The sequence below is a fragment of the Microbispora sp. NBRC 16548 genome, assembly GCF_030268985.1.
Classification (GTDB): Bacteria; Actinomycetota; Actinomycetes; order Streptosporangiales; family Streptosporangiaceae; genus Microbispora; species Microbispora catharanthi.
On record NZ_BSSF01000011.1, the window covers coordinates 225,429 to 340,771 of the forward strand.

97 protein-coding genes, 1 tRNA gene and 2 pseudogenes (2 of these 100 cut by a window edge) are annotated in these 115,343 nt (G+C 67.4%); 45 read left to right on the forward strand and 55 right to left on the reverse strand.

Annotated elements, in window-relative coordinates; all coding sequences use genetic code 11:
* Nucleotides 1-301: the 3' portion of a D-alanine--D-alanine ligase family protein gene (locus QSK36_RS28970; RefSeq protein WP_182901790.1), read on the forward strand. Its footprint begins 650 nt before the window's first position; only the last 301 of its 951 coding nucleotides appear in the window; its start codon lies beyond the left edge, outside the window; it ends in the stop codon at nucleotides 299-301.
* Nucleotides 302-1,024: 723 nt separating this feature from the next.
* Here the strand turns inward: QSK36_RS28970 and QSK36_RS28975 are convergent.
* From QSK36_RS28975 to rpmH, 8 genes are all read right to left on the reverse strand, one after another.
* Nucleotides 1,025-2,008 (reverse strand): ParB/RepB/Spo0J family partition protein, encoded by a 984-nt coding sequence (locus QSK36_RS28975; protein WP_183538233.1) that lies wholly within the window; start codon nucleotides 2,006-2,008, stop codon nucleotides 1,025-1,027.
* Between the two features lie 430 nt (nucleotides 2,009-2,438).
* Nucleotides 2,439-3,212 (reverse strand): ParA family protein, encoded by a 774-nt coding sequence (locus QSK36_RS28980; RefSeq protein ID WP_205825859.1) that lies wholly within the window; start codon nucleotides 3,210-3,212, stop codon nucleotides 2,439-2,441.
* 322 nt (nucleotides 3,213-3,534) lie between these two features.
* Nucleotides 3,535-4,215: a 16S rRNA (guanine(527)-N(7))-methyltransferase RsmG gene (gene rsmG, locus QSK36_RS28985; protein ID WP_285784531.1), complete on the reverse strand. Its 681-nt coding sequence runs from the start codon at nucleotides 4,213-4,215 to the stop codon at nucleotides 3,535-3,537.
* Between the two features lie 199 nt (nucleotides 4,216-4,414).
* Nucleotides 4,415-4,909, reverse strand: a complete 495-nt coding sequence (locus QSK36_RS28990) for a Jag family protein (protein ID WP_182901793.1) — start codon at nucleotides 4,907-4,909, stop codon at nucleotides 4,415-4,417.
* Between the two features lie 18 nt (nucleotides 4,910-4,927).
* Nucleotides 4,928-5,878, reverse strand: coding sequence for a membrane protein insertase YidC (gene yidC / locus QSK36_RS28995; protein ID WP_285784532.1), 951 nt, complete (start codon nucleotides 5,876-5,878; stop codon nucleotides 4,928-4,930).
* Between the two features lie 4 nt (nucleotides 5,879-5,882).
* Entirely contained in the window at nucleotides 5,883-6,197 is a 315-nt protein-coding gene (gene yidD, locus QSK36_RS29000; protein WP_079314210.1) for a membrane protein insertion efficiency factor YidD, read from the reverse strand.
* Nucleotides 6,194-6,571, reverse strand: coding sequence for a ribonuclease P protein component (rnpA, locus tag QSK36_RS29005; protein WP_079314209.1), 378 nt, complete (start codon nucleotides 6,569-6,571; stop codon nucleotides 6,194-6,196). The genes yidD and rnpA overlap by 4 nt, the downstream gene beginning before the upstream one ends.
* Nucleotides 6,572-6,632: 61 nt before the next feature.
* Complete coding sequence (rpmH, locus tag QSK36_RS29010; RefSeq protein ID WP_015772801.1) at nucleotides 6,633-6,770, reverse strand: 50S ribosomal protein L34; 138 nt, start codon at nucleotides 6,768-6,770, stop codon at nucleotides 6,633-6,635.
* 435 nt (nucleotides 6,771-7,205) lie between these two features.
* Between rpmH and dnaA the strand changes: the two genes are divergently transcribed.
* The 3 genes from dnaA to gnd all read left to right on the forward strand — a co-directional run bounded on the left by dnaA (nucleotide 7,206) and on the right by gnd (nucleotide 11,569).
* The gene (dnaA, locus tag QSK36_RS29015) at nucleotides 7,206-8,858 is read left to right on the forward strand and encodes a chromosomal replication initiator protein DnaA (protein ID WP_285784533.1); all 1,653 of its coding nucleotides are present in this window, start codon (nucleotides 7,206-7,208) and stop codon (nucleotides 8,856-8,858) included.
* 522 nt (nucleotides 8,859-9,380) lie between these two features.
* On the forward strand, nucleotides 9,381-10,520 hold the full coding sequence (gene dnaN / locus QSK36_RS29020) for a DNA polymerase III subunit beta (RefSeq protein ID WP_030508588.1): 1,140 nt from the start codon (nucleotides 9,381-9,383) through the stop codon (nucleotides 10,518-10,520).
* 104 nt (nucleotides 10,521-10,624) lie between these two features.
* Nucleotides 10,625-11,569, forward strand: a complete 945-nt coding sequence (gene gnd / locus QSK36_RS29025; protein ID WP_183538228.1) for a phosphogluconate dehydrogenase (NAD(+)-dependent, decarboxylating) — start codon at nucleotides 10,625-10,627, stop codon at nucleotides 11,567-11,569.
* 7 nt (nucleotides 11,570-11,576) lie between these two features.
* On the opposite strand, the gene QSK36_RS29030 is transcribed toward gnd, so the two are convergent.
* Nucleotides 11,577-11,714: a hypothetical protein gene (locus QSK36_RS29030; protein ID WP_285784534.1), complete on the reverse strand. Its 138-nt coding sequence runs from the start codon at nucleotides 11,712-11,714 to the stop codon at nucleotides 11,577-11,579.
* 111 nt (nucleotides 11,715-11,825) lie between these two features.
* Here QSK36_RS29030 and recF point away from each other — a divergent pair, with 111 nt between their 5' ends.
* The 7 genes from recF (at nucleotide 11,826) to QSK36_RS29065 (ending at nucleotide 22,236) form a co-directional block, all read left to right on the forward strand.
* The gene (gene recF, locus QSK36_RS29035; RefSeq protein ID WP_139575459.1) at nucleotides 11,826-13,013 is read left to right on the forward strand and encodes a DNA replication/repair protein RecF; all 1,188 of its coding nucleotides are present in this window, start codon (nucleotides 11,826-11,828) and stop codon (nucleotides 13,011-13,013) included.
* On the forward strand, nucleotides 13,003-13,536 hold the full coding sequence (locus QSK36_RS29040; RefSeq protein WP_285784535.1) for a DciA family protein: 534 nt from the start codon (nucleotides 13,003-13,005) through the stop codon (nucleotides 13,534-13,536). Before recF ends, QSK36_RS29040 begins: the two co-directional genes overlap by 11 nt.
* Before the next feature lie 367 nt (nucleotides 13,537-13,903).
* The gene (gene gyrB, locus QSK36_RS29045) at nucleotides 13,904-15,850 is read left to right on the forward strand and encodes a DNA topoisomerase (ATP-hydrolyzing) subunit B (protein ID WP_285784536.1); all 1,947 of its coding nucleotides are present in this window, start codon (nucleotides 13,904-13,906) and stop codon (nucleotides 15,848-15,850) included.
* Between the two features lie 28 nt (nucleotides 15,851-15,878).
* The gene (gene gyrA, locus QSK36_RS29050; RefSeq protein WP_285784537.1) at nucleotides 15,879-18,380 is read left to right on the forward strand and encodes a DNA gyrase subunit A; all 2,502 of its coding nucleotides are present in this window, start codon (nucleotides 15,879-15,881) and stop codon (nucleotides 18,378-18,380) included.
* 187 nt (nucleotides 18,381-18,567) lie between these two features.
* Nucleotides 18,568-19,266 (forward strand): DUF3566 domain-containing protein, encoded by a 699-nt coding sequence (locus QSK36_RS29055; protein WP_285784538.1) that lies wholly within the window; start codon nucleotides 18,568-18,570, stop codon nucleotides 19,264-19,266.
* 154 nt (nucleotides 19,267-19,420) lie between these two features.
* Nucleotides 19,421-19,497, forward strand: a tRNA-Ile gene (locus tag QSK36_RS29060).
* Between the two features lie 816 nt (nucleotides 19,498-20,313).
* Nucleotides 20,314-22,236, forward strand: coding sequence for an AAA family ATPase (locus QSK36_RS29065; RefSeq protein WP_285784539.1), 1,923 nt, complete (start codon nucleotides 20,314-20,316; stop codon nucleotides 22,234-22,236).
* Between the two features lie 481 nt (nucleotides 22,237-22,717).
* Here the strand turns inward: QSK36_RS29065 and QSK36_RS29070 are convergent, their stop codons facing one another.
* Together QSK36_RS29070 and QSK36_RS29075 are read right to left on the reverse strand one after the other, a co-directional pair.
* Nucleotides 22,718-22,924 carry a helix-turn-helix domain-containing protein gene (locus QSK36_RS29070; protein WP_285784540.1) on the reverse strand — a complete coding sequence of 69 codons (207 nt, stop codon included), beginning with the start codon at nucleotides 22,922-22,924 and terminating at the stop codon, nucleotides 22,718-22,720.
* Complete coding sequence (locus tag QSK36_RS29075) at nucleotides 22,921-23,916, reverse strand: DNA-methyltransferase (RefSeq protein WP_285784541.1); 996 nt, start codon at nucleotides 23,914-23,916, stop codon at nucleotides 22,921-22,923. The genes QSK36_RS29070 and QSK36_RS29075 overlap by 4 nt, the downstream gene beginning before the upstream one ends.
* A 359-nt stretch (nucleotides 23,917-24,275) precedes the next feature.
* On the opposite strand from QSK36_RS29075, the gene QSK36_RS29080 reads away from it, so the two are divergent.
* The 8 genes from QSK36_RS29080 (at nucleotide 24,276) to QSK36_RS29115 (ending at nucleotide 34,898) form a co-directional block, all read left to right on the forward strand.
* Nucleotides 24,276-25,562, forward strand: coding sequence for a pilin (locus QSK36_RS29080; RefSeq protein ID WP_285784542.1), 1,287 nt, complete (start codon nucleotides 24,276-24,278; stop codon nucleotides 25,560-25,562).
* 5 nt (nucleotides 25,563-25,567) lie between these two features.
* Nucleotides 25,568-27,148, forward strand: a complete 1,581-nt coding sequence (locus QSK36_RS29085; RefSeq protein WP_285784543.1) for a TrbL/VirB6 family protein — start codon at nucleotides 25,568-25,570, stop codon at nucleotides 27,146-27,148.
* Entirely contained in the window at nucleotides 27,145-28,083 is a 939-nt protein-coding gene (locus tag QSK36_RS29090; protein WP_285784544.1) for a PrgI family protein, read from the forward strand. The genes QSK36_RS29085 and QSK36_RS29090 overlap by 4 nt, the downstream gene beginning before the upstream one ends.
* The gene (locus QSK36_RS29095; protein ID WP_285784545.1) at nucleotides 28,080-29,840 is read left to right on the forward strand and encodes a VirB4 family type IV secretion system protein; all 1,761 of its coding nucleotides are present in this window, start codon (nucleotides 28,080-28,082) and stop codon (nucleotides 29,838-29,840) included. Before QSK36_RS29090 ends, QSK36_RS29095 begins: the two co-directional genes overlap by 4 nt.
* A complete protein-coding gene (locus QSK36_RS29100; RefSeq protein ID WP_285784546.1) occupies nucleotides 29,837-32,239 on the forward strand; it encodes a DUF8128 domain-containing protein in 2,403 nt (800 codons plus the stop codon). The genes QSK36_RS29095 and QSK36_RS29100 overlap by 4 nt, the downstream gene beginning before the upstream one ends.
* 11 nt (nucleotides 32,240-32,250) lie before the next feature.
* Nucleotides 32,251-33,156 (forward strand): replication-relaxation family protein, encoded by a 906-nt coding sequence (locus QSK36_RS29105; protein WP_285784547.1) that lies wholly within the window; start codon nucleotides 32,251-32,253, stop codon nucleotides 33,154-33,156.
* A complete protein-coding gene (locus QSK36_RS29110; RefSeq protein ID WP_285784548.1) occupies nucleotides 33,153-34,385 on the forward strand; it encodes a C40 family peptidase in 1,233 nt (410 codons plus the stop codon). The genes QSK36_RS29105 and QSK36_RS29110 overlap by 4 nt, the downstream gene beginning before the upstream one ends.
* A 159-nt stretch (nucleotides 34,386-34,544) precedes the next feature.
* Nucleotides 34,545-34,898: a hypothetical protein gene (locus tag QSK36_RS29115; protein WP_285784549.1), complete on the forward strand. Its 354-nt coding sequence runs from the start codon at nucleotides 34,545-34,547 to the stop codon at nucleotides 34,896-34,898.
* Nucleotides 34,899-35,527: 629 nt separating this feature from the next.
* On the opposite strand, the gene QSK36_RS29120 is transcribed toward QSK36_RS29115, so the two are convergent.
* Entirely contained in the window at nucleotides 35,528-37,303 is a 1,776-nt protein-coding gene (locus QSK36_RS29120) for an NACHT domain-containing protein (RefSeq protein ID WP_285784550.1), read from the reverse strand.
* A 791-nt stretch (nucleotides 37,304-38,094) separates the two neighbouring features.
* On the opposite strand from QSK36_RS29120, the pseudogene QSK36_RS29125 reads away from it, so the two are divergent.
* Nucleotides 38,095-38,568: pseudogene (locus QSK36_RS29125) on the forward strand (IS5 family transposase); the annotation flags it as partial.
* A gap of 48 nt (nucleotides 38,569-38,616) precedes the next feature.
* Here QSK36_RS29125 and QSK36_RS29130 read toward each other — a convergent pair.
* A complete protein-coding gene (locus QSK36_RS29130; protein ID WP_285784551.1) occupies nucleotides 38,617-39,027 on the reverse strand; it encodes a hypothetical protein in 411 nt (136 codons plus the stop codon).
* A 364-nt stretch (nucleotides 39,028-39,391) separates the two neighbouring features.
* On the opposite strand from QSK36_RS29130, the pseudogene QSK36_RS29135 reads away from it, so the two are divergent.
* Nucleotides 39,392-39,691 (forward strand): annotated as a pseudogene (locus QSK36_RS29135) (transposase); the annotation flags it as partial.
* A gap of 124 nt (nucleotides 39,692-39,815) precedes the next feature.
* Here QSK36_RS29135 and QSK36_RS29140 read toward each other — a convergent pair.
* The 10 genes from QSK36_RS29140 to QSK36_RS29185 form a co-directional block, all read right to left on the reverse strand.
* Nucleotides 39,816-40,331 carry a hypothetical protein gene (locus QSK36_RS29140; RefSeq protein WP_285784552.1) on the reverse strand — a complete coding sequence of 172 codons (516 nt, stop codon included), beginning with the start codon at nucleotides 40,329-40,331 and terminating at the stop codon, nucleotides 39,816-39,818.
* 112 nt (nucleotides 40,332-40,443) lie between these two features.
* Nucleotides 40,444-41,472 carry a DUF932 domain-containing protein gene (locus QSK36_RS29145; protein ID WP_285784553.1) on the reverse strand — a complete coding sequence of 343 codons (1,029 nt, stop codon included), beginning with the start codon at nucleotides 41,470-41,472 and terminating at the stop codon, nucleotides 40,444-40,446.
* A gap of 61 nt (nucleotides 41,473-41,533) precedes the next feature.
* A complete protein-coding gene (locus tag QSK36_RS29150) occupies nucleotides 41,534-42,094 on the reverse strand; it encodes a hypothetical protein (RefSeq protein WP_285784554.1) in 561 nt (186 codons plus the stop codon).
* 416 nt (nucleotides 42,095-42,510) lie between these two features.
* Complete coding sequence (locus tag QSK36_RS29155; RefSeq protein WP_285784555.1) at nucleotides 42,511-42,684, reverse strand: tudor domain-containing protein; 174 nt, start codon at nucleotides 42,682-42,684, stop codon at nucleotides 42,511-42,513.
* A complete protein-coding gene (locus QSK36_RS29160) occupies nucleotides 42,671-44,167 on the reverse strand; it encodes a YifB family Mg chelatase-like AAA ATPase (protein ID WP_285784556.1) in 1,497 nt (498 codons plus the stop codon). The genes QSK36_RS29155 and QSK36_RS29160 overlap by 14 nt, the downstream gene beginning before the upstream one ends.
* Nucleotides 44,168-44,170: 3 nt before the next feature.
* Nucleotides 44,171-45,253, reverse strand: coding sequence for a DUF4192 domain-containing protein (locus QSK36_RS29165; RefSeq protein WP_285784557.1), 1,083 nt, complete (start codon nucleotides 45,251-45,253; stop codon nucleotides 44,171-44,173).
* A 71-nt stretch (nucleotides 45,254-45,324) separates the two neighbouring features.
* Nucleotides 45,325-45,624 (reverse strand): hypothetical protein, encoded by a 300-nt coding sequence (locus QSK36_RS29170; RefSeq protein WP_285784558.1) that lies wholly within the window; start codon nucleotides 45,622-45,624, stop codon nucleotides 45,325-45,327.
* Between the two features lie 17 nt (nucleotides 45,625-45,641).
* Nucleotides 45,642-46,070, reverse strand: coding sequence for a hypothetical protein (locus QSK36_RS29175; protein WP_285784559.1), 429 nt, complete (start codon nucleotides 46,068-46,070; stop codon nucleotides 45,642-45,644).
* Between the two features lie 38 nt (nucleotides 46,071-46,108).
* The gene (locus tag QSK36_RS29180; RefSeq protein ID WP_285784560.1) at nucleotides 46,109-46,435 is read right to left on the reverse strand and encodes a hypothetical protein; all 327 of its coding nucleotides are present in this window, start codon (nucleotides 46,433-46,435) and stop codon (nucleotides 46,109-46,111) included.
* 541 nt (nucleotides 46,436-46,976) lie between these two features.
* On the reverse strand, nucleotides 46,977-47,795 hold the full coding sequence (locus QSK36_RS29185; RefSeq protein WP_285784561.1) for a hypothetical protein: 819 nt from the start codon (nucleotides 47,793-47,795) through the stop codon (nucleotides 46,977-46,979).
* A gap of 412 nt (nucleotides 47,796-48,207) precedes the next feature.
* Between QSK36_RS29185 and QSK36_RS29190 the strand changes: the two genes are divergently transcribed.
* From QSK36_RS29190 to QSK36_RS29210, 5 genes are all read left to right on the forward strand, one after another.
* Complete coding sequence (locus QSK36_RS29190; RefSeq protein ID WP_285784562.1) at nucleotides 48,208-49,305, forward strand: NAD-dependent epimerase/dehydratase family protein; 1,098 nt, start codon at nucleotides 48,208-48,210, stop codon at nucleotides 49,303-49,305.
* A gap of 465 nt (nucleotides 49,306-49,770) precedes the next feature.
* A complete protein-coding gene (locus tag QSK36_RS29195) occupies nucleotides 49,771-60,291 on the forward strand; it encodes a DNRLRE domain-containing protein (RefSeq protein ID WP_285784563.1) in 10,521 nt (3,506 codons plus the stop codon).
* Between the two features lie 15 nt (nucleotides 60,292-60,306).
* Nucleotides 60,307-60,651 (forward strand): hypothetical protein, encoded by a 345-nt coding sequence (locus QSK36_RS29200; RefSeq protein ID WP_193206442.1) that lies wholly within the window; start codon nucleotides 60,307-60,309, stop codon nucleotides 60,649-60,651.
* Nucleotides 60,652-60,837: 186 nt separating this feature from the next.
* Nucleotides 60,838-60,981, forward strand: a complete 144-nt coding sequence (locus tag QSK36_RS29205) for a hypothetical protein (RefSeq protein WP_285784564.1) — start codon at nucleotides 60,838-60,840, stop codon at nucleotides 60,979-60,981.
* A gap of 146 nt (nucleotides 60,982-61,127) precedes the next feature.
* Nucleotides 61,128-61,541, forward strand: coding sequence for a hypothetical protein (locus QSK36_RS29210; protein WP_285784565.1), 414 nt, complete (start codon nucleotides 61,128-61,130; stop codon nucleotides 61,539-61,541).
* 74 nt (nucleotides 61,542-61,615) lie between these two features.
* Here the strand turns inward: QSK36_RS29210 and QSK36_RS29215 are convergent, their stop codons facing one another.
* The 3 genes from QSK36_RS29215 to QSK36_RS29225 are packed head-to-tail and all read right to left on the reverse strand — an operon-like array spanning nucleotide 61,616 to nucleotide 65,298.
* Entirely contained in the window at nucleotides 61,616-63,004 is a 1,389-nt protein-coding gene (locus tag QSK36_RS29215) for an NsdA family TPR-like regulatory protein (protein ID WP_285784566.1), read from the reverse strand.
* A gap of 60 nt (nucleotides 63,005-63,064) precedes the next feature.
* Nucleotides 63,065-63,934 (reverse strand): phosphotransferase, encoded by an 870-nt coding sequence (locus QSK36_RS29220; RefSeq protein ID WP_285784567.1) that lies wholly within the window; start codon nucleotides 63,932-63,934, stop codon nucleotides 63,065-63,067.
* Entirely contained in the window at nucleotides 63,931-65,298 is a 1,368-nt protein-coding gene (locus QSK36_RS29225; RefSeq protein ID WP_285784568.1) for an NsdA family TPR-like regulatory protein, read from the reverse strand. The genes QSK36_RS29220 and QSK36_RS29225 overlap by 4 nt, the downstream gene beginning before the upstream one ends.
* Nucleotides 65,299-65,470: 172 nt before the next feature.
* Here QSK36_RS29225 and QSK36_RS29230 point away from each other — a divergent pair, with 172 nt between their 5' ends.
* The 12 genes from QSK36_RS29230 to QSK36_RS29285 all read left to right on the forward strand — a co-directional run bounded on the left by QSK36_RS29230 (nucleotide 65,471) and on the right by QSK36_RS29285 (nucleotide 76,231).
* Nucleotides 65,471-65,935 (forward strand): ATP-binding protein, encoded by a 465-nt coding sequence (locus QSK36_RS29230; protein WP_285784569.1) that lies wholly within the window; start codon nucleotides 65,471-65,473, stop codon nucleotides 65,933-65,935.
* A complete protein-coding gene (locus tag QSK36_RS29235) occupies nucleotides 65,932-66,216 on the forward strand; it encodes a hypothetical protein (RefSeq protein WP_285784570.1) in 285 nt (94 codons plus the stop codon). The genes QSK36_RS29230 and QSK36_RS29235 overlap by 4 nt, the downstream gene beginning before the upstream one ends.
* A gap of 99 nt (nucleotides 66,217-66,315) precedes the next feature.
* Complete coding sequence (locus tag QSK36_RS29240; RefSeq protein WP_285784571.1) at nucleotides 66,316-67,266, forward strand: Gfo/Idh/MocA family protein; 951 nt, start codon at nucleotides 66,316-66,318, stop codon at nucleotides 67,264-67,266.
* A 47-nt stretch (nucleotides 67,267-67,313) separates the two neighbouring features.
* On the forward strand, nucleotides 67,314-68,471 hold the full coding sequence (locus QSK36_RS29245) for a radical SAM/SPASM domain-containing protein (protein WP_285784572.1): 1,158 nt from the start codon (nucleotides 67,314-67,316) through the stop codon (nucleotides 68,469-68,471).
* Between the two features lie 14 nt (nucleotides 68,472-68,485).
* Nucleotides 68,486-69,655, forward strand: a complete 1,170-nt coding sequence (locus QSK36_RS29250) for an SPASM domain-containing protein (RefSeq protein ID WP_285784573.1) — start codon at nucleotides 68,486-68,488, stop codon at nucleotides 69,653-69,655.
* Nucleotides 69,652-70,767, forward strand: coding sequence for an FAD-dependent oxidoreductase (locus tag QSK36_RS29255; RefSeq protein WP_285784574.1), 1,116 nt, complete (start codon nucleotides 69,652-69,654; stop codon nucleotides 70,765-70,767). Before QSK36_RS29250 ends, QSK36_RS29255 begins: the two co-directional genes overlap by 4 nt.
* Complete coding sequence (locus QSK36_RS29260; RefSeq protein WP_285784575.1) at nucleotides 70,767-71,462, forward strand: WbqC family protein; 696 nt, start codon at nucleotides 70,767-70,769, stop codon at nucleotides 71,460-71,462. Before QSK36_RS29255 ends, QSK36_RS29260 begins: the two co-directional genes overlap by 1 nt.
* Nucleotides 71,459-72,559, forward strand: a complete 1,101-nt coding sequence (locus tag QSK36_RS29265; RefSeq protein ID WP_285784576.1) for a DegT/DnrJ/EryC1/StrS family aminotransferase — start codon at nucleotides 71,459-71,461, stop codon at nucleotides 72,557-72,559. The genes QSK36_RS29260 and QSK36_RS29265 overlap by 4 nt, the downstream gene beginning before the upstream one ends.
* Nucleotides 72,560-72,570: 11 nt before the next feature.
* Complete coding sequence (locus QSK36_RS29270) at nucleotides 72,571-73,278, forward strand: NTP transferase domain-containing protein (RefSeq protein ID WP_285784577.1); 708 nt, start codon at nucleotides 72,571-72,573, stop codon at nucleotides 73,276-73,278.
* The gene (gene murG / locus QSK36_RS29275) at nucleotides 73,275-74,423 is read left to right on the forward strand and encodes an undecaprenyldiphospho-muramoylpentapeptide beta-N-acetylglucosaminyltransferase (protein WP_285784578.1); all 1,149 of its coding nucleotides are present in this window, start codon (nucleotides 73,275-73,277) and stop codon (nucleotides 74,421-74,423) included. Before QSK36_RS29270 ends, murG begins: the two co-directional genes overlap by 4 nt.
* 278 nt (nucleotides 74,424-74,701) lie before the next feature.
* On the forward strand, nucleotides 74,702-75,595 hold the full coding sequence (locus tag QSK36_RS29280) for a nucleotidyltransferase domain-containing protein (RefSeq protein ID WP_285784579.1): 894 nt from the start codon (nucleotides 74,702-74,704) through the stop codon (nucleotides 75,593-75,595).
* A gap of 3 nt (nucleotides 75,596-75,598) precedes the next feature.
* Entirely contained in the window at nucleotides 75,599-76,231 is a 633-nt protein-coding gene (locus tag QSK36_RS29285; protein WP_285784580.1) for a Cap15 family cyclic dinucleotide receptor domain-containing protein, read from the forward strand.
* Nucleotides 76,232-76,609: 378 nt separating this feature from the next.
* On the opposite strand, the gene QSK36_RS43565 is transcribed toward QSK36_RS29285, so the two are convergent.
* The 15 genes from QSK36_RS43565 to QSK36_RS43755 all read right to left on the reverse strand — a co-directional run bounded on the left by QSK36_RS43565 (nucleotide 76,610) and on the right by QSK36_RS43755 (nucleotide 89,416).
* The gene (locus tag QSK36_RS43565) at nucleotides 76,610-76,894 is read right to left on the reverse strand and encodes a tetratricopeptide repeat protein (RefSeq protein WP_352241110.1); all 285 of its coding nucleotides are present in this window, start codon (nucleotides 76,892-76,894) and stop codon (nucleotides 76,610-76,612) included.
* Nucleotides 76,895-76,915: 21 nt separating this feature from the next.
* A complete protein-coding gene (locus QSK36_RS29290; protein WP_285784581.1) occupies nucleotides 76,916-79,126 on the reverse strand; it encodes an AfsR/SARP family transcriptional regulator in 2,211 nt (736 codons plus the stop codon).
* On the reverse strand, nucleotides 79,126-79,557 hold the full coding sequence (locus tag QSK36_RS29295) for a pilus assembly protein TadG-related protein (protein ID WP_285784582.1): 432 nt from the start codon (nucleotides 79,555-79,557) through the stop codon (nucleotides 79,126-79,128). The genes QSK36_RS29290 and QSK36_RS29295 overlap by 1 nt, the downstream gene beginning before the upstream one ends.
* Nucleotides 79,554-79,973 carry a TadE/TadG family type IV pilus assembly protein gene (locus tag QSK36_RS29300; RefSeq protein ID WP_285784583.1) on the reverse strand — a complete coding sequence of 140 codons (420 nt, stop codon included), beginning with the start codon at nucleotides 79,971-79,973 and terminating at the stop codon, nucleotides 79,554-79,556. Before QSK36_RS29300 ends, QSK36_RS29295 begins: the two co-directional genes overlap by 4 nt.
* On the reverse strand, nucleotides 79,970-80,374 hold the full coding sequence (locus QSK36_RS29305; protein WP_285784584.1) for a TadE family protein: 405 nt from the start codon (nucleotides 80,372-80,374) through the stop codon (nucleotides 79,970-79,972). Before QSK36_RS29305 ends, QSK36_RS29300 begins: the two co-directional genes overlap by 4 nt.
* The gene (locus QSK36_RS29310; protein ID WP_285784585.1) at nucleotides 80,371-80,583 is read right to left on the reverse strand and encodes a hypothetical protein; all 213 of its coding nucleotides are present in this window, start codon (nucleotides 80,581-80,583) and stop codon (nucleotides 80,371-80,373) included. Before QSK36_RS29310 ends, QSK36_RS29305 begins: the two co-directional genes overlap by 4 nt.
* An 11-nt stretch (nucleotides 80,584-80,594) precedes the next feature.
* Complete coding sequence (locus QSK36_RS29315; RefSeq protein WP_285784586.1) at nucleotides 80,595-81,434, reverse strand: type II secretion system F family protein; 840 nt, start codon at nucleotides 81,432-81,434, stop codon at nucleotides 80,595-80,597.
* A complete protein-coding gene (locus QSK36_RS29320; RefSeq protein WP_285784587.1) occupies nucleotides 81,431-82,297 on the reverse strand; it encodes a type II secretion system F family protein in 867 nt (288 codons plus the stop codon). Before QSK36_RS29320 ends, QSK36_RS29315 begins: the two co-directional genes overlap by 4 nt.
* A complete protein-coding gene (locus QSK36_RS29325; RefSeq protein ID WP_285784588.1) occupies nucleotides 82,294-83,697 on the reverse strand; it encodes a TadA family conjugal transfer-associated ATPase in 1,404 nt (467 codons plus the stop codon). The genes QSK36_RS29320 and QSK36_RS29325 overlap by 4 nt, the downstream gene beginning before the upstream one ends.
* Entirely contained in the window at nucleotides 83,694-84,470 is a 777-nt protein-coding gene (locus QSK36_RS29330; RefSeq protein ID WP_285784589.1) for a hypothetical protein, read from the reverse strand. The genes QSK36_RS29325 and QSK36_RS29330 overlap by 4 nt, the downstream gene beginning before the upstream one ends.
* A complete protein-coding gene (locus QSK36_RS29335; RefSeq protein WP_285784590.1) occupies nucleotides 84,471-85,157 on the reverse strand; it encodes an SAF domain-containing protein in 687 nt (228 codons plus the stop codon).
* A complete protein-coding gene (locus QSK36_RS29340; RefSeq protein ID WP_285784591.1) occupies nucleotides 85,158-85,943 on the reverse strand; it encodes a hypothetical protein in 786 nt (261 codons plus the stop codon).
* Nucleotides 85,922-86,329, reverse strand: a complete 408-nt coding sequence (locus QSK36_RS29345) for a hypothetical protein (RefSeq protein ID WP_285784592.1) — start codon at nucleotides 86,327-86,329, stop codon at nucleotides 85,922-85,924. The genes QSK36_RS29340 and QSK36_RS29345 overlap by 22 nt, the downstream gene beginning before the upstream one ends.
* Nucleotides 86,330-87,032: 703 nt before the next feature.
* Nucleotides 87,033-87,191 (reverse strand): hypothetical protein, encoded by a 159-nt coding sequence (locus QSK36_RS43750; RefSeq protein ID WP_502883354.1) that lies wholly within the window; start codon nucleotides 87,189-87,191, stop codon nucleotides 87,033-87,035.
* Nucleotides 87,192-89,287: 2,096 nt separating this feature from the next.
* Nucleotides 89,288-89,416: a hypothetical protein gene (locus QSK36_RS43755; RefSeq protein WP_436838286.1), complete on the reverse strand. Its 129-nt coding sequence runs from the start codon at nucleotides 89,414-89,416 to the stop codon at nucleotides 89,288-89,290.
* 5,283 nt (nucleotides 89,417-94,699) lie between these two features.
* Here QSK36_RS43755 and cas3 point away from each other — a divergent pair.
* The 4 genes from cas3 to cas7c are packed head-to-tail and all read left to right on the forward strand — an operon-like array spanning nucleotide 94,700 to nucleotide 100,461.
* Nucleotides 94,700-96,970 carry a CRISPR-associated helicase Cas3' gene (gene cas3, locus QSK36_RS29350; RefSeq protein ID WP_285784593.1) on the forward strand — a complete coding sequence of 757 codons (2,271 nt, stop codon included), beginning with the start codon at nucleotides 94,700-94,702 and terminating at the stop codon, nucleotides 96,968-96,970.
* Entirely contained in the window at nucleotides 96,951-97,649 is a 699-nt protein-coding gene (cas5c, locus tag QSK36_RS29355) for a type I-C CRISPR-associated protein Cas5c (protein ID WP_285784594.1), read from the forward strand. The genes cas3 and cas5c overlap by 20 nt, the downstream gene beginning before the upstream one ends.
* Nucleotides 97,649-99,577, forward strand: a complete 1,929-nt coding sequence (locus QSK36_RS29360) for a type I-C CRISPR-associated protein Cas8c/Csd1 (protein ID WP_285784595.1) — start codon at nucleotides 97,649-97,651, stop codon at nucleotides 99,575-99,577. Before cas5c ends, QSK36_RS29360 begins: the two co-directional genes overlap by 1 nt.
* A gap of 2 nt (nucleotides 99,578-99,579) precedes the next feature.
* The gene (cas7c, locus tag QSK36_RS29365) at nucleotides 99,580-100,461 is read left to right on the forward strand and encodes a type I-C CRISPR-associated protein Cas7/Csd2 (protein WP_285784596.1); all 882 of its coding nucleotides are present in this window, start codon (nucleotides 99,580-99,582) and stop codon (nucleotides 100,459-100,461) included.
* Nucleotides 100,462-100,923: 462 nt separating this feature from the next.
* Here the strand turns inward: cas7c and QSK36_RS29370 are convergent, their stop codons facing one another.
* The 3 genes from QSK36_RS29370 to QSK36_RS29380 form a co-directional block, all read right to left on the reverse strand.
* Entirely contained in the window at nucleotides 100,924-101,568 is a 645-nt protein-coding gene (locus tag QSK36_RS29370; protein WP_285784597.1) for a DUF2637 domain-containing protein, read from the reverse strand.
* A gap of 85 nt (nucleotides 101,569-101,653) precedes the next feature.
* Nucleotides 101,654-103,006 (reverse strand): tyrosine-type recombinase/integrase, encoded by a 1,353-nt coding sequence (locus QSK36_RS29375; RefSeq protein WP_285784598.1) that lies wholly within the window; start codon nucleotides 103,004-103,006, stop codon nucleotides 101,654-101,656.
* 184 nt (nucleotides 103,007-103,190) lie between these two features.
* On the reverse strand, nucleotides 103,191-103,493 hold the full coding sequence (locus QSK36_RS29380; RefSeq protein WP_285784599.1) for a hypothetical protein: 303 nt from the start codon (nucleotides 103,491-103,493) through the stop codon (nucleotides 103,191-103,193).
* A gap of 48 nt (nucleotides 103,494-103,541) precedes the next feature.
* On the opposite strand from QSK36_RS29380, the gene QSK36_RS29385 reads away from it, so the two are divergent.
* The gene (locus QSK36_RS29385) at nucleotides 103,542-103,964 is read left to right on the forward strand and encodes a hypothetical protein (protein ID WP_285784600.1); all 423 of its coding nucleotides are present in this window, start codon (nucleotides 103,542-103,544) and stop codon (nucleotides 103,962-103,964) included.
* Entirely contained in the window at nucleotides 103,907-104,815 is a 909-nt protein-coding gene (locus tag QSK36_RS29390) for a sensor histidine kinase (protein WP_285784601.1), read from the forward strand. The genes QSK36_RS29385 and QSK36_RS29390 overlap by 58 nt, the downstream gene beginning before the upstream one ends.
* Here the strand turns inward: QSK36_RS29390 and QSK36_RS29395 are convergent.
* The 3 genes from QSK36_RS29395 to QSK36_RS29405 are packed head-to-tail and all read right to left on the reverse strand — an operon-like array spanning nucleotide 104,760 to nucleotide 106,813.
* Nucleotides 104,760-105,458, reverse strand: a complete 699-nt coding sequence (locus tag QSK36_RS29395; protein ID WP_285784602.1) for a response regulator transcription factor — start codon at nucleotides 105,456-105,458, stop codon at nucleotides 104,760-104,762. The genes QSK36_RS29390 and QSK36_RS29395 overlap by 56 nt on opposite strands.
* A 20-nt stretch (nucleotides 105,459-105,478) precedes the next feature.
* Entirely contained in the window at nucleotides 105,479-106,414 is a 936-nt protein-coding gene (locus tag QSK36_RS29400) for a M56 family metallopeptidase (RefSeq protein WP_285784603.1), read from the reverse strand.
* 9 nt (nucleotides 106,415-106,423) lie between these two features.
* Nucleotides 106,424-106,813, reverse strand: a complete 390-nt coding sequence (locus tag QSK36_RS29405) for a BlaI/MecI/CopY family transcriptional regulator (RefSeq protein WP_285784604.1) — start codon at nucleotides 106,811-106,813, stop codon at nucleotides 106,424-106,426.
* Between the two features lie 131 nt (nucleotides 106,814-106,944).
* Between QSK36_RS29405 and QSK36_RS29410 the strand changes: the two genes are divergently transcribed.
* Nucleotides 106,945-107,292 carry a hypothetical protein gene (locus QSK36_RS29410; RefSeq protein WP_285784605.1) on the forward strand — a complete coding sequence of 116 codons (348 nt, stop codon included), beginning with the start codon at nucleotides 106,945-106,947 and terminating at the stop codon, nucleotides 107,290-107,292.
* On the opposite strand, the gene QSK36_RS29415 is transcribed toward QSK36_RS29410, so the two are convergent.
* The 8 genes from QSK36_RS29415 to kdpB all read right to left on the reverse strand — a co-directional run.
* The gene (locus tag QSK36_RS29415; RefSeq protein ID WP_285784606.1) at nucleotides 107,241-107,882 is read right to left on the reverse strand and encodes a carbonic anhydrase; all 642 of its coding nucleotides are present in this window, start codon (nucleotides 107,880-107,882) and stop codon (nucleotides 107,241-107,243) included. The genes QSK36_RS29410 and QSK36_RS29415 overlap by 52 nt on opposite strands.
* Before the next feature lie 437 nt (nucleotides 107,883-108,319).
* The gene (locus QSK36_RS29420) at nucleotides 108,320-108,646 is read right to left on the reverse strand and encodes a DUF1048 domain-containing protein (protein WP_285784607.1); all 327 of its coding nucleotides are present in this window, start codon (nucleotides 108,644-108,646) and stop codon (nucleotides 108,320-108,322) included.
* A 1-nt stretch (nucleotide 108,647) separates the two neighbouring features.
* Entirely contained in the window at nucleotides 108,648-109,004 is a 357-nt protein-coding gene (locus QSK36_RS29425) for a DUF1048 domain-containing protein (protein ID WP_285784608.1), read from the reverse strand.
* Entirely contained in the window at nucleotides 109,001-109,327 is a 327-nt protein-coding gene (locus QSK36_RS29430) for a PadR family transcriptional regulator (RefSeq protein ID WP_285784609.1), read from the reverse strand. The genes QSK36_RS29425 and QSK36_RS29430 overlap by 4 nt, the downstream gene beginning before the upstream one ends.
* Before the next feature lie 616 nt (nucleotides 109,328-109,943).
* Complete coding sequence (locus QSK36_RS29435; RefSeq protein WP_285784610.1) at nucleotides 109,944-110,612, reverse strand: response regulator; 669 nt, start codon at nucleotides 110,610-110,612, stop codon at nucleotides 109,944-109,946.
* Nucleotides 110,609-113,167 carry a DUF4118 domain-containing protein gene (locus QSK36_RS29440; RefSeq protein ID WP_285784611.1) on the reverse strand — a complete coding sequence of 853 codons (2,559 nt, stop codon included), beginning with the start codon at nucleotides 113,165-113,167 and terminating at the stop codon, nucleotides 110,609-110,611. The genes QSK36_RS29435 and QSK36_RS29440 overlap by 4 nt, the downstream gene beginning before the upstream one ends.
* A gap of 5 nt (nucleotides 113,168-113,172) precedes the next feature.
* Complete coding sequence (locus tag QSK36_RS29445; RefSeq protein WP_285784612.1) at nucleotides 113,173-114,063, reverse strand: potassium-transporting ATPase subunit C; 891 nt, start codon at nucleotides 114,061-114,063, stop codon at nucleotides 113,173-113,175.
* Nucleotides 114,064-115,343, reverse strand: partial view of a potassium-transporting ATPase subunit KdpB gene (gene kdpB / locus QSK36_RS29450; RefSeq protein ID WP_285784613.1) — the 3' portion only. The gene runs 874 nt beyond the window's last position; the window shows 1,280 of its 2,154 coding nt (coding positions 875-2,154); the start codon falls outside the window, past its right edge; its stop codon occupies nucleotides 114,064-114,066. It abuts the gene before it with no gap.

Consider the following 115,343-nt stretch of genomic DNA (forward strand, 5'->3'; position numbering starts at 1 on the left):
CGACTACGCGGCCCGCTACACGGCCGGGCAGACGGAGTTCTTCGCACCGGCCCGGCTCTCCCCCGAGGCCACCGAGGCGTGTGCGGGCATGGCGGTCGCCGCCCACACCGCGCTCGGCCTGCGAGACATCTCCCGTACCGACCTCATCGTCGACGCCGACGGCAAGCCGTACTTCCTCGAAGTGAACGTGGCACCCGGCATGACGGAGACCTCTCTGCTGCCCATGGCGGCGGAGGCGGCGGGCCGCGATCTCGGCACGCTGTGCAAGGGACTCCTGGAGCTCGCCGCAATCCGAGGCTGATCCCGCCCCGGTTTCACGTGAAACAGCCCCTCCAGGCTCGCCTGGAGGGGCTGTTTCACGCCCCGAGACCGATGCTTCCAGGGGTTCCGGGGGCTGAGTGGGGTGTCACGAACCTTGGCCGGTACGGTCACTGCGCCGGAAGGAACCTCCGGTCCTCGCGAAGCCCCGCTCCGCTGGGCCTTCGCTGCGGTCCTCGCTCCCTTCCGCTCCGCTCCCTCGATCACGGCGATCGTTGGTACACAGCGCACCAGGGGCGCCTGACGACCGGCACGCCCTACCGCCGCAGCGGCTACAGAAGTGTCTCTCTCGGAGCGCCCACGCGTCCGCGTGGCTCCCCGGAGAGGCCACTGAGTGCCAGGCGGGAGATGACGGAGGCGGGGTCCGATCACCGTGGCTCCGGCCCGTGGCGGCTCACCCGCGGAACCAGCAGACCCCCACCGGGCCGCCGGCCCCCTCCTCCCCCGGCAACCGCCTGAGTGTCAGGGGCGTTCGACCTCGGATGGGCGGAACCGACGAACGCGTAGGTCGGGGTATCGACCTGGTCGCATCCGACCCTCTAAGCGGCCGGTGGCGTTCATGCAGCTGCCGTCGAGCGAATCGAATGCGAACTAGGTCGCAGCGGGGATGCCATATCGGCCCCCAGCACCCCAGTGAGGAGGCCGTGGGTGCGATGTTTCACGTGAAACCGGCGGCAGATCGCGCGTGCCACCATGGTCTCTGCGGTTACTCCGCCGTGATGCCCCTGCTTCGCATCGCGTGGGCGGCCTCCGGCGCCATCGTGTCGATGATGCGCTCCAGGTCGTCGATCGTGGAGAACTCGACCACGATGCGCCCCTTCCGGCTGCCGAGATCGACCTTCACCTTCGTCTCGAAGTGGTCCGAGAGCCGATCCGCCAGGTCGCGCAGCGCCGGGGCTGTCGGCTTCTTCGCCCGGGGCTTGCGCGGAGCCGGCCCCGCGGTCGCCTCGCCCAGAGCCACGATCTCCTCTACGGTCCTGACCGACAGCCCTTCGGCCACGATCCGGGTCGCCAGCCGCTCCTGGGCGGCGGGGTCGTTCAGCGTAAGCAGCGCCCGGGCGTGCCCGGCGCTGATAACCCCGGCCGCCACCCGGCGCTGCACCTCGGGAGGAAGGTTCAGCAATCGCAGGGTGTTGCTGATGTGCGAGCGCGACCGTCCGACCTTCCTGGCGAGCACCTCGTGGGTGGCCCCGAAGTCGTCCAGAAGCTGCTGGTAGGCCGCCGCCTCTTCCAGCGCGTTCAGCTGCTCCCGCTGGAGGTTCTCGATGAGCGCCTCACGGAGCATCTCGTCGTCCTGGGTGCTCCGGACGATCGCGGGGATGCGGTCCAGCCCGGCGATCTGCGAGGCGCGCCACCTCCGCTCCCCCATGATGAGCTCGAAGCGGCCGTCCTCCACGGCGCGGACGACGACCGGCTGCAGCAGGCCGACCTCCTTGATGGACGCCGCGAGCTCGTCGAGCCGGTCCTCGTCGAACACCTCCCGCGGCTGCCGCGGGTTCCGGGAGATGGAGTCGACCTCGATCTCCTGGAAGTAGGCGCCCTCCACCGGACGCAGGCCCGTCCCGTCCGTCCCGGGCGCGGCTGACGGCGGACCTGCCGGAGCGCTCGCCACGGACGCCGGATCGACGATCGGTCCCGTGGGGATCAGAGCCCCAAGACCCTTGCCCAGTCCCCGACGCTGCTGGCTCACCGCTGCTCCTTCATACCCGCACAGAAGGCGGGTGCCCAGCGACTCGGGGTCACTGGGCACCGGCACGCACACACCAGGAGAGAGTACCGCTGCGAAGCCCTGCCATGAGTCTCCGCGCATCCAGCCGTGCACAATCCCACCGCCAGAGCCCGGCGCGTGGCCGGGCATAAGGAGCGGAGCGGGCGAGAGCGAGGACCGCAGCGAAGGCCCAGCGGAGCGGGCTTCGCGAGGACCGGAGCTTCTGCCCGGCGCAGTGACGTCCCGAAAGAAAACGTCCCAAGGCCGAGGCACCCCTGAGCCATCATGGCCCCGGCGCCATCACCTGCGCCGGGTGCCAGTGACGCCACACCGGCACGTCCTCGTCCGCACGCCGTCTCTCGCGCCGTCCGCACGGCAGCACGGCGCACGTCCGGAGCGCCGCCATCCTCTGTCAGGCGCCGGCGAGGGCCGCCGCCCGATAGGCGATCTCGCGAGCAGCGCCCATGTATGCCAGTGCCCCGCTCGATCCCGGGTCGTACGTCATGACCGACTGGCCGTAGCTGGGCGCCTCGGAGACGCGGACGCTCCTGGGGATGACGGCGTCGAGCACGGTGTCGCCGAAGTGGGAGCGCACCTCTTCGGCCACCTGGGAGGCGAGGCGGGTCCGGCCGTCGTACATCGTGAGCAGGATGGTCGAGACCGCCAGCGTCTGGTTGAGGTGCGCGCGCACCAGTTCCACGTTCTGCATAAGCTGGGTGAGCCCCTCCAGGGCGTAGTACTCGCACTGGATGGGAATCAGCACCTCCTGGGCCGCCGCCATGGCGTTCACGGTCAGCAGGCCCAGCGACGGCGGGCAGTCGATGAGGATGTAGTCGAACTCCATCGCGTCGAACGAGGCGAGCGCCCGCCGCAGACGGGTCTCCCGGCCGACCATCGGAACCAGCTCGATCTCCGCGCCCGCGAGGTCGAGCGTGGCCGGAGCGCAGTACAGATTGGGCATGTCGGGGACCGGATTCACGATCTGCGACAGCGGCATGTCGTCCACGAGAACCTGGTACACCGACGGCATCCCCGACCGATGTTCCGTCGCCAACGCCGTGGACGCGTTGCCCTGCGGGTCGAGATCGACCACGAGAACGCGCTGATCGTGCATGGACAGCGCCGCCGCGAGGTTGACGGCCGTGGTGGTCTTCCCCACGCCGCCCTTCTGGTTGGCCACCGTCATCACGCGACACCGGGTAGGCCGGGGCCAGGCCCCCTCGTCGCGCGTCGAGTAACCGACGGAAGGCGCAGCCGCCTGCGGGGGCGTGGCGGCTGTTTCACGTGAAACCACAGAACTCAGTGCCTCTCGTACCAGCGGCGAATCGCCAGGGTTAAGGGGGGTCTGGGACACGGTCGTCGTCCTTTCGACCGGCGAGACAGGGGGACGAGGCCAGCCCACCCCGGAGGACCGGCCTGCTGTCGCGATCTCCCAGCGTAGGGGGAGCCGAGTCTCCGGCCAACCCAGACCCGCTGTCACACCGCCTGATCCGGCGTCCGCCACCGGCTCACCTCTTTCGTCGCCTCCGCGTGTCCGTTCGCGGAGACCGTCCGGCGACGACGCGAACGAGGGTCGCGGGCGGCTCGACCTTACCGCGCCCCACCGTGACCAGCTCGACGTGCGTCACGCCATACGACTCCAACTGGGGGCGAGCCGCGTCCAGTTCCTCCTGTGCCCGCTCCCCCTTCATCGCGAGCAACTCCCCGCCCTCGCGCAGCAGCGGCATCGACCACGACAGCAGACGGTCGAGCGGCGCGACCGCCCGCGCCGTCGCCACGTCGAAGACGCGCTTGCGGGCGAGCTCCTCGGCCCGCCCACGCAGCACCTCCACGTTGTCGAGCTTGAGCGTCTCGACGCACTCGGACAGGAACACGGTGCGGCGCAGCAGCGGCTCCAGCAGGGTCACCGTCACATCGGGGCGCACGATCGCGAGCACGAGGCCGGGCAGGCCGGCGCCCGAGCCGATGTCGATCACAGTAGAGTCCGGCGGGACCGCCTCCTCCACGACCGCGCAATTCAGCAGGTGCCGGTCCCAGATGCGGGGCACCTCGCGCGGCCCCAGCAGTCCCCGCACCACGCCGGGCCCGGCGAGCAACTCGGCGAACACCCGGGCCCGCTCCAACGCCTCACCGGTGAAAATCTCCCGGGCCACCGGGGGCGCCTCGGGCAGCTCGTTGCTCTCCGTCATCACTCACTCATCCAGGAACGCTCTCGGCCAAGGGTAACCGTCCTTTCCCCTCGGCGACGGCCAGCCGTACATCCGGCGGCCGCCGGCCGTGCGATGCCGGCCGAAGGGGCAGGGCGAGGAAGGGACGTACAGGACGGAAAAGCCGCCGGTCCCGGATGTGGGACCGGCGGCTTCCCCGCGTCGGAACTGTGAAAAGCGGTCAGGCGGGCAGGACCACCACGAAGCGGCGGGGTTCCTCGCCCTCGGACTCGCTGCGCAGGCCCGCAGCGGCGACCGCGTCGTGAACGATCTTGCGCTCGAACGGCGTCATCGGCTTGAGCGCCTTCGGCTCGCCGGTGCGCTTGACGTCGTCGGCCGCCGTGGCGCCCACCTTGGTGAGCTCTGCCCGGCGCCGCTCCCGATAGCCGCCCACGTCGAGCATGAGTCGCGAACGCTCCCCCGTCTGGCGGTGCACGGCCAGGCGCGTCAGCTCCTGCAGCGCCTCGAGCACCTCCCCGCCGGGGCCCACGAGCTCGTCGCCCTTGACGCCCACGATCGAGACCATCGCACGGTCCCCCTCGACGTCCATGTCGATGTCGCCGTCGAGGTCGGCGATGTCGAGCAGGCCCTCCAGGTAGTCCGCCGCGATCTCGCCCTCCTGTTCCAGGGCTTCGACGTCGGGAGCAGGCTTGAGGGTCTCCTCAGCTTCGGTCACGTCCGGACTCTCCTTCTCCTACGACTTCTTGCTGCCGGTGCGCTTGCTGCGAGGCTGGCGCGCCGGTTGCTGACGGACGATCTTGGGGGCGGGTTCGGGCTCAGGCTGCGCCGCCGCCTTGGGCTTTCCCACCAGCTTGGTGAAGATGCCGTTCGTCGGCTCGGGAGTGGTGACGTTGCCCTTCTCGTCCACGACCGGCATCGGGTGACGGCTGTAGAACCAGTGCTGCTGGCCGAGCGTCCACAGGTTGGTGGTCACCCAGTAGAGGATCAGGCCGAGCTGGAAGTTCAGGCTGAAGACGGCGAACAGCGGCGAGATGTACATGAGGAGCTTCTGCTGCTGCGCCATGGGGTTGTCCGGCATCTGCGCCACCGAGCGCTTCACGCTCTGCCGGACGGTGAGGAACGTGGTGCACGAGCTGACAGCCACGAAGCAGGCGAGCACGATCTTCGTCATCAGCGGCTGAGCGCCGAGACTCTGGATGACCTCGGAGCTGTCGAAGAACTTCGCCGCCAGCGGCGCGCCGATGACGTGCGCGGCGCGCGCGCTGTCCACGAGCGCCTTGTCCATTCCGAACGCGACCCGGTCCTCGGCGATGGCCCGCAGCACGGTGAACATCGAGATGAAGATCGGGAACTGCGCGACGATCGGGAGGCAGCCCCCGAGTGGGTTGGCGCCTCCCTCCTGGTACAGCCGCATGACCTCCTGGTTCATGCGCTGCTTGTCGTTCTTGTACTTCTTGCGCAGCTCCTGGACCTTGGGCGCCAGCTCCTGCATCTTGCGCGACGAGCGCATCTGCTTCATGAAGAGCGGGAAGATCAGCAGACGCATCAGCACGGTCAGCGTGATGATGGTCAGCGCCCAGTTGAGACCGCTGCTGGAGGGGATGAAAGTGCTGTACCCGGCGTGGATCCAGGTGATCACCTGCGCCACGGCCGTGTACAGCCAGTTCAGGAATGGCAGCTCCACCGAGCTAGCTCCCTTGCGTTTCGTCGTGAGACCGGACTCGGCGTGGGGGCACCGGGTCGAAACCTCCAGGATGGAACGGGTGACACCGTCCGATACGCCTGACGGTCAGCCATACCCCGCGCGCCGCTCCATGAACGGCGACGGCTTCCAGACCATAGGCACTGCAGGACGGCTCGAACCGGCACCTCGGCCCCAGCATCGGGCTGATGAAGGCGCGGTAGAACCGGATGATCGCGAGCAGCACGCGGGCGACCGGCCCGGTCGCGGGCCGATCCGCCTCCCCGGGCACCACGGCCGGGGTCGGTTGCTGCGCTGTCATGACCGTCCATCCGTCGGGGTCCGGGAATCGGACCCGCGCCGCCGGAGTAAACGACTCAGCGCGACGTCGAGTTCGGCGGCCAGGTGCTCGCTGCGCGCGGACGCGGCCGGTGGATTGGCGCGTACCACCAGAAGGCTACCTCTCGGCAGCAGCGGCAGGCGGCTCCGCACGAGGTGTCTCAACCTGCGCCTGACCTGGTTCCGCACCACGGCGCCACCGACCGCCTTGCTCACGACGAAGCCGACCAGCGGTGGCTCGTCGGCGTCACGCAGGTTCAGGTGTGCGACCAGGGTGGGACGCCCGGCGCGCCGCCCACGGCGAATCGCGTCGGCGAACTCGTCACCCCGCCGCATGCGGGACGCGGACGGCAGCACCGGGCCTTCCTCGACGTATGGCCGCCCGCTCCGCTCGGCACGGGCGGGCGGCGTCTGATCGTCAGACCGTCAGCTCGGCGCGGCCCTTGCGGCGGCGCGCGGCCAGGATGGCGCGGCCGGCCCGGGTGCGCATGCGCAGCCGGAAGCCGTGGGTCTTCGCGCGGCGACGGTTGTTCGGCTGGTAAGTACGCTTGCTCACGGGTGGGCTCCAGGCTTCAGGTACGTCCGCGGCGTTCCGCGGGCGCGGTACATTCCATGGTCACGGCTCGTCATATGCGCGGGCATGCGAAATAGCCGTCGCGTGATTAGCCGACCGGGATACGTTACGGGCCCACCGTACGTCAGGTCAAACCGGCACCCGTGACGCCAAGCGAGTACGGCGAGCGACCATGGCCCGTTAGGCTGTGGACAACGCCTTGAACACAGGTTGCGCACACCGCTACCGTCGGCCGTCCGGCCCTTCCCCCCACCAGCGTGAATGTGCCCGGGGAGGATGCACGGGCTGTGCACATCATGTGGATCATATGTGGATGGCAGCCGGAAGAGGGCCGGTGCGACGAGGCGTACAGGACTGAGAAACGACACGGATCGCGGCGGGCGAGCGGGGCCGCGCAACGAGAGGAGGGGCCGAGCCATGGAAGGCGTCGATCTCAACGCTGTATGGGCTCGGGCCCTCAGGACCCTGCTCGACGAGGGCGTCTCGGGGCAGCAGCGGGCGTTCCTCCAGATGACGCAGCCCTCCGGACTCATCAACGACACGATTCTCCTGGCGGCCCCCAACGACTTCGCCAAAGAGGTCATCGAGGTACGGCTGCGCCCGCTGATCGTGCACGCGTTGTCGCAGGAGCTCGGCCGGCCCGTGCGGATCGCCGTGATGGTGGATCCCGGCGCCGGCCTGTCCGCCGCCCCGGACCCCGCCGTGGCGCCGTCGGCCGACCATCGTCCACAGGTGCCGTCCACAGATTATCCACAGCCCCGCCCCCAGGCTCCGCGCTTCCCCTTAGCCGAGGACGGCCCGATCCGGCGCGACACCGAGCCGCACGGGCCGCACTATCCACAGGGCCAGCAGTATCCACAGCCACCGCAGCACATGTCCCCGCCGGACCACCCGCAGCGACCCGGCGGCTACTCCCCCGAGCCGCCCGCCGCGCCCAAGCCCGAGCCGGTGCCGGGCCCCGTGTCCGGTCCTGTGCCCGGCGGTCCCGGGCAGAACCGCTGGGACGCCCGCGGCGGCCGCACCTCCGGCGAGCCGGCCCGGCTGAACGCCAAGTACACGTTCGAGACGTTCGTCATCGGCGCCAGCAACCGCTTCGCGCACGCCGCCGCCGTCGCGGTCGCCGAGGCCCCCGCCAAGGCGTACAACCCGCTGTTCATCTACGGCGACTCGGGACTGGGGAAGACCCACCTGCTGCACGCGATCGGCCACTACGCGCAGAGCCTGTACGACGGCGCCCGGGTGCGGTACGTGAGCTCCGAGGAGTTCACCAACGACTTCATCAACTCCATCCGGGACCACAAGGCCGACGGGTTCCGCTCCCGCTTCCGGGCTGTGGACATCCTCCTCGTGGACGACATCCAGTTCCTCGAGGGCAAGGAGCAGACGCAGGAGGAGTTCTTCCACACCTTCAACACCCTCCACAACGCCAGCAAGCAGATCGTCATCTCCAGCGACCGGGCGCCGAAGCAGCTCGTGACGCTGGAGGACCGGCTGCGCAACCGGTTCGAGTGGGGGCTGATCACCGATGTCCAGCCGCCCGAGCTGGAGACCCGCATCGCGATCCTGCGCAAGAAGGCGATCCAGGAGGGCCTGGCCGCGCCGCCCGACGTGCTGGAGTACATCGCCAGCCGCATCGCGACCAACATCCGGGAGCTCGAGGGCGCACTGATCCGGGTCACCGCGTTCGCCAGCCTCAACCGGCAGTCTGTGGACATCCAGCTCGCCGAGATCGTCCTCAAGGACCTCATCAGCGAGGACGCGAGCCCGGAGATCACCATCTCCCTCATCATGTCCACAACCGCCGAGTACTTCGGTGTCTCCCTCGACGACCTGTGTGGAAGCTCACGCTCGCGCGCCCTGGTCACCGCCCGCCAGATCGCCATGTACCTGGCCCGCGAGCTGACCGACCTGTCCCTGCCCAAGATCGGCCAGCAGTTCGGCGGGCGCGACCACACGACCGTGATGCACGCGGAGCGTAAAATCCGGTCGCTCATGGCCGAGCGGCGCTCGATGTACAACCAGGTCAACGAGCTGACGACACGGATCAAGCAGCGCGCACGCAACGCTTAGTACACAGCTGTGGATAACTCTGTGGATCAAAAATTCCGCCCTCGGCGGCGGCTCCGTGCGCTACCCCCACCTTCTCCGGCCCGCCAACGCGCCGTCCCCACTTGGGGACAACTTTGGGGAGAACCTGGGGATGGCTTGGGGAATACCCGTGGACGAGCTGGGGACGCCCTGTGCGTACTCGTCACACACAGCTCAGCTGTCCCTTTTACCCCGTGGACAACCGGTGGAAACCTCGTGGATTACTCGTGGACAGAGGGCCCTCAGCCTGGGGAACGAGTGTGGGGACAGCGGGGCCACCCACAGTCCACAGGGGGTCCGTCCACGGTTCCCCCACACCGGCGGTGGATGAATCAGCTCCGCTGAGCTGCGAAAATGCTCGACATCCACATATCCACACTGCCTAATAGGACGACTTGTATCTCTCTCTAAGGAACTCAAGAACCATAGAAGGGGTTCTGGAGGCACACAGGTGCGGGAGAGTGAAGACTTGACGAAGCAGCGACACCCAGGAGGCTGATCCACGTGATGTTCCGGATCGATCGCGACGTGCTCGCCGAGGCCGTGGCGTGGACGGCACGGAGCCTTCCGGCCCGTCCCTCGGTGCCGGTGCTCGCCGGCATGCGGCTGGAGGTGACCGACGACCAGCGGCTGAAGCTCTCCGGCTTCGACTACGAGGTCTCCGCCGAGGTGACCCTCGACCTGCAGACCGGAGAGCCGGGCGTGGTGCTCGTCTCGGGCAAGCTCCTCGCCGAGATCACCCGCGCGCTCCCCGCACAGCCGGTCGAACTGGTTGTGGACGGAGCCAAGGCCGTCGTCACCTGCGGCAGCGCCCGGTTCACACTTCTCACCATGCCTGTGGAGGACTACCCCTCCCTCCCGGCCATGCCGCCCGCCGCCGGACGGGTCGGCAGCGACGTGTTCGCCTCCGCCGTCGGCCAGGTGGCCGTCGCCGCGGGCAAGGACGACACCCTCCCGATGCTCACCGGCGTACGGATGGAGATCGAGGGCGACACCGTGACCCTCGCCGCCACCGACCGCTACCGCCTCGCCGTACGCGAGCTGAAGTGGCAGCCCGAGCAGCCCGACTTCCAGGCCGTGGCGATGATCCCCGGCCGTACGCTGGCGGACACGGCCAAGGCGCTGGGCGGCACCGGCGCGGAGGTCGAGATCGCGCTGAGCTCGGCCGGCGGCACCGGCGAGGGCATGATCGGGTTCTCCAGCTCCGGACGGCGGACGACGACCCGGCTGCTCGACCCCGAGTTCCCCAAGTACCGCTCGCTGCTGCCCACCGAGTTCTCCGCGCGCGCGGACCTGTCCACAGCCTCGTTCGTCGAGGCCGTCAAGCGCGTCGCGCTCGTCGCCGAGCGCAACACCCCCGTGCGGCTGGCCTTCCGCGGCGGAGAGGTCGTCCTGGAGGCCGGCAGCGGCGACGAGGCGCAGGCCGTGGAGGCGCTGCCGGTCGAGTTCGACGGCGACGAGATCAACATCGCCTTCAACCACCAGTTCCTGCTGGAGGGCCTCGGGGCGATCGACTCCGACGTCGCGCGGCTCCAGTTCACCACGCCGACCAAGCCCGCCATCCTCACCGGGGGCAAGCCTGTGGACGACGGGGGGAGCGAGGACTACCGCTACCTCATCATGCCCATCCGCCTGTCCAGCTGACGCGGCCCGAGCACCCCGGGCGTACGATCTCCTGCGGGCATGGACCCCTGATGCATGGGTACGCGTGCCTCGGCGGACGACGCAGATGTTGAGGGGTGGCTCAGATGCAGATCGGCATGATCGGGCTCGGCAAAATGGGCGGGAACATGGCCGAGCGGCTGCGGCGCGGCGGCCACGAGGTCGTCGGCTACGACCGCGATCCCTCCATCAGCGACGTCGGCAGCCTGAAGGACCTCGTCGAGAGGCTTCAGGCACCGCGCGCGATCTGGGTCATGGTCCCCGCCGGGGCGCCGACGCGGAGCACCGTCGAGCAGCTGCGCGACCTGCTGTCGGACGGCGACATCGTCATCGACGGCGGCAACTCGCACTACCTGGACGACCAGCGGCACGCGGCCGACCTCCGCACCCACGGCATCGGCTTCGTCGACGTGGGCGTCAGCGGCGGCGTCTGGGGCCTGGAGTACGGCTACGCCCTGATGACCGGCGGCGACGAGGAGCACGTCCGCCGGCTCATGCCGATCTTCGAGACGCTCAAGCCGGAGGGCGAGGACGGCTTCGTCCACGCGGGCGGCGTGGGCGCCGGCCACTTCGCGAAGATGGTCCACAACGGCATCGAGTACGGCATGATGCAGGCCTTCGCCGAGGGCTGGGAGCTGCTGGAGGCCAGCGACGCCGTCACCAACGTCCCCGAGACGTTCAAGAGCTGGCGGCACGGCACGGTCATCCGGTCCTGGCTGCTCGACCTGCTGGTGCGGGCGCTGGAGGAGGACCCCGACCTCACCGAGCTCAAGGGCTACGCGGAGGACTCCGGCGAGGGCCGGTGGACGGTCCAGGCCGCCGTGGACCACGCCGTGCCCCTGCCGGCCATCACGGCCGCGCTGTACGCCCGCTTCGCCTCGCGCCAGGCCGACTCCCCGGCGATGAAGATGGTCGCGGCGCTGCGCAACCAGTTCGGCGGGCACTCGGTCGCCTCGGCCGAGGGCCAGACCGGCAAGGGCGCCGACGCCCCCGGCGCCGACGTCACCCCGCCGGTGGAGGCCGAGGGCTGACGCGCGGTCAGACCTCGTCGTCCATGCGCTGCGGCCGGGCGAACTCCGCGCCGCAGGCCTTCAGTTCGTCCACAAGGGTGTGAACGCCGGGGGCGTCCGGGTAGGTGACGCGGCCTGACCGCGGGCCGCGGCGTCGATCTTCCACAGGCTGTGGACGAACAATCCCGCACCCACTCGCTTCTCCACAGCGCGCCGTTTCTCCACAGCGCATCGTGGCCGGGACACGAAGGCCGGGCACCGGCACTAGCCTGGCGGGGTGCACGTGGCGAGCCTGTCCCTGACCGACTTCCGGTCCTACCCGGAGGTCGAACTCGTGCTGGAACCCGGGGCGACGGCGTTCGTCGGGCCGAACGGGCAGGGCAAGACCAACCTGGTCGAGGCGCTTGGCTACATCGCTACCCATTCGAGCCACCGCGTGGCCACCGATGCGCCGCTCGTACGGCACGGCGCGCAGCGGGCGATCGTGCGCGCTGCGGTGGTCAGGGACGACCGCCGCGCGCTGATCGAGATCGAGATCAACCCGGGCCGGGCCAACCGCGCCAGGGTGAACCGCTCGCCCGTCCCCCGGCCGCGCGACGCCCTGGGCCTGCTGCGGACCGTGCTGTTCGCCCCGGAGGACCTCGCACTGGTCAAGGGTGACCCGTCCGAGCGCCGCCGTTTCATGGACGACCTGCTCGTCGCCCGCGTCCCCAGGTTCGCGGGCGTGCGCGCCGACTACGAGCGCGTGCTCAAGCAGCGCAACGCGCTCCTGCGCACGGCCGCGGCGACGCGGGTGGGACGGCGGCGCGGCGGCCGCAGGCAGGAGGACGACGCGGCCTTCGCCGCCGCCGGCGCGGGAGACGTCCTGAGCACGCTCGAGGTCTGGGACTCCCACCTGGTGCGCCACGGCGCGGAACTGCTGGCGGCGCGGCTGCGCCTGGTGGACGCGCTGCGTCCGCTCGTGGCGAAGGCGTACGCCACGCTCGCCCCGTCGTCGGGACTCGCCGATCTCGAATACCGGCCGTCGGGGTTATCCACAGATATCCCCACCCTGGGGACAAACCGGGAACTACTGGCCGAGCACCTGCGGACGGGCCTCGCGGAGGCTCGTCAGGCGGAGCTCGAACGCGGCGTGACCCTCGTCGGCCCGCACCGCGACGACCTGCTGCTGCGGCTGGGCGAGTTGCCTGCCCGGGGCTACGCGAGCCACGGCGAGTCGTGGTCGTTCGCCCTCGCGTTGCGGCTGGCCGCCTATGACCTGCTGAGAGCCGACGGCGGCGACCCCGTGCTGATCCTGGACGACGTCTTCGCGGAGCTGGACGGTCAGCGGCGCAGGCGGCTCACCGAGATCGTCGCCCCGGCCGAGCAGGTGCTCATCACGGCGGCGGTGCCGGACGACGTGCCGCCCGAGCTGGCCGGCGCCCGGTTCGACGTGGTGGAAGGGAGCGTGACCCGTGTCCGATGAGATATCCACAGGCGGTGGACAGTCCCCGCGGGGCGCGGCCGCGAGGGGTGCCGCGGCGGCGCGGGAGAAGCTGGCCCAGGCGAAGGCCGACGCGCTGAAACGGGGGCAGCTTCCGCGCACCGAGCCGCGCCGCCGCTCCGGCTCGGGCGGCCAACGACGGGACGCCGGCGACCCGCTGCCGTTCGGCCGGGCGATCCGCGACCTGCTCGCCGCCCGGGGATGGGAGCAGCCGGTCGCGGTGGGCGGGGTGTTCGGCCGCTGGGCGGAGATCGTCGGCCCCGAGCTGGCCGCCCACACCAGGCCGGAGACCTTCGAGGACGGCGAGGTGGTGGTCGCCGCCGACTCGACCGCCTGGGCGACCCAGGTCCGGCTGCTCGCGTCCACCCTGGTCAGGCGCTTGAACGAGGAGCTCGGCGACGGCGTCGTGACCCGCGTCAAGGTGCACGGCCCCGGCGTGGGTCACCGCCCGGAGGGCGGCCTGCGCGTACGCGGGAGCCGTGGGCCGGGCGATACATACGGCTGAGCGCGAGGCGGCGAGCGCCGTCCGGGGCCCGCGCCGACGCGCGACGATCTGAAAACCGGCCCGAGGAGAGCCCGAACCGGCCCAAAATCGCGTCTGCGGCTCCGACCCCCGTTCCGTGTGGGGGGTGCTCGGAAACATGATCGTCAAGCGACAGGGCATCACAGCCCCCGTGAATGCCACCTGATGTCCGCCGGACCGGTAGAATGTAAACGGACTCAAGGACACGTCCGGTTTGCGTCACCCCGGTCCCATGGGCCGATTTCCCCTGGGTGTGCGCATCGGGGCACTCACGACGGTGACGGGCACGGCAGGGGCAGCCAATCCACGGTGTCGCCCGCCGCGTGTCCGCGGCAGGAGGATTTCGCACTTGTCCTACGACGCTAGCTCTATCACCGTTCTCGAAGGGCTGGAAGCGGTCCGCAAGCGCCCCGGCATGTACATCGGTTCCACCGGTGAGCGCGGGCTGCACCACCTCGTCTACGAGATCGTCGACAACGCGGTCGACGAGGCGTTGGCCGGCTACAACGACCTGATCGAGGTCACCCTGCTCGCCGACGGCGGCGTGCGCGTGATGGACCACGGACGTGGCATTCCCGTGGGCATCGTCGCCGCCGAGGGCAGGCCCGCCGTCGAGGTCGTCTTCACCGTGCTGCACGCCGGCGGCAAGTTCGACAGCAAGTCGTACGCCGTCTCGGGCGGCCTGCACGGCGTGGGCGCCTCGGTCGTCAACGCGCTGTCGACGCGCCTGGAGGTCGAGGTCCGCACCGACGGCCACGTGTGGCGGCAGAAGTACGTGACGGCCAAGCCGACGGCCCCGCTGGAGAAGGGCGAGCCGACCGACGAGCACGGCACGACGATCAGCTTCTGGCCCGACCCGGACATCTTCGAGACGACCGCCTGGAACTTCGAGACGCTGGCGCGCCGATTCCAGGAAATGGCCTTCCTCAACAAGGGCCTCATGATCAAGCTGACCGACGAGCGGCCCGACCACATCATCGACGGCGTGTCCAAGGTGGTCACCTACCACTACGAGGGCGGCCTGTCCGACTTCGTCACCCATTTGAACTCGAAGAAGGACCCGATCCACAACTCGGTCATCGACTTCGAGGAGCACGGCGACGGCATCTCGGTCGAGATCGCCATGCAGTGGAACGCCTCCTACAGCGAGTCGGTCTACACCTTCGCCAACACGATCAACACCGCCGAGGGCGGCACTCACGAGGAGGGCTTCCGCGCCGCGCTGACGACCATCGTCAACCGGTACGCGCGCGAGCAGAAGTTCCTCAAGGAGGGCAAGGACGACAACCTCAGCGGCGACGACGTCCGCGAGGGGCTCGCCGCGATCATCTCGGTGAAGCTGGCCGACCCGCAGTTCGAGGGCCAGACCAAGACCAAGCTGGGCAACACCGAGGCGAAGTCGTTCGTCCAGAAGGCCTGCAACGACCACCTGCGCGACTGGTTCGAGCGCAACCCGGGCGAGGCCAAGGAGATCATCAACAAGTCGCTGCAGGCCTCCCGGGCCCGCATCGCGGCCCGCCAGGCGCGCGACCTCACCCGCCGCAAGTCGCTGCTGGAAAGCGGCAGCGGCCTGCCGGGCAAGCTGGCCGACTGCCAGTGGTCGGAGCCGGAGAAGTGCGAGCTGTTCATCGTCGAGGGCGACTCGGCCGGCGGCTCAGCCAAGGGCGGCCGCGACCCCAAGTTCCAGGCGATCCTCCCGCTCCGCGGCAAGATCCTGAACGTCGAGAAGGCCCGGATCGACAAGGTCCTCAAGAACAACGAGGTCCAGGCGCTCATCACGGCCCTCGGCACCGGTGTGCACGACGAGTTCGACATCGCCAAGCTGCGCTACCACAAGCTGATCCTCATGGCGGACGCCGACGTGGACGGCCAGCACATCACCACGCTGCTGCTGACGCTGCTGTTCCGCTTCATGCGGCCGCTGATCGAGGCGGGTCACGTCTACCTGTCCCAGCCGCCGCTCTACAAGATCAAGTGGGACCGCAAGGGCGAGGACGCGTCGTACGCGTACTCCGACCGGGAACGGGACGCGATCATCGAGGACGGCGTCGGCCGCGGCCGGCGCGACCCCCGGCTCCACGACGGCGTGCAGCGGTTCAAGGGTCTGGGCGAGATGAACGCCTCCCAGCTGTGGGACACCACGATGAACCCCGACACCCGGGTGCTGCGCCAGGTCACCCTCGACGACGCCGCCCAGGCCGACGACCTGTTCAGCGTGCTGATGGGCGAGGACGTCGAGGCCCGCAGGAACTTCATCATCACCAACGCCCGCGACGTCCGGTTCCTCGACGTCTGAGCAGCGCGGCCAACCAGAAGGACTTTTCGTGACGGAAGTGAACACGCCGCCTGGGCCCCCCGCCGATCGCATCGAGCCGGTCGACATCCAGGCCGAGATGCAGCGCAGCTACATGGACTACGCGATGTCCGTCATCGTGTCCCGCGCGCTGCCCGACGTCCGCGACGGCCTCAAGCCCGTGCACCGCCGCGTGCTGTACGCGATGTTCGACGGCGGCTACCGGCCCGACCGCGGCTACTTCAAGTGCTCCCGCGTCGTCGGCGACGTCATGGGCTCCTACCACCCCCACGGCGACACGTCGATCTACGACACCGTCGTACGGCTCGCGCAGCCGTGGTCGCTGCGCTACCCGCTCGTCGACGGCCAGGGCAACTTCGGCTCGCCGGGCAACGACCCGGCCGCCGCGATGCGGTACACCGAGTGCCGCCTCGCGCCGATCGCCATGGAGATGCTCCGGGACATCGACAAGGAGACCGTCGACTTCCAGCCCAACTACGACGGGCGGTCGCAGGAGCCGGTCGTCCTCCCGTCGCGGTTCCCGAACCTGCTGGTCAACGGGTCCGCCGGCATCGCGGTCGGCATGGCGACCAACATCCCGCCGCACAACCTCCGGGAGGTCGGCGAGGCCGTCAAGTGGGCGCTCGACAACCCCGAGGCGTCCGACGAGGAGCTGCTCGACGGGGTGCTCGCGCGGGTCAAGGGTCCCGACTTCCCGACCGGCGCGCTGATCGTCGGCCGCCGCGGCATCGAGGACGCCTACCGCACCGGCCGCGGCTCGATCATCATGCGGGCCGTCGTCGAGGTCGAGGAGGACCCCAAGGGACGGCAGTGTCTGGTGGTCACGGCCCTGCCCTACCAGGTGAACCCGGACAACCTGGCGCTCACGATCGCCGAGCTGGTCAGGGACGGCAAGGTCACCGGCATCGCCGACGTCCGCGACGAGACCTCATCGCGTACCGGTCAGCGGCTGGTGATCGTGCTCAAGCGCGACGCCGTCGCGAAGGTCGTGCTGAACAACCTCTACAAGCACACCCAGCTTCAGACCACGTTCGGCGCGAACATGATCGCGCTGGTGGACGGGGTGCCGCGGACGCTCCGGCTCGACCAGTTCGTCCGGCATTACATCACCCACCAGATCGAGGTCGTGGTCCGGCGGACCCGGTTCCTGCTGCGCAAGGCGGAGGAACGGGCCCACATCCTGCGCGGCCTGCTCAAGGCGCTCGACCGGCTCGACGACGTCATCGCCCTGATCAGGCGGTCGCCGTCCGCGGCCGAGGCGCAGGGCGGCCTGATGACGCTGCTGGACATCGACCAGGTCCAGGCGCAGGCCATCCTGGACATGCAGCTGCGCAAGCTGGCCGCGCTGGAGCGGCAGCAGATCCAGGACGAGTACGACGGCCTGATGACGCAGATCGCCGACTACCAGGACATCCTGGCCTCCGAGCCTCGGCAGCGCCGGCTCGTGTCGGACGAGCTCGGCGAGATCGTCGCCAGGTATGGCGACGAACGCAAGACCGAGATCATCGCGTACGAGGGCGACATGTCCATCGAGGACCTGATCGCCGAGGAGGACGTGGTCGTCACGATCACGCGCGGTGGCTACGCCAAGCGGACGAGCACCGACCTCTACCGGGCGCAGCGGCGCGGCGGCAAGGGGGTCAGGGGTGCGCAGCTCCGCCAGGACGACATCGTGGAGCACTTCTTCGTCACCACGACGCACCACTGGCTGCTGGCCTTCACCAACAAGGGCCGGGTCTACCGCTTCAAGGCGTACGAGCTGCCCGACTCGGGCCGGGACGCCCGCGGCCAGCACCTGGCCAACCTGCTCGCCATGCAGCCCGACGAGCACGTGATGGAGATCCTCGACCTGCGGGACTACAACGTGGCGCCCTACCTGGTGCTGGCGACCCGCAGCGGTCTGGTGAAGAAGACGCGGCTTTCCGAATACGATTCGCCGCGATCCGGTGGCCTGATCGCGATCAATCTGCGCGAGGATGACGAGGTGATCGCCGCCCGTCTCGTCTCCGAGGGTGATGACCTGCTGCTCGTGTCCAAGAACGCGCAGTCGATCAGGTTCACCGCCTCGGACGAGGCGCTGCGCCCGATGGGCCGTGCCACCAGCGGTGTGATCGGCATGCGGTTCATCGACGGTGACGAACTTCTCGCGATGAACGTCATGAGCGACGGCGATGACGTGTTGATCGCGACCGAGGGTGGGTATGCGAAGCGGACACCCGCCGACCAGTACCCGGTCCAGGGCCGGGGCGGCAAGGGCGTACTGACGGCCAAGATCGTCAGCGCTCGTGGCAAGCTGGTCGGAGCCGTCATGGTGCGTCCCGAGGACGAGGTCTTCGCGATCACCTCTGCCGGCGGGGTGATCCGTACCAGCGCCGGCGAGATCAAGCAGTCGGGCCGCCAGACCATGGGCGTCCGCTTGATGAACCTGGCCGAGGGTGACAGCGTTGTGGCCCTCGCTCGCAACGCCGAGTCGTTGGAGACCGAGGAGAACGGGGCAGGAGGCGAGGCATGAGCGAGCGAATCGTCATCCGCGAATGCGCACCAGGTGAGGGCGTGGCATGAGCGACACCGGTGGGCCGCGGACACCCGGCGGCAAGCAGAGACCCACGGGCGCCCGCCCGGCGTCGTCTTCGAACGGCGTTACCGCGCGGGCGCACGATGGCGGTAGCGTCGCCAAGGTGGCTTCCGAAGGAGATGACGTGACCGCCGCCGACAAGGCGAAGGCCGACGACACCATGCGCATCCGGACCTCGGCCGCCGACCAGCCATGGAAGCGGCAGACGGCCACGGACGGCGCGTCCGACAACGGCAGGTCCGAGGGCGGCGGAGCGACCGCGCAGTACCCCCGGCCCGCCGGCCTCGGTACGTCCACACCCCCTGTGGACAACGGCCGTCCGTCTGTGGACAACGGTCGTCCCTCGGCGGACGGCGGCTCCGTGCGCGGCCTGAACTTCGGCCCGGCCGGAGACCGAGCCGAGTCCTCCAAGAAGGACAAGGACAAGAAGCTCGGCGTGCGCCCGCCGCGCAAGGCCCATCTGGTCCTGCGCAGGATCGAGCCGTGGTCGGCGATGAAGTTCAGCTTCGTCGTGTCGCTGGTGTGCTTCGTCGTGCTGTTCGTGGCCGTCGCCGTGCTGTACGGCGTGCTGTCGGCGCTCGGCGTCTTCTCCTCGATCACCGACACCGTCAACCAGCTCACCAGCGGTGCCGGTGGCGCCGGGGCCGGCACCATCGACATCGCGAGCTGGTTCGAGCCGGTCCGCATCCTCGGGTACGCGGCCCTGCTGGGCGCGCTGAACGTCGTGCTCATCACCGCGCTGTCCACCCTCGGCGCAGTGATCTACAACATCTCCGCGGACCTCGTGGGCGGTGTCGAAGTCACCTTCAGCGAAGCCGAGTGACCCTGTCGGTACGGCAGGCCGCCCACACGAGCGGCCCGCCGTACGGATGCGCCTCGATGGCACGACCACGGCCCGGACACGGTAAGCTTTTCCTCGTTCGGAACGACGGATTCGCCACCGGAAACGGGATGGGGTAACGTTCGTTGCGCGGTGCGGGGCTATAGCTCAGTCGGTTAGAGCGCTTCCCTGATAAGGAAGAGGTCCCAGGTTCAAGTCCTGGTAGCCCCACCATGAAGTACCAGCTCAGAGGCCAGTTCCCGCGATCAGGGACCTGGCCTCTTGATCGTTTGTTAGCCGTTCGTTAGTGGGCCAGCCCTGACCAGGTGACAGGGATCAGTCCATATCGACAGCATGAAGGTTCGACCTGGACGATCATTCCTGGTTGCTTGAACACGGAAGATCTGCGGCCACTGCCGCCTCAGGTCCAGTTCGGCACCAGTCCGCTGCTTGAGAATCGGCCCGGCGAGCGGGTGAGTCGGGTCGAACCGATGGGCTAGGTCTTGGGCAATCAGATCGGCGCGTCGGGTGGTGGCACTGGCGTGCGCGACGGCGCTGTCGGTATCGGCGTCGAGGTCAGCCGCATCCGCGCATCAGGTGGGCGGCATCGCAAACGGAGGCAACTCGGTGACCTCGACAAGGTAGCGATATCCAGGAGTCGGCGGAGTTCGGCCACCATGTGGCAGCAAGCTACGTGAGACAGCGGAGGCGGAGGGACCTAACGGCTGTCGAGCACGAGCGCCTCCACCTCGTTCCCGCTGGTCCCGACCCACCATGAGATGCGGCGATAGTGGGGACCGCAGGTCAAGATGCCACCAAGCAGGCCTTGTTCGAATGGCGCGGTTTTGTCGGGGTCCGGGAGTAGGCTTCGATCGACGCAAAGAACCCCGGTGCGCGTCGCACGCGGGTGACGAGCGCCCCGGGGTTATTCCCAATTCGCACCTGGACGATACCTCAGTCTCCGAGGGAGCACACGGTCGCCCCCCAGTGGACCGTTCCTCGTTCCTATCCGACGCGCACCGGCCAATCACGTAGCTCAAGGAGGAGTACGTGCAATTGACCGGTGCCCATGTCACCTACTACAGGTCGGTGGAAGACTCCGGAGAGTTCGCCATTGAGCCGGACGTCACCTGTCTGGTGGGCAAGAACGAGTCCGGTAAGACAGCCGTCCTGCAAGCCATCTTCCGCTCCAATCCTGTCGAGGCCGACAAGAGATTCGACGAGATCGTCGACTTCCCCTCGCGGCACACTCGGCTGCGCAAGGGATGGAACGCCGATCAGATGATCCCGGTCGTCAGACTGTCTTTCCGCATGGGCGACGACGAGATCGAGAAGATCGAGGAGGATCTCGGCGAAGGAGCCGTGACTGACCCGCACGTGGTCTACACACGTGGCTACCGCGACGCGAGGGGTCGCATGAGCGTTCAGGTCAACGACAAGGCGGTGCTGGACCACCTGCGCAAGGATCTGGACCTTTCCTCTGCCGCCGCCACGGCCATCGGCGCGGCGACGACTGTCGAAGAGCTGTTCGCTGCAATCACCTCCCTGGACGAGATCCCGTCCGCGCTCCAGCAGGTGGCGGAACGAATCGGAGGATGGCGCAATCACAGTGCACTGTCGCACGTCATCGATAAGCACGTCTTCCCGGCCATGCCGAAGTTCGTCTACTTCGCGGACTACGACACCATGCCCGGAAAGGTGTCCATCCCCGACCTGATGAGACGACGCGCCCAGAACGAACTGAAGCGGGGCGAGCATGCACTCCTCAGCCTGTTGTCCATGGCCGGTGCCAAACTCGAGGACTTCCTCGCCACGGATAACCATGAAAGGTTGACGCGTGAACTAGAGAACGCTAGCAACCTGATCTCAGACGAAGTCTTCGAGTACTGGTCACAGAACAACGAGCTCGAAGTGCAGCTCAAGATCTTGCCTCCCGAGCAGAACGCTCAACCTCCGCTCCACGAGGGGCCAATTCTCGAGGTGCGTGTCCACAATCATCGGCACCGTGCCTCCGTGCCCTTCGATGAGCGGTCTCGCGGCTTCGTCTGGTTCTTCTCGTTCCTGGCCTACTTCAATCAGATCGAGGAGGACGCGGAGCAGGACCTGATCCTGCTCCTCGATGAGCCCGGACTGTCTCTTCATGGTCGCGCTCAGGAGGATCTTCTTCGCCTGATCGATGATCGGCTCGCCCCAAAGCACCAGGTGCTGTACACGACTCACTCCCCGTTCCTCGTCTCGCCCGATCACCTGGACAGGGTTCGCACCGTCATTGACCAGGACAAGGTAGGTACGAAGGTATCTGCGGAGATCTTCAAGGCCGACGAGGACACCATCTTCCCCCTGCTCACCGCCATGGGTATCGACATGACCCAGACCTTGTTCATCGGTGAGCACAACCTCCTCCTTGAAGGTCCGAGCGACCTGATCTATCTCGACGTTCTCACCGATGTCGTGGAGAAGGGCGGACAGCGTGGCCTCGATCCTCGCTGGGTCAAGATTCCGATCGGCGGGGCAGGTAAGCTCTCCACTTTCGTCAGCCTGCTCGGAGCCAACAAGCTCGATGTCGCGGTCCTGGTCGACTCAAGCACCAAGGACGTCAGCGCGGTTAAGCGCCTACGCGAGAACGGACAGCTCGGCGCCAACGGACTGGTCCAGATCAGCGAGGTCACCGGCACCGCTGACGCCGACATCGAAGACCTCTTCGAGACGGACTTCTACCTCGACTTGGTCAACCTGGCCTACGCCAAGGAACTGACCACGCCTATCACCGCGGCCGACCTCAACGCTCACGATCCCCGAATAGTGCGACAGATTGAGAGCTACTTCCAACAGAACAGCCTGGGTAAGTTCAATCACTACCGGCCGGCCGCAGTGCTCGTCCGCGAGCAAGCTACCCTTCTGCCGAAGATCAGTTCCGTCGCCGTCTCCCGGGCAGTGCAGCTGTTTGCCCGCCTGAACGGTCTCCTCCCCTAGAACGTCGAGGCAGCCCGACCTCGATCGGGCCGCCTCTGGCAGTCACCGGCGAGTCAGCATGAGCTGCTTGTGCACTTTGGTCTTGATCTCGTCGTCCGTGCCCTCCAGCAGCGCCGCGAGTGATCTCCCCGTTCATGGTCTTGCCAGCGGCGATGGGCGACGGCGGTGTAGCCGATTCACTCGGACACGAGCCGAAACGTGGGGTTGAGCTGCTCAGCTCGTAGCCGCCGAGATCGGCGAGTGATGCTGGATGTCAGCCGCCAACGCCTCACCCAGCGGACGAACAGCGACGACTGCCGCGCCCTGGGGGGCGACTCAAGACGGGCGCGGTGTGGCGCACTGACGAGGCCTGGGCGAGGGAAGGTCGGCGGACGTGGCGTAGAAGGCGGCGGACACCTCGATGAACGCGACCGTGAACGAGCTGGAGAGTCCGGTGGGCGCGACTCCAGGCCAGAGCGGAATGCGGCCGGCCTCGGCATCTTCACCGGATGTCACCCTCAAGAAGTCTCAGCAGGTCTGGCGTGGAGACGCGGTAGAGGTCGCCGATGCGGATAGTCCGTACCGGGAACTCGTCCTTCTTGGCAAGCTCGTAGGCCTTGGTCCGGCCTATGCCGAGGATCCTCGCGGCGGTCATGAGATCCAGCGTCGGCGGCAGGTCCTGGAGGTCCCGGAGGGTGATGTCCTTCATCCGATACCTCCTGCCGCTGCTGATGCCTCACGGATCCGCGCTACCGCGAGCTTGCAGTAGTCCACGTTCAGTTCGATGCCGATGAACTGCCGGCCGAGTTGCCGAGCGGCAAGGGCTGTCGTTGCCGCTCCGGAAAACGGGTCCAAGACGGTGCCGCCGGGGCGGCAGCCGGCGGCAATGGCGCGGAGCGGGATGTCGATCGGGAACGGGGCGAAGTGGGCGCCGCGGTAGGGCCTGGTTGAGATGGTCCAGACGTCACCCGGGTTGCGGCCGTTCGAGTTGGCCGCGTCAGTGGCACGGTTATTCGGGCGACTGGCGGCACCGTGCAATGTGCTGGCGGACTCCGTCACGCCGACCGGCGGCCAGGGCGTGTGGATGGTGTTGGGCTTCACGCCACCGCGTCGGGATCGGCGAGACAGCGCTCGGTCGCCGGTGTATTGCTCGCGGATGGCGTCGAGGTCGAACCAGTAGAAGCGCTGCTTGACGAGCAGGAAGATCAGCTCGTAGCGGGTGGAGAGCCGGTCCAGGACGGACTGCGGCATCGCGTTGGGCTTGGACCAGACGATCGCGTTGCGCAGGATCCACCCGTCCTGCTGGAGGGCGAAGGCGACCCGCCAGGGCATGCCGAGCAGGTTCTTGGGCGGCACGGCAAGCCGGGAGCGAGGGCGTACGACCGGCTGTCGCTGGTTGTAGTCGAGACCGCGGGCGTAGCCGTCGGAGTTGGCGGCGTAGACGTCGCCGAGGTTAAGCCAGCAGGTGCCGTCGTTAGCCAGCACCCGCCGGGCCTCGGCGAATGTGGCGCGGAGGTTCTCCACATAGTCGTCCGGCGTGGGCTCCTGGCCGTACTGACCGGGGCCGTAGTCCCGAAGCCCGTAGTAGGGCGGGCTGGTCACCAGGCAGTCCACGGAGCGGTCGGGCATCTCGGAGAGCACGTCGCGTGCGTCGCCGAGGTGCAGGGTGGCGTGGTCGTCTCGCCAGTACGGGACCCTCATCGCGCCTCCCACTGCAGGGAGAGCCCTCATGAGAGTCGCCCGCCCGGCCGAGGCCGGCTGGCGAGGGATCTGAAGCCAGGTCGTGCTCATTACTTCCATTTCTGTTCCGGGGCGGAACTCAGATACGCGCTTCGAGTGCAGCAGCGGCCTCCGGCGCCGCTCTGGCGTGAGCCGTCAGCCCTGGTGAGAGGTGCCTGCGTACCTCTGGCGCCGCTCCGGCGGACGCCCGCCGACATACCGCAACGCCAAACGCCAGAGGCGTGCCAGAAGCAGTCGGGGATTGGCGCCGGAGCCGTGCCAGAGGCGACTCCTACAACCGGGTTCGACGAAGCGAAATCCCTCTCGCCGTGGAGAACCTGATGAGCACGAACCCATCCGACACGGCCGGCCAGGACCGGTCACCCCTGGACATCGCCGAGCGCGCCTTTCAGATGCTCGCCTGCGCGCCCAGCAGCCTCGCCGTCGACGGCAGGGAGGTCGGGCACGGTCTGCCCCGCCGGCAAATGTCGCTGATCGAGCTGCGGGATGTGCTGATCCACCCCTCCTGCTCGAACTCCGCCCGCGACGCGGTCTGGCGGTTGCTGGTGACGCGGGCCCGGCAGGACGGGCCGCAGTGGATGGTGAGTGCCGTCGGCGTTGCCGTACCGGCACTGCGCGGCATCAGCGGCAGGATCTGCCGCGGCTACGTTGCCGGCGACCCGGATGACATCGACACCGAGGTCCTGACCGCGTTCATCGAGGCGATCCGTACGGCCGACCTCGACACCCCGAGCGTCTTCCCCAGGATGTGCGCCGCGGCCAGGCGGGCTGGCGAGCGCGCCCGGGAGAACGCGGAGGCCGGAGCGGCCCGGCGATTTCCGCTCCAGGAATCCACACCTCCTGCCGTCCCGTGGGGACACCCGGACCTCGTCCTCCTGGACGCCGTCGCCAAGGGCGTCATCAGCGAGGTCGACGCCGAACTGATCGGCATGACCCGCCTGGAGAAGCGCACCCTGGCCGACGCCGCCCGAGAGCTCGGTCTGACCACCGAAGCCGCCAAGAAGCGCCGCCAGCGCTGTGAACCGATCCTCGTCGACGCCGTCCTGAGCGGCGAAGTCGAGGCAGCCACGTCCCTAACGATCTCCTCCACCCCTTCTAGAGAGGTGGAGGAGGACGTCCCCATGACTTCCGCGCGGAGCCGGAGCTCGGATACGCAACCCGACACCACCACGAGGAAAGGAGGCTGGGGCAGCCTCACCGGCTCCGCGCGGATCCCTCACCTGCCGGCACTGCGGAAACCGCGGCGGCACGTCGTTCGTGTCCTGCTCGTCGTCGGCATAGCGGCGGCAATCATTGCCGTCCTCGTTGCCGCGGCCTTGGCCGACGGCGGCAACGCGACTGCCGTGATCCCAGCCGCGGCTCCGCCGACCCGGCCGGACCAGCTCGACGAGGTCTTCACCAACCTGCGGAACTGGCTCGTCGGGCTGCTGGCCACGCTGGCGACGCTTATGTTCACCATCGGCGGCCTGCGCTACCTGGTCGCCGGTGGGGATCCCGGCGAGGTCCAGAAGGCCAAGGTCGCTTTCAAGGCCGCCGCTCTCGGTTACGCCCTGGCCGTGCTGGCACCGCTGTTCGTCAACGTGCTCAAGCACGTCGTCGGTGGGTGACGGCGATGGCGATGGCGATCGAGATTCTTATCCACACCCTGTGGACTAATCCCTCGCCCACTCCGACGCCGGCGGTCGAACTGCCACCGCTCCCGAGCGGCAACACCGGGATCAGCTTCGGCATCGGCGACTGGATCACCAGCCAGATCAACGCCTGGTTCACCGACCTCGTCGGATCCGCGATCAAGCCGTTGCTGGACGCTCTGGCCGCCACGCTCCTCGCAACGCCGAGCATCGACGGTCAGACACGGATCGAAGACCTGTGGCACGTGACCCTGGTCATCGCGAACGGATCCTTCATCCTGTTCGCCACCGTCGGCGGGATCCTGGCCATGAGCTACGAGACCGTCCAGACCAGGTACGCGATCAAAGAGATCCTGCCCCGGCTCGTCGTGGCCTTCCTGGTTGCCAACGCCAGCTTCCTACTGACCAGCAAAGCCATCGATCTCGGCAACGCGATCGCCCAGGCGCTGCTCGGCCAGGGCTTCGATGCGCGCCGAGCGGCCAACGCGATCCGCCTCCTCGTCCTGCTGCCCGACGCATCGCCGATCTTCTACATCCTGCTCGCCCTGGTGGCCGTGGTGCTGCTTGTGGTGTTGCTCATCACGTTCGTGCTCAGAGTGGCCCTCACCACCCTGCTGGTAGTCGCGGCTCCGCTGGCCCTCGCCTGCCATGCCCTGCCTCAGACGGACGGCCTGGCACGGCTGTGGTGGCGGGTCTTCACCGGGCTGTTGCTCATCCAGATCTGTCAGTCCCTCACGCTCGTCACGGCCGTACGGGTCTTCTTCAACCAGGACGGCCGCGAGGTCATGGGGCTGACCGGCCGGGGCCCGCTCTACAACCTGCTCCTCGCCCTCGTCCTGTTGATCGTCCTGGTACGCATCCCCACCTGGGTCTCACGGGTGATGTTCCTGCCCGGCGGCCGCGGTCTCGGTGTGGTGCGCATCGTCAAGTACGCCCTGGCGTACAAGGTCACCAGTCCGCTTCTCAGCGCCCTGCACCTCAAGAAGGGTTCCAGGGTCGGTGCGGCCAAGCGCGCGGTGAACACGGCAATGGTCAGGCATGCCCTGCCCGCCCTGGCGGCAGGCCCTGCCGGTACGGCTGCCGCGTCCGCTGCCACTGCGGCAACTGCCGCTGCCGCAGCGCGCGGAGGTGCCGGACCGGCAAAGCACGCTCCCGTCGCCGCTCGCCGTCCGGTCAACCCGGCCAGCTGGCAGCCAGCGGTCGCCAAGCACGCCCCCAGTGCCCCGCCGGTCCAAGGGAAGTACCGCCCGACGCCCGCACCCTCGCGCCCGGTTCCGCCGTCCACTCCCGTCTTCGGCTACCCACGCGAAAACTACTACGCCGCCGGGCCCGCCGGGCTCAGCCAGATGTACTGGCTGCGGAGCGCGGGAACCAGCTCGCCGCCTCACCCGCGCCAGACGGTCGTCCCTCCGGCGCCACCCAAACGACCGGTGCAGCCGATCGTGCCGCCGAACGCTCCCATCCCGGGCTCCGTGGACTGGCCCGAAAACCCCGGACGACGTAAGCCGCCACCCCCGCCTCGCCGCCGTACGCGCGGGCAGCGAGGGAGTGATGGACGATGAGCTGGAGCGAAGTCGTCCGCATCCCCGCCGATGTGGAACAGCCCGACCGGATCGTCTGGGGGTTCACCGCTCAGCAGGTGGCGATCCTCGCCGTCACCGGTGCGGCTCTCTACCTCGTCTATACGACGCTTGGTGAGCGACTTCCCCTCGCCGTATTCGCGGCGATCACCTTGCTCGTGGCGGTGCTGGGAATCCTGCTGGGCGTCGCCATGCATGACGGTGTCAGCCTTGATCGGTTCCTCCTCGCCGCTCTCCGATACCACTGGTCCGCGAAGCGCCTGGTCTCGACGCCCGACGTGGTCGCACCTCCGCCCGCCTGGATCGCGGCCAGTCGAGGCCCTGTCCCGGCACCGCTCAAACTGCCGGCACGCGCAGTGGCGGAGGACGGTTTGATCGACCTCGGGCCGGACGGAATCGTTGCGATCGCCGAGGTCTCCACCATCAGCTTCGCCCTGCGGACCCCGGACGAGCAGGACGGCCTGGTCGCCGCCTTCGGACGCTGGCTGAACTCGCTGTCCGAGCGAGTGCAGATCCTGGTCCGCGCCGAGCGCGTCGACCTCGCCACGACGATTGGCGCTCTCGAGGAGCGCATCCCCCTGCTCCCTCACCCGGCGCTGGCTCATGCTGCCCGCGAGCACGCCATGTTCCTGACGGATCTGGCCACCCGTCACGAGCTGTTGCGGCGTCAGGTCCTGCTGGTGATTCGTGAACCCGCCGTGGGCGCCAACGGCGCGACCGCGGCCATGGCTCACGCCTACCGCCGCCTGGCCGAGGCGGCCCGGCTCCTGGGCGCGTGCGGGCTCACCGTACGCCCGCTGGACGCCGCAGCCGTCAGCACACTGCTGGCCTCCTGCTTTGATCCGATGGCCCCGCCCCTGCCCGCGGACTTGCTCGCCCACCCCGACGAAGTGATCAGCAGGGGAGGCCGCCGATGAAGCTTCACCTCCGCCGTACGCCCGCTCCGCCCTCTGGCATCGGCCCAAACTCGATCCAGGTCCGGCCCCGCTGCCTGCATCTGGCTGACGGCTTCTGCGCCACGCTCGTCATCACGGGATTCCCCCGGGAGGTTGCCTCCGGATGGCTGGAGCCGCTGCTGGCATACCCGGGCCGACTCGACGTCTCGGTGCACATCGACCCGCTGCCCTCCCCGGTCGCCGCCGATCGGCTCCGTAAGCAGCTCGCCCGCCTGGAATCAGGGCTCCGCTCCGACCAGGAGCACGGGCGGCTCCTGGATCCCGGGACGGAGGCCGCGGCCGAGGATGCCCAGGAGCTGGCGTCGAGGATCGCGCGCGGCCAGGCCAAGCTCTTCCGCGCCGCCATCTACCTGACCGTCCACGCCGGAAGCGAGCAAGAGCTCGACGACGCCTGCGCCCAGGTACGTGCACTGGCCGCATCGCTGCTCCTGGACGCCCGGGTGGCCACTTTCCGGCAGATGCAGGGCTGGATCAGCAGCCTGCCGTTCGCGTACGACAACGTGGGCACGCGCCGGTCGTTCGACACGCCGGCCCTGGCCGCGGCGTTCCCCTTCACAAGCCCAGACCTCACCGCAGAGCTGGGCCCCACGGCTGTGCTGTACGGCGCCAACACCGCCAGCTCGTCCCTGGTCGCCTGGGACCGCTTCGCGCAGGACAACCACAACTCGGTGATCCTCGCCCGGTCGGGAGCGGGCAAGTCGTACCTCGCCAAGCTGGAGGCCCTGCGCTCCCTCTACACGGGCGTCGAGGTCGCCGTCATCGACCCCGAAGACGAGTACGCCCGGCTGTGCTCCGCCGTCGGCGGCGCGTACATCCACCTCGGCGCACCCAAGGTGCGGCTGAACCCCTTCGACCTGCCGCCCAGGAGCCAGCGCGACAGCGACCCGCTCACCCGGCGCGCGCTGTTCCTGCACACCCTGATCAGCCTCATGCTCGGCGAGCCGCTGGACAAGGCCAGCAAGGCAGCGCTCGACCGCGGCATCATCGCCGCCTACCGCAGAGCCGGGATCACCTTCGAGCCGCGCACCTGGAACCGCCGCCCGCCGCTCATGCGGGATCTGGTAACCGCGCTTACCAATGATGTCGATCCCAAGGCCAAGGACCTGGCCGCGGGGCTCGCGCCGTACGTCACTGGAAGCCACCGTCAGCTTTTCGACGGCCCGACCACCACCCGGCCCGACTCCCACCTGATCGTCTTCTCCCTCCGAGATTTGCCGGAGGAACTGAAGGCGGTCGGGACGCTGCTGACTCTGGACGTCATTTGGCGTCGCGTCTCCGATCCCCACGACCGGCGGCCTCGTCTCGTCGTGGTCGACGAAGCCTGGCTCCTGATGCGGGACCCAGAAGGTGCCCGGTTCCTCCTGCGCATGGCCAAGGCCGCTCGTAAGCACTGGGCCGGGCTCTCGGTGGTCACCCAGGACGCCGGCGACCTCCTCAGCTCGGAGATCGGCCAGGCGATCATCGCCAACTCCACCACTCAGATCCTGCTCAAGCAGGCACCCCAGGCGATCGACAAGGTCGTCGACGCCTTCCAGCTCTCCGAGGGAGAGCGGCAACTCCTGCTGTCCGCCGAACGCGGAACCGGCCTGCTCACCGCCGGTGCCGGTGCTCAGCGCGTGCCCCTGCAGGTGATCGCCAGCCAGCGCGAGCACGACCTGGTGACCTCCTCGCCGCAGGAGCTGTCCCGCATCGACTACGACGAGGAGAACTACCTGTGATCGAGGACCTCATCACCGACCCGTCCGCCCTCCTGAGCACGGCGTACGCCTGGCTGGAGACGCACGTGTGGCACGTGATCGCCTTCCTCGTTGGCCTGGACGTCGGGCAACTCCTGCTCGGACAGGGCCTGGTGCGTCTCCGTCACCGGCCCTGGTCCCGTGGTGCCCGGTGCGTCGAGATCCTTGCGCCGCCGGTCGCTGACATGCCGGGCGCCGAGGCCCTGTGGGGCAACCTCGTCGGCTTGCTCCGCCCGGCCTGGAAGCGTGTCCTGTTCGGGCAGCCGCACCTGGCCTTCGAGTACGTCTTCGGTTCCGGCGGCGTGAACATCCGGCTCTGGGTGCCGGGGGCCATTCCCCAGCACCTGGTGGAGCACGCCATCGAAGCCGCCTGGCCGTCCGCGCGCACCGAAGTACGGGAAGCGACGCCACCCGTGCCCCTCGCCGGCCTGTCATACGGCGGACAGCTGAAGATCGCCCGCACCGAGCGGCTCCCGATCCGGCACGACCACAACACCGACCCGGTCCGGGCGCTCGTCGGTGCGGCTGTCGGCATGCCCGCATGGCAGCACGCCGCTGTGCAGATCCTCGCCCGGCCGGCGACCGGACGCCGCCTCGCCAGCACGATCAAGAGTGGACCGGCCGGGCTGGTGCGGGCCGTTCTCGACCTGCTGACTCCCGGGCCGATGCACCAGCACCTTCACCTTCACCCTCAGCACCTGCGCCAGTACATGAAGGACCGGGCGGCCCATCTGGAGGAGTCCGCAGAGGCTCGCGCCATCAGGGACAAGGCACTCCGGCCGCGTTACGTCGTCGCGGTCCGTTACGCCGTACAAGCCGACCCGCCGACCAGCGGTGACGAGTCGGCGGTGAAAGCGGCGCGGGCAGCCAGACGGAACGCGATCCGAGGACGCGCGCACGCGATCGCTTCGGCCTTTGCCCTCTTCTCCGGGCACAACCGGCTCGAACGGCAACACCTGCCCCTGGCCGCCGCGCAGCTCGCGGGACGGCGACTCGGCAAGGGTTTCCTACTCTCCCTGCCCGAGCTCGCGGCACTTGCCCACCTTCCGCTCGACGTCGCGGTGCCCGGACTCCAGCGGGCCGGCGCCAACAGCGTCCCGGCTTCACCCCAGATCGCGTACGGCGGGGAGCACGCCAAGGTGCTCGGCCTCTCCGATACCGGGCACGGGCGGCCGGTCGCCCTGCGCGTCGCCGACTCCTTCCATCACGTGCACGTCCTCGGTCCGAACGGCACCGGCAAGTCGACGCTGCTCGCCCAGATGATCCTCTCGGACATCGAGGCCGGGCGCGGAACTGCGGTGATCGAGGCGAAAGGCGACCTGATCAGCGATTTGCTGGGCCTGATCCCCGAGTCCGCCGCCGACAAGGTCGTCCTGATCGATCCAGACGACCGGCACGCCCGCCCCTCGCTCAACGTCCTCGGGGGTGCCGAGCTGGATCGAGGCGTGGACAACCTCGTCGGCATCTTCCACAAGATCTACGCCGACTATTGGGGGCCTCGCACCGACGACATCCTGCGCGGCTGCGCTCTGACCCTGGCTTCGTACGGCGGCACCCTGGCCGACGTTCCCACACTGCTCATCGACGCCGAATTCCGTCGCCGTCTCGTGGCCGGCGTGCGTGACCCGCTCCTACTCGGCTTCTGGCAGTGGTACGAGAGCCTGTCCGACTCCGCCCGGGCTCACGTCACCAGCCCGATCATGAACAAGCTGCGGGCCTTTCTGCTCCGGCCGTTCGTCCGCGACGTCCTCGGTTCCGCACAATCGACCTTCGACGTCGGCGACGTGCTGGACGGCGGGATCCTGCTCGTCCGACTGCCCAAGGGAGTGCTCGGCGACGACAGCGCGCGTCTGCTCGGCTCCATGGTGCTGGCGCAGATCTGGCAGGCCGCGTCGCACCGCGCCAAGCTCGGCAAGCAGCGTTCACCGGCCGCGCTCTACGTCGACGAGGCGCACAACTTCCTCACGCTGCCGCACGCACTCAGCGACATGCTCGCAGAGGCCCGGGCGTACCGGCTTTCGCTGGTGATCGCCCACCAGCACCTGGCTCAACTTCCGAGGGAACTCCGCCAGGCCATCTCCTCCGACGCACGCAACAAGATCTATTTCTCGCTGTCCCCGGAGGACGCCCGGGAGGTCGAGCATCACTTCACTCCCTACCTGCGTGCGCACGACCTTGCCAACCTCGGGGCCTATCAAGCCGCCGCCCGCCTGATGTCGCAGTCTTCGGAGGCGCCTCCTTTCACGCTGCGCACCCGGCCGCTGCCCGAACCCTCGCGCGAGGTCGAGCGCGTCATCAGAGCCGCTGCGGCCCAGGCTCACGGGCGCACCCCGACCACACCGCCCACGATCCGCCGGGACGACCCCCGGCTCCACCACTGAAGGAGAAGCAGATGTCCACCACCCGATTCACTCCCACGGTCCTGGCCCAGCTCGCTGCCCGCCTCACGTCCCGGGACCGCGAGTTGTTGCGGATGGTCAGGGACCAGCGCGTCCTGACTTCGACACAGATCGCCCAGATCGCCTTCGACACGGATGACGCCGCCCGGAAGCGCCTGCTCGCCCTGAACCACATGGGCGTGCTCGACCGCTTCCGGCCCAATCTGCCGCCGGGCATGGGCACCGCGCCGTACCACTACGTCCTCGGTCCCGCCGGTGCAGCCGTACTCGCCTCGGAGGACGGCGTGGACCCGAGCACCTCCGGCTACCGCCGAGAGCGCGTGCTGTCGATCGCCTACAGCCAGCGTCTTGCGCACACCGTCGGGACCAACGGCTTCGGGGCCGAACTGCGGGCCTTCGCGCGGCGCTACGAGGACGCTGAACTGCTCGACTGGTGGCCGGAGGACCGCTGCACCTCTCTCTGGGGCGACACCGTCCGGCCCGACGCGTACGGCCGATGGCGCCAGGGGGAGCACACCGTCGATTTCTTCCTCGAATACGACACCGGCAGCGAGCCGCTGGACCGCGTCGTACGCAAGCTCGACGGATATGCAGCCCTGAGCAAGGCCACCCGGGTCATCACTCCCGTCCTCTTCTGGGTGCAGGGCGAGCGGCGTGAGGTGAATCTCCGGCGCAAGCTCGTCCAGCACCCGGCGAACGCCTACGTGCCGATCGCCACTGGAAACCCGTCTGTGCTCGTCGGCCCCGTGGACGACGGCCCCGCAGGAGAGAAGTGGCTGCCCTCGGACGCCGAGGGGCCTCGGCTCCGGCTGGCCGGCCTGGCCCTGCACTGGCCCGGTCTGGGCCGGCGCGAGGCCGCCGCTTCGCCTGAGAACCCGCCCCGGGAGGACGACGAGTGATCGCCGAGACCGGGCTGGGGGCCAAGGCTGTGATCGCTGGAGGGGGCATCGTGTCGGGTATCGCGTTGATCGCCGGGATGGCCGGCGGCGCCAAGGTCGCGGCGACCTCCGGCGATACCGCGGCGCTCTGCTCTCATGTCCAACCGAGCACTATGACGGCAGCGACCGACTTGCTCAGTGAGCAGTGGACGAACGCGCGCATCATCGTGGATACGGCGACCGCTATGGGACTCCCCCGTCGCGCCGCTGTCATCGGGATTGCGACGGCTCTGCATGAGTCCGGCCTGAAGAACGACGTGGTTGGGGACCACGGGACGTCCTTCGGGATCTTCCAGCAGCGCCCCGTCAGTGGGTGGGGGACCAAGGCCCAGGTGACCGACCCTCGCTATGCAGCACGGGCGTTCTTCTCCCGGCTGGTCAAGGTGCCCAACTGGTCATCGCTGCCGCTCACCAAGGTGGCCGCCATCGTCCAAGAGCCTCGAGAGGATCTGCGTGGCGAGTACGCGAAGCACGAACCCCTCGCCGAGAAGATCGTGGACCGGCTGAGGGGACCGCAAAGCGCCAACAGCACGGCTCTGGAGCTGGGCCTCTCGCCGCACGAACTGGAAGACATACGGGCCAGCGTTCAAGCCGCCGCCTCGCTCGGGGCTCCACGCGAGGCAATCGTGGCCGATCTCGCCTCTCGTCTTGAGCAAAACGACCGAGACCGCACGGGAGCAGAGAGGAGGGCTGAGGAGATCGTCAGTGCGGTTCAGCTGGAGCTGTGCGGTCAGCTGGGTGAGCTCCCTGCCGGTATCGACCTCGGAGCCGGCCGAGGGGTGATAGCCGTACAAGCCGCACTCGGCATGCGTGGAGTTCCGTACTCCTGGGGCGGCGGTGGCCCGAACGGGCCGAGCTACGGCATCGGGCGCGGCGCCGGCACCAAGGGGTTCGACTGCTCGGGGCTCGCCGAATACGCCTGGAGTAAGGCTGGCGTCAGCATCGGCGGCCACACCTCGGTCCAGTGGAGCTCCGGCGTCCACGTACCCCGGTCGCAGATCAAGGCCGGTGACCTGCTTTTCTTCGCGACGAATCCACGAGATCCGTCGACCATCCACCACGTGGGGATCGCGTTGGACAGCACCCGGATGGTCCACGCACCGTCCACCGGCAGCACCGTCCGCGTGGACACCTGGGTCGGAAACCCGTACCGAGAACGGGAGTTCGCCGGAGCCGTCCGCCCTCGCTGACTTTCTCACCTATCTCGGCCTGGGCTGACGGCCCCTCACAAGTGCCCACTCGCGGCACCAGCGGTCAGCCCGCATCACTACCACGTCACTGCTGAGCCGCACCCAACACGGCCCGGTGGTGGTCGCCCATTCCCTGAAACACCAGTTCGGAGGTTACTCATGTCCAAATTCATCACGCTCGTGGCCGCCCTGCTCGCCGTTGTCACGCTCGCGTCTCCTGCCACTGCCGACAGCCCCGGCTGGAGCGACGGCGACAACCGGTACGGCTACGTCCAGGTAAGCGCCGACCGCAAGCACATCAAGGTCTGCGACAGCTACGCCGACAAGACGTCCGTCTACGTCGAGTACGCCACCACGTACCTGCTCAAGCACACAGTTAAGGACGACAAGGGCGGAGACTTCGAGTGCGGCGAGGACAGCGTCTTCTTCGGGACGATCACCGTCTTCAAGATCTGCTTCCGGCACAACCACGTCAGCCGCGAGTGCAACAACCCCGTCTGGATAAAGCGGTAGCTCAGGCAGCCTCTGCAGGCCAGCTCTGTTCGCTGAACCCTTAGCCGCAGGTGAGGAAGGAATGGACCGGCGAGGGGGAGCAACTCCAGAGAGCGGCTCCAAATTGGCGACCTCGCCGGTCCGTCAGTTGAAAACTCTCAGAGAGCCCTCACCCGCCATCGTACGCCCGCGATCTATCCGCTATGTCTCGGAAGAACCACTCTCATCGTGACCACTCAGCCGACGGACTCCGCACGTCCTCTGCCTATCGACCTCATCGAGGGGCCAACCGGCTTGCTCTACCTGATCCCGTACGCCCCGCTCACCCTTGACGACTGCGAGGCGCTGTCCGCGATCCTCGCCGCCCGGGTGGCCACGATGCGTCCCTGCACGACCGAGGGTGGGCGAGCATCGAGTTCGGACTGCCGCCAGCCTCAATCTGACGTAAGCTCATGAGCGACCGCTCTCACCGTTTTCTTGGTCGATTGCAGTGAGATAGGTCGGGGCCAGTTCTTCTATAGGGCTGGCCCCTTAATTTCCTTTCTGCGTATTAGAACGCTAAAGAGCGCGATCCAGCTTGGGCTGGTATGCGCGTGGGCGTTGCAGTACGGCAGGGCGATGCCCGGCCTGTCTGAGGGCAGGATGGCGGCCTATACCCTGTGCGAAGGTTCGGGGGCAGGATGAGTGGCGAGGTAGTCCTGTAGTTCCTTATGGCGGAACTGGTAGGAAATCCCTGCGATGCGGAGCAGTCCAGCTTTGTATGCCCAGTTGAGGAAGCGGCCTAGGCGCCATGGCAGCCAGACGGAATTCCACCGGCGGGTGCACAATAGCAACGCCACATATCGCCACCCCGCAGGCTTTGGCGCGAACCCCAACGAGAAACAGACCGCAATCCCATACGCCAGACCGCTTATGATGGTCCCCTGATCAGCTGCGAACCCGCCAGCGAGCCCGGCTGGGAGCCCCAAGCTAATACCTACTAAGAGGCTACTCGCTAAGTCGCCGCGAATGGCATCCTGCGGATTCGCCAAGTCTGCGGTACCAGAAGTTTGCACCCCGAACAGGAATCCGAACATGAGCCCCATAGGGAGACCGAGCACAAGTACGACCCCGAGTACAAGCAAGAGCAGGCCCACGAGCATAGCAAGTGGGGGTAACTCGTCCAGGGCCGATGTCGTATCTACGCCCACGAGCATGCCTGCGAGAGTGCTCGCGATAAAAAGCATTAGCGCTGTCAAGGCCCCAAATATGAGCCCGCTTCGGAGTTGGCGAATACCAGTTGATGTACGGAGGTGAAGTATATGGACCCGGCTGGGTTCCGGCCAAGTTAGACGCCAATTATGGACGATCGACGAAAGAGCCATGAGGACTAACAAGATGTTGGCTAGAAGTGATGCGGGGAAGGGGGGATTGGTCGAAGCTATCATGACCGGTCCGCAGGCTAGCCAGGCGATGCCGAGGACAGCGGTGGTGAGGCGGCGAGGGCGATAGCCGGCCAGAGGCCAAAGCTCGTGCAGAACCAGGTCAGTGCTAGACATGGCCCGTCCTGCCACTGGGGGACGATGAGGATCGGTGTTGGCGTTGAGATAGCGCGCAAATGTCGCTAGCCAACGATGTACCAACTCTGCTGTCACGCCCTTGGGGGGCGGGGCGAACGCGACAGCAGCCGGGATGAGTAGGCCCAGTAGATGGTCCCGCACCTCTTGTGGAACGGTCGCAAGGGTAATCAGTTCGTCGGGGTGCCGTTTGAAGCGGCCCGCCGGATCCGTCGGGTCCCTCTGGTCGTAAACGCTGACTGCCAGGGTGAGCCGCCAGGGCGTCGAAAGGCTCTCCGCCAGCGGCCCCCGGGGGGCGCGTTCGATCGTGGTCAGCACCTTCTCCCAGCGAGCAGGAACTAGGGCTCGGGCTGTTAGGAACTCCCGGGCTCGACGGCGGTCAACCGGTGCGATCTCCACTCGGGCCGCGTCGTGCGCCCATACCCGCAGCTCTTGCAGCGCCTGATACTGAGCGGTCCGGCAGGTAAGTACCACCGCCCCCTTCGCGCGCGCGTATTGGTCCTGATAAGCGTTAACCGCGTGCAGCACACCGCCGGCCCGCGAGTCATATGCGGGTTCCTCACCAGAATCCATTTCATCCAGCCCATCTATAACCGGAATGACTAGGCGGGCCTCGACGAGCATGCGGGCTATGGCTGCAGGGAGTTTATAGGCCTGAATCAGGTGCTGGCGCAGCCATTGTTCGACCGCCTTGGCAGTTTGTAGGCGGGGAGTCAGGGAGGTGGCGGAGATGCGGACCGGCACCACCTGCCCGGAGGTACGCGCAGCAAGCAGACCGAGGATCAGTTCGACGGCAAGTACGGTCTTACCTGCCCCAGGCGCGCCCGTGATCACTAGGCGCTGGGGGGATAGGCGCTCATAGTACTTCACGACCTCCCTCAGTCGGGCTTGACGCTTGGCCCCGACCGTCCCATGCGCCGGGGCGAGTTGTAGTTCCAGGGCGAGGTCAATGATCTGATCGTGGTTGCCGAGCAACTGCTGGCGAGCTGCCCGTTCCCGTGCGGCCACCGCGCTCGCGAGTTGGTCAGCGGCCTCAGCGAGAGCGGGTAGGGGTGAGCGCAGGGCGCGAGCGGCCAAATACAACGCAGGTAGCCCGACACCTGCAGCTATAGCAGCACTAAGCGGGTCCACATCCCCCAGAGGGAGGCCGGGCAGAAACCGCAGCGCGGCGAACAGGATCGCTGTCAGAGCAATGGCTCCCCAGATCCACGCCGCTGTACGGCCGCCTCGTCCGTTCATAGCTCAGATGATGACCGGCCCAGTAACTTTTGGTCGGGCGTCGGAACGCTTCGGAGCCGACCTGTGACTTTTCACCACCGAGCTAATGACCGCCTCGGCGACTCCCCGTGTCCCCAAGCACCTTGGCCGCAAGATCACCCACCACGCTCGAGGGCAATGCAGAGCCGACACAGTGGCTGCGGAAGCGCGGGGCAAATAGGGTGCAAAAAGTTTGACGTTAGCGCTATAGCCCATCAATACTGGTCGATAATCACAATATGGCGAGCCTGGTTAGCCCTGCAGCGAGCCTGTTCGTGGCTAAGCAGCCCTAGAACCTCGTGCACCAATTGTGAATGATACAAGGGTGGCCCCTAGGCCGTGTCTTCAATGTGATCTCCCGGGGTGATGGTGGGGGGCCAGGCGCCGGCGAGCCATCCGATCACGCCCTCGGACGATCCCGCGGCGGACTGACCAGCAAGATTCATCTGGCTGCGACGGTGCAGGCCGGCCGCTGGCGTTCCTGGTGACCGGCGGGAACGTCAACGACTGCACCCTCCTGCAGCAGGTGCTGCAGGCCATTCGCGTTCCCCGCCTCAGCCGCGGCCGGCCCCGCACTCGTCCCGTCCACGTGGTGGCCGGCAAGGGGTACAGCTCCCGCGCCGCCACAGCTCCTGCGGCGGCGCGGGATCAGTCACACAATTCCCGAGCGGGCCGATCGGATAGCCGGCCGTGCCAGGCGGGGCAGCAAGGGCGGTCGCTCGCCTGTCTTCGACGCTCAGGTCTACAAGCGTCGCAACGTGGTCGAACGCTGCTTCAATCAGCTGAAACAGTTCCGTGCCCTGTCCGCCCGCTACGACAAGACCGCCACCTCATACACAGCCGTGGTCACCATCGCAGCACTCCTGCTGTGGCTCTGACTGATCACTATGAAGACAGGCCCTAGGACGTCGGTGACGACGAATCGCTTACCCGCATTCGTTCCTCCAGTACCTGAGGGCGTCGGCGACGTCATCGCGGTTTACGAGACCGTCGAACCGCGTCCAACGGACCCGGATGCCATCCATGTGCGCGAATTCCGCGGGATTGTCGACGAAGTACCTGGCAGCCTCTCTGACATCTGGGGGGATAGAGTAGGGGCCGGCTCCGTCGGCGACGCGCCTCATGTCCTCCATGTCCACCAGGCCGTCTGCCTCGGGGCGGGTGTACGCGCCGGTGTCGAATGCCTGGAAGTTGGCCTGGACAATCGTCGCGTTGCGGGTAGAGGCCGGGCACGACCCCGCCGCACTCGCAGTCCCGGCGCCGAGGGTTAACGTGCCGGCGACGACGGCTCCCATCGTGCCGGCTACCCATATTGCACGCAGGCGTTTTCTGATCATTGAAGTCACCTTCCTTTGGTGATGATGCGGACGGAGACGAAGTCCATGCATGGTGCTGTCCTCCGAATTACCGATGTGCCGCGAGCTGACTTCGCGGTTGACCGTGTTTGCCAGTCGCTGTGAGAAAGGTACGGGTGGAGGGCCCTGTTCCGAATCACTGCGTAGGGGGACATTGCATGTAGCTCACAGGAGGGACAAGCGCGGCACCAAGGGGTCCAGAGATCGGTAGGTTCTGAGCCATTTAAGAGGCCCGGGATTCTACTGACGGGTAGCTACGCTAAGGACAGGGCAGTACGAGAGAAAGGGGCCGTGAGCCATTGAAGCGCTGGTCAGCGGTGCCCGCCCTGGGCGGATGATGGAGAACCGGGACTTCCCGGCCCGGTACGGGTCCTGGCAGAGCATCTACATCCGCTTTCACCGCTGGGCGCTGGACGGCACCTTCACCCGCATACCGCAGGCCCTGCAAGCCGAGGCCGATGCCCGCGGCGGACCGACCAGCAAGATTCATCTGGCCTGCGACGGTGCAGGCCGGCCGCTGGCGTTCCTGGTGACCGGCGGGAACGTCAACGACTGCACCCGCCTGCAGCAGGTGCTGCAGGCCATTCGCGTTCCCCGCCTCAGCCGCGGCCGGCCCCGCACCCGCCCTGACCACGTGGTGGCCGACCTAACCCGATCACTTTGAAGACAGGCGCTAGCCTTCGGACCCCGCATCGCCGCGCTCCGTCTCATTGCGATCTCGGGTGCGATTCTCGGCCTACAGTAGGACCCTCGCCCCAGCTCCGCGGGCATCAGTCCTCATGACTTCCATGGAGGTCTTCCGGCTTCTGAACCAGGTATGCCTGCAGTAGGAGGAAGCCAGGCATGGTGTCGTGTGGGCGGACGCCTACTGTGAACACTTCTGGATCATCGAAGACGGGTTCCCCGCTGGGGCGTCGGGCGTAGGGGACGCGGCCGTAGTCGACGCCGTCGTCCTTGTCGCAACTCATCCAGGTGATGGCTTCCTGCTCGCCTTCGCGCAGGGGATGGTTCGACACAGCGCGCATGGCCACGGTGCTCGGCGGGATGAACACCCACACCTGCGGTACGGCGAGTACCCACCGCGTCGCGCCGATCTCGTGGGCCTTAGCGGCGGCTCGCGTCTCGAAGGCGGCGGCCGTCGCCTCGTCGCGCAGATAGTCATAATCGCTGAGCATGAGCTTGCGGTCCCCGTCCAGGACGACAATGGCGGGGCAGTCGCGGGCGATGATGCTCTTCTCCAGCCGAGAGACAACGTCGTCGAGCAGGGCCGCTGTCTTGTCATTCATCTCGCCCTCCCGAGCAGTCGCCATCTCTGATCCTGCCCGATGAGGTCTCGCTCGGATGCGCAATACCTCGTACGGCCCGCACGAGAGTCGGCGGACCGTACGAGGTGAGCGGTCAGGCGGCGGGGGACAGGACGCGGCGGTCCAGCACTTTCTCCAGCGTCCGGGTCGTCTCGCGGTCGAGGTCGTCGACGCCACCGGTGACCGTTCGAAGCGCATTGCGCTCCGCGCGACAGGCGCCGCGGACGGTCTGCTCGTGGTGCACGTAGGTGTTGACGGCCTGCATCACACCCCAGCCCGAGCCGGCCCAAGGTGAGACCCGGTCGTCGTAGCGCCACATGCGGTCGAGCGCCTGGCGCTTGTTCTCGGCGAGGCTCCGGGACCGGCCACGCTCGTCAGGCACGGGTGCGAACTCGTCCAGGAAGGCAGCCCACTGACGATTGCTCACGCTCGTCTCACACAGCCGCTTCACCTGTTCGGCGAAGTCGTCGGCGACCTGGTAGACGATATTGAGCGCGTCCCGTGCCTCGTTCAAGCGCAGCTTCGAGTGCTTCGAATGCTTGATCTTCACCTGCTGACCGCGCTCGGCGAGGCCGGCCGCCATCGTGTTGTCGCACACCACATTTGTGACGACTCTCTTGAACGTGGTGGCCAGCGAGCCGTCGAATGAGGTCGCCCCGATGAGGTGCGGCCGGAACTCGACGCCCTCAGGAGTGGTGATGTTCTCCGGCACCTCCACCGAGACCCAGGCAAGCGCTCCGCACTTGAGCAGCCCGGCCGAGCCGATGGACAGGTCGTCGTCCAGAAGCCGGGAGATGGTGTTGACCAGCCACTCGACGTACGGGTGTGGCTCGTAGGCGTTGGAGAAGATGCCCATGACGTGACCGGTGTCGCTGCGGACGATGGCTTGCCGTTCGGGGACGGCGGCCAGACCGCCGGTGACGGGGTCTTCCACGTAGATCGGCCGGGATAGGGCGTTCCAGCCGAACAGGCGACGTTTGACATCGTCGACGGGGATCGGCCCTGGGTAGTGGTTGGGCTCCTCGCCCTGCATGCTCGCGCGGTAGTGCCAGGCGGTGCCGCGCTTGTCGGTGTAGCCGATCAGGGTGTTGGCGTTCAGCCACTCCAGCGTCTCCTTGGACATGTTCTTTCTCCGTTCGGTGCGATGAGAAGGGCAGCAGTAGTGAGTCGGTCCGCTGCGGTGGTCAGCTGGCGCGGTGGTGTACGGCGTCGGCGATGCGTTCGGCGAGTTCGCGGTCGGCGGCGTGGATCTGGATCGTGGTAGTGGCGTCGCCGTGGACGGTGAAGGTGCCGGAGGTGGCGCCCAGCCGCCACAAAATGACCGTGGCTCGCTCGTTGTCGGTCAACGTCGCGTCGCCCAGCAGCTCGGCGAGGGTCTCGGCGAGCTGGTCGCGAGTGCCGTCTTGGATGGCTTTGGCGGCAAGGAGTTCGCGGCAGGTCGCCAGGTCGTTCCGGTAGCCGGGCAGGAGGCGCCGCTCGATCCTCTTGGCGATGGACGCGGCACCGCGGGCGGAGGTCACGGTGATCTCGTGTCGCTTCTGGTCAGGCAGGACGCCTCTGCTTCCGTCGGGGTAGACACCGAGCACCCGGATGCGACCCCTCTGGCTCCACAGTGGGTGGACGACGAGCCGGGCGCCGGCCGGGCCTACCAGGTAGGCCGGGTGGCCGGCCCGGATCAGCGGTGTGAAGCCGTCGAGGTGCTCCGCGACTTCGATCACCAAATGCTCGACCTCCCATGCGTTCATGGGCAGGCTCCTTTCAAGACGTTGGATTAGTCCAAGCGGTATTTCGCCCGCGAAAAAGAGCGCAGTAAATCAACCGGCGGGCATGCGGCCGCTACGGTTTCCGGTTGGTTTCGGCTTACATATGAATGCGGATGGCGGCGTGGCCCGAACGTCCGCCACCCACGCTGATCTGCATTGACGGCAGAGGCGCAACGGATATGGCGAGTGCTTTTGTGCTTAGGACAGCGCATGCCGAGCTGGAATCTGGGCGGCTTTACGGCTGCTCTTCGCTGCGCATACGCTCTTGCTCCGCGCGCGAATCGGTAGATGTCCCGGCCGGGCCTGGCGCATTCCTGGCAGCAGCAGGTCGCGCTGGACCGTCGGGAGCGCCACGTTGACCACGTTGTTGTGCAGTTAGGTCATGAACGTTGCGAGTGTCACCGCGACGAACACCCACCATCATCCAGCTCCACGTGGGGGTATCCGCGCTGCTCGTTGACCCTGGTCACCGTGCCCGGGTAGTAGAAGGGCGATTGGTAGGACTCGGTCCACCATGGCCGTACCGGGATGTGGAAGAAGGGGCGGACCAGGACGCGGTCACCGAGCTCCATCGCTGTCTCCCCCCTTCCACAACTCGAGGGCGCCCGCCGCATCGTCGAGCTGCGGGCGGTCGGCGCCGCGCAGGTCGGCCAGTGTCCATGCAACGCGCAGCAGCCGGGGTAGCCCGTCAGCAGTGACAAGCCCGGTGTTGACCGCCGATCGGAGCAGCTCGGCGGCCTCCGGCGCGAGGGGAAAGCGCGTGTGCAGGTCCGGTGCGGGTATCTCGGCGTTGGTCCGCCACGGTGTGTCGGCCAGCCGGTGAGCTGCCCGCACTCTCGCTGCGAGCACCCGCGCGGCCACCGTCGCACTCGGCTCACCCGCCCGCGCCGCGCGATCCCCCCACTCGACAGGCGCGCGTACGGTGACGCGTGCAAGGAGCAGGGCGAGGCGTGCTCGGTAGCGGCGCCTCGCTTCCGGTGTGCAGGCGCACTGCTCCCGCTTTTCGGGGCATGGGCATGGGCGGGCGTCGAGAACCAGGGTGAACCGCGCCGGGTAGCGGACGCTGCGGCCCTGCCCTGCGAGGTGGACCTGTCCGCTGTCCAGTGGCCGGCACAGGCCGTCCAGGACCGGGCGGGCGAACTCCGGCGCGTCGGCCAGATGCAGCACGCCGCGGTGGGCGAGCGAGACCGCACCGGGGCGCTTGCCCGCCACGCTGCCGAAGATGGCCGCAGGAGTCTCCGAATGGTGCGGCGCGGACAGCGGAGGCGTGAGCCCCGGCGCCCTGTCGAATTGTCCGGCCAGCGAGTAGATCTCGGCGACCTGGCGGGCGGCCTCGTCGGTCAGCGGCGGCAGGATGCCCGGAAGGCGTTCGGCGAGCATCGTGGCCGGGCCGTCGCCGGACAGGAACAGGTGGTGCCCGCCCGCCGCGCAGACCTCCAGCGCGCGGCGGGCCGCCTGGTTGCCGGGCACGTCGGCCAGGTCGACGGCGAAGGACGATGACGGCGCAGGCTCCGGCTCCTGGTCGTGATGACCGCGGAATGCCCCGTGGCGGAGCTGGTCGACCAGGTCGGCCAGCCGGGTGACGGGCATCACCACGGCGCCGGGCACCTGCGTCGCCTCCCGCGCGCATTCGGCGGGGACGACGACTCTGCTGATTCCGGCCCGGACAGCGGCAGCCACCATCGGCAGGACGCCTCTGATGGCGCGTATCCCGCCGTCCAGCGCCAGTTCGCCGAGGAACACCCGCCCGGCGATCCGTTCGGGCGGGATGACACCGGTGGCGGCCAGCACCGCTACAGCCAGCGCGAGGTCGGCCGCCGCGTCGTAGACCGGCGGGATCGTCGGTGACACGCTCACCGTGATCCGCGCGTCCGGCCAGGCCGTTCCGCTGTTGAGGACCGCGGCCCGGATCCGCGCACGGGCAGGCCAGACCGACGTCTCCGGCAGGCCGACCAGATACAACTCCGCGTCACCTGGTGCGGCAGCGGCCTCGACGTCGATCACATGAGCGGTGATTCCGGTCAGGGTGAGCGACCGCGTTGAGGCGTAGCCCATGCCTCACCACCCCACCGGCAATATCGGGCGGGTCCCCTCGGGGCACTGGGCGGCCTTGTTGGCGATTTCGTCGGCCATCCCGGCGAAGTCGATGCCACAGACGGTCTCCGGTGGTAGCCCGCAGTCCAGGGCGGTGCGGATCAGGTGTGCCAGGCTGTAGCGGGGATCGACCGACAGCGCCCGGTCCATAGCGACGCGTGCCAGCGGCCCGTCTCCGGTGCGCAGTGCGAGGAACGCCAGCAGCGCGGCCGGAGGGGCAGCGAAATCCAGTTCCACCCTGCGGGTGAGTTGGGTCCACAGCCTGATGTGGGTGTCGTCGTCGTATCGGCCGATCAGGGTCATGGCCGCGTCTCTTACGAAGATCGCACTGAGCCGCACGCCGAGCCAGGCGATCTCCTCGGCGGACAGGTCCTGCCCGGCCTGGGTGCGGTCCAGCGCGGCGGCGACCTGAGCAAGGCCCTCGTGATGCCAGTCGTGATCGTTCTCAGCGGCCAGCAGGCTGCGCGCCTGAGCGCAGGCCTCCAGCGTGGCGGCGCGCACCTGATCCCGGTCCTGCCCGCCCACCGATACGAGCATGGCCGCGAGCGCCGCGCGGGCGGGCCGGGCGACGTACCCGGCGAACACCGCCGCCGCGGCGGCCGGGTTGGTCCCCGGGTCGTACGGGACGCCGTCCGGTGGGCAGCATTCGGGATCGGGGCACGTGTACGACCAGTAGCGGCCACCCTCGACCCGTAGTGCGTCGATCGTGTCGATCCCCGTATCCGACAGTGAGCCGCGTATGGCGTCCATCACGGGTGTGACGTGCCAGCCGGGCCCGTACCCGATGAGGATCGCCCGCTCAGTGCCGTTGCGGGTAAGCAACTCGGCGAAGCGCCGGGCCAGGTCGGGAGTGTCCTCGGAGTTGTCCGGCAGGTCAAAACGCATGCTGAACCGCAACCCTCGGGCAGTGCTGTCAGGGTCGGCGGCTGGTTCGAACGCCATCGCGACGATGCTGCGCTGTGGATGGAACCCCAGCATGTAGGGCACGATCGCGATGAAGTCCGCAGGACGGCTCAGCCGTACCGTGTGATGCAGACCAGAGGTCATGAGCATCCTCCTGAACATGAAGAAGCCCCCGGCGCGATCAGCCGAGGGCGATGGAATGAGAAAGGGCGCAGTCAGCAGCGTCCGATGCGTACGCCACCGCGTGGCCCAAGGAAGATCCGCCGATCGGGGTAGTCGAGCCCGTCGGCGGAGCCGTACAGCGTGATCTCGCAGTCGTCCCCCACGCACGGGGTGAGCACGTCGGCGGCCTCGCGACGGGTGAAGGCGAAGTGCGAGCGCTGCCAGTAGCCGTACCGGTGCCGATCGGCCAGCTTGCGCCGGGCATCGGTCAGGGAAGAGAACTCCTCCAGGTCATCCGGCTGTGGTGGGCCGTAGCCGTTGCCGCCGTGCCAGAGCCCGTACCAACGCGCCATGATCCTGCCCCGCCCTTTCAACCGCGGGATGGGCAGCCGGGCGAGGCGTGGTCGCCGCCGCAGTAGCCGCACCACTCGTCCATGGCGTAGATCGACAGCTCTTCGGCGTGCCGGTCGCGCCACTCCAGCTGAGCCCTGGTGTAGGAGTCGAAATAGTCGGCGTCGACCTCGCCCGGTCGCAGTGTCAGGTAGTGCAGGATCGTCCGGGCCGCGCTGATCAGCTCACCGGGCGTCAGAACCGCGCCGACACCCGAGCAGATGTCGGACGCGGCGAAGATCGTGCGGCGGCGCCGCGACAGCCGATATCGCCAGCGGATCCGGCCCTCATCGGTCCGTCCGGCGGCCTCCACCTCCAACAGGTGATCGGTGTCGATCTGCCACGCGGGCACCAGCCGGGAGCTGATGATCCACCCGGGTGGCAGGGTCAGGGCATGCGTCATCGCCATGGCGACTCCATAGGTTCAGAAAGGTGGAAGGGCGGCCGTCAGTACAGGCGACGGCGGGCCAGATGATGCGGTTGTACGGTCGAGCTGACCGCGTGGATCTCGCAGTCCCGGAAGTCGAGAGCATCGGTGTAGCAGCGTGAGCACCGGATCAACCGCACACGCGCCCCGGAAGTCCGGTTGGTGTGCGTGGCGTCGATCCACAGATGGGTCTTGGCCTGGCAGCCGTAACAGGTGATCACCTCGGCCGCCGTGGGCATCGGCGTGAGCGCCACCGTCACCACGTACTCACGCACGCCGCCGGGATCAGCGGCGGAAACCAGAGTCGCCGTGTCCGGGCGAACCTCACCCAACGCGGCCACGCGCATCACGCGGCCCCCGCCGCATACCGTCAGGTCTCCCACAGCCCAGCCCGGCGGGCCGGCAGACCTCACCTCCATACGATCACCCCCTTTGTACTGTTGCCGGGCATGGCAGTGAGCCGGGAGGGCGGGAACGCTGAGAACGGATGCTTCCCGCGCGTCGCGGCCGGGGTGTGCCCGGTGCTCTCTCGGCGCGAATTGCTCTCACTTAAATACGGTGGCCGGAACGGCCCGACCGTCCGCGCACGGCAACATTTCCGCAGCATTGCCGCGCACGCCGCACCGACAGCCCGACCGTTCCGGCCGTCGCCCGTTCTGCCGTACGACTACGCAAGCGACAGAACGGACGCGTGAGCGAACACCATGCCGAACGCGTGAGACGCGCTCCGGCGGATTTCGCTCTCACTTAAATACGGGTCCTGTGACCTCTCGACCGTCCGCCGTTCCCAAGATTGTTTATCTGAGTCCGACCGGTGGGAGCGTCATATTGCGCCGATAACCAAAGGGCTCCGGAGTGGTCCTCCGGAGCCCTGTAGCGGCTTTCTGGCTAGTTCTCTGTGGGTTCGGTGCCTCCGTACACCATGGCGCTCCTGGCGTCGTCCATGCGGGCCGACAGCTCTCGCCATTCGGCCCGTCCGGCGTCCCGTACCCGGATCACGGCACGACGGGAGCCGTACGCTCCGCCGTGCTGAGCCTGCGCAGTCTTGGCGAGGACGCCAGCACGTCCCAGGTCATCAGCCTGAGCCGCGATGCTGAGAGCCCGACGCAGGACGGGGAAGTCCGTGCCGTCTCCGAACGCCGTGCGGAACATCTCGGCACTGTGCTGAGACACGCAGAACGCCACTGTCGCCCCCGTAACCGTCTCCGCACGCGGTACACCCCGCATGAGTTGAGCCCCCGGCGTCGCGTCGATCTCATCTGCAGGAACGTCGACCCTATAGCCGTTCCGTGCGGCGGCATCGCGGACCGCCCACCTCTGGAGAGTCGTACGGGTGATCGTCAACTCTCCGCCGTCCCGGCGGACGTAGACCCATGCCTGAGTCTCACGAGTAGGACCGCTGTCCGGGGCAGGGGCGCAGGACGCGAGTACGTCACGCAGTCGCTGAGCGAAGAGAAGAACGGCGTCCTGTGTGACGTCGTCCGATACATCGTCGGTTCCGTACGGCGCGTGCCCGCCCTTGACGATGGTTGCGCTTCCGTCCATGCGCTTACGCGAACGCGTTGCATCGACGGTACGGCAGTAGCCGCGCGCGAGCCTTTGAATCTCTGCCCAGTCGTCCGCCGTTACGTGCGCCATGTCCTCAGGGTTGAGGCTGACACCGGGGACGTTTGCGGGAACGCATTTCCCGGGAACTCCGTTCGACATGATCGCTCTCCGATTGGCTCGCGACACACAATCGCGTGTGTCACCGTTTTCTTGGTCAATCCAATTGAACCGCGAAATGGAGATCGAATCAACGAGGTTGAGGCCATTCTTGCCATGTTTTACCAGGTCAAAGATAGTGCATGTCGGGAGGGGAAATGCGAAGAGGATGAGTCTGATTGCCGCACTTGAATAACGACAGCATTCTTTGGGTGGGCTCTCGATGGGGTTATTGATTTGATTTCGAGTAGTCATGTGGGTCCCGGCAACTCCCCGCGAGAACATCTGTGAGTGCCTTAGCAGCTCTTGAGTCGGGGTGTCGTCCGGCCCTGGCGCCAGCGGCTCTACCAGCGGGAATGCATCGCTGGAGGCGCCCGATTAAGCAGGATGGCCAGCCGGGAGGGTATCAGGAGGGGTGATCGGAAGGCTGCTGGCCGCCGAGGGCATGGTGATCCTGTCGACGCCACTGCCCGCTTGCGTGATGATCGGAGACATGAGGATTCTGGTGCTTGGCGGGACGCGCTTCGTAGGCAGAGTGCTTGTCGAAGAGGCCCTCGCCCAAGGGCATCAGGTGACCACATTCAACCGCGGCCAGACGGGGCACGACGTACCTGGCGTTGAGGCTGTTCGTGGGGACAGGGAGAACAGATCCGACCTGCTGTCCTTGGTGCAAGGACGGGAGTGGGACTGGGTGGTCGACACCAGTGGCTACGTTCCTCAGGTTGTCGGAAACGCCGCGCGTCTCCTATCCGACAGGGCGAGCGCGTACGTTTTCCTCTCCACCATCTCCGTATATCCAGGCTGGCCGGCTGAGCCGGTCAACGAGGACAGTGGCGTCTACGATTGTCCACCGGATGCCCCTGGTACCGCCGAAGATGAGGCGAACTGGTCCGCCGCACAGTACGGCGCCTACAAGGTCGGCTGCGAGCGCGCCGTACGGGGGGCGTTCGGAGGGCACGTCACTGTTCTGCGGCCGGGGGTGATCCTGGGTCCGCAAGAGAACGTCGGCCGGCTGACGTGGTGGCTGCGGCGGATAGCCCAAGGCGGCAGGGTGCTGGCACCAGGCGAGTCAGGTAAGCCGATTCAGCCCTTGGACATCCGCGATCTGACCGCTTTCACGCTGAGCTGCCTGGGGCATGGCATGACAGGGACCTTCAACGTCACAGCCCCAAAGGGCCATGCGACCTTCGGCGAGATGCTTGACGCCTGCAAGATAGCCACAAGTTCGGCGGCCGAATTAACCTGGGTGAACGATGCCTTCCTCATCAAGCAGTCCGTAAGGCAATGGACGGAGATCCCCCTGTGGCGGACTCCCCTGGGGACATGGCAAGTGGACTCGGCGGTGGCATTGGCGGCTGGCCTGGTATGCCGATCGATCGCAGCCACTGTCCGCGACACGCACCTCTGGCTCACCGAGACCGGCGGCCCCCTCGCCTACGGCCGCCAAGCTCACCACGGGATGTCGCTTGAGCGAGAACGCGAACTCCTCAAGGCATGGGATTGCCGCAGGTAGTCACTGCATTTATCAGCGTTCGGTGGCCCGCACATCGAGAGTATTGCCCTGACCTGACGGCTTACCGCTGTCGCGGCACCGCCTGGTGACTGCCACAGGTGATTTGCGCCAGCGTTGGGGATGATCGGGCTTGCTGATGAGACAGTCAGACGCCATAGACACCGCTGGCTTGCGCCATCACCTTTTGCGTTCACCATGTCAAGGGGACGGCTTGCGATGTGATGTAGATCGCACGCCTGCACTTCGTGGCTCCCCTCCTCCTTTGGAACGTGCCTGGTCGGGCGTTAAGGACGGTAATGAGGGCTGCCGTCTAGATCACGGCATGTGATCATCCACATGCGAAGTAGATCTTGACCTGTGCCTGCCAGGCACGCATGATCCCGTTTGGTCTCTTTATTTCGGCTTTATAGAGGCGAGCGGCCGTGCCGTGCCGCGCGTTTCGCTTTGCGTGCGGAGGGGTTCGGCGTGCCGATTTCGCGTGCCCGGAAACTGCTGCCCAGCACGGTCCACGGCCGTTTTTCACGGGCGTGGATCGGGGCGGTGGTCGCTCTCGGTGTGTTCGTCGCCGGGATCGGCGTGCCGGATGGGTTGGTCACCCCGGCGAGCGCCGCGACCGAGACGCAGACGCAGCAGGAGCGCAGCGTCGAGGGTCGGCCGGTCGTGGTGCCTACTCCTCATGTGAAGGCCGAGGAGGCGTCCCACCTCGCGAAGAATCCGCCGGCGCCGGTGTGGCCGAAGAGCGGGTCGGCGCGGGTGGACGTGGTGGCGGGCAAGGCTGCGGCCGTACCGGGGTTGCCGGTTGCGGTGGCCGCCGCTGATGCGGCCGGGGCCACGCCGAGTTCATCGCCGAGCGCGTCGCCCTCCCCCGCGCCCTCGCCCACGAGCAAGAAGTCGGCGTCCGCGTCACGGGATGAGAAGTCGCCGAAGGCAGATGCGTCGCAAGAGCCGGTGATGGAATCGCCGGCGTCGGTGACGGTGAAGACGTTCGACAACACCGTGGCGCGCAAGGTCGGTGGTGTCGGCATGGTGCTGCAGCTGACCCGGGCGGACGGCGGTACCAATCCGGCGGCGGCCAAGGTGACCGTGGACTACTCGTCGTTCCGGGGAGCGGGCGGGGGTGGATTCGCCTCCCGGTTGACACTGGTGCGGTTGCCGGCGTGCGTGCTGGCCCAGCCGCTGACGCCCGAGTGCGCCAAGCAGCGGGCGGCGCAGCTGCGGGTGCTGCCGGTGGTCAACGACGTGAAGACAGGCCATCTGACCGCCGAGGTCGAGGTCGCTCCCGCCGCAGACGGCACTACGCCGGGCGCAGGGAACAGCGCCGGCGGCAGCGGCGCACAGGCCACGCCGACCACCGCGACCACTGCTTCGGCGAAGGCCTCGCCTGCATCGCCCGCAGCTGCCACTGGCGGCACCGCTGACGCTTTCGTCTACGCGGTGGCGGCTTCGGCTGCAGCCACGGCGCAGGGATCGATGGCGGGTGATTTCTCCGCGTCACCGTTGAAGCCGTCGGGGACGTGGCAGGCGGGCCAGGCCGGTGGGGCGTTCACCTACAGCTACCCCATCACTGCTCCGCCCGCCCCGTCGGGGGATGCGCCGCAGCTGGCGTTGCAGTACTCCTCGGCGTCGGTGGACTCGCTGACCTCTCAGACGAACAACCAGTCCGGGATTGCGGGGATGGGCTGGGATCTGGAGACCGGGTTCATCGAGCGGTCGTTCGTGTCGTGTTCGGGGTATGCCAAGTCGGGCCGGCTTGGCTATAACACCGCCCAGGTGGGGTGGCCGGACAAGTGCTGGCAGTCGCCGTACTCCTCCGACCCGGGCGCCTCCAAGCTGACGTTGTCGGTGGACGGCCACTCCACCGACATCGTCAAGGACGACACCGGTAAGTGGCGCACGGTCGAGGACTACGGCTGGAAGATCGAGCCGATGTCCTCGCAGTCGTGGTGGCGGATCACCACCCAGGACGGCACGGTCTACCGGTTCGGCTACAACGAAGACTCCTCGCTGACGATGTCATTTATCGGCGACGACGAGGGCGAGCCGTGTCACGAGTATTACCCGGCGCCGGGCAGCGGTGAGTCCACCGTTGAGCAGGTCTGTGATGACACCTGGCGCTGGATGCTGGACCGGGAGGTCGATCCGAACGGCAACGTGATCGACTACTCCTACACCAAGGAAGACGACGCCTACTGCTCGCCGGCGTATGACTGGGATTTGGACTGCGCCCCGGAGTACGACAAGGCCGCCCACGTGCGCGAGGTCGACTACGGCCACAACATCAACGTCACCGGCTCGACCCCGACCGCGCGGATCGTGTTCACCACCACCGGCCGGGCCTCCGGCAACATCACCGACGTGCCGAAATGGTGCGAGGACGGGGACTACGGGTACTGCCTGTTCAACGAGGGGCCGTCCTTCTACACCACCCAGAAGCTGAGCTCGATCACCACCCAGACCCTGATCCCGGGCAGCACCGACTGGCGGAATGCCAGCAGCTGGGAGGACGTCACCCGGTGGAACCTGTCGTATCAGTGGCTGACCGGCGATATCTGGAACGCCGACAAGTACCCCATCTTGTGGCTGGACTCCATCCAGCAGGTCGGGCTCGCCGGCGGCAAGGGGACGCAGATCGCGCTACCGCCGACCACGTTCGATGCAACCTTCCGGGACAACGCCGTCAGCGTCGGGCTGGACCCGGTGCAGTTCCCCCGCATCGGCGCGGTGAACAACGGGCTGGGCGGCCGCAGCGAGGTGGAATACGGCCAGCCCCACCCCTGCCCAAACCCCTGGCAGTACCCGCCGACCGACGGCTGGGACACCCGCGGGCTTGACTGCTACTTCGTCACCACCAACCAGGAGATCATCAACGGGACGTGGAACTACTACGGCGAGGTCTACGCCAAGTGGCTGGTCATGTCGGTCACCGACATCGACCTGGTCGGCGGCTCACCCGAGCAGGTCACCAGCTACTCCTACGGTGGCAACCCCGCCTGGGCGGTCCCGGACAACCCCTTGGCCGTGCGCCAGCCCTTCCGGCGTAACGACTACACCGAATGGCGTGGCTACGGCCAGGTGAACACCACCGTCGGCGACGGGTTGAGCGGTTCCGGGGTCAGTACGACTTCGGCCACGTTCTTCCGCGGCATGTCCGGCCAGAACCTGACCGACTTCGACGGCAACAGCCACCCGGATCGTATTGAGCTGAACGGGCGCACCCTGCAGGAGCAGGCCCGGGATAACAACGGGGAGAACAGCTCCACCCGGTATGAGTACGTGGTGACCGTTACCGGCACCGCCCCGGGTACCCGCAAACCCTCCCGCGTGGACCAGACACGCGAGGTCTCGCGGGAGAAGACAACCACTGGCTGGCGATACACCGAGACCAAGACCACCTACAACTCCGACGGGTTGCCGGTCACGGTCAACGACTTTGGCGACACCGGCACGGCGTCCGACAACACCTGCACCGCGATCACCTACGCCCGCAACACCACCAACTGGTTGATCGACTACGAGGCGTCGAAGGAGGAACACGCAGGTGACGATTGCACCACCGGGGACCTGCTGAGCCGGACGGCCTACCTCTACGACGGGGCGACCGACCCGGCGGCTAACACCCCCACCCGTGGGAACGTGACCGAAACCCGCGCTTACTCCACCCCTACCGTCTACGTCAGGTCTCTGTCGACCTTCGACAACTACGGCCGGCCAATTACGACGACTGAACCGATCAGCAACACGGCTGATCCGGAAGAGATCAAGACGACCACCATCACCTACGACCCCGCCATCGGCTGGCCGAAGGACGGCGTGAAGGTCACCAACCCGCTCGGGCACGAGGTGAAGACCTGGTCCTCCCAATACAACGGGCAGCCGGTCGGCATGAAGGACGCCAACGGCAAAGCCGTCAACATCGACTACGACGTTCTAGGTCGCACGCTGCAGCTGTGGACCCCCGAGGCGCCCAAGCCTGACCCCGACGACAAGGACCACAGCGACAACCCGCCTGCGGCGAAGGTCGCCTACACCGTCACCTCCGGCCAGCCATCCCGGACCATGGTGTCGCGTCTGCAGTCCGGCGCCGGCACCAGCACCGCCACGTACACCTCCACCTCCACCTACATCGACGGCTTCGGCCGCACACGTGAGGTGCAGACCGCCTCCCCTGCGGGCGGCCGGATCGTCCAGGTCACCACCTACGACGGGCGTGGCCTGACCGCAGCGACCTCCGCGCCGGTGTACAACGCAGGTGCACCGGGGTCGGGCCTGCTGAACCCCGCGTGGGACACGGTTCCGCAGTGGTCCAAGCCGGTGTATGACGGGCTGGGCCGGGTGACCGCCCAGGTGGACATGACTGGCTCCAGGGAGTTTCGCCGTACGACCACCAACTACCTGGGTGCGGACAAGTACGAGGTGGTCCCGCCGGTGGGTGGTAAGAAGGTGTACTACACCGACGCCGCCGACCAGGTCACCAAGATCGAGGAATGGCTGACTAGCGGGGGTAGCTCCCAGCAGACCACCATTGCCGGGCCGACTGCGCCGGCCTCGTCGAAGACCTCCGCCGCTGCCGACACTGCAGAGCAGGCGGCGGAGGCTGAGCCCCCGGCGGCCGGCGCGGCCCCCGCCGCGGATACACCGACAGTAGAGCTGCAGGCGGTGCGCAGCCGTGCGGCGGCGGAGGCGAAGCGGTCAGGCAAGGCGGTTGCGGTGGCGGCGCTGACCTCCGCCGTGAGCTCGACCGTGGCCAACCCGGACGGGTCGTTCACGACCTCGATCAGCACGCAGCCGGCCAGGATCAAGCAGGCCGGGAAGTGGGTGGAGATCGACACCACACTGGTGGACAGGGACGGCGCCTTGGTGCCCAAGGTCGGGCCCATGGTGAAGGTGTCCACTGGTGGTGATGGGCCGTTCGCCACGATGGCCGATGAGGCGGGCAACTCGATCGCGCTGAGCTGGCCCACACCGTTGCCCCGCCCCACGGTGAAAGACAACGTCGCGCGATACGCGGACGCCGCCGGTGAGGGCGCCGACCTGGTCGTCACCGTGCTGCCGGGCGGCGTACGGCACGACATCGAGCTGCGGCAGCGCCCGCCCGGGCCGCTGAACTTCAAGGTCGGTGTCAAGACCACAGGCTGGCGCCTGCAGCAGGACGGTCAGGGCCGACTTCGATTGACCGATCAGACGGGCAAGCTTGTCGCACCGGTCGCCGAGCCGGTCATGCTCGCCACGGGCAGCCCCGCTGTGCAGCCCGGCAACGCCGACAAGGCCGCAGCCGCAGCTGCGCGAGCTGGGAAGACCATCGACGACGTCAAAAACGTCAAGCGGGTCGGCCGGATCACCAGCCGCCTGACCGGAAGCGGCGGCGACCTGGTGCTGGAGCTGGCACCGGACGCGGCGTTCCTGGCCGATCCGACAGTGACCTACCCGGTGGTCGTCGACCCTACGCTCACCCTGTCCCCGCAGGCGGACACGTATATCACCAGTTCCGGTGGGGGCTCTTACTACAGCGACACCAGCCTGGCCGTCAGTACCGGGTCGTTCTTTGTCCCCACTGCCCGCTCCTACCTCAAGTTCGACACCTCGGCGCTGGCCGGTGCCCAGATCACCGACGCCACCCTGCGGCTGTACAAGCTGTCCACCGACGTACCAGGTTTCTCCACAGCCAACGGGCCGATAGTCGAGCGGATCACGGGCACCTGGGACCAGACGACCTTGACTTGGGCAAACAAGCCCTCGGTCACCGCGGTCGGGCAAGCGCCGATTCCGGCCTCGTCAATCCACGGTGGTGTCGCCGAGGACCTCACCTGGACGGTCACTCCCATCGTTCAAGCATGGGCCTCCGGTAATCCCAACTACGGTGTGCACCTGCGGGCGGCCAACGAGGCCGGTGACGTCATCTCGCTGCAGTTCCACTCGGCGGAGATGACCGGCACGGGGGCCAAACCGCCACTGCTGACGGTCACCTACACCACCGCCTCCGCCCCCGCGGCTGGCAACCTGTCGATCACCCCGGTGAGCGGGAGCGCGGTGTCGTCGCTGACCCCCACCCTGCACGCCACCGTCTCCGACTCCGCCGGGGGGAACCTGCGGGCTGACTACGAGATCGAGCACGACCCCGCCTACACCGCCGAAGGAACCGGCCAGATCTGGGCCGGCAGCTCCGCCGGCGTCACCTCCGGCAACGACGCACCCGTTGCCATCCCAGCCGGCAAACTGACCGACGGATGGCACATCCGCTGGCGCGCCCGCGCCACCAACACCGGCACCTCCGTCTCTTCGGCCTGGTCGGCCTGGCAGACCGCCACGATCGTGGTGCCGGACCCGGTCGTCGATCAGCTACAGGTCACCCCGTCGCAGGACCTGTCCGGACAGACGCTCACCCCCACGCTGACCCCCGCTCTGGCGGCCCGGGTCACCACCGCCGACGCGACCACGTCGCGGGTGGAGTTCGAGCTGGAGCACGACCCGGCCGACACCACCCATGGCACCGGCAGCATCTGGACCACCGGCGCAGACAACGTCGCCTCCGGCGCCCAAGCCACCGTGACCGTCCCAGACGGGAAGCTCGGTGACGGGTGGAAGGTTCGCTGGCGCGCCCGCGCGGTTGCGGCCGGATCGAACGCCTCAGCGTGGTCGGCATGGCAGTCGCTGACGGTGAAGGTCCCGGCCGCCGCCGTCTCCCAGCTGCAGATCACCCCCGCCCAGACGACTGACGGGCACACGGTGGTGGCGTCGCTGACGCCGCAACTGCTGGCCACCGTCACCGACGCCTACGGCGCCCCGCTGCGGGCGGAGTTCGAGCTGGAGCACGACCCGGCCGACGCGCAGCACGGCACCGGCGGCATCTGGACCGGCGCCGCCGACAACGTCGCCTCCGGCACCCAGGCGACGGTCACCGTCCCCGGCGGGGCACTGTCCAACGGGTGGGGGATCCGCTGGCGCGCCCGCGCGGTCAACACCGGCACCCAGGTGGCATCGGCCTGGTCGGACTGGCAGACCGCCACCGTCAACGCCGGAAACGTCCCCTCCGAGCCGGGGGTGAGCGCGCTGCAGGTCACCCCCTCTCAGGTGATCGACGGCGCCACCGTGGCGACGTCCCTGACCCCGCAGCTACGCGCCCAGGTCACCAACCCCGCCGGTGGCACGATGCGGGCGGAGTTCGAACTCGAACACGACCCCGCCGACACCGAGCACGGCACCGGCCAGATATGGACCACCGCTGTCGACGACGTTCCCGCCGGTACCCAGGCGTCGGTCACCGTCCCCGCCGACAAATTGGGTGAGGGCTGGATGGTGCGCTGGCGCGCCCGCGCCGTCGCCGGTGAGACCGCCTCGGCCTGGTCGGACTGGCAAACCGTCCGCGTCGACCAGCCCGACCCTGTGCTGGGCACCGTGCAGGTCACCCCGTCCGAGGTCGTGGGCGGCAAGACGATCAGCTCGTCGCTGACCCCGCAACTGCTCGCCCAGGTCACCGACCCGACCGGCGGGAAGGTGCGGGCCGAGTTCGAGCTGGAGCACGACCCCGCCGCCCCCGAAGGTCAGGGCAGCGGCAGCATCTGGACCACCGCGGTCGACGACGTGACCTCCGGCACCCAAGCCGCCGTCACCGTCCCCGAGGGCAAGCTCAGCGACGGCTGGCTGGTGCGCTGGCGTGCCCGCGCCGTCACCAGCGGCGGAACCTCCGCCTGGTCGGACTGGCAGCAGCTGACCGTGACCGACGGCTCGCTCATCCCGGTCATCGGAAACCCCCGCACCCGCCCCGCCGACAACGGCACGACAACCACGCTGACTCCCGCCCTGCTGGCCACCGTCAGCTCGGCGCAGGGCGGGCAGCTCGGCGCCGAGTTCGAAGTCGAACACGACCCCGCCGACACCCAGCACGGCACCGGCCAGATCTGGACCACTTCGGTCAGCGGCGTGACCTCCGGCAACGACGCCACCGTCACCATCCCTGCCGGCATTCTCAGCAATGGGTGGAAGGTCCGCTGGCACGCCCGCGCCGTCAAGAACGGCATCGCCTCGAACTGGACGGCCTGGCAATCGGTCACCGTCAGCGTCCCGAACCACTACGACACCACCTATGAGTACGACCGCGACGGCCGGATGACCAAGCAGGTCGACGCCAACGGCAACGTCCGCACCTTCACCTACGACCTGCTCGGCCGCCGTACCGCAGCCCACGACCCCGATGCCGGCGACTCTCAGCAGGCATACGACGCCGCCGGGCGCCTGGCATGGTCGACCGACGGCAAGGGCCAAAAGGTTTCCTACTCCTATGACGCCCTTGGCAGGGCCACTACGCGATGGTTGGGGGAGGCTGGGACCGGTACTAAAACGGCCGAATGGGCCTATGACACCGCTGCTGAGGGTATAGGCAGGCTGACGTCAGCCACGCGCTACACGAACGGGCATGCCTACGTCACCGGGGTGACCGGTTACGACTCGATGGGCCGCCCGACTGGTTCCAGTATCACCATCCCCGCCGTCGAAGGCGCTCTGGCCGGCACATACACGTTCACCGCTGACTACGACACCGCCGGGAACCTTTCGCAGGTAGGCATGCCTGCCAAGGGCGGGCTCCCCGCGGAGAAGCTCACCTTCACCTTCACTGATCTGAACCTCCCCCAGGCTGTCACCTCTGATCTGGACGGCGGTACCACCTACGTAGCCACCACCGCCTACACGCAGACCGCCCGCCTTGCTAGTCGCCGCTATGGGGTCAACGGACAGATCACCCGGACTCTCGCCTGGGACGAGACCACCGGCCGGCTGACCGGTGTTATCACCAAGACCAAGGCCGACACCTCTACTCCGGCCACTGTCCAGGACGATGTCTTCTCTTACAACATCGACGATACGGTCAACAACATCCTCGACAAGGCCGCCGCCACCGGTGGCTCAAGGGGGCAGTTTGAATGCTTCACCTACGACGGCCTGCACCGCCTGACCCAGGCCTGGACCACCACCGCCACCTCCTGCGGAACAGGAACCGCAGCGGCTGACGGGCTCGGTATCGACCCCTACTCCCAGTCCTACGCCTGGGACGGGGTGGGCAACCTCACCTCCCTGACCTCCAACGGCCAGACCGCCAGCTACACTTACTCGCCTCCCGGAGCGACCGCCGTCCGTCCCGATGCCGTCACCTCCATCACCCGGCCCAACGGAACCGACTCCTACGGGTACGACAACGCCGGCCAGATGACCTCCCGCACCATCGACGGCAAACAGTCCACCTTTACGTACGACGAACTCGGCGAATTGACCAAGGCCGTCGTTGACGGCCAGACAACCGACAACGTCTACGATGCCGACGGCCAGCGCCTGATCCGCCGCACCCCCGACGGCAAGACCACCCTCTACCTCGGGTCCATGGAACTCGAGCTGTCCGCTGGCACGGTGACAGGCAAGCGCTACTACACCACCGCCGACGGCTCCCAAATCGCCATCCGCACCCCCGCCACACTCACCTGGCTCCTCAGCGGCAATGCCGGCAGCGAACAACTGGCCATCGACGACACCACCCAAGCCGCCCGCCGCGAACGCTACCTGCCCTTCGGTCAGCGGCGCGGCGACGACGACCTCCCATTCACCGACCGCGGATTCCTCGGCAAAATCGAAGACGACTCCACCGGTCTCAACCTCCTAGAGGCCCGTTTCTACGACCCCGCGATCGCCAAGTTCCTGTCACCCGACCCGCTGCTCAACCTCGCCAACCCCGGACTCACCAACGCCTACGGATACGCCGGCGGAGACCCGGTCAACCTGTCCGACCCCGACGGCTTCGAACCCCGCCCCTGGCAGGCCTCGGACTGGAAGAAGAAATCTCTGAAAGAACGCCGGAGAATCCTCCAGCAGTACTGGGATGGAGAGCGCAGAGCCCAGAGAGAATCTAATAGGCGGCAGGGAGAAAATGCCCTCCGTAACGACAAAAAAGGCCTCGGTGACCGCGCGAGTGAACAGATTCGTTTCCGCAATCAGGTAGGCAACACGCGCCACCATCAAGCCGTTTGGGATGAAGCATGCAGGAAGGACTTCGTGTGTAGCAACCTGAAGGAGATGGATGCCACTACCAAATCTAGGGGAGCCGGCTCGCTGGCGGACGTCGTCGCGACTGGAGGCGGCCCCGGCGTGGGTAGCGGCGGCTTCGCCGGTATGGGCATGGTCAGATCCTTGGGTTCCAACCGCGGAGGGCGCACCGTCCTACCTCCACCTAGGCTTAGGTCTAGGCCATGTAGCTTCGTTCCCGGAACGAAGATTCTCATGGCAGATGGGTCGTTGAAACCCATCGAGGATGTGAAGGCCGGCGATCACCTTGTTGCAACGGATCCACAAACAGGAAAAACGGAATATCATATCGTCCTGGAGCCGCTTGCAAGTGATGGGCCGAAGTCCCTTGTGAAGCTGACCACCGATACCGATGGAAAACGAGGCAACGCCACCGGGACGGTCACCGCCACCGACAATCACCCCTTCTGGGTCCAAGACGTCAAGGCGTGGGTACCCGCGGGAGAGCTCAAACCCGCCTCCTGGCTTCGCACTTCGGCTGGCACTTACGTCAAGGTTGTTTCGCTCCAGCATCGAGTGGTGAGCAGGCAGCGCGTTCACAATCTGAGCGTTGAAGGCATCCACGCGTACTATGTGCTCGCCGGTACAGTGCCCGTACTGGTGCACAATTCGGGATTGTGTACCGAGAAGATCGACGAGGTCTTCCATAACCCCAGCGGAAGATCTTCTCAGGATCAGTTTGAATACCACTGGGACAAGCATGCAAAGGGGCGCGGTGTCACGCGTGAGCAGTACCTCCAGGATGCGCAAGACTGGGCGACGGGAATTGCCCAGCCAGGAGGGAAGAGGGGGCTCAACGCCAGCTTGGAGACGCTGGCGGACGGTACGCGCGGGATAAAATACGTGGACCCCCGGACGGGTAAGGGCGGGATCATCGGCCCCGGCGGCAAGGCCGTAACCTTCTGGTATGGCGCCGACTAATGAGAGGACGAGTCGTTGTCGGACTTCATGGAGAGATACGCCCTCTGGCGATCCTTGCCGTTTCCCCGTCTACGCCGCGGTGAGAATCTGTTGCGCTCGGGAGAGAACCTTGCACTCATCCATGGCGACCTAGCTCTCGCCGACGAACATGTGACCCAGGTGATCCTTTTTGTCGACGAGGGGATATTCAGGCCGAGCCGGGCGGACGTCATGGGGTTGCTTGAAGGGGTCATCTCTCGCCTGGAACGATTCGGCGAAAGCATGGCTGTCGAAGAGCGAGAAGTTGTCGACGCCCATTATCGATATGCAGTTCTGCTGCATCAAATCTATGCTGAATTTCTGCGCATAGGGGCTCCGTAGCCCGTCACCTGACCGGCAGGGAATAACAATGAGCCGCCACACGTGGTGGGCGGCTTTCTGTTGGAGCCTTTGTGCGCGCGACGCGGTTGCAGGTCGTGTCGGCGAACTTCCCGTCTCTCCAAGTCGAAAACTGATCAGCCCACTGGCCCGCCATGTCACGCCCGTCAGCTCGGTCTCCAGATCGCGATGGGCCGCTGCAATCGTTCGAGCTCACCGGCCTGGCCCTCAGCCGACTACGACCCGGGAACCCGGTCACTGCGGGTGCGGGGCAAGGGCGGCAAGGAGCGCCTGGTCTACCTCATCCCCGAGGCCAGGGCGACGGCCTTCTGAACTGATGCGGACAGGAACTTAGGCAAGCCCAATCCTCACAGCTCAAAGCGCTTTTCATGTAAAAAATCAGCTTGCTTAAACTTGCCGCGAAAGCCCGAGGTTAGGTGCTAACACCGAGAAGGCGGGTGTAGGCGCATTCAATCGGAATGGACTTAGTGCTGATGGGAAGTACGTCGAAGCATGGCGGCCCAGATGCTGATGTGGTCGTAGATTTCATGCACGCCGTGCAGGCAGTCCTCGCTACTGCAGACGAGACCTTTGGCGTTGAAGCGCTCGAATCGGGTTTGGAGCACGCGCTTGCGATCGTGCAGAAAAACCCTGAATCGCGAGGTCGATTCGAGAGCGAAGTTATCGCCCTGATCGATTCCCCTAGGGAAGGTGTGGTTGAACTAGTCTCCTTTCTGATGCATGAGCTGCGTTGGGAGGCCATTCGTGAGGCGGTCAGTGAAGGGATCAGCCACCCTCGCGGAGATATCAGCAACATCCGGCTTTATGAAGCCATGCTGGATGCCTTTTCTGACTCCTGGCGTGATCGCGATCTATATAGGAGATTTTTTTGAAGCGAGTAGATGAAAGATCCTATTGTCGAGGGATGGTAGACCGATAGCTATCGCAAGCTGAGAAGCGAATTCGATTAAGCCGATGGAAGCGCTCGGGTGGCCGTCTCCATGGCGAAGTCCTCGACCCTCTCGGCCAAGGCGCTCGCCTCGCGAGACGGGACGGACGCGAGAGAGGCACGAATTTGCCCCATGCGCTTGACCAGGCCCTCCACCCGTCTATCCGGTTGTAGGGCAAAGACAGGGGCCAGCGCGTCGAAGGCTCCGTCGACGGCGCCGCTCAGGAGACGGGCGGCGGCCAGGTCGACGCAGGCGCTTGCTTCGGCGGCGTACCACCGCTGCTCGGCAGGCACCGCTCGGTAGAGGCTGAGCGCTCGTTCGCACTGTGCTTCGGCTTCTTGTGCCATGCCGGCGTTCAAGTAGGCGGATCCGGCGCAGAAGGCTTCGCGGGCCTCGTCGAATCCGAACTCGCCGCCCACGCCTTCGTGCAACTCCCCCTGCGGTCCTCGAGCGTCTCGGGCAGCAAGGATCGCGTTGCGAGTGCCGTCGCTGTCGTCGAGAAGGGCGGACGCTCGGGCGGCGATGCTGAGTAGCCGAACACGCGTTGTACCAGCGGGAGCGATTGCCAGCCCGCGCTCCACCAGCCGAAGCGCCTGGGCGGGGCGGCCAGCCCAGAACTCCACGCATGCCAGCAGCCCATCGGCCCACGCCGACAGTTCGTTGTGGCCGATGACCTCTCCGTAGACGCGGGCGGCCCTGGCCTGCTCCGCCGCCGCGTGCGGGTAGCCGAGGTCGAAGCTCGCGCTGCCCAGCAGTCCGCAGAGCTGCCCAACCGCGAGGTAAAGCTCGTGCTGCTGCTTGGGATTCCGCGTGCGTTCCAGCAGCCGATACGTACGGTTGCGGACCCGGGTCAGCTCTCCGAAGAGTGGCAGCGGCGGCGCGTGCACGTATGCACGGGCCAGGCGGATGATGTCGTCGTTGAGCTGCTCCAGTGCGTTGGGTCCGACGGCTGCGGCCTCAATCTCTGCGGCGTGGTCGCTGGATTCGCTGGCGGCAATCATGATCAGTTCTCGTTCCGTCGCGGGGACCGACGTCTTCACACCCGGCGTGTAGTCGGTGGCGAAGCCGAGCTCCACCGGGCTCGTCCGAAAGAGCCGGCACAGCAGGTCGAGGTAGTCCGCGCCCGGCCGGTGCCCGCTCTCCCAGTCAAGCCAGGATCGCTTGGTCAGGCCACGCGCGCCAAGCCCCTGGTCTTCGCACAACCGGTGCAGGGCTTGGACGGCCTTCTCCGCGCTGTTCCACCCATAGGCCAGCCGGAAGCACTTGAGCGGGTGATGTCCGCAGCACTGACCGATCTCGGCAGCGATCGCGTGCAGTACTGCGATCGGTGGAGGATCGGTCGCCTGAAAAAGCCGGAGCATGCGGATGCGCTGGGCGCACTCGACGTCGTGTCCATGCCTGGCCATCTCGGGCCCCTCCCAAGCAAGGTCGGCTTCAACGGTACGTCACCGCTCATGAGCGCGCAGCTACTCGTACGGGGTCCACCGGCCCAGGCCGGAAACGCGCAGGTCCTCGATCCTTCTGCTGATCTCACGTGCGACGGACGGACGGCTCGACAGGGCAGGCAGCGCCCCGGTCAACATGGTCAGCTCCCTGGCTTGCCGGAGCAGTGAGAAGGACTCCGCGGCCATGACGTCGAACCCGTACGAGCCCAGGAACTCCTCGACAGAGGGATGGCCGAAACGCAGGCCGTTGACCACCGTGGGCACCAAGTCCCATTCGAGCGGCCCATGGCACATCTGGTCGAGATCGCACAGCACGACCTCATCACCGTGCCAGAGCAGGTTGCCCGCCCAAGCGTCGCCGTGGATGAGTCCGTACGGCAGCCGGTAAGGGTTGGAATGCAACTCCCTGTCCAGACGGTCGCACCACTGCAGGAGGAACTCACGATCGCGGTCAGCGAGCATGCCGACAGCCAGCTGCAGATTGGCCCGCGCATCCGATACCGGGTCCCACGGCGGGAGCGGGAAGGGCGGCAGCTCCTTGTGCAGCCGGCGAAGCAGCGGCGCGAGCCGTACGACGGATGGAGCCCGACCGGGTTGCGGAAGGTACTGCCAGAAGGTGGCGACGGCGCCATCCATGACGACGGTCTCGGGGACGTCCACATGGACACGCACCGCAGGAAACCCGATGTCTTCGAGCCAGTGCGCCATGCGGATCGCCCGCCGAGCCTTGGCCGCAGCTTCAACGGTCGCGATGCGGACGACGGCGTTGGCCCGAGGGAGGTAGTAGACGGCATTCGCACAGATACGAATCAGGCTCGCCCCGCGAGAGTCGACTCCGGCAGCGTGGCAGAGCGCGGACACGATGCCGTCCCCCGAGAGCGCGGCCGTCATCGTGCCAGCTCTCTTCTCGACCCGAGAGCATGGAACTCCTCGATGCGCTCGACCAATGCGCGCGCGTACGAACACCCGCGGAAGCGCGGCTCGGCGCTCACCCAGCGGCGTACTCCCTTTAGGCGCTGGGCGAGACCGTCGATGCGCTGATGCTCGGGCAGGGCCAGGACGTTGGTCACGACAGCCGTCGCGGCCTCCAGATCCCCCTTCAGGAGGTGCCCCACCGTGAGGTCCGAGTAGGCGATCGCCTCGTTCCCGTACGCCCGAAGGTGGGATGGCCCTGTTCGATACAGGGAGACCGCCTGGTCCGCGTAGGCGATGGCTGCGTCGGCGTGGCGCAGGTGCATGTAGGCGCCCGCAGCGAGATAAGAGTGCTTGGCCAGGTCGAAGCGGAACTCTCCGCCGACGCCGTCGTGGACCTCGTCGTAGTCGCCCTTGCGATCCCAGGCACCGCCGATCGCGCGGACGGTCTCCGCCTCCACGCCCATCGCCGCGGACGCCAGGGCCTCGATACTGGCGAGGCGTGCGAAGGCCGTACGGCTGGGGGCGTAACGCTGACCATCCTGCGCGAGGCGCACGGCTGTGTCGGAGGAGCCGCCCCAGTACGCGATCATCGCCTGCAGTCCGCGCACCCATGCCCGCAGCGCCTGGTGCTCGATGACGGCGGCGTAGGTCCATGCGGCCTTCGCCTGAGCCATCGCCGCCGCCTGGTCTCCGAGGTCGAGGCTCGCGTTGGCGAGCAGCCCGCACACCTGCCCGGCCAGCAGCATGAGTTGTGCGGCCTGTCCAGGACGGACACGCGCACCGAGGAGCCGGAAGACCTCACCGCGCAGGTGAAGCATCTGGTGGAAGAGCGGTAGCGGATCGGCGTAGACGTACTCGCTCGCGAGTCGGCGGATCTCGTCCTCAAGGTGTTCCAGGGTGATTGCGCTGATATCGCTGAGCTGCGCCTCGCCGGCGTGCGTGAGCGACTCGCGAGCCACCTCCGTGACGAGAGCGCGCTGATTCACCGGTGGTCGCGTCGGCTCGTCCGATGGGCCGTACGAGCGCGCAAACCCGAGCTGTACGGGTCCGGTGAGGAACAGCCGGCAGAGCAGGTCCTGATAGTCGGCGCTCGGCAGATGCTCGCCCTCCCATTCGATCCAGGAACGGACCGTGAGACCTCGAGCACCGAGCCCTTCGCGCGTGCACATCTCGTGGAAGGACTCGACGGCCTTCTCGATGGTCCAGCCCCTGGCCAGTCGGTGTGCTTTCAGGGCTGAGTGGCCGCAGCAGGCACGTATGTCCTGCGCGATCGCGTTGGGGGACCTGTCCGAATCCCCCGTCCGGATCCTCCTGGCGCATTCCAGGTCGTGACCAGGCATATGCCGACGGTAGATCAGAAAGCCCTATCGGAGCGGCTCCTCACGGGTGTGGATTCACCGCACCTCCGGTGTGGATTCGCCGCCCTTCGGCGCGGTCACCTCTCGCTACCCACGGTGATCGGGTGGCGACACCTTTGGAGCACCGCACATTCAGCAGAGGGAGGCGGATTCGGTGACTCTAGTCCGGGAACGGGCGGCCATCATTGCCGCCTGGCCGCTGCGGGAGGACGCCCGGGCCGCGGCTCAGGCGCGTCAACTGATCAGGGGAGCGCTCACCGCACTGGGCGTCCAGGCGGATCTGGTGGACGACGCCGTTCTCATGGTGAGCGAGCTCGTCGGCAACGCCGTGCTGTATGGAGATGCTCCCTTCGAGCTCGTGCTGCGGTCCGAGCAGGACGAGCTCCACGTCGAAGTGCTCGACAACGGCACCATCAACCCGGTCATGCGCGTGGCCGGCCCCGAGGAGGAGCACGGCCGCGGGCTCGCCATCGTCCGCGAGGTGTCGAAAGCCCGCTGCGGCTGCCGACATGGCGTCCCCTTCCCGACGAGGGAGGACGTGTACGGGAAGTCCGTCTGGTTCGCCATTCCCATGCGCTGTCAGGTCCCCGTCCCATGCCTCTCGGGAGATCCGCTATGACAATCACTCCGGAGGAGGCTGCCTCCTGGCTGGAGAAGCTGGGCGCCGAACTGGAGAGCCGCGGCTTCTCCGCCCGACTGCGCGCCGGTGTGGGCCGGACGCCCTGCCTCCATGTGATCAACCTCGCCGCACCTGTGATGAGCGAAACCGTGATGGTCGCCGTCGATGGTGATGACGAGTCGTGCTTCTACTTCCCCTGGCCAGAGCGAATCGCACCGGTAAGCGATCTCGTCACGGCAGCCGATTGGGTCGAGCGTGTGCTCGCCGAGGTCGGTCGATAGACCGGCGTGGCGGCGTGGACTCCGAGCCCCCACGAGGTTCCACGCCGCCCGCCTCCCATTCCTGTCAGCTGTACGAATTCTCGAACTGGCGGTTCGGCGATGAAGAGAAGTCTCCGGGCGGCGGTCATCGGCCTCGGTTCGGCGGGAAGCGCCCACGCAAGGATCCTGCGTTCACTGGAACACGTCACCCTGGTCGCCGTCGCGGACACAGAGCCGACACGACTCGGGGAGTTCGACGGCGTGCACTCCGTACGCAACATCGACGAGTTGCTGCACCTGGAGTTGGATTACTGCGTTGTCGCCACTCCAACCGCTGATCATGAGCGGATCGGACTTGCCCTCGCGACGGCCGGAATCCACGCCCTCATCGAAAGGCCCCTCGCCCCCTCGGCGCCGGCCGCCATACGCCTGGCCCGGGCGTTCGAAGGTGCGGGTCTGGTCGGCGCCGTGGTCCACATCGAACGGTACGACACAACGGTGAAGGAGCTGGGTCTGCGCCTGCGCCGCGGGGACTTCGGCGCCGTCTACCAGGTAGCCGTCCGCAGGCACGAGGGCTGTGCAGAACGCGCCGACGTCGTGACGAGCATGGGGGCCGACATCATCGACCTGGCCATGTGGCTCATCGGCCGCCACGTCACATCCGTCGCAGCCAACGCGAGCCGTGACGGTGCTCCTCGGTACGAGGACCACGCCGTGATCCTGCTGCGGCTCAGCGGCGGCGAGATCGCGAACATCGAGATCAGTAGGAGCTCTCCGCATCGTGAGTGGGTTGTCGTCGTGAGAACCGCCAGCGGCTGCGTCGAGGCCGACGCGCTGACACGCACCCTCACCTACTACGCCGAAGACAAGACCATCAGCTACGAGGTACCGATCAGCGAGCCGCTCCGAAGCCAGCACGAAGCATTCCGGGACGCGCTGCTGGGCCTGCCGAGCGACATCGCGATGTTGCGCGAGGGCGCCGCCGTCGTTGCGGCGACTGAGGCGGTCCTCACTTCGGCACGCATGGGCGCCTGTGTCACACCCGCTGATCACTTTCTCACTCCCGGGTGAACGCAGATCTGCCGATCCGTTCGACGTCTTCAGAGAGGACGAGTTACGTGAGCAGGAAGACACTGCCGCTGCTACCGGCAGACCAGATGATCAATGAGGACGTGGCTACGCTCACGTCGGGAATCCGCAGCTTGGCCGAAGAGGTCGGCTACAAGTACGCGGCTATCGAACGAACCCACCGATTCCGGTTCCTGTTCGACCCGATGCGCCTTCTGGCCCAGGACGCACAGCTACTCGCGTACCTGGACGGCAAGAACGCCTTTCCGACGAGTGTCGAGCTCGACCCGAGCAATGTGTGCAACCACGACTGCTCGTTCTGCATCTACCACTCGATGCACTCGGCAGAGCGTGGCGAGCGTCTCGAAACCGCAGTCCTGTTTCGCGTGATCGACGAGTTGGCCGAGCTGGGCTGCCGATCGATCCTCTTCGTCGGGGGCGGAGAGCCGATGACACATCCCGCCACTGTGGACGCGATCGAGCGGGCCGCTGGACACGGGATGTCGGTCGGCCTGGTCACGAACGGCTCCCGAGTCTTCCCCGAACATGCCGTTCGGCTCAAGCAGGCCGCCACCTACGTCCGGTTCAGCCTCGACGCCGCCGACCCTCGGCTGCACGCCCGGCTGCACCGCAACGACGATCACCACAGGATCATCGCCAACCTGCGCGCGCTGGCAAAGGCCGACGGTCCCTGCACGGTCGGCACCGGGTTCTTCATCAACGAGGTCAACGTCGGCGACATCCTGGCCTGCGGACGGCTGGTGAAGGACTGCGGTGCCGACTACATCCAGTACAAGTCGTACTCCGGAGTCGCCATTGCCCCGGAGCTGCACGAGCGGATGCTTCGGGAGCTGGCCGAAGCCATCGAGCTGGATGACGAGACGTTCGACGTGCACATCGTGGACCGGATCTTCGACAACGCAGTGCACCAGGTTCGTGGCTACAGCCGCTGCCACTGGCAGGCGTTCAAGCCGGTGATCGGAGCGGACGGCTCGGTGTACCTGTGCGCCCAGAAGCGAACGAGCACCGACGGGATCATCGGCAACGTCACCACCGCCTCGCTGTCGGAGATCTGGCATGGAGAGCAGCGCCGCCAGGTCCTGACCGAGCTCGACCTGAAAAGGTGCCCGTTCTGCGTCCACGATCGGCAGAACAAGCTGATCGAGTTCCTCGGCTCCTTCACCGCCCCACACAGGGCCTTCTTCTAGCCACGGAGGTCCTGATGAAGGGATTCGAGCTCATCACGGCAACGGCCAGACCTGCCGACTACTGGTCAGGGGTCAAAGCCCTCTATGCAGCGGCCGAGGCGAAGGCCGTTGACCCGGACGTCTTCGACGGCGGAATCTCCATCCGGCCCGCACCTTGGTCACTGGAGCTGTACCCGACGATGGCCTGCAACGTGTCCTGCGTCCACTGCTACGCCCAGACGCGCAATGAGCAGTACGGCTTCGCCGGCATGAGCACCGAGATGATGGACCGTCTGCATGCCTCGATCGCGCGGATGGGTGTGCGCGGCGTCCAGTACTGCGGCGGCGGAGAGCCCACCCTGTGGCATGGCGGAAAGGTCGCCGACTACATAGCGGGGCTGCCGGAGCAGGCCCGTGCCGGCATGGCTTCGAACCTGATCAAAGGTCATGTCCTCGCCCGTGCCGACGTGCTGGCCAAGATGACGTTCATCGAGGCCGCCGTGTTCGGCTACGACGACGCCAGCTATACGGAGGTCGCAGGTGGTCGCGGCGGACACACCGCAATGACCCGCGCCGTACGAGCGATCCTGGACGGCCGGGACAGGGCCGGCCTCAGCACTCCCGTCGTCAACGCCAAGGTGCTCATCAACAACCGCAACTACACCTGGCTGCCCCGCATCTACGACTGGGCAATTTCGACGGGCTTCGACAACGTCCATCTCCGTCTGGTGGACGACTACGAGGGCATCGGCGGGTTCACCCTCGACGACGCCCAACGCGCGGAGTTCCGCGAGCTGCTGAGCACGTTCGCGAAGGATCAGGGGATCACCGCCTGGCTCGACCAGCTCGGTCTCATCATGGGAGACAAGGGGGCGGCCGGGGACCATCGCTGGTGTTGGACGGTGGCGATCGGGCTGAACTGCTGGGTCCTGGCGAACGGCGAGGTGTACGCGTGCGGACCCCAGTGGGGACGGCCCGATTACCTCATCGGCACCCTTCAGGAGGACGACCTGGAGGACATCTGGGGAGGTGAACGGCACCGTCAGGTCGCCCAGCGGCTCATCGACTCCATGGCTACGAGTCGCTGCTTCGCCACCGGCTGCCGGCACATCAAGCAGACGATGGCCATCGACGCCTGGCGTGCCGGCGCCCTGCCCACGCCGCCGGCCGACGAGTTCGCACCTCGCCACGCGTGGTTCCTATGACGTACGACGTGGTCATCGTCGGAGCCGGCCTGTTCGGCATCGTCACCGCTCAGCACCTGGCCGAACACGGTATGAGCATCGCACTCGTGGAACGCGATACGCGGATCGGCGGCCTGTGCCGTTCGGAACGCCACTCTACGGGGATCGAGTTCTGCCCGTACGGCACCCACGTCATGGCCACCGACGACCTGAGCATCTGGCGGTATCTGTCGCGCTTCGCCGAATGGATGGACTATCGACACACGGTTCACGCCCTGGTCGACGGACATCTGATCCCGATGCCGATCGGGCTCACGGCGATCCGCCACTGTTACGGGCAGGAATTCGACCCCGAAGAGGCGCGTCGGAGCGTGAATCGAGACGCCGCACCATACCGGAATCGCCTGCCGGCGACCGTCGAGGATGTCGCGCTGGCCAGCCTCGGTCCACGGCTGTACGAGATGTTCGTCGCCGCGTACGTGACCAAGCAATGGGGTGTGCATCCGTCCCAGCTCGTTGCCGAGGTCTTCAGCAGCCGCTTCGCGATCCGTTTCGATGACGAGGACGGCTATCGCCGGCGCCGGTTCGAAGGCCTGCCCGCCGACGGCTACGGGGCCATGTTCACCCGCATGGTCAGCTCCCCGCTGATCGACCTGTACATGAGCCATCACGGGCCATGGCCGCGTTCACGGCACGTCTGCGTCTACACCGGACCGCTCGACGCCTACTTCGGCCACCGGTACGGCAAGCTGGCACGCCGACGAGTCGCCCTGGATTGGCGTGAGGCCAACCAGGTTCCCGGCGTTCCGGTGACGACGCACCCCGATGCGGCTACTCCTCACTACCGCACACATCGGCCCGACCTGCTGCCCTGGAACCATGCTCCTGCTGTAGCCCTGGTCGGGACCGAGCGAGCGGGCGACGGGGAGCATGTCGTCGAATTCGTGCTTCGCACCCCTGCCAATACGGCGCTGATACGCCGTTACCGAGAACTGTCCGACGCCACCACCGGCGTGGTGTTCGCCGGCCGAGGCGCGGGCGCCGACTTCTACCTGGACATGGGGCAGACGGTCGCGGCGGCGCTCAGCTGCGCCCACCAGCTCGTCTCGCGCGCCGGCAAGGAGATCGCCTGATGGGCCTCGTCGTCGCGATTCACCAGCCTCACTACCTGCCGTATCCAGGGTTCTTCGACAAGATGCAGCGCGCCGACCTGTTCGTCTACCTCGACCACGTCGCATTCACCCCTGGATGGCAGAACCGCAACTACATCAAGACCAGCACCGGTCGTACGCGGCTGACCGTCCCCGTCGCGCGCCGCTCTCGCGGCGGTCCCATCCGAAGGGCGTCGATCGCGCCAGGAGACGACTGGCAGAGACGACATGAGGCCACAATCCGGCAGGCCTACGCCCGAGCCCTCCATCTGGACATGTGCACGGAGCTGCTCGGCCTGCTGTACCACCACCAGTGGACCAACCTCGGCATGCTGAACCTGGCCTGCGATCTCCATCTGACCCGGATGCTCGGCATCACCACTCCGTGGGTGCTCAGCAGTAGCCTCGGTGAGTTCAGCCAGACGAAAACCGTCCTCCTCGCGGAAATCTGCCGCCGTCTCGGGGCCGCAACCTACCTTGCGGGCGACGGCTGCGCCTCGTACCTCGACCCTGAGGTCCTGGAGGCGGCGGGGATCGAACTGCGCTGGCAGGGCTATCGCCCACCGCGCTATCTCCAGCTCCACGAGGGCTTCCTGGACAACCTGAGCGTCCTCGACCTGCTGATGAACGCCGGTCCGCAGGCTGGGCGGATCCTCACGTCAGGGGAGCCGGCATGACGAAGATCGCGTCCTGGAGGACGCTCGTCCTGCCGGAGGTCCGCGACGCCATCAGCGATGACGTCGCGAGGATCATCGACTCAGGTCTACTTCGTGGTGGCCCGCATACGAGAAGGCTGGAGGAACGTCTCGGCGCCGACTGGAACCGCCACGCCGTGGTCGTCGGGAGCGGCATGGACGCCCTCGAACTCATCCTTGAGGACCTTGACCTCGTGAACCGCCAGGTCCTGGTCCCGGCCAACTGCTTCGTCGCGATCCCGGGTCTTGTCGCCCGGCTCGGCGGTATCCCGGTGCCGGTTCCCATCGATGCCGTACGGCTTGCTCCGCTCATTGACCCGGACACCGTCAGCGGGCGGGCCGTGGTGATCTGGATTCACCACGGTGGCATGGTCGGTGAGCACGCCGATGCCGCCCTCGGCGCGCTTCGTGCGCGAGGGTGCCTGGTGATCGAGGACTGCGCCTATCTCCTTCCCGGCCCGAGGCCCGGCTCCGGACCAGGGGTCTGGGGAGATGTCACGATCATGTCGTTCGCGCCCACGAAACCGATCTGCGGGAGCGGCGGCGGAGCCGTACTGACCCGCGATGAGCGTCTCTCCGAGCGAATCGCCGCCCGTCGTTCGCACAGCGGGCAGGAACACCGATGGGCGGTCGGCGACAGCATCTACCGCTTCCGGGGGATGAGCGAGATCGAAGCGATGATCGCCTATCACCAGTGGGAGCAGCGTGAACTTCTGCGTGCCTGCCTGCAGTGCGTCGCGGAGACCTACCAACAAGCTCTCCCCCCGGCTGTCGTGATGCCGGGCCGTACTCCTCAGGCCACCCAGAGCCGCTACGCCGTCCACCTTCCGAATCCGATGCCTGACCTACGGGAAAGGCTCGCGAGGCATGGGGTTGCCAGCTCGGTCATGTTCGACCGGCCGTGGTTCGACTACCCGACCCTCGCGGTCCACCAGGGCGAAGAGGACTGGGGTGAGGTTCGGGACTTGCTGGTGCGCACGCTGTTCCTCCCCTTCCATCCCTCGCTCAGCACAGCCGACTGCATGACCGTGGCGGACGCCCTTAAGAACTGCCTTCTGGCAGAAGACCTGGAGAGGTGAAAGACCAGCTTATGATCGCCATCCTGCTCGCCGGAGGCAGTGGCACCCGCCTCGGCCGCGACAAGGCGACCCTTCGGTTGGGCGGCGAGACCTTGCTGCAACGACACATGCGCCAGGCTGCCCGCGCGGGGGTTCACCGCTTCCTGGTCATCGCGAATCCGGGGAACGTGCAGCAAATCAAGGCGGACGTCGCTGCCACCGGTTATCGCGACGTCAAGGTTTGCTTGCAGGAGGGCCTCACCGCGGATGGTGCCGCACTCACCGGACTGCGGCGTGTCCGTACGGCCGGCTCCGTGTTCGTGAGCGGGATCACCGACCTGGTCCCCGACGACACTTATGAGCGGCTGGCCGCCTGCCCGTCGCCGATCGCTGTGACAACCGCGGTGCTCCAGAGCACCTTCATCGGCGGCATGCTCACCCTCGGCCCCGATTTCCGCGTCACCAGAATCGTCGAGCGCCCTGCCGGCGGCTGCCCGCCCGGAGCCTGGGCCAACATCTGGGTTCACCGCATCAATGGCGCCCGCCTCGTCCGAGAGCTGACTGCCACGCTCGCGGACTTGGGGTACTACGAGGTCTCCATGAGCGTGTTGTTCGCCCGCGGACACCAGGGCATGGCCGTACCCGTGGAACAGTGGGTGCCGATCAAGACCCCCGAAACGATCCGCCAGGCCGGCGCTCGCTTCGGCCTTGCCGTACCTATGGAGGAGACGACCGCATGACAGCCGCGCGGAAGATCCGGATGCTCGTCACCGGAGGCGGGACCGGCGGACATACCTATCCCGCGCTCACGACCATCACGGCCGTCCGCCAGCACGCCGCCGGGCAGGGCCGCGACGTGGACGTGCTGTGGGTGGGCACGGCGGACGGCCTGGAAGCGCGGATCGCGGCGGAGCACCACATCCCGTTCAAGGCGATCAGCGCGGGCAAGGTCAGACGCTCACCCAACCTCCGAGAGCTCGGTCAGAACGTGATCGACCTGTTCAAGATCCCGGTCGGCGTGCTGCAGGCCGCCGGCATAGCCGCCCGCTACCGGCCGGATGTGGTGTTGTCGACGGGAGGGTATGTCAGCGTGCCTCTCGGCCTCGCCGCTCGCATTCTCGGCCGCCCGCTGGTCATGCACGAGCAGATCACCTCACTCGGCCTGGCGAACCGCATCCTGGCGCGCGTGGCCACGACGGTCGCGCTCACCCACCCCACCTCCATCGACCATCTCCCTCAGCGCGCACGTGCACGGGCTGTGGTCACGGGCAACCCGATCCGCCCCCAGCTCCTGAACGGAAACCCCGCCTGGGCGCACGAGAGGTACGGCCTGGCCCCGGACCTGCCGCTCGTCTACGTGACAGGCGGCGCCCAGGGCAGCCGGCAGATCAACACCCTGATCGAGCAGATACTCCCCTCGCTGCTCACCCATACCCAGGTGCTTCACCAGTGCGGCCGGGACTGGATCAGCCATCTCACCGAGGTCGCCGCCAACCTCCCCGCCGAGATCGGTGAGCGCTATCACCCCACGGCGTACGTCGGTGAGGAACTGCCTGATGTGTATGCCGCCGCGGACGTCGCCGTCTCCCGCAGCGGCGCGGGAACCGTGGCCGAGCTGGTGGCGGTTGGGAAGCCGTCCGTCCTCATCCCCCTGGTCCCCGCTGCCGGAGACGAGCAGCGCAACAATGCCCGCTACCTTGTCCAGGCCGGAGCCGCTCGCGCCCTACTCGAACCCGACCCGACCCCGCAGCAGCTCCTGGCCGAACTTGACGAGCTCCTCCTTGCCCCTGGCCTTCGAGCGCGCATGACCGATGCTGCTAAAGCCCTCGGCCGACCCGACGCCGCCGACGCCCTCGCCAAGGTCATCCTCAACCAAGCAAAGTAACCCTCGCTGCGGGGTGTGCCGGCATTCCGGGGCGGTTGAGCGTGATCCACGAGATCAGCTCGTTTTGGGTGCGGCCGGCTGCGAAGGCGAAGCCGTGGGTGCGTGGAATGTGTGCCCCGACACCAGGTGCGCCCGGCTGTCGTATGGGCAGGCTCGCGCGATCACCGAGACGGGACGGTTTCAGGATGCTTCGAGACTTGACCCAGTGCAGAACTTCTGCGACGAATTGTCAGTCGCATGTCCTACGTTGAGCAACCAACCAACGACAGGGAGATGCTATGGCGATTTCGGAAAGCGAACGCAGGAGCTGGACGACCCCGGGGGCGCAGGATGCCGCCCAACGTACCTATGCCTCCGTCAAGGCCGCTCTTGACCGATCCCCGTCCCTGTCCGTACTGGACTGGGAGGTCTTCCTGCAGGGGTCGTACGCGAACGCGACGAACACACGGGGCGACTCCGATGTGGACATCGTCGTCATGCTGAAGTCGATCTACATCCCGGACGGGACGCAGCTACCTCCCTCCGACAAGATCCGCTTTGAGAACCGGCGGCGGGGCACCACGACGATGACAGCAGCAACCTTCCGCAGCCTTGTGCAACAAGCGCTGAGCGACTATTACGGCTCCGAGCGCGTTCATCCCAGGAACAAGTGCCTGCGGGTGGATAAGCGTGACGGTTACGTCGATGCAGACGTGGTGCCGGCGCTGCAGCATAGGAGATTCCTCTCCTACCCTGCGTACGGCGATCCGCCCTTCATCGAGGGCATCGCGATCAACCCGCTGCAGGGTGGACGGATCATCAACTACCCCAAGAGGCACCGGGACAACGGCCAGGCCAAGAACACCAGGTGCCGGGATAAGTACAAGCCCACGGTGCGGCAGGTCAAGCGCCTTCGGAGGCGAGCGGTTGATCTGGGACTGGTGGACAAGAGGGCGGCCCCGGGATACCTGCTGGAGTGCCTGGTCTACAACGTGCCCAACCACCTCTTCGTAGCCGACGACTCTGTCCGGCTCTCGAACGTGATGATGTGGCTAGCTCAGTACTCGGGCGCTGAGCTGGCCGCTCTGTGCGTAAGCTGCGATGAGGTACATCGCCTGTTCATGAACGACCCCGGCCAGCACAACCAGCACACCACCGAGCGCGTCCTCAAGGCCTTGTGGAGGTTGCTCTAGACCATGCACGCCTATAGCAGCAGCGACAGCCGAGCTCAGGCGCTCGGCACGATCGCCTTCCTTGCGGTCCTGCTGGCCATGGCCGCCAATGCCCTGACCGACGCTCTGGGCATCGGGCCAGCCTGGCTGATCAGCGCCCCCACCGTCGCCGCTGCTTTTGGTCTTCTCTACCGCTTCATCGACACCGTCGCCTGGCGTTGGCCGTTGCTGCATCGGCTCGGCATCATCCAGGTCCCCGTCATGGAGGGGAGGTACGAGGGGTACCTCGTATCGTCCTATAACCAGACGCGGCTTCCTATTCGGATCTGCATCGACCAAACCTGGACGCGCATCGCGATCCGTTTCGACGTACTGGAACCGAGGTCGTCCACGTCCTATTCGATCACCGCGGGTCTCGGCATGGATGGGCATAATCATGCGCGTCTGACGTACACCTACCGTAATCAGACCCGCCCCGGGGTGGCCGAGGCGGACATGAATGATCACGACGGTACGGCCGAGGTCGTCCTGGACGGCACGACCGGCGAGCTTACCGGCCGCTACTTCAACTTCCGAGGTCGACAAGGAACCCTGGCCCTTATCCGATCCATTGGAGAACCCGGTGGTGACCCAGGGACGGTCAGAGTCGAGCGGTGACGGTACTCGCATCGCCGCGAACAAGTTCCTCCGACTGAATAACCCGCTATCGGCGGACGGTCATTCTTACCAGCACGCCCGCGATCACGTCATGGTGGCCACCGTGAGCCGGGCCGACGCCCTGCGGATGCTCAGCCGGAGCTGGAAGCAGCCGACGGAGCCGGAGGGCGGGCGCGGACCTCGGGGTGGGCTCGCGGGCGGGGCGATATCCATGACCGGGAAGGATCCCGTTGTGTATGCAGTAGCCCGGCGGCTCGCCTTGGACTGGGTCATCGCCGAAGGGTAGTCAACACAAGCTCACGGTCTCGCCGCTGCCCAGGGTGACCTTGGCGTTGGTTATCTCCTCACCGTACTTCGCCTTGCGAGCAGGGCTGGGCTTCAGGGCTCCTCGTTACCAGCGAACAGCGAAGCGAGAGTTTTTTCTGTTTTGGGATTGGGCGGAAGCCCGAGGCCAGCTTGGCACTGGCGGAGCAGCTTGGCGGTTCGACGTGCGTCGTCCCTGCGGCCGAGGCCCAGCTGCAGGCGGATGATGCGGAGGTAGGTCTCCTCGGTGTCGGGATCCAGCGCGCGAGCTCTCTCCAGGGCGTAAAGTGCCTGCTCAGGATCGTCATCGCCGCACAGTTCGGCGAGTTGGCTCAGGACGTCGGCCTGCGACCGGGTCAGCGGGTAGCGGTGCTCGTCAAGTCACTCCGTCTCCAGGCCGTGCGCCAGCTCTCCGTTGCACGACTCCGCGGCCTTCAGGAGCGCCGACAGCTTGGCACCAGGATCGGAGGCCGCTTTAAGTTCCCCCAGAGCCGCCTGGTAGTCCCATAGATCGACACTGACCAGTGCTGGGTCAATGCGGTAGGTCGCGCCCTCCTGAGTGGTCGACGCGTTGATGAACGGCGCTCTCTTCCGGTCGCGATTCTCGTAGCCGGTGGCGGTGACCAGCGCGTTTCGAAGGTGCCGAAGCGTGTTGTGCACGTCCTTGCCCGTGTCCTCGGGCCACAGGGCTGTTGTGAGCCGGTCACGAGTGACTCCTGCCGGATGGAGAGCGAGGAACACGAGCGCGTTGAGCTGCAGCCAGCCGAGCTCAAGCGGATTAGACCGACCACGCACGTGGACGGTCGGAGGGCCCAGTACCGAAAGGCGAACCAACTGCGGTCCATCCCAGACTTCAGGTGTTGAGCTCTGCGAAGGCTCTTCCACGACGGCTGTGAGCTCCTCCTCCGGCAGTAGCTCTCGCAGATGCGCTGCGGCTTCGTCCTCGTTGATGTGGAAGAGAGCGGCCCCGGAGATCGCGGCGGCGAGTTGGCCCTCGACCTTGACGACCTGGTGATCCTCACTGACCTCGCATGTCGTGCCGCATGGCCAGTCGCCGAGAAGTAGCGCGGCGACTCCTGTCGTAGAGGAGGTGACCAGGGGAGCGGAGACCCGGTCGAATACTTCGTCGTCGACTTCGGCTATGAGGACGATGGTCGGTAAGACTTCTCCGGGATCCCGCTCGCGCAGTTCCTCGATGTTGGTTGCCTCGCGTTCGAGCAGCATGCGCTTCCGTGTGAAGTACGTCTGCTCGAAGTGCTGGAGCGCGGCATCCACTGTGGGCGTGACCACCAGACCAGGTAGCGAGTCGCTCATCGCAGACAGTTCCTCGGCCGGAATCCCAGAGACGCTCCCCGCCAGTTCACTGCACACCACGACCTCTATGCGGAAGTTGCTCGACTGCCGGACCATGTCGACCAGGAGGTAGCGGACGACGTCCTGAGCACCGTCTCCGGTAAGGCTTAGCCCGGGACCGGTAAACGCGATCTCGACAGGAGAACCGTCGGCACGCCTCCCGATGGGGAGCTTCTGCGGTACGTCGATGGAGTGCGCGGCGCGCAGGAGTTCGATGTATGAGGGAGGCTGCTCGCCGCGCTGGGTGAAGGTGCGCGCGTGCGCGCGGCGGACTTCGGCCACAGCAGGATCCGGCTTCGGCTCAGGCGTGACGACGACGGGATCCGACGCCGGCGGCGGGGTGTGGCGCCGACGCCGACGCACCCGGTTGGCCACGTATGCCGTGCTGATGCCCGCCGCATAGCCCAAGGCCACAAGAGAGCCGGACTCCAGCTCGATGGCACTGCGACCGTCCTGTTCCACAGAGCTGTGAACCGGCGGCGGAGCGAGCGGTGTCAGCTCATGCCCGCCCTCCACGTGGACAGCAGGGAACTCAGGACCGGGCCTCGTCGGCTGGAGGCTCTCCAAGGGGCGGGACGCTTCGCGCTCAGGCTTCCTGACCTGGTACGGGAGCCGAAGCTTCCAGCCAGGATGGATAACCGACGGATCGGTGAACCTGTGCCCGTCCGGCTGGGCGGAGCCGGCGTTGAGCTTCCAAAGCCGTTTCCACTGTCGCGGGCTGCCCAGCTTGTCGCCAGCGATCTCCCACAGGCTGTCGCCCTGCTTCACCCGATAGACGGGATCCTGCGCCGGAGACGGCTCGTCCGAGACGACATCACCACCGAGAGCATGTGACGGTGCCATGGCGACGACAGGAGGTGGAGCAGCCTCCGCCGCCATCGCGGCCGGGGCGGTGGCGACGAGCGAGGCGGAAGCCACGAGATAGGCAGCAAGACGCTGCAGCCCACCCAGACCCGGCAACCGAGGGACGAACCTTGCCCCGGTGAGCCGGGCACCGATCTCGCAGAGCACCGAGAGCGAGAACGCCGCCCACGCTCCCCAGGTGACGAGCTTCAGGACGGCGATGAACAGGGTGCCGTCATCCCGAGCGGTCAGCCTCTCACCAACCTCCTGAACAGTCGGGATGTGATCAGGCAACGGAGAGCCCGCGAGTCGGTAGAACAGAATCGGAAAGCCGACGACGATGCAGGTGAGTGCGATCGTCGCGGCCAGTGCGCGTAGTAGGCGGGACAGCGTCATCAGCGCGGCCTTTCGACGCCGGAGACGAGGTCAGCGGTGGCAGTTGCAGTCATGGACACTGAGGAGAGACCGACCAACGAGAGCAGCCAGGTCCGTTTGGTGACCCTGACGCGCACTCGGATCGAGCCCGGGCCTGTGATCGCCGCGGTGCCGGGGCGGCCCGAAGCTCGGATGTATGCCTGAGCCGCCCGGACGGCAGCGCTGCGATCGATCGTGAACTCTCGGCCCTCGTATACGGCGCGGCGGTCGATCTGTCCTGCTCCGGCCCGGGCCGCTTCCTCGGCGATGCCCACCGCTTCCCAGCCGGCCCGCAGCTTGGCGCCTCCGTCCACGGCCAGGCCGACGAAGAGCATGAGAACCACGATGAAGATGAGCGCGTACGGCGTGATCGACCCGCGTTCTGCCTCGGGAGCGAAGAAGAGGGTCCTCATGCTTCCCTCCCCCGGTACGGATCAAGTGGGCTTGTGAAGGTGGCGCGGCGCGCGACGCTGCCTGGCAGACCGGGAAAGACGACATCATCCAGTGGTACGGAGCACGAAACCGTCGCGGACACGTTCGCGGGACTCCCCACCGGCCGGCTGAACCCCGAGGTGCTCACGCGAACGCTTACCGAGACGCACCGGACACCCTGGCTGCTCAACGACTCGCGGGCGCTGGCCTCGGCTCTTCCGCCGGCCTCGGCGGCGGACCGCGCAATGGACGCCTGGCGAGCGGCGTCGCGCGCTGCCGCCTCTACCGCTGCGCTTGCGACCGTGATCCTCCCACCGGCCACGCCAAGGAGGATGACCAGGAAGATGGCCGTTATGGCGAGCATCGCCTCTACCGTGGCGCTGCCGCGGTCGTTCATGACGCCTGCCCCGGAGTGGTGAAGCGCTCAATGGCTCCCGCGGCCTCCTCCGAGACCTGGATCGACGGCAGGAACGGGACGAGCGAGAGCGCCTCCCCCCGGACCGTGACCCGTACGGTCGTCGCATCTCCGCGGCTGCTGGATCTGATGGAGTGCAGGAACCCGCCGGCTGTCCGTTCGGCGTAACTTCTGGCCACGCTGTCGCTGGCCGTACGGGAACCGCCGTCGGTGCGCGCGGCGCGTACGCCTTGCTGGGCGGCGGCGAGCGCGACCGACTGGGCGAAGAACAGCAGGCAGAGCTGCATGCAGACGAGAATCGTGAGCATGACGGCAGGCAGGGCGATCATCACTTCCGTGGCGATCGATCCCTGATCGGCCCTGCACCTCACAATGCGGGTCACAGGTTGATCGAGTTGGCCTTGGAGATGATTTTCGCGGTGACGATGCCCATGACGGTGAGCGCCACCAGTACGAGCGCAGCAATGATGATCATTGCTTCGGCGGACATCGCCCCCCTGTCGGGATCCCGGCGGACCCGTTCGAGCCGGTCCAGCAGGAGCCTCTTGAGGGCGAGCCAGTAGGCGGCCTCCGGTGGCAGGAGAGGGGACATGCGGCATCTCCTCAGCTCATAATTCGGTAGACGGCGGGAAAGCACACGAGCGCCAGGAACCCGAAGACCGAGATGCCAATGGCGATGGGCATCTCGCTGGTCCGGCTGTTGGCACGGGCGCGGGCCTCGGCCAGCGCAGTGGTGCGCATGGACTGCGCCTTGGCCAGGAGGGTGGACAGCACCTGGGCGCCTTCCGAACCGGCGTCCTCGGCGATGTCGGCGAGCTCGGTCAGCTCCGGAATGCGCACTTCTTCGCCCAGCAGGGCGAGGCCACGCCACGGCTGTTCACCGGCTCGTTTCGCATGCTCCAGGACTTGGGCGATGCGGCGGAACACCCAGCCCGTGCACACCTCGGCCGGCGCTTGGAGGGCCTGGGGTGGCCCGGCGCCGGCGGATCGCTCCAGCGCGACCATGTCGAGGTACGTCGCCAGGGCGGCGCGGAACTCGTGCCGGCGCTCCCGGGCCTGGCTGTGCGCGGCGTAGTCAGGGACCAAGGCGAACAGGGCCCCGCACAGTACGCCTGCGCCGGTCGGCACGGCCCAGGGCAGAGAGATGCCCGCGACCGTGCACAGCATGGTCAGCGGGAGAGGCAACACCAAGCCGAACAGCAGAAAGGCGACGCGCTGGAGAGTGAACCGCTCGACGCTGATGCCGAGAAGCGCCAGGTCCTCGTGTGGAACGGGGAGGCGTGACAGCCGTACGGTAAGTCGGCCGCGAGGGCCGGGACGCCGGGCACCGTCGAGCCTCGCGAGCGCGTCGTTCAATCGGGGAGGCCCGGGAGCTAACTCGGACACGACGATGACCAGGCCCAGGCCGATCATCGCCCCGGCGGTCACGGCCGGAACGTTCATTGCTGCTTCCCGGGGTCCGTGAGAAAGCGGTGGCCGACAGCGGAGCTGCCGAGGCGATGCAGCCACCACAGCGCCACGCCGTACAGGCCTGCCACCATGGCCAGGACGACCTGTCCGACCTGCGTGCCGAAGGGCGCGACGTAGGACCGCTGTGTGATCGCGATAGCCGTGAACGCGACGAGGATGCCGATGATCCAGCGAACTGTCGTACGGTGCTCGGCTCGCGCGGCTTCGACCTCCCGGCGGTCGCTCACGTCCTTCGCGACGAGTTGGGCGAGCTGGTGTAGCAGCGCGCTGGCGCCCTTGCCCCGTCGCCGGGCCACCAGGATGAGGGCGGCTGCGATGCGGTCTCCGACCGGATCGTTCAGCTCGTCGGCGAACAGCCGGAGCGCCTGTTCGGTCGGCATCTGGGCGACGCGGAGGCGACGGGCAAGAGAGGTGACCGGTCCGGTGATGGCGGACGGAACGTTGCGGGCGGCGCTCTGCTCCAACGCCTGTTCGAGGGCTCGGCCGGCCACCAGGAGATCGGCCAGGCGTCGGGTCCACAGCTCCAGTGCTTCGAGCTTTCGGATTTGCTGAGCGGCGGTGCGGCCAGACACCACCTTCGGCAAGGCGAGCACGCCGACCGCCGTGGCGCATGCGGCGACGGGCCATCCGGTCAGGCCGAGAACGGCGACCGCGGCGACGAAGGAAATCGCGACAAGCCGCTGCCGAGCGATCAGCGTCGTCCGAATCGCCAGCCAGCGGGAAGGAGGTCGCGCCGGCTCATCGGGCCCCCGACCGATGAGACTGATGACGATGCAGACCGCTCCGCCCAGGACCGCCGATGTGCCGAGGCCGGCCAGCATGGCGGGCGTGTTCACCGCACCTCCCACATGGCGGCGTACGGGTCGAGGAGCGTCGGATCGAAGCCCACGGCCTTCAGCTGAGGAAGGCACTGAGGCGTGATGTCCGGCATCGCCCGGCCACCTGGCCCCGTGGGGCTGTAGACGCGGTTACGGCTGGGCAGCTCGCTGTCGGCCGGAGGCATCACCTCGAGGACCTCGGAAACGAAGCGCGTGTTGGTCGCGGGATCGATTCTCAGGTGGACGACCAGGTCGATGGTCTCCCCCGTGTTCAGGTGGATGACCTCAGGGGGAGTCTGGGCACCGACCCCGCGCGTCCACAGCATGACGATGCGGTTGAAGATCTCCTCTGTCCCGTCCGCGTGGATGGTGCACATCGAGCCGGGATGGCCGGTGTTCATCGCCTCGAACATCGGGATGATCTCGTCGGCTCGCACCTCGCCGACGATGATCCGCTTGATGTTCTTACGCAGGGAATGCGGGATCAGGTCGTTGAGCGTGACGGCTCCGGCGCCCTCGGAATTGGCTTGCCGCACCTGAAAGGCGATCACGTTCTCGTGGCGGTGACGCAGTTTGTGCAGGAACAGCTCGTAGTCCGACTCCAGCGTGGCGAGCCGCTCCGCCGGGTCGATCGCCGAGGCCAGCGCGCGCAGCATCGTGGTCTTTCCCGCTGCCGTACCGCCGGTGATGACGATGTTCAGCCGGGCCAGCACGGCCGCGCGAAGGAAGCCGTACAGGCTGCGGTTGACGGTGCCGAGCCGGAGCAGGTCGTCGAGAGTGACGTCGACGAGACGGTGGCAGCGGATGCTCGCACACGGCCGGATAGTGACGGCCATGGTGGCGCTGAGCCGTACGCCCACGCCGCCCTCCCCGTCTCCGGGCCGGAGCGCTGTGTTGAGCAGCGGGCTCGCGGCGGAGAACTCGCGTGGGTTGTAGCTCTTGTGGAGCGCCCACATCTGGATCATCTTGATCAGCTCGTCATCGGTGGCGGCGACCGCTGGGCCGCGCTCGCAGGTGCCGTCGCTGTAGGTGATCCAGACCTCGTCGCACCCGTTGATGTCAATGCTCTCGACTCTGCTGTCATTGACGTACGGCGTGAGCACGCCGAGCTCGAACCGTTCGTCCAGGACGGCCTGCACGAGCCGGCGCTGGGTCGCGAAGCTGACGGCGACGCCATCCGACAGCCGTTCGTGGGACCAGCGCTGCACCGCTGACTGGATCACCTGTCGGGCGGCCTCCCGATCCTCGCTGTCCTTGAGGTCGTCGGCGATCGAGGCGGTGATGTCGAGCACGGCTTCCCGGAATGCCTTGTCGTCGAGTTCCTCCACCGGAGTCGCCGTACGGGGAAGTAGACCGGGGTCGGCGGGGTCCGTGCTGGGACGTGGAGGCCAGACATCACCAGGCGGCCAGTTGGTCATCGCGCCACCATCCCTTCAGCTGGCTGCGCTCCGGCGAGGTACTGGCGCATTGCATCTGCAAGGAACGACGCTCCGCGCATCAACGGCGCTCGGCGGAAGGAGCGCTGTGCCCGTTTGCCGTCCGAAAACACTGCGGCTGACCTCGGGTCGTGCGGAATCCCCGCGATGACGGGCAGGCCATACAGTGCGTCGCTGATCTCTTTGGCGGTGTAGTCGCCTTCGCCGACCAGGCACAGAGCAACCGGCACCTTCGCGCCCACATAGCGGCCGAGCGCATCCAGCCTGGGACGGGCGTCCGCGACCTGACGCAGGGTGGGGCGCAACAGCATCAGGGCCAGGTCCGACGCTGCGATCAGTTGCATGGGGGTGTCCGGCCCGCCGATCTGGCCCACATCCAGCACGACGTCCACGACTCCCTCGCCGGCCGAGGTGATCGCCGCCGCGATCGCGTCCCACGCGGTTTCGAGCTGCGCCACGTGGCGCGGGTCTCTTGTTCCGGGGAGCAGCAGCCACTCGCGGGCATCCTGGTCGAGAGACACGACGTACTTCCACAGGACGGCCGGATCGGGATGGTGGGCGATGGCCAGGGCGAACTCCAACAGGCCGCCGGGCAGCCCCTCCATCCGGCCGCCAAGGAATCCCTGCAGGACGCTGCCGCCCTTGGGATCGCACTCCGCGAGTAGGGCCCGGCCACCCCAGGCGTAGGTGACGGCAAGAGCGGCCGTGGTCACGCCTGGGGAGCCGCCCGGGCTCATCAGCGCGTAGGTCGCCATTCACCTGCTCCGAGGGTTGAGGACCAGGGCGACCTGACCACCGGCCGACAGACGGGCGAGCTCGGTGCCTTGCGAGTTGCTCACGATGAGGTCGACGACCATGAGACCGTCGACGTCCGGCCCCTTCACCTGGTCGACCACCGCATCGATGACGGGACGGGCGGTCGGTCTGGAAGCGGGGATGGCCTGGTTCTCCGGGGTGGCGAGGACGAGAATCGCGTCCCCGGGCCGTAGGCCGCGGGCCGGCAGTCGGCTCGGCTTCACCGCGACGGGCACGAGTTGCTGGCCCACGACGGGGACGACCCGGTCGGTGAGCAGCCTGGGCTGCACGAGCATGCCCGCTACGAGATCCGTCACGGCTCGCTTGCCAATTACTCTGGGCAGATCGCGGGCAGGAACCGTCGATACGAGGCTGTCTGCGCCCACCGTAGTCGTGGTGACGTCGTTGGCCGTCAGTTCTTGGCCAGGGGGCACATCGTGTGTCATCACGAGGACTGGCACTCGGTTGCTCAAGCCCGTGATCGTCTGATAGCTGATCACTCCGCCGCCGGCCACCACGAGCACGCCGAGGAGCAGCAGTCCTCGGCGACGTTGGCGCGGCTGCGGCGTAAGCTTCGGCACCTGCACCGGAGGGACGACGCCGTTCTCGGCATGCTGAGGTGGAGCGGGCATGGGCTTGCGGACCATTCAGGAGCTCCTCTTGATCAATGCCTGGCCTTCGGCGATCCGCAGCGGAAAGGTCGTGGACGTCGTCATCGGCGCCAAAGGTCCGCCTGCACCATTGGAGCCGGTCCACGCGGCTGTCCAGACGACGGAGACGGTCACCTTGTAGTGCGCGCCCGGCAGGCCGGCGCTGGAGCGGGTGAAGAGGTACGAGCAGGCGCTTTTCTGATCGTCCGCAGACGGGTCGTACGGGGTGCCGGGCCCCTTGCACGTCACTGTGGCCTGTCCCGCGCCTGGACGGATGACCATGGTCGTCGGCGTGGCTGTAACCTCGGCCCACACCGGCCCAGATGTCGCTCGCTTGCTGATCGAGCGCCACTGGCTTCGCTCTGCCCAGAAGAAGTGCGGCAGACCGACCAGGCCGTCCTTGCCGCGCGGTGGCGCCGTCGCGATCCGTGGGACAGGCGGCTTGACCTGGCCGAGGGCCTGTTGCAGGAGCATCTCCGGCGTCACGGCAGGTGCCGCCGGATCTCCGGGCGTCACACCCTCGAAGACGTTCCGCTGGCCGTCGGGTCCGTGGTCGCACTGCAGGTAGGTGGCACCGTTCGCGCCGCCGATGGTGTGGCAGTTGACTAGCCCGCCGCCACCGCTACCGCCGGTTCTGGGGGACCGGGCTTGGTGTCCGGCTTCATGATTGCTGTACGCGACCCAGCCGCTGCCCCATGGGAAGGCTCCGTGGTCGTCCGCGGGGACACCCGGACCGAAGGCGGTGGCTAAGAGGAGCGAAGTCAGGACGAGGGTGGTGTGCACGCCGCCTCCCTGATGCTCAATCCGACGAGGCGCCACCGCCCGTCGGCAGACTGCTCCAATTCCGCCTTGATGTTCGCCGTCGAGTTGGCCTTGATGGTGCCGGGGATGAGCTGGTGCGTGCGGCGGTCGGCCATGCCGGCCTGGGATGTGTCCTGGCAGTCGATGACCTCGGCACGCTTCCCGCCGACGCGCACCTCCTTGATACGCGGGATGACCTCGCCGTACGGCTCCCGCCCTTGCTCACTCATCTGGCGGACCCCAGCAACAAGGTGATCAAGATATGAGCCGCTGACGTATTGCTTGAGCAGAGTCCGGGCCTCCTCCGGCGAGGATTTGCCGGCGGTGGTGAGCGTGTTCCAGTACTCGCTATAGGCCGCGACGATCACGTCATGCGTCAGTCTTGGAGTTGGTTTCGCCGGAGACAGTGTCGAGGCGGCGGGCACCGGAGCCTGGGGCGGCAAGGAAGACGGCCGCCCTGCTTCACATGCAGTCAGGAGGGCCAGAAAACATATAGCCGTTGCCGATTGAGGGGTAGCTACTGTCCGCAGCCTGGCGCCAAAACTCTTCATCACTCTCCGCTTTCGATATCTAACGGAAAGTAGAGTAAGCAGGTGACAAAGGCAGGGACAAGTGAAGGGCCAGAGCACCTTCAGCTGTGATTCCACCTCCGGAGGCTCCCGCTACTTCCTGGCTATCGAGCCTTAGCTGTCGGGCCTGATCGAACGCAGGCGCTGCGACCCACGGCCGCCCGAAGGGCGACCGCCCCCGTCTCGACGCACGTCGTCATGGTGACGACACCGAAGTTGTGACCCTCGGCCGCCCCGAAGGGCGACCGCCACAGCCGGGCGGTTGCGGAACCAGGAGTCGGTGCCGGTGTCGCGACCCACGGTCGCCCCGAGGGGCGACCGCCACCTGGCGTAGGTGCGGACGTGCTCACTGCCCTGGTCGTTGCGCCCCTCGGCCACCCCCAAGGGCGACCGCCACGCGGCACGGTCGGCCGATCTGGCACCTCCGCCACCCTCGTTGCGACCCACGGCCGCCCGGAGGGCGACCGCCACGGATTGGGGATCAAGCACGCGGTGGGCGTGCTCAAGGCGTTGCGACCCTCGGCGCCCCGGAGGGCGACCCCCACTTGTCCAGACCCACCCGCTCGTACGCCCAGTCGGCGTTGCGATCCACGGCCAGCCCGAGGGCGACCGCGACCTCGTCATCGGCACCGTGGTGGCCGAGGACATGGTTGCGACTCACGGCTCCCCGGAGGGCGACCGCCACGCTTGACGTACCCGGCCCCGTCCTAGCAGAGGTCGTTGCGATCCACGGCCGCCCCGCAGGGTGACCGCCACTGTTGTCCAGGTTGGGGATGCAGCCGTACCCCGTGTTGTTGCGACCCACGGTCGCCCCGGAGGGCGACCGCCACTGGACGGCTACGCCGGCTAGTGCGGTGATCCGATGGGTGTTGCGCCCCACGGCCGCCCGGAGGGCGACCGCCACCGGTCAAGCACGCAGGGTCGCTGGCCGCCTACAACCCGTTGCGATCCACGGCCGCCCCGAAGGGCGACCGCCACCAATGCCCTGGCCAATACCAGCAAACAGTGCTCGCCAGTTGCGACCCACGGCCGTCCCCAAGAGCGACCGCCACACGCCGCGAAGCCGCCCGAGGGCCTGGACGAGATGCCGTTGCGACCCACGGCCGCCCCGAAGGGCGACCGCCACCGCCACCGCCACGCCCTCGACGTCCACCTCGACTCCACAGGTTGCGACCCACGGCCGCCCCGGAGGGCAGACCGCCACCTCCTCCGACGGAGGCGGGCTCCAGCCGTTCGCGCGTTGCGACCCACGGCCGCCCCGGAGGGCGACCGCCACACGAGCGTCCCGAGCGCCCAAGCGCCGGACGAACCGGTTGCGACCCACGGCCGCCCCGGAGGGCGACCGCCACCTGGCCAGGCCAGGCGTGAACCGGCCGTCGTTGTGGTTGCGACCCACGGCCGCCCCGGAGGGCGACCGCCACGCAAGCCCGGTCCGAGTAGCACCGGCTCCGCATCCAGGTTGCGACCCACGGCCGCCCCGGAGGGCGACCGCCACACGCTGTCCGGTGTCGGGTTCGGTCTGTCGTTCGTCGCGTTGCGACCCACGGCTGCCCCGGAGGGCGACCGCCACTCGTGTTCGCCGACCTGCTCGCGGACTACGCCATGCGGTTGCGATCCACGGCCGCCCCGGAGGGCGACCGCCGCAGGCGCTCCCTGCGGCCGAGGCGGCGGCGGCTGAGGCGTTGCGACCCACGGCCGCCCCGGAGGGCGACCGCCACCCCTCATCCGCGACGATCGTCCACGAGCCCTCGGCGTTGCGACCCACGGCCGCCCCGGAGGGCGACCGCCACGGTGCGGTTACGACGATCGTGATGATGAGGGCAATCGTGTTGCGACCCACGGCTGCCCCGGAGGGCGACCGTCACCCATCGTCGTCGTGTTCCAGGCGACCGACAAGAAGTTGCGACCCACGGCCGCCCCGGAGGGCGACCGCCACGCGGTCCGCGACACCCTGCCGAACGCCGCGGTGATCGAGTTGCGACCCACGGCCGCCCCGAGGGCGACCGCCACCCACGCAGTTGGAGATCATCACTCAGCTCATGCAGGTGTTGCGACCCACGGCCGCCCCGGAGGGCGACCGCCACCCCGCCGGGACCTGATCGTGGGCAGGGTCTACAACGCCGTTGCGACCCACGGCCGCCCCGGAGGGCGACCGCCACGGGGGGCCGCTCGGCCTGCTCGGCGGCCTGCTCAAGGGGTTGCGACCCACGGCCGCCCCGGAGGGCGACCGCCACCATCGATCTAGTGAAGGAGCTACGGCTACTCGCAAGCGTTGCGACCCACGGCCGCCCCGGAGGGCGATCGCCACAGCGGATGGCCGAGCAGTCCGCGACGATCGAACGCGCGTTGCGATCCACGGCCGCCCCGGGGGGGCGACCGCCACAGGTCGACCCACCGCGAATAGAGCTCGGCGTCCCAGTTGCGACCCTCGGCCGCCCCGGAGGGCGACCGCCACGAGGCTGGGGATCGACTTCACCACAGCCTCAATGCTGTTGCGACCCTCGGCCGCGCCGGAGAGCGACCGCCACCTTGAGCCTGGTCATGGATGTTGAGGTCCCCGCTGTCGCGACCCACGGCCGCTCCGAGGGGCGACCGCCACTCCACAGGCGCGCGGTGCGGGCGGCGTGAATGGTGATGTTGCGACCCACAGCCGCCCCGGAGGACGACCGCCACTGTTGTTCCCTGGGTTGAGCCTGGTGCAGGGGACGTTACGATCCACGGCCGCCCCGAGGGCGACCGCCACCGTCGTCTCGCTCATCACTTGCCGCCCCACTTGTCGTTGCGACCCACGGCCGCCCCGGAGGGCGACCGCCACTTCCACAGACCGAAGTGGAAGCCCACGGCGGTCAGGTTGCGACCCACGGCCGCCCGAAGGGCGACCGCCACGCCAAGCCGGGGTGACCGCCCCCTTGGGGGACGTGATGTTGCGACCCACGGCCGCCTCGCAGGGCGACCGCCACCGGCGCACGCCTCGCGCCGGCTCGCAGCTGGCAGGGTTGCGACCCACGGCCGCCCGGAGGGCGACCGCAACATCGCCTTGGAGTCCGGCTCGCTGTGCTCCGTCAGGTTGCGATCCACGGCTGCCCGGGAGGGCCACCGCCACTGCGGCAGTACTACTTCAGCGCCCCCGACGCCGGGGAGTTGCGACCCTCGGCCGCCCCCGAGGGCGACCGCCCTACGGCACGGCTGTAACCCGGTGGCGCGGTGGATGGCGTTGCGGCCCACGGTCGCCCCGAAGGGCGACCGTCACTCGGCCTGGTCGCCAAGGGCCTGGGCGGCATCGTCAAGTTGCGACCCACGGCCGCCCCGGAGGGCGACCGCCACGGCATCACGAGCTTGGCGTCGTCGGGGTCGTTGCAGCCGTTACGACCCACGGCCGCCCCAGAGGGCGACCGCCACCCGCCGTACGCGTCGAGCTGGAGGTAGATGCCCCGCGCGTTGCGACCACGGCCACCCCGGAGGGCGACCGCCACTTCCACTCCCGGCTCTGAAGCTCCAAGAGCTTCTTGTTGCGACCCACGGCCAGCCCGGCGGGCGATCGCCGCCGGCGTCCGGGTGTCCGACGAGTGGACGAGCAGGTGGTTGCGATCCACGGCCGCCCGGGAGGGCGACCGCCACACCTCGACCCCCGCACTTTCGACGGCAGGTACGACGTTGCGACCCACGGCCGCCCGGGAGGGCGACCGCCACTGGGAGGTCATACCACCACCAGGACGCGGCTACTGGTTGCGACCCACAGTCGCCCCGGGGGGCGACCGCCACACCGCATCCGAGCTGGTGTCGACGCACGCGCCGAGATCGTTGCGATCCACGGCCGCCCCGGAGGGCGACCGCCACTAGCCGGCGCGGATGATCGAGCGCTCCCACGGGTCGTTGCGACCCACGGCCACCCCGGAGGGCGACCGCCACCATGGCGATGGCCACCATCGCGGACCTGTCGGACAAGTTGCGACCCACGGCCACCCCGGGGGGCGACCGCCACCCCCGCGACGGCATTTACGGCACGGCGGGTGAGTTGCGACCCACGGCCACCCCGGAAGGCGACCGCCACCTGGTCTCATGTCGGCCTGCTCGGCGCGCCACGGGTTGCGGCCCACGGCCACCCCGGAGGGCGACCGCCACCATCAGATCGGCCGCGGTGAGCACCTCGTCCGGGTGTTGCGACCCACAGTCACCCCGAAGGGAGACCGCCACCGCCGCGGTGGCACCCTTGGCGATCTCCACGGAGGTGTTGCGACCCCCAGTCGCCCTGGAGGGCGACCGCCACGCGTTCCTCTTGATCGCCGGGGACCGGTCGACCGCTGAGTTGCAACCCACAGTCGCCCGGGAGGGCGACCGCCACCCGGGCGTCAGCGGGTAGGCCCGCACCCCACCCTGGTAGTTGCAACCCACAGTCACCCCGAAGGGAGACCGCCACTGCGGACCGTGATGCCCATCGCCTCCGCCGGAATGGTGTTGCGACCCACGGCCGCCCCGGAGGGCGACCGCCACCAGATGCCACGACACGACGGCGTTGTCGATGATGATCGGGTTGCGACCCACGGCCGCCCCGGAGGGCGACCGCCACTCAGACAGGCGGACGAGGACGTCGTCGCCGAGGGTGTTGCGACCCACGGCCGCCTCGGAGGGCGACCGCCACGGCTCGCCGGGCACCGGCCCCTCACGCAACTCGCACGGTTGCGACCCACGGCCGTCCCGGGGGGCGACCGTCACTTGATCCCTGTGCTCTGGCCGGCGGTTCGGCCAGGGGTTGCGACCCACGGCCGCCCCGGAGGGCGACCGCCACTGAGGTCGAGGAAGGCGTGCGCGTCCTCGGGGTCGGCGTTGCGACCCACGGCCGCCTGCCACCCTCGGCGTGTTCGTCACCCGCGAGGAGATGCGCCGGTTGCGACTCACGGCCGCCCCGGAGTGCGACCGCCACGCCGATGAGGCGGACCTTGTCCCGCTGGGACTTCGCGACGTTGCGACCCACGGCCGCCCCAGGAGGGCGACCGCCACCAGCGCGTCGAGCGCGGTGTTCTTGGCAGTGTCGTTGCTGCGATCCACAGCCGCCTTGAAGAGCGACTGCCAGAGGTGCCGGCGTCGCTGCCGTTCAGGCCAGCTTTGGAGTTGCGACCTCACGGTCGCTCCGAGAGCGACCGCCACCGCAGCTTCAGGAACTGCTCGCCGCCGGCCTTCACGTTGCGATCCAGAGGGCGACCGCCACCCGACTCAAGGAGCCTCTGTCAGGACGTCCCTGGCCGTTGCGATTCACGGCCGCCCCGGAGGGCGACCGCCACCGCCTCCCAGCACAGGGTGGCGCTGCTGTTAAGGCTGTTGCGACCCACGGCCGCCCCGGAAGGCGACCGCCACCAGCCAGGCCGACACGTCTGTCCAGACACCTGCCGTGTTGCGACCCACGGCTGCCCCGGAGGGCGACCGCCACCGAGCCGGCGGTAACCCTCACTGGATCAGCATTGAGTTGCGACCCTCGGCTGCTCCGGAGGGCGACCGCTCCCCGGACGTCGACGCCCTGCTCCAGTTGCACAGTGGCGGAGTTGCGATCCACGGCTGCCCCGGAGGACGACCGCCACGCCGTGCTGGCCCGGCAGGAGCAGGCCCGCATAGAGATGTGCGACCCGCAGTCGCCACGAAGGCGACCGCCACGGGGACCACGTTGACAAGCGCGTCCCAGCCCTCGGTGTTGCGATCCACGGCCGCCCTCGGAGGGACCGCCACCGATCGTAGAGATCGGGCACTACATCAAGGTCCACAAGTTGCGATCCACGGTCCCCCCGGAGGGCGACCGCCACAAGCCCGACCCGCTGCTGTCCGTCCGGATCGACGAGGCGTTGCGATCCACGGCTGCCGCGGAAGGCGGCCGCTACCCTGCGCGCGGGCTATGTTCCACTCGGCGCGGAACTCGTTGCGATCCACGGCCACCTCGAGGGCGACCGCCACGCCGCCTCGACGAGTGGACCGAGCAGCAGTACCGCGACGTTGCGATCCTCGGCCGTCTCGGAGGGCGACTGCTACCTTTGCTACCTTCCAGGCGCGCTGCAGCCGGGCCGGGCTGGTGTTGTTGCGACCCACGGCCGCCCAGGAGGACGACCGCCACAGCTGTGAAGCGTCCGGCAGGTTGTTGTACCGCATGTTGCGACCCACGGCCGCCCCGGAGGGCGACCGCCACTGCTGACGCCGGCACCGAGCGTGCCAGAGATGGCATGGTTGCGATCCTCGGCCGTCCTGGAGGGCGACCGCCACTGGGGCGAGTACTGGATTACCGGCGCAATGATCCAGCAGTTGCGATCCACGGCCGCCCCCGAGGGCCACCCGTGGGGCTGGCCGGCATACCCGAGCTGCCCCAGATGTTGCGACCCTCGGTGCTTCGGAGGGCGACCGCCACCTGTTGTGCTGCTCGCGCGTCGCGTCGTTCTCGACACCGTTGCGATCCACGGCCGCCTCAGAGGGCGACCGTCACCTCGATACGGAGCGTCAGTTCCTCCGTCGTGACGGCGTTGCGACCCACGGCCGCCCCGGAGGGCAACCGCCACATCAGAGCGGATACCGCCCTCGCGCGTGCCCTTGTGGTTGCGATCCACGGCCGCCCCGGAGGGCGACCGCCACTGGGGGTAGCCGGGGAGCCGGCCGAACTCGTGGTTGTTGCGACCCTCGGCCGCCCCAGAGGGCGACCGTCACCATACGCGGCCGACCGCCACTCGAACATCGCGTGCGGGTTGCGACCCTCGGCCGCCCCGGAGGGCGACCGCCACTGTGAGCTGCGTGAAACACTCGCAGGCCAACACGCAGTTGCGACCCATGGCCGCCCGGAGGGCGACCGCCAGCGACAGGGCCCGGACCAGCTGCGCCCAGTCCTCCAGGTTGCGATCCACGGCCGCCCCGGAGGGCGACCGCCACCTGCACCGGATCTTCCATGCGGGGCTCACATCGGGGTTGCGACCCACGGCCGCCCGGGAGGGCGACCGCCGCCACGGCACCCGAAAGCGCTACAAGCATGGCCCCAACGAGTTGCGATCCTCGATCGCCCCGAGGGCGACCGCCACTCGGGATGATCAACGTCACCCAGCGCCCGGTGGACAAGTTGCAGTCATGGCCACCCCCGAGGGCGAGCGCTACAGGCGCTGACCGAGCTGGAGCTGATCAAGACCTACAAGTTGCGATCCACGGCCCCCGGAGGGCGACCGCCACCGGAGAAACCCCGGCCCGAGCCCTTGCTCCGGGCGATGTTGCGATCCACGGCCGCCCAGGAGGGCGACCGCCACCTCGCCTTGGAGTCCGGCTCACCGTCTTCCGTCAGGTTGCGACCCACGGCCGCCCCGGAGGGCGACCGCCACGCAGATGGGCGCTACCCGCACCGTGCTCGAACAGCTGTTGCGATTCACGGCCGCCCCGGAGGGCGACCGCCACTCGAATGACCGAGCAGCACGTCATACAGCCACTCGTTGCGACCCACGGTCGCCCCGAAGGGCGACCGCCACCGTGGCGAGGACATCGTCAACGTCCGCGGTGGTGTTGTTGCGACCCATGGTCGCCCCAGAGGGCGACCGCCACCAGCTCGACCGGGACGGTGTAGATGACGCCACGCTTGTTGCGACCCTCGGCAGCCCCGGAGGGTGAGTGTGCAGGAACTGCGAGTTCCGCCGGCACTGCTGGTTGCGACCCACAGTCGCCCTCAAGAGCGACCGCCACACGCCCAAAAGCAGCTCGAACTCGTGATGCTGCAGCAATTGCGACCCACGGTCGCCCCAGAGGGCGACCGCCACCGGTACGAGGTCGGCTGTGCTTAGGTCGCGCCCCACGTTGAGATCCACGGTCGCGGGAGGTGACCGCCACCCCCGACCGTGATGGAGGCATCGGCCGCCACGCCGACAGCGACTACCAGCAGCATTACCTGGACGTGTTGCGACCTACGGTCGCCCCGAAGGGCGACCGCCACTGCGCCAAGGTCAGGCCTATGGCACGGGCCATCTTGATCTCAAGATTCTCGCTTCCGTACCAATTCACGTCTTGCGGATTCACTTAGCAAGTGACAAATCTGGTGATACGTCACAGATTGACTTTGGTTGCGTCGTACGGATGCTACTGCAGGGCCCTGTCACATTGGCTAACACAGCCTCAGGCTCGATCAGCACGGCCGTTTTGTCGGTGGCCCCTTGTATGGTCCACGCCATGGAATCAGGCGAGCTCTCCAAGGGTGAGCAAGGCGCCGACGAGTGTCCGTTATGGGCGCATAGCCGTGGCAACGGGTCTGGTCGCAGGCATCTGCTTGAGGACCATCTCCGATCAGTGGGCTGGTGGGCTGCGAAGTTCGCTGAGCCGTTCGGTGCTGATCAGATCGCCTATTGGCTGGGATTGACGCACGATTTCGGTAAGGCCAGCGAGATTTGGCAGCGGCGACTGCTGGAGGTGGAGGGCGCCGACGAGCCGGTGGGTGTTGATCATCGCGCCGCGGGAACCCGGTTTTTGGTGGAGCATCTGGGGTTCGATGTGTTCGCGATGCCGGTGTATGGACATCATGGCGGATTGGACCATCCGAGCGTGATGGCGAACTTCCTGGCCTCTCCTCCATTGGAGGTTGCCCATGAGGAGCAGGCGCTCCAGCGTCTGAGGGCGCGTCTTCCTGAGCTGGCTACGCCGTCGGTTCCTGTGTGGCCGGCGTGTGCTTCCGACCCGCTGGGCGGGGAGCTGTTGACCAGGATGCTGTTCAGCGCGTTGGTTGACGCCGATCACCTGGATACTCAGGTTCACTTCGGTAAGCGACGTGAGCACGTCGCTGCTCAGGTGGATCCGGCTCATTTGCTGGACCGGTTCGAGGCCGGGCGGAAGGACAAGCTGCGTGAGCAGTTGCGCACGCGTGGTGCTAGTCCGGTTGATCCGCTGCGTGGCGAGGTGTACGAGGCGTGCGTAGCTGCGGCCTCGCTTGGGCCCGGTTTCTTCAAGCTCGCAGCGCCTACCGGACTTGGCAAGACGATCTCGAGCGCGGGTTTTGCGCTGCATCACGCTTCGGTGCAGGGCTTGCGCCGGGTAGTGGTCGCGGTGCCGTTCATCTCGATCACGGAGCAGAACGCCGAGGTGTATCGAGAGCTCCTGGGCTCAACTCCGAGTGATCCGCTGGTGTTGGAGCACCACAGCAGTGTCGCCTTGGAGGGACCGGGTAGCCGGTGGCAGCGGCTGGCGGCTGAAAACTGGGATGCGCCGTTCATCGTGACCACGACAGTGCAACTGCTGCAGTCGCTGCATGATCGACGGCCGTGGGCGATGCGCAAGCTGCACCGGCTCGCCCGCTCGGTCGTCGTGCTAGATGAGATTCAGGCGCTTCCGGTGCACCTTCTGATTCCGATCTTGGCGATGCTGCGGCAGCTTGTGGAGCATTTCGGAGTCACGGTAGTGCTGGCCTCGGCCACTCAACCCGAGTTTTGGGACCTGGCGCCGTTGCGTCAGGTACGAGCGGTGGACATTCTGCCGGATCCGGCCGGTCTGCAGCGGCGGCTGCGCCGAATCCGGCCCATGCGTTACCGGTGGGAGGTCAGCCCGCGCCCGTCGCTGGAACAGGTGGCCACCAAGGTGGCTGCTGAGCCCGCTAGGCAGGTACTCGTTGTGGTCAACACCGTCGATCACGCCCGCATCGTGTATGACGCCCTGAATGCAAGGCGGCCCGGGATGGTGCGGCACCTGTCCACCCGAATGTGTCCCGCGCACCGGCGCGATGTGCTCGCTGACGTGGACGCGACCCTGAAGCGAAAGCCGGTCGAGCCGCTGAATCTGGTTTCCACCCAGCTGATCGAGGCGGGCGTCGATCTCGACTTCCCGGTGGTCTACCGGGCGATGTCCCCAGCGGAGTCGATCCTGCAGGCCGCCGGCCGTGCCAACCGCGAAGGACAACGGCCCGAGAGCGGCCTCGTGGTGATCTTCGATCCGGCCGAGCAGGCCATGCCTGCCAGTTACGGGCTTCCGGTCGCCGAGACCCGTCGGCGTTTCGGTCCCATGAAGCAGCCAGAACCTGACGACCTGGGCACACTGGCGGATTACTTCCGCGGCTACTACGCCACTTTGCCGGAGAACGCTATGGGTTCCCAGCTGTTGGCTGCTCGCGCTTCCTGGGACTTCCCAACGGTGACGAAAGATTTCCGGATGATCGATGAGGACAGCGTCCCGGTTGTGGTGCGCTACCACAACCCTCAGATCACCGAGCGGCCGGATCCGATCGACGGCTGGCTGCAACAGTTGCGGCGCGACCCAGCCCGCGGACACATATGGCTGCGCCGCCTTCAGCCCTACACCATCTCGTTGCCGAAGAGCCAGCTAGCGAAGCCGCAGGTGGCAGCCCTGCTGCGCCCGGTCATCGGCGACCTGTATGAGTGGGCCGGCGTCTACGACCTGAACATCGGCATCGTCATTCCCGCCAAGGAGGAGAACCCGCGTGAGCAGAAGCGACCGTGAGTCCTATCCCGCCCTCGTCATGGAGGTCCGCGGAGACTTTGCCTGCTTCACCCGTCCGGAGCTGAAGGCCGAACGGGTCAGCTACCCGGTCATGACGCCCAGCGCCGCGCGCGGCGTGCTCGAAGCGATTTTCTGGAAGCCGGAATTCCGCTACCGGATCGAGCAGATCGACGTGCTCAACGACATCAAGTGGTTCAGCATCCGGCGCAATGAGGTCACGGAGGCGGCCAGCCTCAGCACCGTGCTGAAAGAGGGCTCCCGATACCACTTCCGCACCACGGACAAGCGCGACCAGCGCAACACCGTAGCCTTACGCGACGTCGCCTACCGCATTCACGCCCAGATAGCACTGAAGCCCCACGTCACCGTGTCTGTGGCGAAGTACCGCGACCAATTCCGCCGCCGCATCGAGCGTGGCGCCTGCTTCACCCACCCCTACCTGGGAACGCGGGAGTTCTCATGCACCGATTTCGGCCCACCCGACTACAGCAGGCAACCCATCAGGCGCAGTGAAGACCTGGGCGTGATGCTGCTGGACATCGACTACGACGCACCCACCCCCCGCTCGCTGTGGTTTACCGCCCAACTGCATCAAGGAGTTCTGCAAGTACCACGTGAAGGCATCCATGACCCGACCCGGGACGCCGCGATCGGTACCGCGGAACGAAGGAGGGTTTGATGCTGCTCACCCGCCTACAGCAGTACGCCGCCGCTCACCCTGAGCACATCCCACCGCTTTTCCACATTCACAGCAGCGTGCACTGGCTGATTGACCTGGACAGTCACGGCCGCCCCGCTACAGGAGCCGCCGAACTCGCCCCCATACGCGATCCCAGTGATCCCAGCGGGCGGCGAGGGCTGCCGATGGTGGTGCCCAGTCTGGGCCGGACCTCCGCCGTAGTACCGATTCTGGCCTGCGACAAAATCGAATATGCGCTGGGCTGGCCTGACCCCAAAGACGCCAATGACGAACGTAAACGCGCTCGGGCGCGGCGCTACCACCAGGCCTTCGTCGACCTGGTCTGCGCCTGGGCCGAGCACGACCCTCACGAGCCGGCCGCGCAAGCACTGCGCGCCTTCCTCACCTCATCGGCCGTCAGCCAGATCCAGCCGCCCGAACACTTCACTTCCGGGCAGCTCGTAATGTTCCGCATCGACGGCCAGCCCGCACACAGCACCGCGAGCGCCCGCGCTTACTGGAGCCTGGTCGCCTCACAGCGCAAGTCCTCCGGCATCCACGACCGCTGCCTGGTTTGCGGCACTATACAGCCCCTACTTGAACGAGCCCCACGCCCTGTACGGCCCGGTCTTATCCCTGCCGTGGGCCACGACCCGTTCAGCAAGGCTGAACGCAAACGCGGCAACGCCGCCCCCCTGGTCTGTATCAACCAGCCAGCGCAAGGGTTCAACCTAGTCACCGGCCTGCAGCACACCCCCTTATGCGACACCTGCGTCGAGAGCTACACGGGCACGCTGGAACACCTGCTGCAACACCGCGACCATCGGCGAACCATCGGCGACACCGCGATCATCTGGTGGATCGTGCCAACCGACCGCGCCAGCAACCCTGCTGTGCCGCAGAGCGGCGCACCCATCCGGCTGCTCTTTCAGCCCGATCCCATAAAGATCGCCACTATGCTGGACGCTCCCCGGGCCGGTGCCCCCATCGTTGCAGGAATCGCTCACACCGAACGCTTCTGCGCGACCACGCTGTCCACCAACTCCGGCCGCATCATGGTCCGCGACTGGGTCGATGTCCCCCTGCCAGAGGCGGAACAGCACATCGTGTCCTGGTTCGCCGACATGCTCGTCACCGATTCCTGGACCGGCCAGCGGCGCTTCCCCTCGCTGTTTCGGCTCGCCCTGGCGCTCGGGCGCTGGTACCCCGGGAAGAACGGCGCCCGAAGCACCTACGCGCCCTTTGGCGCTAAGGGCTCCCAACGCCCCGTCTGGGTCCAACGCGAACTCCTGCATTCCGCGCTCAACGGCACCCGGCTGTCCTCCGCCATCCTGGCCCACCTACTACTGCGCGTCCGCACCGACGGCGGCTTCGACCTCACACGCCAAGCCCTGCTCCGGCTCTGTCTGACCCGCTGCCATCCCAACCAAGCCCGGAGGCTCCCTATGGCCCTCGACCCAGGCGACAACACCCCCGCCTACCTCGCCGGACGCATGTTCGCCGTCCTGGAATCTCTGCAATACGCCGCCACCCGTGCCGGCGGCGGGCAACTCAACACCACCCTCGGCGACCGTTACTTCAGCCGCGCCGTCACCAGTCCCGCCTCCGCGTTGATCCCCGCCCTGCGCGGTTCCCGCGCACACCTGAAAAAGCTGCAAACCCGTGATCGCAAGGCCTACGCCGACTTCTTCGCGCGCAACCTGAACGACCTCATCGGCCGGCTCCGTCCCTTCCCAACCTCCTTGACCCTTTACGACCAGGGACTGTTCCTCAACGGCTACGCCGACCAACGCAACCACGACATCGCCCGCGCTCGTGAACGTCGTCTGGCCGCCGACGACCTCATCCCCGACAGCCCTGCCGACGAGCCCGGCCCCGAGGCCGACCTCGACGCCAACCCCGACCACTCCACCACCCTGGAGGACTGACCATGAGCGACCAGATCCCCGCCCACCTCGACCCCACCCGCCGCCACGACATCGTCATGCTCTTCGACGTCCACGATGGCAACCCCAACGGCGATCCGGATGCCGGCAACCAACCACGCCTCGATGCCGAGACCTACCAGGGCTTGGTCACCGACGTCGCCCTCAAACGAAAGATTCGCGACACCATCCCACTGATCCACCCCGATGACCCTCGCTACAAAATCTTCGTAGAGGCCGACGTCGCTCTCAACAGCCAGATCGAACGCGCCTTCGCCGGTGCTGGCGTCAAGCCCAGCAAAAAAGCCACCCCTCAAGAACGCGATGCCGTGCAGAAGTGGATGTGCGAGAACTTCTTCGACATCCGCCTCTTCGGCGCCGTCCTTTCCACCGGCGATGCTCAAGCCGGGCATGTCCGCGGGCCCCTCCAGTTCGCCTTCGCGCGCAGCATCAACCGGGTTTTCCCAGTCGACCACGCCATCACCCGCATCACTCAAACCCGCCAAGCCGACATCGACAAAGGTGAGAGAACCGAGATGGGTTCAAAGTGGACGATCCACTACGGGCTGTATCGCGTCCACGCTTACTACAGCGCCGGCCGCGGCATGAAGACCGGCGTTACCAGTCAGGACCTCGAAACCCTCTGGCAAGCACTGACCAACATGTTCGATCACGACCGCAGTGCCACCCGTGGCGAGATGGCCGCGCAACGCCTCTACATCTTCAGCCACGAAAACGCCTTCGGCTCCGCCCGAGCCGCAACTCTCTTCGAGAGTGTCGACATCACACCTCTTAACGAGGATGTTCCCCGATCCGTAGCTGACTACAAGATCGAAGTGGACGACGCAGACCTACCAGCCGGGATTACCCTCACATCTCTCATCTAGGGTCCCGTACGGTAAGCGCAACTCTTCGGCTTCAACCTGGGCGAGCTGGCCCTGTGCGATTTATCGCTTGCCGTGATCCATCGATAGCAAGCTCGTAACCTGGAGTCCTTACGCGACCCACGGTGGCTTCCTAGGGTATTTGGAGAAAGAAAGGCATGATGCGCTCTCAGATGGTGTGGCGGTCGCCCTTGGAGGCGACCGAGGATCGCAACTCCACCGAGTGCGTCGCGGTCGTGGAGCGCTCCCTCGCGTGGCGGTCGCCCTCCGAGGCGACCGAGGATCGCAACACCGCAGGTCAGGGCTGGCACTCATGGCAAATCCGGGGTGGCGGTCGCCTTCCAAGGCGACCGAGGATCGCAACATCCATCGCCTCTGAGGAGCACAGTTGATGACGCGTTCGTGGCGGTCGCCCTTCGAGGCGACCGAGGATCGCAGCGAGATCAAGGCCATGATGGAGGGCAACTACGTCAGCGTGCCATTCAAGCCGGACGACTTGACGAGGCGGGCCCAGCGAGGACTGCGATGAAATTGCCGGGCAAGATCAATGGATCGCGGCAGCGTGCCGTCTGGACGACGGTTTCGGAGTGCCCACTGCCAAGCTTCTTGCTGGAGGGTGCGCCCGCGTGGCCTACCGCTGGCTTGAAGCGCGTCGTCGTCCGATACGGGTTCTGTTATGGCCGTGGGTTCCTCAGGAGAGAGTCGGCGGGCGACGCTTTGCCGTACCAGTCGGAAGGCCATCTCCAGGCCGCCAATCATCGCGAAGGCCGGCCATGCTGCCACAGCCCGACCGATGATCGAAGGCTCAGCGACGGCGACGTTGGCGGCGACGCTGGCGAGGCTGCCGACTACGAGAAGTGTCCAAGGCAGGACTCCGCCGCGCCTTCCGCGCCTCGAATCAGCAAGCAGAGCCATCGAAGTGCAGAGCACCATCCCGTCGACGCTCAGCGGCAGTAGCGCAGCGGTCCAGGGCGACTCGCCGTGCCGAAGCGCAAGTAGATGTAGATGCCGGTACGAGATCGAGCCGGCGATGAAGGCGAGCGCGATGACGCTGGTGATCGTCGTGCTCAGGATGACTCTTTCGATTCGTCGTTGGTCGGCGCCGTTCATAGGCTCGGCCACTGGTCCTCGTTCCTCCAACAGGGTGATCAGAGGCTCGCCTTCGCGCTCAGCAGTGGAGCGAGCCGTACCAATGTCAGGACGACCTGCGCGCGTTGCGGTTTCGGATCTTCGTGAACGCGTCGAGCGCCGTCTCGTCGGCGTCGTCCAGCGTGTGTAGATACTTCTCAGTGGTCGCGATCGAGGCGTGCCCAAGTCGCTCTTTCACCACTTGGAGGTCGGCGCCACCCGAGAGCAACCACGATGCGTGTGCGTGACGAAGGTCGTGGATACGGACCCGCACCGTGAGGTCGGCCGCGGCGAGGGCGGGCTTCCAGATTTGGTTGCGGAAGGCCTCGGCAGGGACGTGGCCATCGGTGTCTCGGATACGGCGCCCGCGAGGGCTGTCCTTGCCTTCGGTCTGGCGGCGCTGTGCTCGGTAGAGGGCGATGACGGCACGGCAGTGCTCGCAGCGGCACTTGCCAGAGTTGTAGCCCATCAGCGTCCCGTGCTGATACTGCCGACCTGCCGCATTCGGGGGAGTGAGGCCCAGCTGCTCAGGATCGGGAACCACACGTAGCTTCGTGCGAGGAGCGGACTCCTGCCGCCACATGAAGAGCAGGTCGTTCGGTCCCAGCTCTCGCTCCTCGATGTGCAGGCTCAACTTGTCGACGAGTTGCCTCGTGAGCTTGAGACGCCGGAACTCCTTGTCCTTGGGGTACTCCTTCACAAGGAAACGGCCGCCGGTCGGGTGGAACTGAGGATTGACCTCGACGACTGCCCGGTTGACGGTCAGGATCCGTGAGCCGGTATCGAGATCCTTGACTCGTAGTTCGGTCAGCTCACCCCAGCGGAGGCCGGTCTCGATGTCGGTCTCGACCAGCAGCTTCGTATCCGCGTCTGGGAGGGCCCGATAGAGCGTCTCGAACTGCTCCGGAGAGATGATCGTCCGTGGCTTGGCCACCACCGGTGGCGACTTGACCCCCTTGCAGGGGTGGATGAAGGTCACCTGGTCATTCAGCGCGGTCGTGAAGATCGCACTCAGGACGATCTTTGTCTTCTGGATCGTCACGGGCGACGCGCCCTTCTTCTTCATCGCGACGATCCAGGCCCGGACATGCTCCGGCATGATGTCGATCATTCGCATGGCGCCGAACTCGGGCAGAAGATGCTTCCTGATCGCGTAGGTGTAGGTCTGCCGGGTCGTGGCTTCCATCTCGTGGTTGGGCAGCCAGGTGCCTTCGACGTAGCTCTTGAAGGTCTGCCGTCCGCGCTTGGGATCGCCAATCCGGCCCTTGGCCACCTCTGCCTCGGCCATCTGCCAGGCCCTGTCGGCGTCCTTCTTATTGGAGAAGGTGCCCGCCGAGAGGATGTTGCCTTTCAGATCTTGGTAGCAGGCCGTGTATCGCGGCTTGCCGTTGCGATCGAGTCGCTTGAACGAGTAGCCCACTCAACCCCGCCTTCATGATCCTTCGTTAGTGACTCGTTAGTGGAGCTCGCGTCAATGGGTGACACTCCGCGGGATCTCCCGACACGAAATCATGGCTTCTACCTGGGATTATAAGCCGAGAGTCACTAGAAGACCACGAAGGGTTGAACGCCGAGGCAAGGCTGATAAGGAAGAGGTCCCAGGTTCAAGTCCTGGTAGCCCCACCACGAAGTACCATCTCAGAGGCCAGTTCCCATGATTCAGGAAGCTGGCCTCTTGATCGTTTGACCGTCATCTGACCGTCGCCGACCAGCGCCAGCCCGCGCTGGCTCGCGTTGCGGATCCCGAGGATCAGTCCGACCGCCGACGCGGTCAGGCCGAGGCCGTGCGTGAGGTGCCCCGCGAGGTACGGCATCAGCAGGGTGAAGCCGAACTTGATGGAGAACTGGCTGGTCAGCAGGAGCCGGACGAGACTACTGTCACTTATAGTGACGGGCACGCTACCCATTGCTTGGTTAGCGTGTCCCGCTTACCTTCGCTGGGCCACTATGGGCGGATGAGGTCGTTGCGCAGCCGTCTGCTCACCACGATCACGGGGGTGGCCGTGCTGGCCGTCTCCCTGTTCGCGGTGCCGCTGGCCATGGCCGTCGCCCGGCTCTATCACGACGGAGCGATCGAGTCACTGGAAATGGAGGCGACGTGGGTGGCCTCCACCTTCTCCAGCGCCGCCCCGGTTTCGCTCCCCACCGATCTTCCCCGCGATATGACCGTCGGCGTCTACACGACGGACGGTCGGCGGCTCCTCGGCTCGGGCCCTGCCCGGTCGCCGCTCAGAGAGGGCGTCGAGGGTGGCGTCCTTATCGCCACCGCGCCCATCCCGTCCGACGAGACGCCGAGGGTGGTGAGGGTCGCTACGATACGGTGGCCGGCAAGACGCACATCGCGTGGCTCGTCATGGCCGGGCTGGCCGTACTCGTGATCGGGTTGGCCGCCGCGTTCGCGCGGCGTCAGTCGGCGAGGCTCGCCGCGCCGCTGGAGGACCTGACCCGCTCCGCGCAGGCCCTCGGCGACGGCGACTTCACCATCCGGGCGCCGCGATCCAATGTGCGGGAGGCCGACCAGGCCGGGCTCGCGCTCCAAGCCACCGCCCGCCGGCTCGGTGAGGTGCTCGATCGTGAGCGCGCCTTCAGCGCCAACGTCTCCCACCAGCTCCGCACCCAGCTCACCGGGATGATGCTCGGGTTGGAGGCGGCACTGGCCCGGCCGGACGCCGCCCTCGCCGACGCCGCCCTCGCCGACGCCGTCCACACCGCGCTCGGGCGAGGCGAGCGGCTGCAGACCGTGATCGACGACCTCGTACGGCTCACCCGGGACAACCGGACCGGGTCGGCGCCGCTCGACGTCCCCGCCGTGCTCGATGAAGTCAGGGAGTGCTGGCAGGGCCCGCTCGCCGCCCATGGGCGCCGGCTGACGGTCAGCGTGCCGGATGACCTGCCCCCCGTCGCCGCCTCCGCCGCGGCGGTGCGGCAGATCCTGCGCGTGCTGCTCGACAACGCCCTCGTCCACGGTGAGGGTGAGGTCACCGTCGAGGCGGCGGACCTCGCCGACGGCATCGCGATCGAGGTCGCCGACCGCGGGCCGGGAGTTCCCGAGGATGTGGACGTGTTCGCTCGGCGCGCGGCCGACGGGCACGGCATCGGCCTGGCGCTGGGCCGATCCCTGGCCGAGGCCGAGGCGGGCCGCCTGGTCCTGCGCAGGACCAGTCCACCGGTCTTCAGCCTTCTGCTGTCTCCGGCAGCTCGTAACGATAGCCCCGTCCCCGCACCGTAACGATCCGCTGCGGATCCTCGCCGTGATCGCTCAGCTTGCGGCGGAGCGCGAACACGTGCACGTCGAGCGTCTTGGTCGGCCCGAACCAGTTGACGTCCCACACCTCGTCCATCAACTCCTCGCGGGAGACGACCTCACCGGCACGGGATGCCAGCGCCGCCAGCAGGTCGAACTCCTTGGGCCGCAGCGCCACCTCGTCGCCCGCGACGTACGCCCTGCGAGCCGGCAGGTCGAGACTGAGCCGCCCCACCTTCACGGTCCGATCGTCGCCCCGGGGCGCCGCCTGGCGACGCAAATGGGCACGTAGCCTGGCCAGCAGCTCGGTCAACCGGAACGGCTTGGTCAGATAGTCGTCCGCCCCCGCGTCAAGCGCCACGACCACCTCGAACTCCTCGGTGCGCGCCGTCAGCACCACGATCACCGCCTGCGGCGCAGCCGCCCGCAACCGGCGGCACACGGTGACACCGTCATCATCCGGCAGCCCCAGGTCCAGCAGCACCAGATCGGGCATGACCGCCCCGCCCAGATCGAGCGCCCTCGCCCCCGTGGTCGCGAGGTCGGTCCGGTAGCCCGCGACGGTCAGCGCCGACTCCAGCTCCGGCCCGATCACCGGATCGTCCTCCACCACAAGCACCCGCGCCATGCCCCCAGCCTTACACCATGTCAGGCGCCGATGAGCTCCAGCAGCAGGTGCAGGTCGTGGGTCGCTTCGGCGATGGAGCAGCCGGCGGCGACGAGGACCGCGCCTGCGGCGATGGTGATGACGGGACGGTGGTGCAGGGGCGGTGCGAGCAGGGCGGCGACTCGGCGGGGCACGGGGCCTGCGTCCCGCGGCAACGCGCCATGGCCGAAGATGCCCAAGGCGTAGCCCGGAGGACGCTTCCCGGCGGTGCGGGGGGCGGCCAGGGCGGCCTTGCCGAGGGTGCGGGCGACCCGGGCGCGGTCACCGGTCGCGGCGGCGGCGCGTTCGTCGGCCCAGCGTTCGACGGTGTAGGTGACAGCGGTGGCGAGCGGGCGCAGAAGCGGGTTGACGGCGGCGCCGAGCCCGGCGAGGGCGACGAAGAGGTAGTGATGCGCCTCGAGATGGGCCCGCTCGTGGGCGAGCAGGATGCCGTGTTCGCCGTCGTCCAGCAGGTGCAGCATGCCGGTGGACACCACGATGCGTCCAGGCAGCCCGGGCACCGCGAAAGCGTCGGGGGTCTCGTCCTCGATGACGACCAGGCCGTCGTGGGCGGGCAGGCAGGCGGCCTGCTGGGCCGCGGCGGCCAGTGAGCGGGCGCGGGTCCACAGCATGCGGCCGGCGGCGAGTACGGCGCCGCCGAGCAGAAGGCCGGCGACCACGGCGACCGACAACTGGGTGGGATCGTCCCGCTGGGCGGTGTGGACGGACCAGTGGCCGAGGTCGGCCAGCAGGGGGATGCGGATCAGTCCGGTGATGGCGAGCAGGCCCAGCGAAAGGGTGCTCGCCGCGCCCAGCACCAGCGCCGAGACGGTGAGCAGCCAGGTGGCCACACGGGGTTCGCACCGTTCCGACAGGACTCGCGCGCCGAGTGGAGCGAGCAGCGACAGCAGCAGCGGAAGGTAGACGGCGATGCGCATCCGAATCCTCTACTGGTCCTGGTGCGGGTCGGGCCCGAGCAGCCGGCGCAGGAGGTCGGCGTCGGAGGGGGACAGGCCGTCGGCGAAGCGGGTGAGCACGGCCTGACGGTCGGGCCGTTCCTCAAGGACGCTGCGCATGCGGCGGGCGGCGAACCCGTCTTCGTCCGTGACAGGGGCGTAGGCGTAGGCCCGGCCGCGCGAGTGCCGGACGAGCAGCTGCTTTGCGTACAACCGGGTGAGGATGGTCACCACGGTGCTGTAGGTCAGCTCGCTGCCGAGACGCTCGGCGACCTCTCCAGGGGTCAGCGCTGTGTCCGCTCGCAGCAGCACGTCGAGGATCTCGGCCTCCCGCTCGCCGTTGGCGCGTTTGGGGCCTCGCCCTTGTGGAGTGGCGCTCATGGGTTGTCGTTCCCCTTGCCCATCTTCTACAGTCGTGTAGAACTTCTACGGCGGTGTAAAAGTTGCTGTGTTCCGAGTGTGCCACGCGCCCTGAGCCGACCGACAGGGGCAGGCCAGGAAAGGACCGCTGGATGTCCCAGGCGTTCAATCCGCTGGATGCCACCTCGCTGCTGACGGCATTCGGCGCCGTCGGGGCAGCCACGCTTTTCCGCTTCTCCGACGGCGTCTGGCTCGCGGCGCCGCTGCTGGCCGCCTGCGGTGCCGTGCCCGCCTGGCGGCGGCGGGCCCCCGCTCTCGCCATCGCCGGCGGGCTCGCCGCGGGCGGCGCCCAGTGGATCGCCGAGGCGTACGCACGGTGGGGCGGCATCGGCGCCCGCCTGCACGCCTCCAGCGCCACCGAAGGCGGCATGGGCCTGCACTGGGCCGGTCACGATGCGAAGCCGGTGGTGATTTCGAGGCCGCGGGCTGCCACCACTTGAGCACTGCCGTCGGCCAGGCGGTAACACAGACCCACGACGGCGGCCTGGCCGGCGCCGACCCGTTCGGCGAGCACCCGAGAGCGGTCCAGCAGCAGGTCAGCCGTGGTCTTCACGTGCTCGGCCAGGATCTCGTCGGCCTCCACGCGACCCGCGGCCCGCGCCGCGAGCACACTGGGGGTCACCCGCTCGACGACGTCCCGGACGTACCCGGCCGGCACCATCCCGTCATCCAGCGCGGCGCACGCGGCGCCCACCGCGCCGCACGAGTCATGGCCGAGGACCACCACCAGCGGGCAGTCCAGCACATCCACCCCGTACTCGATGCTGCCCAGCACCTCCGTACCCATCACATGGCCCGCGGTGCGCACCACGAACAGGTCACCCAGGCCGCGATCAAAGATGATCTCAGCGGCCAACCGGGAGTCAGAGCATCCGAACAGGACGGCGAACGGGCGCTGGCCCGGTGCGGTCTCGGTGCGGCGTGTCGCGTCCTGGTTCGGGTGCTCCGGGGCGCCGGCGACGAAGCGCTGGTTACCGGCGAGCAACAGCTCGAAGGCTTCCTTGGGAGTCGGAGACGTGATCTCGGCCATTGCCGCAGCCTAGGCCAAGCCCCTGGCTGTCGAGCTGCATGGTCCTCCCAGCGCCTGCTGAGGGTTCGTCGTCACTCCAGGTGCCGGGCAAATCTCGGCTTCGACCCCGATCCTCAGCACACGACGAAGCCGACTGGCCCGGTACGGCCAGCCCTGGGCACACCTCGGCACCGCCCCTTCCGTTTGAGGTTGACGGAAAGGGCATCTACTGCGCGGCGGTCCCGACAGGTGGATGTTGACGGCTTGGGGTGGAAGCAGGTGGCCTTTCTGGCGTGCCTGACGCACACCACCGGATGCGGGCCCATGATGACCTGGTCGAGATGTTGTGTAAGCGGATTGCCTCCCGCGTCAAACGGGCCAAGACAGAGTTGGAGGAGATCCGCGCCCCTCCTTCGGCCCACCCATGGAGAAACTCCGCCAGCACCGGTCGATGGGTGTTACTTCTCGGCCGTGCCGGGTTTCTCGCTGATGGATTCCTGATAGATGTCCGCGTAGGTGCGCGAGTCCTTGGTCAGGTCGTCACAGAAGGCAGCGACATCGTTGCCGATGAGTTCCAGGACTCCCCTGTTGGCCGCGACGCCCTCCTCGAAGAAATCGATGATTCCTGAGAGCAGAGGCCCGTCAAGCACGTCGATCGGTCCAACCTTGAAGATGTACCTCTGAATCTCCTTGTAGACGATCTGATAGTCCGGAGGGAGCGCCTTGACCCGCGCCATGTGCGCCCGCCACTGCTTCTTGCCCTCGATGATGTCTCGGATGCCCACGTCAGCCTCCTAGTCGGCCCAATTTCTTCGCGACGTTCCTGTTCAACTGCTCGCGCCAACGGTCGCGATAGGTTCGAGCCCCTTCTCCGCCGGCCAACGCCGCGCAGAAGCCCGCGATATCGTCACCCAGCACCTCGTGAACGCTCTGCCCATCGGACGCTGTCTCTTCGAGCAGCGTCAGAGCATTGTCGAGAATCGGCATCAGCTTTCGGCCTGTGAAGTCCGAGTAGGAGCAGATGTGGCCCTTGATCTCTTCCCACGCCGCCCGGTAGTCGGCCGGCAATGCCTCGGCACGGGTTTCGAACGCTTTCCATTCCCTGGTGAGATCGCTCCCTGTTATGGTCTCCCAGAAGTTCATCTCCCGCCCTCCTTGAGTTTGTCGATTCGTGACGTGATGTACTCCCATTTCGCCCAGAATCTCGCGAGTTCTTCGTGCCCCGCATCGTTGAGCGCATAGAACTTGCGCGGCGGGCCCACTCCGGACGGTCGTTTCGTCACCTGGACGAGCCCGTTCTTCTCCAGTCGCAGCAGGATGGTGTACACCGTCCCCTCGACGACGTCGGCGAAGCCCAGTTCGTTCAGCCGACGCGTGATGGCGTACCCGTAGGTCTCCTCGCTGCCGATGATTTCAAGCACGCAGCCCTCAAGCGTGCCCTTCAGCATCTCTGTCAGGTCGTCCATCGTGGGTCCTCTTCGGCTCTCCTGGTACCTTGTAGTACCGAGTACCACTATAAAGTACCACAGAGTAGTGAATCAATGCCTCCCGTGCCTGGTCTGCCTCCTAACTGAAGGGCGCGCAGCACGCCCACCGCACCGCCGAGCAGTCCTATAGCGAGGAGGATCCCCAGCCTGACCCGATCGTCCGGGGAGAAGGTCAAGGTTCCGGCGTCGTTCACCAGGAACCCTGTGAGGAACATCCACGCCATGGTGGCCGTGGCCGACGCACTGATCAGGCTCCGGCCTCGTGTCGCGTAAACGGCTACTGTGATCGCCACAGTCACTACCCGATCAGGGATATCGGAAAAGGCCAAGGCGGCTGCGGCGCAGGACAGTACGGCCGAGACGAATCCGCCCACCAAGAGAAATTCAAGCGGGGCGGGTGAATGACGCGAGACCTCATGCCTCCATGAAAGTGCATTCGAAGTCTTTTGTGTCGCTATGTATACGATATTCATGCGCTCTCGATATGCCTTCTGATGTGACATTGACGCGTCTTCGCCTCCTGGGAGGGTGCCGAGGACGAATGCGCCGGACTTCCCGTGGCGTCGCTCACGCTCGTCAACCGGGGCTGCCTGGTTCAGGGCGTGAACCGGTAGCCCATTCCCGGCTCAGTGATCAGATGTACGGGGTGAGATGGGTCGGGTTCGAGCTTCTTGCGGAGTTGCGCCATGTACTGACGCAGATAGTTCGTCTCCTTGACATGGCTGCGCCCCCACACTTCGGTGAGCAGGTGCCGTTGGCTGATGAGCTTGCCGGGGTTGCGGACCAGGATTTCCAGCAGGTGCCACTCGGTCGGAGTAAGTCGCAGTCCCCCCGAGATTGTTTTGCTCGTCAGGTCCACCACGTGGTCGCCGACTTTGACGGACGCGAGTTCGTGCGCCTGTATGGACGCTCTGCGCGTGACCGCTCGCACGCGGGCGAGGAGTTCGTCGATGCCGAAGGGCTTGGTGACGTAGTCGTCGGCGCCGGCGTCCAGGGCGGCGACCTTGTCGGTGGTGGCCGTTCGTCCGGACAGGACCAGGATCGGCATCGAGGACCAGCCACGCAGGCCGTGAATGACGTCCACGCCGTCCATGTCGGGGAGACCGAGGTCGAGCAGAACCACGTCGGGGTGCCAGTCGGCGGCGGCGCGCAGGGCGGAGGAGCCGTCAGCGGCGACTTCGACCTCGTAGCGACGGGCGGCCAGATTGATGCGCAGTGCTCTGAGGATCTGTGGCTCGTCGTCGACGACAAGAATCCGGGTCATGTCGTTCCCCGCTGTACGATGCCGGCTCGCGAGGAGATCGGCAGGGTAAGGACCATGGTGAGGCCGCCGCCCGGGGTCTCCTCGGGCGTGAGGCTGCCTCCCATGGCTTCCGCCAGGCCGCGGGAGAGCGCGAGGCCGAGGCCGATGCCGGTGTGGTTGTCCCGGTCGCCGAGGCGCTGGAAGGGCATGAAGACGCGGTCGTACGCCTCGGATGGGATGCCGGGACCACGATCGATGACGCGGATCTCCACATTGTCGCCGTGCCAGCTCGCGGTGACCAGAACCTTCCTGGCGTCCGGGCTGTAGCGGACGGCGTTGGTCATCAGGTTGACCAGAATGCGTTCGACCAGTGCGGGATCGGCGACGATCTCGGGAAGCTCGAGCGCGATGTCCCCTTCCACCTGGTCGCTCAGCGGCCCGAGGTCGTCGATCGATCGGGGCACGATCTCCTCCAGCGCCACCGGCTGAAGCGACAGTCCGAGCACTCCGGCCTGAAGCCGGCTCATGTCGAGCAGGTTCGCGACGAGCCGGTCGAGCTTGTAGAGCGACTCGTCCGCCGTGGCGAGCAACTCCTCGCGATCGTCGGGTGACCAGTCGACGTCGGTGGCGCGCAGGCTCTCCACGGCCGCACGTGCCGATGCGAGGGGGGTGCGCAGGTCGTGGCTGACGGCGGCCAGCAGCGCGGTGCGCATCTTGTCCGCCTCCGCGAGCGGTTTGGCCTTCTCGGCCTCCTCCCGCAGACGCTCCTGCCTGAGGGCCACTGCGGCCTCGGCGGCGAAGGCCTGGAGCACTCGGCGGTCCGCGGCGTCGAGAAGCCGCCCGCGCAAGGCCAGGACGAGGTCGTCGTCGACGGCCACATCCGTGTCCGCGACACCCGGACAGGTGCAGGGGGCGCCCCCGGCGGTGGCGACGATGCGCCAAGCCTCGGGCTCTGACTGCGCGTCGGGACACGTCGTCGCCTCGGGGCGGCGTTCGAGCAGCGTGACCGAGGTGAGCGCGAAGGTCTCCCGCAGCCTGGCGAGCAGCGAAGGCAGCGCGTGCTCGCCACGCAGCACGTGCCCTGCCAGGGTGGACAGCACCTCGGCGTCGGCCTGGGCCCGTGCGGCCTCTCGCGTCCGCCGGGCGGCCAGGTCGACGACGGTGCTCACCATGATCGCGACCAGTACGTAGATCGTCAGGGCGAGCAGGTTCTCCGGGTCGGCGATGGTGAACCGGTTGACGGGCGGGGTGAAGAAGTAGTTCAGCAGGAGGGAGCCGCCCACCGCGGCGGTCACCGCGGGCCACCTGCCGCCGATCAGGGCGACGCCCACTACGGCCAGCAGGAACAGCAGGATCTCGCTGGGCAGCGACAGGTCGTGGCGGAACGGCAGCAGCGCCAGCGTCAGGAGGGGAAGCCCGAGGATCGCCGTGGCCCAGCCCGCGATCCGCCTGTTGCGGGTGAGCGCGGCACGCGGCCGCAACGGATGCCTGCCCTTGCTGACCTGCTCATGCGTGATCATGTGGACGTCGATCGACCCCGAGCGAGCCGTCGTCTCGACCCCCACCCCGCGGGAGAAGAGCTGGGCGAACCGTCCCCGCCGGGAGGCGCCGAGCACGAGCTGGGTGGCGTTGACGCCGCGGGCGAAGTCGAGCAGCGCGCGGGGGATGTCGTCGCCGACGACCTGGTGGTAGGTCCCGCCGATGCTCTCCACGAGGGCGCGCTGGCGCGCCAGCAGCGCCGGGTCGCCGCCGGCCAGCCCGTCGGCCCGGGTGACGTGCACGGCCAGCAGGTCGGCGCCCTTGCTCCTGGCGGCGATGCGGGCGGCGCGCCTGATGAGGGTGTCGCCCTCCGGCCCTCCGGTCAGCGCTACGACGACGCGTTCCCGAGCCTCCCAGGTGCCCGCGATGCCGTGCTCCGCGCGGTAGCGGTCGAGCTGCTCGTCCACCTTGTCCGCCACCCACAGCAGGGCCAGCTCGCGCAGGGCCGTCAGGTTGCCGACCCGGAAGTAGTTCGACAGGGCGGCGTCCACCTTCTCGGGTGGGTAGACGTTGCCGTGGGCCATCCGGCGGCGCAGCGCCTCGGGGGACATGTCGACCAGCTCGACCTGGTGGGCCCGGCGTACGACCTCGTCCGGCACGGTCTCCCGCTGCGGCACGCCCGTGATCTCCTGGACGACGTCGTTGACCGACTCCAGGTGCTGGATGTTCACCGTCGAGACGACGTCGATCCCGGCGTCGAGGAGCTCGTCGATGTCCTGCCAGCGCTTGACGTTGCGCGAGCCCGGCACGTTAGTGTGCGCCAGCTCGTCGACCAGAACGATCTTTGGCGCGCGGGCGACGACCGCCTCGACGTCCAGCTCGGTGAAGGTCGCACCCCTATAGACGACACGCCGTCGTGGGAGGACCTCCATGCCCTCCAGGAGTTCGGCGGTGCGGGGGCGGTCGTGCGTCTCGACGAGACCCACGACCAAATCCTTGTTCCGTTCCGTGGCCCTGCGACCTTCACTGAGCATCGCGTAGGTCTTGCCGACTCCGGGGGCCGCCCCCAGATACACCCGCAGCCGCCCGCGCGCCATCTACCTCATCCCTTCAGCCTGTCCAGATCCAGGTTGAGCTCCAGCACGTTCACGCCGGGCTCGCCCATGAAGCCGAGCGCCCTGCCGGTGGTGTGCCGCCCGATGAGGGCCCGCACCGTGTCCAGGCCGAGGTCGCGCTCCCTGGCTACCCGGGGGGCCTGCAGTTCGGCGTACGCGACGGAGATGTGCGGGTCGAGGCCGCTGCCGCTCGCGGTGACGGCGTCCGGCGGGACGACCGCTCGGGCGTTTCCGCGCACTGGCACGGTGCGGCCTGCCGAGTAGTCCTGTCCGGGCTTGCCGCACTCGACCCTCACCCCTTGATAGACCGGGATGAACGGCGTGGCGGGACAGGCCTGGTTGACGCTGACCACCCGGGTGGGCGTGCCAACGGTGGGGAAGACCTTCAGCACCGCGCCGACCCCGTCACCGGTGCAGTACGGCCGGGCGCCGCTGACGCCCTCCAGCTCGCCGACCACCTTGGAACGGGCGCACACCTGGGTGAGAAGGCTCTGCTTGCCGGTGTCGGGGTTCCCCTCGTCGTCCTCCGCGCCCGGCACCGGGAGGGTGTCGAGGACATCCTCCGGGCCGAGGTTACTCGCGGCGGTGGAGGTCGGGTCGTACCCGTCGCCCGCCGCTGAAGGCCGGCTCTGGAAGTACTTCCTGATCGGGTTGCCGTCCTTGCCGGTGAAGCTCTGGCCGATGAGGGCGCTGCCCACGTCCTTGCCGTCCTTCTGTACGTCCTTCTGCACCAGGGAGCCGTTGGCGTTGCCGTTGAACACGGCCTGCGCGACGCCCGTGACCAGCAGTGGGTAGATCGCGCCGGTCACCAGGGTGAGCACGAGAAGTGCGCGTAGCGCCGCGAGGTGCTGGCGGATCCAGCTTGGCAGGCGTTCCATTTATGACATCCCCGGAAGGAACATGATGAGCAGGTCGATGAGCTTGATGCCGATGAACGGGACGACGATCCCGCCGAGGCCGTAGATGTAGAGGTTGCGGCTGAGCAGTCTGGACGCGCTGGAGGGCCGGTAACGCACCCCGCGCAGGGCGAGCGGGATCAACGCCACGATCACCAGGGCGTTGAAGATCACTGCGGACAGGATGGCCGACTGGGGGCTGTGCAGCCGCATGACGTTCAACGTGTCCAGGCCCGGATAGACGGCCGCGAACATGGCCGGGATGATCGCGAAATACTTCGCGATGTCGTTGGCGATCGAGAACGTGGTCAGCGCACCCCGGGTGATCAGCAACTGCTTGCCGATCTCGACGATCTCGATGAGCTTGGTGGGGTTGGAGTCGAGGTCGACCATGTTGCCGGCCTCCTTGGCGGCGGAGGTGCCGGTGTTCATGGCGACCCCGACGTCGGCCTGGGCGAGCGCCGGGGCGTCGTTGGTGCCGTCGCCGGTCATGGCGACCAGCCGCCCGCCCTCCTGCTCCTTGCGGATCAGCGCGAGCTTGTCCTCGGGGGTCGCCTCGGCCAGGAAGTCGTCCACGCCCGCCTCGTCGGCGATGGCCTTGGCGGTGAGCGGGTTGTCCCCGGTGATCATCACGGTGCGGATGCCCATGCGGCGCATCTCGTCGAACCGCTCGCGCATGCCCGCTTTGACGACGTCCTTGAGGTGGATGACACCGAGGACACGGGCCGTGCCGCCGTCGGCGACCTCGCCCACCACCAACGGGGTGCCGCCGGAGGCGGAGATGCCGTCGACCAGCTGACCGACGTGCGCGGTGGGATGGCCGCCGTTGTCGCGCACCCACTTCATCACGGCGGTCGCGGCGCCCTTGCGGACCCGGCGCCCGTCGACGTCGACGCCGGACATGCGGGTCTGCGCGGTGAACGGAACCCAGTCGGCGTGCGTCAGCTCGCCCGGCCGCCGCTCGCGAAGGTCGTATGCGTTCTTGGCATAGACCACGATCGAACGGCCCTCGGGGGTCTCGTCCGCCAAGCTGGACAGCTGCGCCGCCCGCGCCAGCTCCATCGCGGGTACTCCGGGCACCGGGAGGAACTCGGCGGCCTGCCGGTTGCCCAGAGTGATCGTGCCGGTCTTGTCGAGCAGTAGGGTGCTGACGTCGCCGGCGGCCTCCACCGCACGGCCAGACATGGCCAGCACGTTGCGCTGCACCAGGCGGTCCATGCCCGCGATGCCGATGGCCGACAGCAACGCCCCGATCGTGGTTG

What these genes read in the sequence shown, in the direction of transcription:
- QSK36_RS29225 (WP_285784568.1), bottom strand. Translation starts at nt 65,298, where the DNA reads ATGCCTGGTCACGACCTGGAATGCGCCAGGAGGATCCGGACGGGGGAT.
- QSK36_RS29165 (WP_285784557.1), bottom strand. Translation starts at nt 45,253, where the DNA reads ATGACCTCTGGTCTGCATCACACGGTACGGCTGAGCCGTCCTGCGGAC.
- QSK36_RS29370 (WP_285784597.1), bottom strand. Translation starts at nt 101,568, where the DNA reads ATGAACGGCGCCGACCAACGACGAATCGAAAGAGTCATCCTGAGCACG.
- QSK36_RS29395 (WP_285784602.1), bottom strand. Translation starts at nt 105,458, where the DNA reads ATGGCGCGGGTGCTTGTGGTGGAGGACGATCCGGTGATCGGGCCGGAG.
- QSK36_RS29335 (WP_285784590.1), bottom strand. Translation starts at nt 85,157, where the DNA reads ATGGTCCGCAAGCCCATGCCCGCTCCACCTCAGCATGCCGAGAACGGC.
- QSK36_RS29095 (WP_285784545.1), top strand. Translation starts at nt 28,080, where the DNA reads ATGAAGCTTCACCTCCGCCGTACGCCCGCTCCGCCCTCTGGCATCGGC.
- murG (WP_285784578.1), top strand. Translation starts at nt 73,275, where the DNA reads ATGACAGCCGCGCGGAAGATCCGGATGCTCGTCACCGGAGGCGGGACC.
- QSK36_RS29180 (WP_285784560.1), bottom strand. Translation starts at nt 46,435, where the DNA reads ATGCGCGTGGCCGCGTTGGGTGAGGTTCGCCCGGACACGGCGACTCTG.
- QSK36_RS29265 (WP_285784576.1), top strand. Translation starts at nt 71,459, where the DNA reads ATGACGAAGATCGCGTCCTGGAGGACGCTCGTCCTGCCGGAGGTCCGC.
- QSK36_RS29315 (WP_285784586.1), bottom strand. Translation starts at nt 81,434, where the DNA reads ATGAACGTTCCGGCCGTGACCGCCGGGGCGATGATCGGCCTGGGCCTG.
- QSK36_RS29430 (WP_285784609.1), bottom strand. Translation starts at nt 109,327, where the DNA reads ATGGACGACCTGACAGAGATGCTGAAGGGCACGCTTGAGGGCTGCGTG.
- QSK36_RS29300 (WP_285784583.1), bottom strand. Translation starts at nt 79,973, where the DNA reads ATGAACGACCGCGGCAGCGCCACGGTAGAGGCGATGCTCGCCATAACG.
- QSK36_RS28980 (WP_205825859.1), bottom strand. Translation starts at nt 3,212, where the DNA reads ATGACGGTGGCCAACCAGAAGGGCGGCGTGGGGAAGACCACCACGGCC.
- QSK36_RS29360 (WP_285784595.1), top strand. Translation starts at nt 97,649, where the DNA reads ATGCTGCTCACCCGCCTACAGCAGTACGCCGCCGCTCACCCTGAGCAC.
- QSK36_RS29435 (WP_285784610.1), bottom strand. Translation starts at nt 110,612, where the DNA reads ATGACCCGGATTCTTGTCGTCGACGACGAGCCACAGATCCTCAGAGCA.
- QSK36_RS29215 (WP_285784566.1), bottom strand. Translation starts at nt 63,004, where the DNA reads ATGGCCAGGCATGGACACGACGTCGAGTGCGCCCAGCGCATCCGCATG.
- cas7c (WP_285784596.1), top strand. Translation starts at nt 99,580, where the DNA reads ATGAGCGACCAGATCCCCGCCCACCTCGACCCCACCCGCCGCCACGAC.
- QSK36_RS29400 (WP_285784603.1), bottom strand. Translation starts at nt 106,414, where the DNA reads ATGCGCATCGCCGTCTACCTTCCGCTGCTGCTGTCGCTGCTCGCTCCA.
- QSK36_RS29330 (WP_285784589.1), bottom strand. Translation starts at nt 84,470, where the DNA reads ATGGCGACCTACGCGCTGATGAGCCCGGGCGGCTCCCCAGGCGTGACC.
- QSK36_RS29140 (WP_285784552.1), bottom strand. Translation starts at nt 40,331, where the DNA reads ATGAATGACAAGACAGCGGCCCTGCTCGACGACGTTGTCTCTCGGCTG.
- QSK36_RS29155 (WP_285784555.1), bottom strand. Translation starts at nt 42,684, where the DNA reads ATGGAGCTCGGTGACCGCGTCCTGGTCCGCCCCTTCTTCCACATCCCG.
- QSK36_RS29175 (WP_285784559.1), bottom strand. Translation starts at nt 46,070, where the DNA reads ATGGCGATGACGCATGCCCTGACCCTGCCACCCGGGTGGATCATCAGC.
- QSK36_RS29080 (WP_285784542.1), top strand. Translation starts at nt 24,276, where the DNA reads ATGAGCACGAACCCATCCGACACGGCCGGCCAGGACCGGTCACCCCTG.
- dnaA (WP_285784533.1), top strand. Translation starts at nt 7,206, where the DNA reads ATGGAAGGCGTCGATCTCAACGCTGTATGGGCTCGGGCCCTCAGGACC.
- gnd (WP_183538228.1), top strand. Translation starts at nt 10,625, where the DNA reads ATGCAGATCGGCATGATCGGGCTCGGCAAAATGGGCGGGAACATGGCC.
- QSK36_RS29185 (WP_285784561.1), bottom strand. Translation starts at nt 47,795, where the DNA reads ATGTCGAACGGAGTTCCCGGGAAATGCGTTCCCGCAAACGTCCCCGGT.
- QSK36_RS29280 (WP_285784579.1), top strand. Translation starts at nt 74,702, where the DNA reads ATGGCGATTTCGGAAAGCGAACGCAGGAGCTGGACGACCCCGGGGGCG.
- QSK36_RS29205 (WP_285784564.1), top strand. Translation starts at nt 60,838, where the DNA reads ATGGGCCGCTGCAATCGTTCGAGCTCACCGGCCTGGCCCTCAGCCGAC.
- QSK36_RS29405 (WP_285784604.1), bottom strand. Translation starts at nt 106,813, where the DNA reads ATGAGCGCCACTCCACAAGGGCGAGGCCCCAAACGCGCCAACGGCGAG.
- QSK36_RS29145 (WP_285784553.1), bottom strand. Translation starts at nt 41,472, where the DNA reads ATGTCCAAGGAGACGCTGGAGTGGCTGAACGCCAACACCCTGATCGGC.
- QSK36_RS29425 (WP_285784608.1), bottom strand. Translation starts at nt 109,004, where the DNA reads ATGAACTTCTGGGAGACCATAACAGGGAGCGATCTCACCAGGGAATGG.
- QSK36_RS29285 (WP_285784580.1), top strand. Translation starts at nt 75,599, where the DNA reads ATGCACGCCTATAGCAGCAGCGACAGCCGAGCTCAGGCGCTCGGCACG.
- QSK36_RS29130 (WP_285784551.1), bottom strand. Translation starts at nt 39,027, where the DNA reads ATGATCAGAAAACGCCTGCGTGCAATATGGGTAGCCGGCACGATGGGA.
- QSK36_RS29105 (WP_285784547.1), top strand. Translation starts at nt 32,251, where the DNA reads ATGTCCACCACCCGATTCACTCCCACGGTCCTGGCCCAGCTCGCTGCC.
- QSK36_RS29150 (WP_285784554.1), bottom strand. Translation starts at nt 42,094, where the DNA reads ATGAACGCATGGGAGGTCGAGCATTTGGTGATCGAAGTCGCGGAGCAC.
- QSK36_RS29250 (WP_285784573.1), top strand. Translation starts at nt 68,486, where the DNA reads ATGAAGGGATTCGAGCTCATCACGGCAACGGCCAGACCTGCCGACTAC.
- QSK36_RS29310 (WP_285784585.1), bottom strand. Translation starts at nt 80,583, where the DNA reads ATGTCCCCTCTCCTGCCACCGGAGGCCGCCTACTGGCTCGCCCTCAAG.
- QSK36_RS29290 (WP_285784581.1), bottom strand. Translation starts at nt 79,126, where the DNA reads ATGACGCTGTCCCGCCTACTACGCGCACTGGCCGCGACGATCGCACTC.
- QSK36_RS29090 (WP_285784544.1), top strand. Translation starts at nt 27,145, where the DNA reads ATGAGCTGGAGCGAAGTCGTCCGCATCCCCGCCGATGTGGAACAGCCC.
- QSK36_RS29220 (WP_285784567.1), bottom strand. Translation starts at nt 63,934, where the DNA reads ATGACGGCCGCGCTCTCGGGGGACGGCATCGTGTCCGCGCTCTGCCAC.
- QSK36_RS29240 (WP_285784571.1), top strand. Translation starts at nt 66,316, where the DNA reads ATGAAGAGAAGTCTCCGGGCGGCGGTCATCGGCCTCGGTTCGGCGGGA.
- QSK36_RS29170 (WP_285784558.1), bottom strand. Translation starts at nt 45,624, where the DNA reads ATGGCGCGTTGGTACGGGCTCTGGCACGGCGGCAACGGCTACGGCCCA.
- QSK36_RS29070 (WP_285784540.1), bottom strand. Translation starts at nt 22,924, where the DNA reads ATGAAGGACATCACCCTCCGGGACCTCCAGGACCTGCCGCCGACGCTG.
- QSK36_RS29445 (WP_285784612.1), bottom strand. Translation starts at nt 114,063, where the DNA reads ATGGAACGCCTGCCAAGCTGGATCCGCCAGCACCTCGCGGCGCTACGC.
- QSK36_RS29085 (WP_285784543.1), top strand. Translation starts at nt 25,568, where the DNA reads ATGGCGATGGCGATCGAGATTCTTATCCACACCCTGTGGACTAATCCC.
- QSK36_RS29260 (WP_285784575.1), top strand. Translation starts at nt 70,767, where the DNA reads ATGGGCCTCGTCGTCGCGATTCACCAGCCTCACTACCTGCCGTATCCA.
- rsmG (WP_285784531.1), bottom strand. Translation starts at nt 4,215, where the DNA reads ATGACGGAGAGCAACGAGCTGCCCGAGGCGCCCCCGGTGGCCCGGGAG.
- cas3 (WP_285784593.1), top strand. Translation starts at nt 94,700, where the DNA reads ATGGAATCAGGCGAGCTCTCCAAGGGTGAGCAAGGCGCCGACGAGTGT.
- QSK36_RS29325 (WP_285784588.1), bottom strand. Translation starts at nt 83,697, where the DNA reads ATGACCAACTGGCCGCCTGGTGATGTCTGGCCTCCACGTCCCAGCACG.
- QSK36_RS29380 (WP_285784599.1), bottom strand. Translation starts at nt 103,493, where the DNA reads ATGGGTAGCGTGCCCGTCACTATAAGTGACAGTAGTCTCGTCCGGCTC.
- yidD (WP_079314210.1), bottom strand. Translation starts at nt 6,197, where the DNA reads ATGACAGCGCAGCAACCGACCCCGGCCGTGGTGCCCGGGGAGGCGGAT.
- QSK36_RS29255 (WP_285784574.1), top strand. Translation starts at nt 69,652, where the DNA reads ATGACGTACGACGTGGTCATCGTCGGAGCCGGCCTGTTCGGCATCGTC.
- QSK36_RS29115 (WP_285784549.1), top strand. Translation starts at nt 34,545, where the DNA reads ATGTCCAAATTCATCACGCTCGTGGCCGCCCTGCTCGCCGTTGTCACG.
- QSK36_RS29295 (WP_285784582.1), bottom strand. Translation starts at nt 79,557, where the DNA reads ATGAGGACCCTCTTCTTCGCTCCCGAGGCAGAACGCGGGTCGATCACG.
- QSK36_RS29210 (WP_285784565.1), top strand. Translation starts at nt 61,128, where the DNA reads ATGGACTTAGTGCTGATGGGAAGTACGTCGAAGCATGGCGGCCCAGAT.
- QSK36_RS29160 (WP_285784556.1), bottom strand. Translation starts at nt 44,167, where the DNA reads ATGGGCTACGCCTCAACGCGGTCGCTCACCCTGACCGGAATCACCGCT.
- QSK36_RS29075 (WP_285784541.1), bottom strand. Translation starts at nt 23,916, where the DNA reads ATGAGGGTCCCGTACTGGCGAGACGACCACGCCACCCTGCACCTCGGC.
- QSK36_RS29410 (WP_285784605.1), top strand. Translation starts at nt 106,945, where the DNA reads ATGTCCCAGGCGTTCAATCCGCTGGATGCCACCTCGCTGCTGACGGCA.
- QSK36_RS29235 (WP_285784570.1), top strand. Translation starts at nt 65,932, where the DNA reads ATGACAATCACTCCGGAGGAGGCTGCCTCCTGGCTGGAGAAGCTGGGC.
- QSK36_RS29270 (WP_285784577.1), top strand. Translation starts at nt 72,571, where the DNA reads ATGATCGCCATCCTGCTCGCCGGAGGCAGTGGCACCCGCCTCGGCCGC.
- QSK36_RS29415 (WP_285784606.1), bottom strand. Translation starts at nt 107,882, where the DNA reads ATGGCCGAGATCACGTCTCCGACTCCCAAGGAAGCCTTCGAGCTGTTG.
- QSK36_RS29385 (WP_285784600.1), top strand. Translation starts at nt 103,542, where the DNA reads ATGAGGTCGTTGCGCAGCCGTCTGCTCACCACGATCACGGGGGTGGCC.
- QSK36_RS29440 (WP_285784611.1), bottom strand. Translation starts at nt 113,167, where the DNA reads ATGGCGCGCGGGCGGCTGCGGGTGTATCTGGGGGCGGCCCCCGGAGTC.